The organism is Thiothrix caldifontis, from assembly GCF_900107695.1.
GTDB classification, from domain to species: Bacteria; Pseudomonadota; Gammaproteobacteria; order Thiotrichales; family Thiotrichaceae; genus Thiothrix; species Thiothrix caldifontis.
Genome location: NZ_FNQP01000003.1, coordinates 114081 through 228556, shown reverse-complemented (window position 1 = coordinate 228556; position 114476 = coordinate 114081). Strand labels below are relative to the sequence as shown.

Below are 114476 nucleotides of genomic sequence, written 5' to 3'. Positions count from 1 at the left end.
AAATTCCAGTCCCTAGTCCAGCAGCTTTACACCACCGTTAAGGCGTTGGAAGACATGTTTCCGGGACGACATTTCACGCCTGATGGTCATCTGGTGGGCAGTCTTGGCGAATGTTTGGTGGCGGATGCTTACGGGCTGACGTTACAGCCAGCCTCCAACAAAGGATACGACGCGATTAGCGCATCCGGGCGCGAGGTCGAAATCAAAGCCACGCAAGCCGACAGTGTAGGATTTCGTAGCCAGCCAACCCATGCCATCATTATCAAAATACTCGCCGATGGTACGTTTGAAGAAATATTTAACGGGTCAGGGCATCACATATGGCAACAGTTTGCAGGCAAGACGCTCCCCAGCAATGGGCAATTTCAAATCTCACTAACCAAACTACGCAAGCTCAATGAATCCATCGCCTCGACAGAGCGTTTACCCAGAATCGCCGCAGAAAAAAGCACAATAACCTAAAGATCGTACAACAGAATAACCTATAAATCGTCTAACGGTTTACACTGCTTTCCCGCTCCCTACCATCAATCCCCAACGGCACTACCGCTACTTCAAACACCAAGCCGATAGCTCCTATTACAACCCCATCTGGCGTGATTCCAACCACTCCGCCCGTTTCTGAACAAGGCGGATAATGTCTGCAATCAAGGGGCAATTTCCCACGGCTAATTCAGCCACAACGGGCTGGATATTCGCCAATACGCGCTTACTCAGGGCAAGACTACGTTTCTGCAACAAGGTGGGATTGATGCCTGCTTCGGCAGCAAAGCGTTGCCAATGGCGTTGTTGCACCCATTCTGGGCGGTACTCACCACCAATTGCCATCGCCATGCGGGTATCGAGTGACGGATAAACCGTGGTACACAGCAAGTCGTAGAGCGGCGTAAGCTGCAAACGGTTGCCCGCCATCAACAACATTGCCAGATTTTTCGCGTGTGCATCAGCATTGCCAATCAGGTAGTTGAACACTACCCAATCCAGCACCTTTAAACGGTCGCGCCCCGGTACAGCCGCGTATTGGTCAATTAAGCGGAAAATGTCTGCCAAGCTGGGGCCGCCGTCTTTGGCGTATTTCTGGTCTGGCAGCACTCCGGCAAGCTGGCAAAAATCCAGTTGATGCAAACGTTGCACTTGCCCAACTTGCACCATGCGGTCGTAACGCTCAACCACCAACACAGTTTCGGGTAAGCGCACGACTTCCGATTTGACCGCATCCAGCCCACTCAGCCGCGCCAATCGCAAGCAAAACGCTTCATTCAACACCGCATCAGGGAACAACTTTTCTGGTTGAATCGTTGGTTTGAGAATATGCGTTGAAGCCGCTCCCCCCATCGGCAAGCCAAACTGACCCGCAGCGTAATGCACCGGAATTTTGTCCTGCGCTCCTGCTAAGGAGAGGCGCAATTCGCCATGCTGGAACAACAGTGGTAAATGGTCTTTCAGTCGCACCAGATCAGCGCGGATATGTTCAGTGGTGTAGGGTTGATACGCCGCTTGGCGTTGGTGGATTTCGCTTTCCGGTACGAGCGCATTTGCGCCAAAGGCTGCCAATTGTGCATACACATCACCACGTGGCAAGCGTTTGAGTTTCAGGATCACATCCAGCACCGCGCCTTCTGGCAACAGATTGCTGAAAAAGAATAGCACCTTATCACCACGAAACGGCTGCAAACCAAGCGGCAACTGCGGTGTCAGCGGGAAGGCGTGCGAGGCTTGCACCCAACTGGCGGCGTAACAAAAACACAGTTCCCGTGCTTCGCTCCACAATTGCCCGACGGTTTGATCCGCGTACAACACTTGCAACATGCTCAACGCTCCAGTGCCGTCAATTGCAGCCCTAATGCCGCCAACACGCGGCAGGCTTTACCCAAGGTCACGCCCGGTTTGCCGTTTTCAAGCTGAATCACCAGTTCGCGCCCAACGCCGGAAACCAGCGCGAGTTCTTCTTGGGTCATGGTATTAGCGAGGCGGGCGGTGCGTATTTGATCGCCGAGTGCCAGCAGCACGGGATCATTGCCGGTGCTGGCGTGACGACGGCGTTTGCTAATGTCGCTCTTATCCGACATTGAAATCTCCCAAGGCAGGAAAACAGGGAAAGTCTGGTATTTGCTACTTTCTCACAACGCTTGCCGGAACGTCAAATTGAGGCGTTCCCCCGCCCCATACCACCACATCGCCGCACAGTCACACCAACTGCTGCAATTGCTCCACCAGCAAGCGCAATCCCACCACTTCCACACCCTCGCCAATCGGGTAGCGTTCGTTGCCCGGATACACCAACAAACGTTTGGCTGGTTGCAGGTCTTCACACGCCTGATAAAAACCACGGCGCGGCTTGGCTGTGGCAGAGCGTTTGATTTCGATCGCCCACAAACCTTGCCCAGCAATATCCAGCAACAGATCAACTTCTGCCCCCGCACTGCTGCGGTAAAAACCCGATGTGGTATTAAAGGGAGCAGCATTCAGCAGGTTTTCCATGCAAAAACCTTCCCAACTGTTACCCACCACGGGATGCCCCAACAAGGTATCGGCATCGTGGATACCCAGCAAGGCATGAACCAGACCACTGTCACGGATATACACCTTGGGGGATTTCACCAAACGCTTGCCTACGTTGCTATGCCAAGGCAATACCCGTCTTACCAGCAGCAAATCGACCAATAAATCGAGATAGCGACTCACGGTTTTGGTATCCACCATTAGGTTTTTACCCAACTGCGACACGTTGAGCATTCCACCTTGATTGTGTGCCAGCATTGTCCAGAAACGCCGCAAGGTTTCCGCCGGAATCCGTGTGCCGTAAGAGGGAATATCACGTTCAAGGTAAGTGCTGATTAGGTTTTGCCGCCACACGACACTTTGCCGGTCATTCGCTGCCAGAAAACTGGTGGGGAAACCGCCGCGTACCCACAGCACATCCTGCGCGGCAGGTGGTGTTTCAATCACCTGAAACGGTGGCAATTCCAGATACGCAATCCGCCCCGCGAGGCTTTCACCCGATTGCCGCAGCAAATCACCAGAAGCAGAACCCAGCAACAGGAAGCGTCCATGATGCAGCCCTTTTTTCCTGCCGCGATCAATCAGGCTGCGTAACGGCTGGAACAGTTCTGGCAAACGTTGCACTTCATCCAGAATCACCAACTTGTCTTCGTGCTGACTCAAATAGGCTTCAGGATCAAGCAACTTATTGCGGTCAGTCGGGCTTTCCAGATCAAGGTAAAGGCAGGATTCACGCTGTGAACACAGCACTTCCGCCAGCGTTGTCTTACCGGCCTGACGCGGCCCCAGTAAGGCTACTGCGGGAAATTGTGCCAAATGTTCAACAAGGTGTGGGTATAGCTGTCGGGTAATCATCTGCAAATTATGGAACATACTCCCCAATTTGCAAGGTAAACATCGTGTTTCGGGTGTCGAAGAGATTGATGTTGACAGTTATAAACACGAATGCGGGCGTTATTAGTGGGTATTTTTTACTAACTTATGATAGAGTTTCAGGCAATTCGTCAAACATTGGCGACAACCCAACACACGCCATACCAATCATAACAACACGCGACTGACCCTATGCTGGTTTCGGCGCAGTAGGGCGGTAGCGTGTCAGCGATTCCCCGTATGGCATCGGTGTATGTACGGCAGGCGTGAATCAGAAGACAGCAACGACAATCCCAGACTAGGCGAACGCTACTAGAACCAGATAGGCAGTTTCTGCTTATTGGTTAAATGGAAGCCGTATATTCTGATATTTCTGAACGCCGAATAGCAAACTGTTAGTTTTATAAAAAGTCAAACATGGTCGAAATATTCTTTTCTTACGCTCATGAAGATGAGCTACTTATGAATGAAGTAAGAAGGCAAATGATCGTTTATGAACGGGAAGGTCATTTACTAAAGTGGTATGATCGAATGATTCCTCCTGGAGAACAGTGGAAAGACACAATAGATATTCGCTTAAAAAATGCAAAAATAATTTTACTTTTTCTAAGTCCTCACTTTATTGAGTCTCGGTATTGCTATGAAATTGAGGGAAAGCAAGCTTTGGAAAAAAATGCAAATGGTGAAGCTATTGTAATACCAGTTATTCTTAGGCCGTGCGCTTGGACAGCTTCACCCTATGGAAAGTTGCAGGCTTTACCAACTGACGGTAAGCCTATTTCAACGTGGCATGATATTGATTTAGCAAGCCTTGGGGTGGCTGAATCAATTTTTAAAATAGTCAAAGAATTGAAAATCAATGACTTCAAAAATAAAAAATCATTTTAAAGCTCATCAATACCCTCTAATTTAAATTCTTTAATTTTAAAAAAAATATACTTATAGTTTTTTATTTAAAATTAATAATAAGCATATGAAAAGCAAAGAAAAACTTAGAAAAGAAGTTGACGAAATATCAAAAGCAATTGAATGTATTGAAACTTATATAGACACGGATAAATTGGTTAAAAGCACAGCAAAATCAATAAAGAAAACAATAAGCATATTAAAGCATGAAATATCCAATAGAAACAGATTAATAAGTGAATCTAAGCAAAATACAATAATAATAACAAAAAAAAATGATATTTTTGATAAAGGATTAGTGATTTCTGGCGGAGGATTTGGTCTTGGGAAAAATAGAAAAAACTAACGAGAATATCGACGACGAACGCAGTGACAGCCCACGATTCTTAACAGCTTATTCCCCGCCGCGCCCGTCATATTGACGTTGGCTATACAGAGAGGCACAAAAAGTGAAACGAGAAACAAGGAAATATGGAAAGAAGAAAGGAGGCATCTCCCCATCAGAGAAAAAATATGCCTTAAAAAATTCAACGGTACGCTGTCCTTTTTGCAATATAGCATACCCTGCTTTATTAATTACAGATCATATCAGCAAAGATCATCCTAATGAAAATATATCTAAGGCAAATATCAAACCAAAAACAATCATTACCGCCTCTTACTTCAAAACCAGTAAAGTAGACACTCAAGAAGTTAGAATTAAAGGTAAAAACATTAGAAAATCAGTTAATAAATTTTCTAATGAGCCAGTAAAAATATCACACAAAGAAAGACCGATACCCCAGACAAAAGAATCAATCATTCAAAATAAAGAAATCCTTGAATATCTCAAAAAAAACCCAACGAAAGAAGAAATTGGAAAATTTGGAGTGCCTCAAGATAAATACAGACATGGGTTTTATGGAAGCACCTCTATGGAGTATGATATTTGGAGAAAAGGAGATAAAAATAAATAACTGCAATTTTTAATCAAAACACCAGCTTAGCTATAAAAACAAAAAGAGATAAAAAGCAGACAAGAATAAAATATTAATTGTCAATTATTTATATGGTTTCTTATGATTTTTCTTTGTCTATCAAGTGTCATTTTAATAATTGATTTATTTCATAGTGATCCAACAAATTATTCGATGACGGACGCGGTGACAGCCCGCGACTCCGTTTTGATTACTCCCCATCGCACCCATCATGTTGGACGTTGATGCTGTAGAAAAACCTAAGCCCCACCAAGCCTTGGCACTGTACCTTAACCCGCCATTTTCCCGCTCTCCGCCATCATCCCCAACGGCACTGCCCACAACTTCACCCCGTCACTCTCCCCAAACGGCAACACCCGTTCCCCCCCATACAACACCATCCCCTGTACCACCCGCCCCGGATTCTGCCCGATAAAGTAGCTGATATGCCGGAAATCCGCCGGAGTCACGCTATGCGCCGCCTTCACTTCCAACAACACCAGCCCTTTGCCGTTATCCAGCACGAAGTCGATTTCCTTGCCATCACTGGTGCGGTAAAAGCTCAAATCCACCGGCTGCGTCGCGTAAGTATTCGCCTTCACCAACTCACTCAACACAAACGTTTCATACACCGCTCCGCGCTGGCTGGATTGCTGCAAATCCTCCGTGCTACTGAGCTTGAGCAAATGGCACAAAATGCCGCTATCGAGCATGAATACCTTGGGCATTTTCACCAGCCGTTTCGCCGCATGGTTAAACCACGGTTTGAGCAACGCAATCTGGTAAGTGTGCTTGAGGATGCCGAGGTAATTATCCAGCGTTTTATTGTCAAGCTGGCAATCCCGCGCCAGATCAGCCTTGTTGAGCAGATTGGCACTGCGCAACGCCAGCGACAGGTACAAGCGCATGAAGCTATCGAGATTGCGGATATTGCCCATGTCGTGCAAATCACGCTCAATGTAAGTGCGAATATAGGAACTGAACCACAACATGCGCGTTTTAGCGTGTGCAATCGTCTGCACTTCGGGAAACCCACCCTTGAGCAAATGCGGCACAATATCCGTCACTTGCGCCACCGCCGGAAATGCCGCGCCAGAAAACACCTGATCAATGAAATTGAAGCGTTGCCCGATAATCTCGCTGAGGTTAAAGGCATACAAATCCACAATCCCAATCCGCCCCGCCAGCGAATCGGAAATGTCGCGGAAGCCCTGCAAACTGCTCGAACCCGTCAGCACAAACCGCCCCGGCGTGCGGTCAAGGTCAATCTGTTCCTTGATGGCAACGAACAACTCCGGCACACGCTGCACCTCATCAATCACCACCGGCTTGGGCAGGCTGAGCACAAACCCTTTCGGGTCAGCCTTGGCACTTTGGTAAGTGGCGATGTCATCCAACGTGACGTAATGTTCAATCCCCAACTGCAAGGCCAGCGTGGATTTGCCCACTTGCCGTGCGCCCTTACACCACCGTTAAGGCGGTGAATTCAAGCAACCGTCACCTTCTCCGACAAATACACATCCTGAATCGCATTCAGCAATTCAATGCCTTCAACCATCGGTTTCTGGAATGACTTACGCCCGGAAATCAAGCCCATTCCGCCCGCCCGCTTATTGATGACAGCGGTGCGCACGGCCTGATGCAGGTCATCGGTTCCTGAGGGGCCGCCGGAATTGATCATGCCAATGCGCCCCATGTAACAGTTGGCGACCTGATAACGCACCAGATCAATCGGATGTTCCGATGTGAGGTCGGAATACACTTTCGGGTGGGTTTTGCCGAACTTGATGGCATTGTAGCCGCCGTTACCTTCCGCCTGTTTCTGTTTAACAATATCCGCACCAATGGTAGCAGCCAGATGGTTGGCCTGCCCGGTCAGGTCGGCAGCAGTGTGGTAATCCACCCCTTCGTGCTTGAAGGCGGAATTGCGTAAATATGCCCACAGCACCGTGACCATGCCAAGCTGGTGCGCCAGTTCAAACGCTTCGCTGACTTCCTGGATCTGGCGGCGGGATTCCGGTGCTCCGAAATACACGGTCGCACCCACTGCCACTGCCCCCAGATCGAACGCCTGCTGCACGCTGGCGAACAGGGTCTGGTCGTGCATGGTCGGGTAGGTCAGCATTTCGTTATGGTTGAACTTCACCACAAACGGGATTTTGTGTGCATACTTGCGGCTGACGGAGGCTAGCACACCAAAGGTAGAGGCCACCGCGTTGCAGCCACCTTCAAGTGCCAACTCAACGATATTGGCCGGGTCGAAATAGATCGGGTTGGGTGCAAACGATGCACCCCCGGCATGTTCCACCCCTTGGTCAACCGGCAGGATCGACAGATAGCCTGTACCCGCCAACCGCCCATGGTTGAACAGCATTTGCAGGTTACGCAACACCACCGGGCTGCGGTCTGACTGACTAACCACCCGGTCGACGAAATCCGACCCCGGCAGATGCAATTGCGCTTTGGGGATGGTTTGGCATTCGTGGGCAAGCAGGAATTGCGCTTCTGTGCCCAACAACGTTTCCAGATTTTTCATGACTGTATCTCCCATTGAAACCTGATACCTTAAGCATAGGACAATACAAGGGGAGCAAGATGACAAAGCGGTTACCTTCCAGCATTCATCCTCCAAGACCCCATGACTTTATACACAAGGCTCAAAGTACCGCGCCGCCTAATCCCGCGATTTAAAGCGTTTGGCAGACGCTTTCGCCTGCTTGTAGAAACGCCCCAACGCCCGATCCTGCTCACGTCGTTCCGCGACCGACCCACTGTTGCGAGCCTGTTCTGCCAGCAACTTGTGGTAATTGTCCAGCCGCCGTTGTTCCAGCTCGCCAGTCTCGACCGCTTGCCGGACGGCGCACCCCGGTTCAGCCAGATGCTGGCAGTCGTGGAAATGGCATTGCCGTGCCAGTTGCTCAATGTCGGCGAAAGTGGATTGAATCCCCTCCTCACAATCCACCATTTGCAACTCACGCATTCCCGGCGTATCCAGCAGGATGCCGCCGCCCTGCAAGCGGTGCAGGCTGCGGGAGGTGGTGGTATGCCGCCCTTTGCTGTCCTTTTCCCGGATGGGTGCAGTTGCCTGCCCGTCATCCCCTTGCAGGCTGTTGAGGAGGGTGGACTTGCCCACGCCGGATGAACCCAGCAAAGCAACGGTTTGCCCAGTGCTGCACCACATGGCAAGTGCTGCAACATCCTGCGCATCAGTGCCATTGATAACTTCAATCGGCAGGTTGGGGTAAGGCTTGCGCAGCGCATCCACATACACCGAGGTATCCGCGCACAGGTCTTTCTTGGTCAGCACCACCACCACATCAATCGCAGCCTCTGCTGCTAACGCCAGATAGCGTTCCAGCCGGTTGAGGCTGAATTCCTCATTGCAGGAAGTCACTACGAACAGCGTGTCGATATTGGCGGCGATCAGTTGCAGCACCGCTTCACTGCCTGCACTGCGGCGTTTAATCAAGGTTTTACGTTCCAGCAGGTGCAGCGGCTGCAAGTCCCTGTCCAGCAGCAGCCAGTCGCCGACCGTGGGGTGATTTTCAGGCGCTTCGTGCCGCCACGGGTAGGTGGAAAGCGGGACGGATTGCGCTTGCCCCTGCACATCCAGCCCCAGGCATTCAATCAGGTTGCGTTGCACGCCCGTGACCCGGAACGGCAAGCTGGTTGCGAGTGCTTCCAGTGTCAGTTGTGACTGGAAAAAATGGTTCCATCCCAGTTCATGGAGATGTGTGATTTGCATGGCTATGCCACCCTTACGGGATCGTGGTCAAATCCACTATCCTAACAGTTCCAGATGGAACGTTCGCCCCTGACTAGCAGCTTCTTCCAATAGCTCAATGATTTCATCCAGTTCCGCCGCAAGCATGTCAATATCGTCGAGGTCAAACCCGAAGTTTTCAGGCGATTCACTCAGGCTGGCTTGCAAGGCGCGGAAGGTATCCAACCCGCTATTGGCCTCACACCAGTGCATTTCGTCCAACGGATAAGAGCGTTTGCCTTCTTCATACAGCACGTCATCATCAGGCACATCAAACTCGTCCTCGTATTCCATACTCATTTCGGTGCCGTCAACAAATTCGCTGACTGCCCGCACGCCAAGCTCCAGACAAACCTTGTCCAGCGTATCCGTCAATTTACAAGTGGCTGACAGGTCGTTTTCTTCGCTTTCAATCGTGTCGCCGTCGCGTACATTCAGCCAGTAAGTCATGCCCATGGTAGTTCACCGCTAACAGTTGGTTTGGATGGCTCACGATGTTGACACGCTGTTTCCAGAATAACAATAACAGTTAGGTTAACGCTGACCCCATACGCCGCGCCATGTTCAGCATGAAAAAGTGGGATGAAGCAGCCGTGCAAAAAGCGCATGATGGAACCTGAACTGTTTCAAACATGGAGCATCATCATGAAACCCTTATTAGCCATTGGCATCATCATGAAACCCTTATTAGCCATTGGCATCATCCTGACCACCCTCGCAGGCAGCACCAACGCTGAAAACACCACCCAACTGGAGCCGCTGTACAGTGCGCAATTCGATGACACCTACATCACCATCGAAGTGCAGAGCAATGGCTGCACCCAGCCGGAAGATTTCACTATCCTCGCCAGCGGCAAGGGCGGGGAAGATTTCTCGACGCTGGGTATCCGCCGTGACCAGCCTGACACTTGCAGGGCAGCGGCACGGCTAATCCGCTTGCAGCTTGAATTGCCACCTGCGCTCGCTGCGCTGAAGGAGGCTTACCGGCTGGACAACCTGTTCGTCAGCAAGTCGCCGTTTTCCGACACAGCCAACACAGGAGATACGCATGACCGACCCAACCAGACTGACCAGCATTGACGCTTGGCGAAGACCGCTGAGCAACAGGAAAAACTGGAGGCCAACCCACAAGTGAATTGTTACTGTTCGTTCCAGCCCTTGCCACTGAAAATCTTCGGCACACACTTTTCAATGCGGGCCGTTCGGGTGGTTGAATGTTTCGCCGAGGTGAAATGCAACAGATAACCGCGTTGCCGCCCCGGTGTGAGTGCGGCGAAAGCTTGTGCAAAAGCGGGGTTTGCAGCAAACAGTTGGGTCAGTTCTTCAGGATATTCCAGCGGCGCATCAGAGCGGGTATCCGCTTTCCTCCCGGCGTTTTCAAGCGCTATGGCCTCCTGAATGTAGGCAGGAATCGCGTGTTTCAGTGCGGCAATGGATTGCGTATCCGTGAAACGCATGTAGCGGGCGAAACGGGAGTTTTCACCGGGTTTTTCCAGAATATGGTCGGGGTCTAGCATTTCTGCACCCCGAAAAAAGGCAAGGGTCACGCTATCCTTCAGCGCACTCAGCAGCAGGATGTTTTTGCCAGCGTGCGTGTAGCAGGGAATGCTCCATTTTATTTCTTCGGTTAAACCGGATGCCTGCACGATTTCCCGCAGTAAGCGAAGTTCCGCCGTCCACGGGTGTACCTTGCACTGAGGTGTGCCGCCGAACGCGCAGCGACCACAGCCGCTTTGCAGGTATTGATCGACGTTTGCGGGTTTGATCGTCATATCTTAGCTGCTCTTTGACCGTGAAGATGCGGGATGCTTCATCTTCATGTAAACGCCACCTGCTTCCAGTTCATCCAGCATTTGCGCCAGCCGCTTCAGTTTGGTTTCTTCCCGTTTCGCTTTGGCAATCCAGCCGAGGTAATCGTTCTGCTGGTAGGCTGGGCGGGCATGGTAAGCGTCCATCAAACCGCGCTCGATCAGGGCGGCTTGCACGAAATCGGGGATGGGGTGTTGGGGGCGTTTCAGGTTAGAAAAATTGCTTTCCATCTTACCTAATTTTATTCATAAAAAAGCTCGCGACTAAATGGCTAATAACATTGTACGGTTAGTATGCTACAAGCCACAAGAAAGAATATATTGAATAAAAATAAAGCAATCGTCATTGCACCTACAATACCCCTAAATTGGCAATGATTTCCTGTTTCTTCTATATTTAACCAATCGGTTAATTACAAGGAGCAACCATTGCCACCCGACACCCTCAGCCTCACCTTCGCGGCACTCGCCGACCCCACGCGCCGTGCCATCCTAACCCGTCTGAGCAGTGGGGAGGCATCCGCTACGGAACTGGCGGAACCCTTCCACATCAGCGCCCCCGCTATCACCAAACACCTGAAAGTGCTGGAACGTGCCGGGCTGATTTCGCGCAGTAAACAAGCGCAGTTCCGCCCCTGCAAGCTGGAGCCGCAAGCTTTGCAGCAAGCCAGCGTCTTTCTGGAGCAATACCGCCAGTGCTGGGAGCAAAGCCTCGACCGGCTGGACGCTTATTTGCAGGAACTGCAAGCCAAAGGATCAGCCGCATGACGACGACAACCACCGCTCAGGAAATCACCATCACCCGCCTGTTCAACGCGCCGCGCGAACTGGTGTGGAAAGTCTGGACTGACCCGTATCACCTGCAACGCTGGTGGGGGCCGCACGGCTTCGTCAACACCGATTGCGCCATCCAGTTACAGGTCGGCGGCGTGATGCGCCTGAACATGCACGCGCCGGACGGCAAGGTTTACCCCTGCCAAGGCACGTTCCGCGAAATCACCGCCCCCGAACGCTTGGTGTACGACGGCGACCCGACTGCTGAACACGCTTGTGGAGCCGGTTTGCCGCCCAGCGCCACCGTCACCATTACGTTTGCCGAACAGGGCGACCAGACCTTACTCACCTTACACACCCGTTTCGCTGCTGCCGAACGTTTGCAGGCAGCAGCAGAAGCGGGCTTTGTGATCGGCTGGGAAGCCACGCTGGAGGCCCTCGTCGATTACTTCATTTCCCAAAACTACCAAGGAGATACCCCATGAGTTACGTCGACGGATTTGTACTGCCCGTTCCTGAAAACAAGCTGGAAGCCTACCGCGTGATGTCGCAAGCCGCAGGCGAAATCTGGATGGAACACGGCGCACTCGCCTACAAGGAATGCGTGGGCGAAGACCTGAATTCCGAATTTGCCAACAATTCTTTCCCACGCATCGCTGGGGCGCAGGAAGGTGAAACCGTCATTCTCGCCTTCATCATCTACCAATCACGCGAGCACCGCGATGAAGTAAACGCCAAAGTCCACCAAGACCCACGGATGCAGTGTGGCGATATGAAAGATTTGCCATTCGATTGCGCCCGCATGAATTACGGTGGCTTCACCACCCTAGTCGATTTATAAGGAGGAATATCATGCCTAACACCGTCACACTGCACCGCGTACTGCGTGCGCCAGCGGAACGCATTTACCGCGCCTTCCTCGACCCTGACGCCATGGTCAAATGGCTGCCACCTCACGGTTTCACCGGCAAAGTGCATCAGCACGAAGCCCGCGTGGGTGGCACATTCCACATGTCGTTCACCAATTTCTCCACCGGGCAAAGCCATTCCTTCGGTGGCGAATACGTTGAACTGATCCCGAACGAACGCATCTGCAACACCGACAAGTTTGATGACCCGAATTTGTCCGGCGGAATGCGCCAGACCGTCACCCTGACACCGGTTTCCTGCGGAACGGATGTCCACATTGTGCAGGAGGGCATTCCCGACATGATTCCGCCCGAAGCCTGTTACCTTGGCTGGCAGGAATCGCTGGTGATGCTGGCGCAACTGGTCGAAGCGGAAATCCCCAATGAATGAAACACTCCTGACATGATGCTGTCAGGAGGTGGCATCTATACTACAAAAACCAATCAACAATGACCCACCAAAGGAGAAATATCATGAAAGCGAACCCAGTCGGCTGGTTTGAAATTTACGTGCAGGATATGCCCCGCGCCGTCGCCTTCTACGAAGCCATGCTTGAAACCAAGCTGGAAAATCTGCCCATGTCTGACCCTGAAGCATGGCCTGATCTGGAAATGTGGACGTTCCCGATGTCCGATTGCGACAATCCTACCTATGGTGCAGCAGGCGCATTGGTCAAAATGGGCGGCTGCCCATCCGGTGGCAACAGCACGCTAGTGTATTTCAGTTGTGAAGACTGCGCCGTGGATGCCGCCCGTGCCGCTGCCAATGGTGGCAGCATTTTCAAGGAAAAAATGTCGATCGGCGAACACGGTTTCATCGCATTGGTGTTTGATACCGAAGGCAATATGATCGGCTTACACTCGATGGCTTAAGGCTAACCCATGCGCCGTGCCGATCGTTTGTTCCAGCTTGTGCAAATCCTGCGTAACAAGCGGCTGGTGACGGCGCGTGAACTTGCCGAACGTTTGGAAGTTTCCGAACGCACCATTTACCGCGATATTCAGGATTTGAGCCTGTCGGGCGTGCCGGTGGAGGGCGAAGCGGGTGTCGGCTATCACCTACGTTATTCGCTGGATATTCCACCGCTGATGTTTACCGCCGCTGAAATCGAAGCCCTTGTCGTCGGGGCGCGAATGTTGAAAGCGTGGGGCGGCAGCGAATTGGGCAGCAGTGCGCAATCCGTCCTCGACAAAATCCACGCCGTGATTCCCACCGAATTGCATCGCCATCTGGAAGAAAGCCGCTTATTCGCCATGCGCTTCGGGGTGCGCGAAGACCTTGAAACCACCCTCGACACCTGCCGCCATGCGATTGCGCAACGCCGTTACCTGCGGCTGGATTACCAACGCGCTGACCACGAATCCAGCCAGCGCGAAGTCAAACCGCTGGGGCTGTTTTTCTGGGGCAATGTGTGGACGCTGACCGCCTGGTGCGAATTGCGCAACGATTTCCGCACGTTTCGTCTTGACCGCATCCGCTCGCTGGATACGCTGGAACGTGGCTTTGAGGAATTGCCGGGGCAAACCTTAGGTGATTTCGTCAGGCTGATGCAGCAATCAGAAAATTACTGACACTAAATCGTCCAAGAACCGTGCGCCAAACCGACCAGCGTCCATTGGTTGCCGCCACCTGCATCTTTCAAGATTACCATCAGGCTCGTCCAGTCCATGCCGTTGTAGGCGGGGTTAGTGCCGGGTTGGTGGTATTCGACGATGCGGTACTGCGCCACCGGGTAGCTTGCCAGCAGGTTGTTGATCAGGTTGCCTTGCGATTGGAAATCACTGTTGGTGTTGATCAACGTGACCGTGGCACTGCTATGGTAGGGGTGATCCCACACGTAGCGCCCGAAATAGTCGCGGATGTGCAGCACGATCGGGTCGCCAGAACCATCCTGAGTTCCCCAGTTGTGGGTCGGCGGATTTTGCAGGATGAAATCGCTTTCAAACGCCGTTGCTGTCAAGATTTGGTCGCTGGCTTCCGTGCGGTAATACGGCGAAAAACGTACTCCCGTCGGATCAAACAGGTCGGTGAAAGGTTGTAATCCACCCGTACCATTTTGCAGGCCATTGATCGCCTGCACCACAGTATTCGCGGCCTGCAAAGCAGTGCCATTAATGACTTGCGGAGTGGGCGTTGTCGAACCCGTGCCGGAACAGGCGCTGAGGAAGCTGGTGAGCAGCAAAGCCAAGAGTATGCGTAACATGCGATGTCTCCTGTGATGCATGAGGCAGAAATCTACCCCTTGCACTCAACTATAGCGTAAATAATCTAGTGGTTCAGGATGCTTAAACCAACGATGTTCTGTTGAATGTGGTCAGTAGCCAGCGTGCTATACTGCCTCTATCCCTTATCACCAGACCACCGCCATGCAGAAACATTTCAATACCGCAGGCCCCGTTCACGCCAAGCAGCATTACTGCATCGACCCTGTATCGCGGGTGGATTGGGAAGAAATCCAATACCTGATTGAAGCGGGAAAATTCTTCGTGCTGCACGCGCCGCGCCAGACGGGGAAAACCAGCACGCTGTTTGCGCTTGCTGACAAGCTCAATCAAGCGGGTGATTACACCGCGCTCTACATCAATGTCGAAGCCGCGCAAGCCGCCCGCAACGATGTGGAACAGGGAATGCGTACCATCGCCAGCCGTGTGGTGGAAGGCGCACAATACCGCCTTCATGACTTACGCCTACAGGATTGGCTGGAAGACGCATGGCGCACAGGTGAAACCTCTGTCCTGCAAACCCTACTCACCCGCTGGGCAGCCGAATCCAGCAAGCCCATCGTGTTGATGATTGATGAAGTCGATGCGCTGGTTGGCGACACGCTCATTTCCTTGCTGCGCCAATTGCGCGAAGGTTATATCGGGCGGCCTGATGTCCCCTTCCCGCAAAGCGTCATCCTCTGCGGGGTACGTGACGTGCGTGATTACCGCATCACGCAAGGGAATCAGGAAGTGATCACGGGCGGCAGTGCATTCAATATCAAATCGGCATCGTTGCGCATGGGCAGTTTCACGCTGACTGAAGTGCAAACGCTCTACGCCCAACACACCCAAGCCACGGGGCAAGTGTTCGACGCAGCCATTTTCCCCGCACTCTGGGAAGACACCTGTGGGCAACCGTGGCTGGTAAATGCGCTTGGTCACGCCATGACGTGGGAATACAAACCCGCCCGCGACCGCACCCAGCCCATCACGCTGGAACAATACCGCGCAGCCCGCGAACGCCTGATCTATTCCCGCGCTACCCACCTCGACCAATTGGCGGATAAGCTTAAAGAACCGCGTGTGCATTCCATCATCAGTGCGTTGCTGGCGGGCAAAACCACGGATGACACTTTGCCGCAAGACGATGTGCAATACGTCGCCGACCTGGGGCTAATCGAAGCACGCCCGCAATTACGTATTGCCAACCGCATTTATCAGGAAGTGATTCCGCGTGAACTGACCTGGACGAAGCAAATCACCATCGCCTACGAACAAGCGTGGTATCTCACCCCGCAACGCCGCCTCGACATGCCCAAGCTGTTGGAAGCTTTCCAGCAATTTTTCCGCGAAAATGCCGATGCGTGGATTGAACGCTTTGACTACAAGGAAGCGGGGCCGCAATTACTGCTGCAAGCCTTTCTGCAACGCATTATCAACGGCGGTGGGCGCATCAACCGCGAATACGGGCTGGGCAGAAAACGCACCGACCTGTACATCGAATGGCCTATCGACGAGGAACAGGGCTTTTACGGCGAAGTGCAACGCATTGTGTTGGAACTCAAAATCCTCTACAAATCGCGCGAAACCACGGTAGTGGAAGGCATCCAGCAAACCGCAGGCTATGCCGATCAATGCGGTGCAGCGGAAGCGCATTTGATCATTTTCGACCGCCGCCCCGACGTGGTGTGGGATGACAAGATTTGGCAGGAGACGGCTACCACCAACGGGCGCGAGATCGGTGTGTGGGGAATGTAGCCGAAATCCAGCATAACTTTAATACCGAAGCTGAGTCATGTTTGTGTAATCAATTGGCATTTAAACCGAAATATTCCGCCAAGACCGCCGCTTGTTCGTGTGGCGCAAGGGTGCGTTGCGTGGTGACACCTTCCTCCACCTGCTTGAAACTGTCGCCAAACAGGATATTGCGCCCGCTGACCGTAAAGCGCACCACCAGCGGTTTCTGAGTAAACACAGTGTCAGGGTGGGTAGAGTTCAACCAGTTTGCCGGGGCAAAATCAATCCATTCCACTGCGCAACGATTAAAGCCGTATTGCTTCACCCATGCGCCATCCACTTGTGCTTTGAGGATAATATCGCCGCCTTCCTCGCTCAACATGAAGGTGTCACAACCTTGTGGGATTGGCGTTTCCAGCACATCCAGCCGCAGCGGTGCGCGGATGCCGTAACTGCCGAAACCGAGATCACACAGCCATTCCGCACCATCCAGCGTGACCAGCAAGGCCATGTGGGTACGTGGGCGTTTCATCGGATAAAACATCGGGCGGGCAGCGACAAATTGGTAAGGGATTTGCAACGCTTGCAATGCCATCGCAAACAGTCCGTTGACTTCGTAGCAGTAGCCGCCGCGTTGTTTGCCGACGATTTTCGCCACGATGTCGTCGGAGTTGAGGGAAATGGGTTTGCCTGCCAACACGTCCAGGTTTTCAAACGGTACACTGCACAACTGGTGCTGCATCAGGGCTTGTACAGTCGCAAGGTTGGGGCGTAATTCGCCCGTGTAACCGATGCGTTGGCAGTAATCGGTGAGGTTGAATGTTGCGGCGATCATGGAGATTCCTCAAAGATTTAATTGTTGGTTCAACTTTGCAACAGCCGCTTCCCAGTTGCGACCGTCAAACGGGATCACTTCGGGTCAGGTTGCTGTCGATCTGCAAAAACGCCTGCCAGACTTCATCCGGCTCCCATTCCGGCAGCATCACGGCTTTGGCGTCTGCTTCCGGCATCCCCAGCACCAAGCGGTGATACTGGAATAGAAACGCGGAAACCCGGTAATTGAGTGCGCAATGCACCCACACCTTGCGCCCTTCCAGCATTTGCATCAGGGCGCAGAAACGTTGCAAATGCGCCAGCGTTGGCTCCTCCCACGGCACGGGAATATGGTAGTAATCCAGCCCCAAGCTGATGACGCGAAAACCTTCGTCTTCCAGTACATTCGGCGAATACGGCATCGCCAGATTGATCACTGCCTCGTAGCCAGCATCAGCAATCGACTGGATTTCATCCGCCAGCGGCTGACCGGAACTGGCGAGCCGTGCGTTGATGTAGCGGTAGTTGAGGATGGTGCTCATGTCAGCCTCCTGTTTCTGCAAGCGTGGCATGTCCACACAAATCGACTTCGACCGTCGGGGTAAACCAGCGCAAGCCGAAACCATCCGCCTCGCGCCAAACGAACGCGGTTTCGCTCAGGTTCATTTCTGCCCCAACTGCTTGCATCCAACGTGCATCGGCGATCTTATCCAACAGGCACACCGCTGCCGGATTGCCAGAAAAGGGTTGACTGGTGAAGGCATCAACTTGAAATAAAGGTATGGTTTTCACGATTTTCTCCCTCTGTCTATTCAATTGCATTTTCTGCTCTATCTTTGAGCTGCTGCGGAACCCCTTAAGGTCATTACTGTGCCAGCAGCCACAGCAACCAACTTGCCATCCTCATTGGTAATCTCACATTGATAATGTGTAATAGTTTTTCCATGCTGAATTTATCGGGCTGTTGCGGTTAGAAGTGTTTTCCAAACTGGGCGAAAAAAACTAATTCTGAGGTCAATACTGGTAAAACTTTCACCTTTTTCTATGGCGGTAGAATGTGCTGTGCCAATAGTTGCATCAGCCAGTTCACCTAATAAACCACCATGCACGGTACGTTGCTGATTGCCATGAATGGCGGCATCTGCATTCATTTCTAGGCGGGCGTAGCCTTTATCAATAGCATTGATTCTGAAACCCAACAGTTGTGAGATGGCTGTTGGGTACTGCATGGCGGTGGTGGCATTGTCAGGCAGAGTGCCCTCAAGTTGCCGTTGCAGGAATTCCAACGTGGACAGTTGTGGATGAAAAGATTGTTCCTGATTATTCATACGGCGTACCATCCTTGCGGGTGAATAACCATTGTCCATCAACTTGCACAGCCTGAAGATCATCGTCCGGGTAATTGGCTTCATCTCCCTGCGTGCGGTCGCCGATTTCGAGATAGATGACATCCTCATCGGTATCATTACTCAGATTGCAGGCATTGCCCGTGCCAGCCGGAAAACCTGCACACATACCCGGTTCAAGTCGGCTTGCACCGTCATTGGTATGCAGTGTCGGGCAGCCTTGCAGTACATAAATAAACTCATCCTGTTTCGTATGTGAATGACGCAAAGCAGAAACCGCACCAGGGGCAAGCCTAGTCAGATTCACCCCAAAATTATGCAGCCCGAAAAAATCCCCAAGCTGGTGTTTTTCCCGCCCGATCATACGCGCTGCGAACGGTTCAGGGTAAACGGAAGGCGTGGTGCGTGGCGGAATGTCTACTGCACGAATGGCTGTTTTCATGGCATATTCCATTTTTCATAACCTCATGAATTTGTCAGTAAATGCGCCAATAACCACCCCCACAACGTCACCAAGATGGCGAAACCCAGTAAAAACACATCCCGCCGCCAGCGTAAACGGTTAGATGACAGGTGAATCACCGTATGCACTACCCGCGTTACCACGAATGCCCACGCCAAACTGATCATGGGCAAATCCGCCCCTTGCGTGACATACGCCAACAGCAGCACAACGTAAAACAATACGGGCATTTCAAACTGGTTATCGTAATGCTGGGTTGCCTGCACCAGATAGTCCGGCAACTTCGCACCGTGGTTCAGCTTGAAATACAGCGGGGTCAAACCCGCCTTCACCGCCTTAATGCGGCAATGCAATAACCACACTGCCACGACAAACGTCAGTAATGCCATCACAAATGCGGGGTATAAAATCGCTATCGGTTGCATGATTCTCTCCTTGGTATTTGCTGATGAGTCTACTAGGCCATAAAATATGTTCAACGACATATTCAGGGAAAATACCATGCCATACCCCAGTACACATAAACCACAAAGCCGCGAAAAAATTCTGCACAGTGCCGCTAAACTGTTTTCACACCAAGGTTTTGACAATGTTTCCATTGATAATGTCATGGCTGATGCGGGACTGACACGCGGCGCGTTTTACAGCCATTTCCCCGACAAAAGCACCCTCTATGCAGAAGCCATTACCTATGCAGCCAAAAACCGTTTTGCCAAATATACCCGTGGGTTAGACCCGCAGGGGCGGTTGGCTGTGTTGTTGAGTAGCTACCTCAGCCGTGAACATTTTGAGCAAGACACTAACCCTTGCCCACTGGCGTTTCTGGCAACCGATGTCAGCCACCGTGATCCGCTGGTACGCAACACTTACACCCGTGTTTATCAAGGCATGGTCAAATGGCTGGATAAATTATCCAGCAACTCACCGATGCGGGAGCAATGCTTGGCAGCAACCGCACTCATGATTGGTGGTGTCGCCATTGCAAGGGCATTGGATGACAGCGAAACCGTGGATGAGTTGTTAGCCGCCTGCCTCCAGCAAAGCTTGCTGCTATTGGAAGGCGGTGCAAACGCTAATGGATAATCAGGCGGAAATAGATAACTCCCTTTCAATCAAAGCTGCAAACGCCGCCGTTAGTTGCTGGTAAATCGCCCCCAGACACGCTGCAATGTGGTCTGACCCCGATTTTATCAAGCAAACGTCAACGCCTGCTCAATATCGGACAGCAAGTCAGCCACATCTTCCAAACCCGCCGATACCCTGACCAACCCTTCGCTAATCAGGTGTTCCGCCCGCTCTTCCGGCGTATAGGTGGAATGGGTCATGCTGGCGGGGTGTTGCGCCAAACTTTCCGCATCGCCCAAACTCACCGCACGGGTGATCAGGTTCAAGGCATTCATGAAGCGGCAACCCGCTGCAAAACCGCCCTTGAGTTCAAACGCCACCATGCCGCCCGGTTGCGCCATTTGCCGCTGCGCCAAGGCGTATTGCGGGAAACTTTCCAGACCGGGGTAATGGCAGACTTCGACCTTGGGGTGATTGGCAAGGAAGGTGGCAATCGCTTGCGCATTCTGGCAGTGCCGATCCATCCGCAGCGCGAGGGTTTTCAGACCGCGTAATACCAGAAACGCATCCTGCGATGACATTACCGCGCCGGTCATATCCTTGATACCGTAAAAGCGTACTTGGGTCAGCGTTTCCGCATCGCCGACAATCGCACCGGCAATCAGGTCGCCGTGTCCGCCGAGGTATTTGGTGGCGGAATGCACCACGTAATCCGCGCCCAATTCCAGCGGGCGTTGCAAATACGGTGTGCAATAGGTGTTGTCAACTACCACCTTGCAGTTGTCGTGCTGGTGGGCGATGGCGGCAACCGCTGGAATATCCACCAACCGCATATTGGGGTTAGCAGGCGATTCAAAGAACACAATACGGGTTTTCGCGCTAATCGCAGCCGTGAGATTAGCGGAATCAGCCATATCGACGTGAGTAATGGTCACGCCGAATTTCGCCAGCCCGTGATTGAAAAACGCATAGGTGCAACCGTACAGCGTTTTGTCGGCAATGATTTCATCACCCGGTTTGAGCAGCGTCCACAGCAAGGCGGCGGTTGCGCCCATACCGGAGGCTGTTACCAACGCCGCTTCCCCGCCTTCCAGATCAGCGAGGCGTTGTTCCAGCAAAACCGTGGTGGGGTTGCCAACGCGCGAATACACAAAACCTTGCTGTTCACCTGCAAACCGCGCACTGCCGTCCTCCACAGTTGGGAAGGTGTAGGTCGAACTCAGGTGTATGGGCGGATTCAAGTCGCCAGTGCCCGCGTAAGCATCGTAGGCGTGGTGAATGGCACGGGTGGAAAATCCTTGTTTCTCGTAGGTAGGTTTGCTCATTGATCCCTCGTGTTGTTTGATCCCTAAGTTAGGCAAGAATAGTAGCATGGCATAGGGGCTAACCTCACAGCTTATCGCCCCAACATAGGCAGCCTCCCCCCCATCCTGTAAAGTCTCCCGCATCACCCCATTCATAACAATAACGGACACGCTGCCATGCAGAAGCAAATCACCTACACAGGCATGATCTGGTTATTTGCAGCACAATTCATCGTCATTTTGCCTTTTCTATTCCACCTGCCATTGTGGTTGCTACCCGTGCTCTTGTTTGCGGCAGCTTGGCGCTTGCGGGTGTTATCAGGGGCAGCCATGCAACCGGGAAATATGACCAAAGTAGCGCTGATCGGTTTGGGCATTGCTGGCTTGTTATTAAGTGGTTTGCGCTTCCCTTCGTTGGATGCCATGGCAACACTTCTACTGTTAGGCTTCGCCTTTAAGTCACTGGAAGTCACCCAGCGCCGCGATGCGATTGTCGTGATTTTCATCGGCTATTTTCTGGTTGCCTTACACTTTTTATATACACAAGCGTTGGGTGCAGCGCTCTACGCCACACTGTCGATGGTCATCCTGACTGGAGCACTAGTGGGTGTGCAACAAACCATCACTGAGTTTTCAACAGGGCAACAAGTACGTTTCAATCTGCGCTTGTCGGTTTTTATGTTGCTGCAATGCTTGCCGTTGATGCTCGTGATTTTCGTGTTTGCGCCACGCTTTGCACCGTTGTGGTCATTACCTCTAGCGCCCACGCAAGCAAAATCCGGGGTATCCGACCGCATGGCTCCCGGTGATATTGAGAAACTGGCAAAATCCGGGGACTTAGCGTTTCGGGTAACATTCAAGGGCAAGCGCCCCGCCCAACACGAACTGTATTGGCAAGGGCTGGTACTCAACCATTTCGATGGACGCGAATGGCGGCAATTCGAGCAAGATTACGATACCTACCAACTGAAATCCGTACTATTGAACCATTACCGCTGGAACCCTGACGCGATTCACGTACAGGGTGAAGCCGTGCCGTATGAAGCCATCTACGAAACCTCAGGGCAACCCTGGCTGTTTACCCTCGCACCAACGCTGGAAGTAACCGGCGATGTCTTGCGCGGTGCGGATTATCGCGTCATGGCGCAACAAGCATTGCAAGCACCGTTCCTGTTGAAAGCGGTGAGCTACCCAGATGCACAACGCGATGCGGTTCTGCCTGACACGTTACGCAGCTTAGCCGTAACGTTACCCCCCTCTGGCGATACCCGCAGCCGTGCTTTAGCACAACGCTTGTGGCGCGAAACGGGGAATCCGCAAGCCTATATCGACGCGGTGCTGGCGCGGTTTCGTGAGCAGCCCTTTGCGTACACCTTGAACCCACCGGGCTTAGGGGAAAGCGATACCGTTGATACTTTCCTGTTTGACTCGCAACGCGGCTTTTGTGCGCATTATGCAGGCAGCTTCGTCTTCCTCATTCGTGCGGCAGGGATTCCAGCACGGGTCGTGGTTGGCTATCAAGGCGGGGAATGGAATGATGCAGGGCAATACTTAGCCGTTCACCAATACGATGCTCATGCATGGGCGGAAGTCTGGCAAGCTGGGCGTGGTTGGGTGCGTATTGACCCCACTAACGCGGTTGCACCAAGCCGTACTGAGCAAGGATTGGAAGCAGCCGTGCAAGCGGAAGGCACGTTCTTAGCAGACTCAATCTTTTCCCTCCGCAAAATCGCGTGGTTGAATGGCATTCGCCAACAAGTAGATACCGTGCAATACGGCTGGAGGCGTTGGGTCGTCGGTTATGACCGTGCCGAACAAGCGGCCTTGTTAAAGTCCCTGCTGGGAACCTTTTCTATTGGGCGCACCGCGTTATTAGTGGCGGGGTTATTCGCGGTTATCGGTTTATTTTGGTTACTGACACTAGGTATGACACAACGGCAAGCGCAAGAAGCCCCCGAACAACGGCTGTATCGGCGCTTTTGTGAAGCCTTGGCAAAACGAGGGATAGTACGTGAACCGGGCGATGCCCCCGGCGTATTTGCCGCTCAAGCCGCCGCGCATTTACCCGCATTGGCTAACGTGATTCAGGAGTTTACACAAGTCTACGAAGGCGTTTGTTACGCCCCCACCGCCGACGGGCAGGCTGCCACGCGGCGGCTAAAAACCTTGCTGGCTAAGCTCAGGTAGCTTGCCTGAACTTGCCGATCAGAGCCGTCGTCGGTGCAACCACTGCTAACACCACCGCCCCTGCCAATACCCCAAAGACACCACTCAGCAAGACAGGGGTAATGGCTTTGAGCGCTCCACCGATCCAGCCGACTTGCTGGATGAATAACTCTGCGCCATGCGTAAACTCATGCGAATGCGGGATGCCGTGCAGCAAAATACCGCCCCCGACCAAAAACATCGCGGCGGTTCCCACCACCGACAGCGTTTTCATCAACCACGGCGCAAACCACAGAATGCCATTCCCTAAAGCACGCCGGAACCCAGTCGCTTTGTCTTTGATCAAGTGGAAACCAAGATCATCCAGTTTCACAATGCCAGCCACTAGGCCGTACACCCCAATCGTCATAATGATTGCAATCCCGGCAACCACTGCTGCTTGCATGGCAAACGCAGCACCTTGCGTCGTACCTAAGGCAATCACGATGATTTCGGCGGAAAGGATAAAGTCGGTACGAATCGCACCTTTGATCTTGTCTTTTTCAAACGCCACCATGTCGATGTCGGGGTTATGGGCAACATCCAACAGTTCCGCTTTGTCTTCTGCGTGTTGATGTGAGAGCTTGTGAGCAATTTTCTCGAACCCTTCGTAACACAGAAATGCGCCGCCAATCATCAGCAACGGCGTGATCAACCACGGCGCAATCACACTGATCAGCAACGCCGCAGGCACTAAAATCAGTTTGTTGAGAAACGAACCTTTGGCAACCGCCCACACCACCGGTAATTCACGCTCTGCCTGTACGCCAGCCACTTGCTGGGCATTCAACGCAAGGTCATCCCCCAACACCCCTGCGGTTTTTTTCGCCGCGACTTTGGTCATGAGGGAAACATCATCGAGAACCGTGGTAATGTCGTCGAGTAAGGCTAAAAGGCTTCCACCCGCCATGCAAAACTCCTGATTAAATGGATTGAGTATTGCGGTGGTATGCTACACCGATGCGCTTACTTGAGCTATCTTCACAGCTTGGGCGCGGTAACATCCTGATAACGCACAGTGTTGGTTGTACCGTCTGCCTCTGTTTTGTAGGGCAAACCGTCTGCCTTACCGATGTACAGCTTATTCGTGCTGGAACCCATGCCTTCCATTTCGCTGTGGTAGCTCAATACGGTCATTTCCACACCATCAACGGTTTCCGTGCCGTCTTCCTTGCAGTTTGATAAGCGGACAGAACCGTCTCTCATCATGCCGATGACTATTTTCTCGGCGGCATCCATGTCCATGGGGGCTTTTTGCCATTTGCCGTCTTCAGACATGAAAAATTGCCCATCCACCTTGATGGCTTCGAGCCTCACCCCATCGCCTTCTGTGACAGAATGCCATGCGGGTTGGGCAATTTTGGTTTCACTGGCTTTGATAATGGGTTCACAAGCGGCATCCGGTTGTGCTGCGCTGGACGAGTCCGCAGCAGGTGATGAACCGGCCGCCTGACGCAACAAGGATTCCAGTTTATGGAGGTCATCGTCCTTAAACTCACCTCCCATTCTGCTGATACTCAATACGGTTTGGCCTTGGCGCATGGAAACCTTTTCAACTTCACGCCCTCTACGGAGGCTATTGGCCTCATCACCCAGACCTTTGATGACCGTTTTGCCTGAGAATAAGGTTTTAAAACCTTGTTTGGCAGCGTCCTCATCGTGATAATTAATCCGCGTGACCCGCACCGAAAAACCGCTGTTTTCATAATCGCAAAACTCTCCAGTGTCCGTGGTTTTTTCTACGGCCTGCCCAAATGCACTCTGGATGTCTGCGGCACTGACTAAGGCACAAACCGAAGCTGGCTCTGCGGCATACACCTGCGTCAGGGTAAAAAAACATAACACGGGAGCTAAAAGATACTGTTTCATGGCTCAATCCTTGGGGTTGTGAATCATTGCCGCATCAACATACCCGTTGATACTTAAACGGTTATCAATAATCTTGAAACGTTCCACCAGTACGGTTTTGACCACCGCAACCCTACGTATCCAGTCATTTTGGATTACCGTTATCATAGTGAACGCATCCAGCTAACGAGGGAGATCGGCGGTGCTATCTGATTCAGCAAAGGTCGGATAGCGATGGAACCCGACACTGGCGTAGTTGATGAGGCGCGGACGGCATCACGCAGTGATGTAATTTTTCGCCCAAAGGGAGGCTGTTTGGGTGTATAGCCATCAATACGAAAAAACGCCCATATTCTTTTATCTGGAGGATTCCGCATTACATTAACCTCCCCCGTTGTATGCGTAATATTGAACATCAGCGTGGTTTCTTGTTGTCCCTTATTGGGATCATAAACAAAAAGGGTAATATCTTGTCCGCTACGCTGATACCCATAAACAAGAACTTGGTGGTTTTGCCCAAAACCGGATAAAGCATTCGTTTGTACCAGTGCGAGAGGACACAATCGCCCTGCATCAATATCCGCCCGAATTTGTTCCCACGCATCACGGTAACTCACCCATGAGCGCCCCTTGAATACCCCTATCCCCTGAGCAAGCCCCTCATCGCCATTGGGATAAAAGTCAGCGGAATAGGAGAGAAAACGACAGCCATCACCCTCTATATCGAAACTGTCAATCAAACGCTGGTGAATATAACGAAATAACGGATCATCAGGTGTATCTGGGGAGGAAGCATTTTCTGGCGGGAGTTGATGGTGATAATAACAATCCATCACGGTATATACCATACCGCCACATAATCCCATGCTGGCGTTGGTTAATGAAGGCCCCCAATCATCGTCAACAGTTGATGCAAGGACTCGACCAAAACCAAACGTTGACAAGTCGATAGTCACTTGCGCCAGCAATGAAGTCAATGTACCCAAACACGTATTATTGCCATATAGGTTTTTCAGGATGAATCCCAAGTGTATCACTGGCAATTGTTCATTCCACTTATTCAGAAACTTTAATCCCCGTCCCTGAGGATTAAAGTTTGCAACACGCCTTGCCGCAGTCCGCCGTAGCCGAATATGCAATTTTGCTTCGTGACCTTGCCCGCCCCAATGCGCAACATCCCATCCGGGAGGACACCAGATATGAAAGGTATTACCGTATTGAGATTCAACCAATGGGCTATTCCAGTGAATGTACAACTCACCGCCATCGGGAGTATCAATCTGGTAGCGTACATTGCCTTCTGTCCCCGTCGTTGGCGCAAGAAAAAGATCACCTTCACCCTGAAACTGACCATCTGCACCAGGATGGATCAACGCTGGCGGTTCCCATCCTTCGGTAAATTCGCCCCATGTCACTTCCTGCCCGGTTAGTCTGAGTGCGGCGTCTGCTTCATTGTGTATAAATACATACATCCGAATACGGCTCATATTCGCCTCCAATATTTTCGGGTATAGGGTTAGCGTTGCATGAAGGATTTAATACTGCCTGCATCGACAAACAGATATTTTCTAATACCTTGGCTCGTGTCGAGATTGCTGAGCTGCATGTATTGACGTAAAGAATCTAGGTTTTCGGGTACAGTAATTTTTTGCGGCGACGACCACTCAGAATATATGGGTTTCCATCCAAAGAATCCCGAATCCCGCCCTTTGACAACAAATTCATACTCAAGACCAGGTAATACGCCTTCCAGCTCGAATGAACCGGATTTACCTTCACCATCCACCCTCACTTCTCCACCTAGCGGAGAATGTTTTCGGGCATCCCATTTTAGATTCAACTGGTTGTCGTAATTGGAATTCCAGCGCACGAGGAAAGCACCGAATGCCTGAGCAGAAGCCCAAGACACACGGATTTTGTTTCTCTGTTTGAGAATCACTGGCATCGGAAAAGCTAGAAATACAGCGGAAGCGGGTATGACATAGGCGCTTGTAATTCTAGGAGCTGGTTTTGGCGGGTCAGGTATAACCTCCCCTGTTCCAGGTAGAGCCTTGGTTACAAGGCTTTGCCACAGGCAGAATACTTTCCAGTATTGCTCCCTACCTGTTTCATCGGGCAATGTTTCCTGCTCAAAAAGGCGACCACACACATGAACTTGCACAAGCGTTCCGGCAGGCAAGGAAACGGTCGTCGATTTTTGTTGCAGGGAGGCGGCAACGTCTATTTCTGCTACTTTTGCACCATCAGAATAAATTTCTACAATATCAGGGAGCTGGTTGCCATATTCCCATTCAATTAAAACCGGGCAGGTTAAACCACTGGCTTCGCCTACTTGTCTGGCGTTCAAAGATGTTAAATACATGGCAGCCACCCTTTCGGTTCATTGCAACGTTACCAGAATGGGGATTAGCCCTTGCCCATCGGATAAACGGCTTAATGCTTTCCCTAGAATGGCTCCAAATGACTTTGCGGGATCAGAGGCTTTCATTGCATGACCTAACGTTGCAGAACTCGTCAACAAATCGCCAATATCAATCGCGCCATATTGTGCATCTACCTTGCAATACACTTTCCCGATTAATGCGATAGCTTGCCTGCGTTTTTGTGAATGCCGCCTATCCAGTACAAGCCCCGGTTTATATTCGCCTGCACCAGATATGACCCCTGCAACCCTTGTGTCATAGGGCTTGTCACTCATTTTTAACGCACCGGTATCGTCAATGACCATTACAGTCCCAGATTCTGCAAGGTCAAAACTGCTAACATCAAATTCTTCTGCGCAATCAGCACCTGTCAGAATCACATCGCCTTTATTAACAAACAGACTTCCTTCATTAAGAAACAGATTTCCATGGTTAACGACAATACTGCCATTTATATCAGATGGTGGGATAGCAGGATTTTTGGGGTTGGGGCCTTTATTTACCACTAACGCGCCTTCAAAAACGCCAGAAAAGGAAGCACCTTTGGCAAAAATACCCACATCATTATCACTAAAGGCAGAAAGCCCTTGCCCTGATTCACTCGTTGCAACGATGCCACTATTGCTTTTACTTTGCCCGATTACGCCAAAACCGACTTCGCTAAAACCACCGACACCCGCTTGAGGCCCATTACCCTGCACGCCTCTACCCATATTAGTGGGGCTACTAGGGCTATTATTTGCTCCAAAAACCCCTGCTGCATTTGGTGCAATGGTAAGTCCAAACACTCCGCTTCCCCCAGGGGCTACCGCAGTATCAGTAGAATCATTCTTACCAACTAACCCTACATGCTTGCTGGAGTTGGTGAACCCAATCGCTCCATCATCGTTATCGGTTGAACCAAAATGACCAGTACCCATGACTTCACACTCCTGTGCATCATTAACAGTAGATGCCATTCTGATACCAAAAAGTTAATTTCTCAATATATTTTACTCACTTTTGTCTGTTTTTTAGTTAAATCAAATAATTATTATATTATAAAATACTGACATAATCAGTACCAAAAGTTGACTTACAATAAAACCATAAAGACATCAATACACTAGTATGTGATTCTTTTAAACTTGCAAGCAAACAGCGAGGATAAGTGAATGGGTGTATTTGTATTAGGCAGTTACGTCAATGCCAATAGCATGACCGTTAAGCAATTACCCAAGGCCGGGCAGTCCATACAGGCTGAAAACTTATGGACAGAACACGGCGGTAAAGGGTTGAATCTAGCCATTGGCATACACCGTTTAGGCTTGCCAACGCATACGCTGCTTGCTGTAGGGCATGATGCGGCGGGGAATTCACTGCTAGATCTGTTGCAAGCCGAAGGCATGGATACACAAGGAATTATCCGTAGTGCTGCACCTTCCGGCTTTGGTGTGGGCTTAATCGCCGCCGATGGCAATAACATTATCGCGGTATATCCCGGCGCTAATGCACAACTGGATACCAATCATGTACAAGCCGCCAGCCGTATTCTGCACGCTTGCCAACTGGTCTGTGCCCAATTTGAGATCCCCGATGCGCCGATACGCGAAGCCTTCCTGCAAGCACGGCAACACGGCATTAGAACCTTGCTGAATCCTTCCCCTTGGCGTATTCCCGACCCAACAGTCTTAGCCCTGACCGATATTTTGGTACTCAATGAAACCGAAGTGGCGGCTTGTTTTGGTATTGCTGATGCACCAGCATTATCCATTGCCCAGTGGTTGCGCTTATTACCAACGTTAGCTTGGCAGGGGGAATTGTTGGTGGTGACATTGGCAGAACGCGGCTGTATTGCGTTACAGCGAGGGCAGACAGCCAGCCATGAACTGGCCTGGACAATTACCGCGATTGACCCCACCGGGGCTGGTGATGCGTTTACATCGGGGTTAATTTATGCCCTCCTGCACCACTATCCACTGGAAACTGCCTTGCGCTTTGCGAATGCCTGTGGGGCAATGGTGGCAGCCCAACCGGGCGTATTGCCTGCACTCCCCAGATTTACGGCTGTACAAACTTTTATGGCTGGGCAGGCATGTGCGGATTCATCTTCAGTGTAATCCGGTAGGTGTACGCATCACCCCGAAACGTCCCTTCGACGTATTCCACCATCTGCCCTGTGGTTGCATAGGTTTTGCGTTTGAGCAATAGACACGGACTGGGTTCAACAAAGCCAAACGCCGCCATTTCCTCCGCATTGCTCATCGCGGCTTCAATGGTTTGCTCACCATCCGCCAAGGTCACACCACAGTGCTGTTGCAGGAATTGGTAAGCCGAGCCGACCACATCCCAATCTGCCAATGCGGGCGCAAGCGTCAAGTCATACCAGGCCACTTCACGCGTCATCGGCACGCCATCCCCCAAACGCAAACGTACCAACTTGAGAAAACGTGCCGTGGAAGGGCGGTTAAAAATAGAGGCAATGGTACGGTCACAAACAATCTGGCGTTCCAGCAATTGGGTGGATGGTTCCACGCCGATTTCCCGCATTTCTTCGGTAAAGCCTTTGAGCTTGCCGATTTCGGGGTTAATACGCGGTGGCGATTTAACCATTACCCCGGCACGCCCATGCGTACTAATGAAATCTTGCTCACGCAACTCATCGTAACAGCGCCGAATCGTGGTACGACTTAGCCGCAATGCTTCCGCCAACATACGTTCAGAAGGCAAACTATCCCCTTCTCCCAATTCCCCAGCTTGGATCATCTGGATAATTTGGCGTTGTAATTGTCGATACACGGGTTCTGCTATCCCGCTATCAGGCTTCAAACGTTGAATGAACGCAACACTGTCATTGACCGCGTTCAAGGTGGTATCCACCCCTCTTAAAGCAACCGCACTCATAAGTGTTTATTTAACCTTTACAACTGACCAAGGTGATAACCATACCATAAAAAACCGTCTTTTCAGCCTACCTCAACATTTACTTACAGCAATCCAGCGCTAAAACCGTAAATTCATTAGAAAATTACTATATTCCACGTATAATCGCGCCTTTCCATGAATACTATTGAGTACCTTAGCTGTGATCCAGAATCTGCGAAACATCGCCATCATCGCCCACGTTGACCACGGGAAAACCACCTTAGTTGACAAACTGTTACAACAATCCGGCACTTTAGGCGAACGCGCCGAAGTCTCCGAACGGATGATGGACTCTAACGCGCTGGAGAAAGAGCGCGGCATTACCATTTTGGCGAAAAACACCGCCCTGCGCTGGACTAACCCAGCCGATGGTATCGAATACCGCATCAACATCGTCGACACCCCAGGACACGCGGACTTCGGCGGCGAAGTTGAACGTGTATTGTCAATGGTTGACTCCGTATTGCTGCTGGTTGACGCAGTAGATGGCCCCATGCCACAAACCCGTTTCGTGACTCAGAAAGCGTTTGCGCACGGTTTGAAACCGATTCTGGTCGTCAACAAAATCGACCGCCCTGGTGCCAACCCGCACCGCGTGATGGATCAGGTGTTTGAACTGTTCGATAACCTTGGCGCAACCGACGAACAACTCGACTTCCCCGTCGTGTATGCGTCTGCCATCAACGGCTACGCAGGCTTGGAAGAAACGGTTAGCGGCGGCGACATGACCCCGTTGTTCCAAACCATTATCGACAGCGTAGCTGCACCAGACGTTGATCCTAACGCACCGTTCCAGTTGCAAATCAGCCAATTGGACTACAACTCTTACCTCGGCATTATCGGGATCGGGCGTATCAAGCAAGGGCGCATCAAAACCAATACCCAAGTTAAAGTTATCGACACCGAAGGCAAGATCCGTAACGGTCGCGTGCTGAAAATCCTCGGTTTCAACGGCTTGGATCGCGTCGAAGTCAACGAAGCGCAAGCGGGCGACATTATCGCGTTCTCCGGCATGGACGAGCTGCACATTTCCGACACCGTGTGTGACCCGGAAAATGTAGTGGCATTGCCTGCGTTGACGATTGACGAACCCACCGTCACCATGACCTTCCAAGTCAACACCTCACCGTTTGCGGGCAAAGAAGTTAAAACCGGCACGTCTTCACGCCGCTTGAACGAGCGTTTGAAGCAAGAATTGCTGCATAACGTCGCGTTGCGCGTCGAAGACACCGATGACCCTGAGAAATTTAAAGTTTCCGGTCGTGGCGAATTGCACTTGGGCATCCTGATCGAAAACATGCGTCGTGAAGGTTATGAACTCGCGGTTTCCCGCCCGGAAGTTATCATCCGTGAAGTCGATGGCGTGAAAATGGAACCGTTTGAAAACGTGACCGTTGACATCGAAGAGTCCAGCCAAGGCAAAGTCATGGAAGCGTTGGGCGAACGCCGCGCTGAACTGAAAGACATGGCACCGGATGGCAAAGGCCGCGTCCGTTTGGAATACCGGATGCCCGCACGCGGCTTGATTGGTTTCCAAACCGACTTCATGACCATGACCTCTGGTACTGGCTTGATTTACCACGTGTTTGATAACTATGCACCGTACAAAGCGGGTGCGATTGGCAACCGTCACAACGGTGTGTTGATCTCCAACGGCACAGGCAAAGCCTTGGCTTATGCTTTGTTCAGCCTGCAAGATCGCGGCAAGTTATTCGTTGGTCACACCGAAGAGGTATACGAAGGTCAAGTCATCGGTATTCACAGCCGCGACAACGACTTGGTGGTTAACCCGCTGAAAGCCAAGCAGTTGACCAACATTCGTGCCTCCGGTACGGACGAAAACCTGATCCTTGTCCCGGCGATCCGCATGACACTGGAACAGGCAATGGAATTCATCGACGACGACGAATTGGTTGAAATCACGCCGAAGAACATCCGTATCCGCAAGCGTTTCCTGCTGGAAAATGACCGCAAGCGTGCGGGTGCTGCGAAGAAAGATCTGGCTTCGTAACTCACGCCACAAGAAGGGGCTGTTTCAGCCCCTTTTTTTATGAAGAGGACGTATTCAATACGCCCCTACGAAGAAGGGCTGCATTATGAAAAAATTCTTATTGGTTTTAACACTGACTGGCTTATTGCACGGCTGTGCCGTACAAGTTGCCAGCAGCGTCGCCGGTGCTGCTGTCGGTACGGTAGCCGGAACCGCTATTGGGGTGGCGAAAGTGCCCATCCAAGTCGGCGGTGCTGTCGTGGATGTCGTCAGCGGCGATTAAACAGGGGAATCGCTTGCTGGGCAAGCTCCTACTTTCAACCCTTGATCAGTTGTAGAAATTCCTGCCGCGTGCGGCTGTTATCGCGAAATTCCCCCAGCATCATCGACGTGACCGTGGATGAATGCTGCTTTTGTACCCCGCGCATCATCATGCAGAAATGCTGGGCTTCTAACACCACCCCCACGCCTGCTGCGCCTGTCACTTGCTGAACCGCATCAGCAATCTGCTTGGTCATGTTTTCCTGAATCTGTAAGCGCCGCGCATACATATCCGTAATGCGGGCAATTTTAGACAAGCCCAGTACTTTTCCCTTGGGCAAATAAGCGACGTGTGCCTTGCCCACAAATGGCAGCATGTGATGCTCGCACAAAGAATAGAACTCGATGTCTTTCACCACCACCATTTCATCATTGCTGGAGTCGAATACGGCCTCATTGACGATAGCTTCTAAGGATTGTTGGTAGCCTTGGGTCAAAAAACTGAAGGCTTTCGCCGCCCGTTCCGGGGTTTTGAGCAAACCGTCACGGGTAATGTCTTCACCAATACTGGTAATCAAATCAGCATAGAGCTGGCTGGTATCTGTCATTGTTATTGTCGTCCTATGTGGGTAAGAGTATGTCAGCAACGTTAAAGCGGATAAACACGTCTGACAAGTAGCATGGCATATCCTAGGGTTGGCTCAGAACAAACCCTTGAACTTATCTTTCAACTCATCCTGCAAGCGTTGCTCTAATTTATCCGCCTCACCTTGTAATTCCTGTTGCAAACGCTGTTTAGCGTCATCACGCTTTTGCTGGAGCGCGTCCACTTGTTGCTGCTTTTCGGTCTCGAAACGTTCCTGCAACTTGGTCGTTTCCTTATCCAGTTCACGTTTCGCAAGGGCTTTGAGTAATACGTCTAGCTCCACCTCATAGCTAAGCTGTTTCCAAGGGCCATGAATGTGTAAGGGTGCAAACAGTCCTTCTGGCTTATCCGGGTGTGGTTTTTCGCTGATTCGCAGTTTGAAATCGAGTGATTCGTTGACGATATTCACGTCGCCATTACCTTTGACTTGAAAATGCGGTGCCAGCATCACGTTTTCAGCAGTACGGAAAACACCTTGCTGTACCTGCCACTGCCCTTCCAGTTTGGTGAAAGCCACTTCTTTTTCACCCAACTCATTGACGCGCTCCTTCTCAAACAGCTTCACCACTTCACGGGTTTTTTGTGCGAAATTCGCATCACGGATCGTGCCATCATTCAAGTTGAGATTCAGCAAACCATTGAGGTTTTGTTTGAATAGCGGTGCATCACCCACGACCGAATCCAGTGTTGCGGTCATATCCAGCGCCCCCGTTACCAGACGGTCATCCGTCAAAGCGAACAACAACTCTTCAGTACGCAGCTTTTGTACTTTGTGTTCACTATGCAGTTTCGCCGGGCTTTGCAGGGTGTCGATGGTGATTGACCCTTGATACGCCCCTTTGAATAAAGTGCCACTGGGCGTGAGTGTCACTTGCCCGTTTTCAAACTGGACACCTAACCTCGCCTCTTGCAGCGTGAAAGGAGGATAACTGAGCTGATTAGCCTTAAATTTACCCTCAACTACCCGCTTAGGTGACAAAGGGTCATGCACTTGCACACTGCCATCCAGTTGATGATCAGCACTGTTAAGCTGAGTTTGTGACAAATCGAGCAAGCCTTTCCCACTTTCCAGATTGAGGCTCAACTTGCCGCTGGATTGTTGTTGCAATTGCCCGCCGGGAAGTTGGGGTGCTTTGACATCAGCACGCCATTTCAGCTCAGTAATATCCAGTTGCTGCTTATCCAAGTGGTAACTTGGCTCACCACTCAGCGTGGCAGCAAGACTCTGAACCGGTAAATCGCCACCTTGCAACTGGGTTTGCAATTGCATTCCATTCACCCTTAGTAGCTGCTTAGCCAAATCAAGCCGTGCATCACCGCTTAATGTGGCATCCACTTGCCCAGTAGCGGCACTGTTAAACTGGGCTGTCGTTTGCAAACCAGCGAGGGTAAGCACTTGTTTGGCAAGATTTGCCTCCAGCCTCCCCCCCAGTTTGAATCTCCCCTGACCTGCCAACGTTACCGCTGCCTGTAAGTCAGGCACAGTAGCACGTTCATTCCCCAGATTGCCTTGCAGATTACCGCTGATACTCGCATCCAAACGTTCCGGTAACTTAACCTGCAAACTCAGATTAGACAGGGAAAAGTCATCTTGATTATCAGCCAGTTGCGCAGTTGTAGCGAGTGTTAGCTGCATATCCAAGGCGGGTTGGCTTTGCGCCAGGTGGGTATCTAAACGGATGTCAACCGGCTTGCCGGGGTGAAAGGTACCCGTTTTCAGGTTGAGAGGTGTAAGCTTCAGGGTTTTACCTTGCTGGTCATCCTGCCAACTCACTTGCGAATCCTCTACACTCACCCCGGTAATCACCATACCGCCCAGCAAACTGGTCATGGCCTCTCCCGCATTAGCGTTCGCTTGCGGAGAGTTTTCTGGTAATAAATCCTGCCAATTGGTTTTACCATTTTTGTTACGATGCAAGTTGAGCTTCAAGCCTTGCAAGTGAACTTCATTGATTTTAAGTTGCTGTTCTAGCAATGGCAAAAATTGCACCGTTACCCGTGCATTTTGTGCTTCGGCGAAAGGCTCATGGGTAAACCCTTTTGCATTGCCCAAGGTCACTTGCCCCAATTGCAGGGCAATATCCGGGTAAAAGGACAAATGAATATCGCCACCAATATTCAGGGTACGACCGGTCTGTTCCTTAACCAGTGCCGTTATTTCAGGCTTATAATGATTGGCGTCAAATGTCAGTGCGAACACCGCAATTGCTGCCACTATCAGCAGCAATAAGGCGAATAGCCAAGCCAGAGGGCGCAATATCGGCATGGATTAGTCCTTTCTGTAGCCTTTTTATAGTGCCCCTGACTATAGCCTATTGGGCTGGCGGCAGGTAGTAGCCTTGTGCTTGCGGGTAATACGGCTGTGGATAATAAGTAGGGTACGCTGGCACAGTCGGCTGCTGAGCATAAGGCATGTAATACGGGTAATAGCTGTATGGATAAGTATACGGGTAGCTGTATGCGCTGGTGCTGACGTTGCTATAAGTATTGTTATAGCCCGCGCCGTAAGCGTTGAACTGCTGATCCTGATACTGCGCCACATCGCCGCGACTTTCCGCCCGGCTATCAGCGTTGAACAGGCTGTTAGCCTTGGCACGGAAATTCAGGTCGAAATCCATATTAATATCAGCTTCACCACGCCCACGCGAACGCCCATCGGCATTGCCGTTGCCATTGCCATAGGTTTGCCCGACAGCATTAGCTTGCTGGGATTGTTCCTGGCGGCTATTGCCAAAGAAATTGCCCATATCGAAACCGTCAAAGAAATCAGCCGATGCATTGCCTGCCAACAGGGTCAAGGCAGTGAAAATCATTATACGTGTGCTCATGATCATGTCTCCTTCTAGTGGTTTCACCAGTTTATACTCATTCATAAGCATTTGCTAATACAATAGAAATTTGCCCACTTGGATACATCCAAATGGATGATGCAAGAAACAGCAGCATGGAGTTAAAGTATTAGCGTGCCTATTGCCCCCTCAACTGACCACGACAACTGGCACGTTATTCACCGGCTTTGATTTGTTCAAGCCGGTTTTTTTATGCCCAAATATTGGGTAATTAATCGGTGTGAATGTATCCGTCTGGATGTAGTCAGTTGGGGAGGTGTGAAGAATAGGCTTAAGTGCTAGAGTGAAATTATTAGGACAGAATTCAGAACAATAAACAAGCTAAAAATTGGTGATTGAAGTACCAGCTATATAGCCAGTTAACTGTAGCCAATCGGACAGCGGCAAAAATATTTCCTGTATTCATTTGTGTTTGTAACAGTGACAAGGAAGTAACACCATGAAATATACCATGAACAAATGGTCTATCAATCTATTGACCTTATCGATCAGTATAATTCCCGGCCTTAGCATAGGCAGTGGGATTACGATTGTTCATAATGCGGTTGTGCCAACGACAAAAATACCTGTTGCCGCACAAATAGAAGGAATTAATCAATCACCGCCTTGCAGCCAAAAAGAGTGCGCCGGAAAAATTCCGGGTGATGCCAATAACGTCAATAAAGACATAACAGCCTCCCGTCCTATAGCAGCAGGAAATTATTATTCGCGGGGCAGTAATAGCCAATTAAGTATCCCGCAAAATATTTCACTGGCTGAGATTAACAGGGATGGAAAAAGTGATTTTATCCAGTATGCCGACAATAAAATTTTTGTCAGTAAAACGGATTTTAATAAGATTGGTTTAATGCACACTTATCTCAGGAACCCTATCAAGCGGGTAATAACAGGAGATTTTCACCGCGATAATTACGATCAGGTTTGCGCAATCACCACCGCAAATGAATTGGTTTGTTATGGCACTAGCACGGATAATAAGGAGTTATGGTGGTGGTTTACCCAATCCAATTTCATCGCGGATGGTGAAGACAGCATTGTCGGTGATTTTGACGGTGACGGACGTGACGATATTCTGGTTTATCCACGTTCTGGAGGAAAATTTCGCCTGTACTCCCTTAAAGAAGATCATTTTTTCCGGTTAATGGAAAACTTTGACGAAGGCAATCTTCAGGGATTAGCACGGAATAATCTGCAAATCCGCGCGGCTGATGTAGACGGTAATGGCAGGGATGACCTTGTAATTATCAACCCACAAGGCCAGGTATTATTGTACGGCTCCACCTACCATAATGGGCGCAATACCTTCTGGTGGGCATTCACCACTAATCAAATTGTGGGCAGCAATGAACAGGTGACAGTAGCCCGCATTGATAATAACACGACCGATGATCTGGTCATGCACAACAAGGAAACGGGCGAAACGCGCTTTTTTAAGATCGAATATGCTAACGGCAGCTTACCTGCTATGGAAAATGTTGCGACAGGACAAATCAATCAGGATAGGCGCTCCCTGTTGTTTTGGGGTCACATGCACGACCACAATGGGGAAACTGGGGCGGTGAACCGCGATGATGCCATGGCGTATTTGCTGGACAGTAATATGTTTGCCCGCAGCGATGCGCGTTGGGACAGTAATGCGCGGCAACTGACTTACTGGTGGGCGTATACCCAACACGCTCCCAATAACCATGCAGGCTGGACTGCCATGCAGAAAAAACCCTTGCTGTTCCTGAAATGCAAGTTTGCTGACATTAATGCTGAACCGGAAACAAATCAATTTTACCGGAATCTGAATAATGCCAATAACGACTATTGGCGGGATATTTCCTACGGTGCATGGAATTTGTATGACAGCAAACTGGTCGATGAATGGCAGCGTATGTCCATTACCAATGCTGATTGGAACAGACTGCCTAATCGCTGGGAACGAGCGGACTATTGCGCAAGAGCATACACGGGTTCCAAAGATGGCTATAGCGGCATTGTCACCTTGGTCAATGGCGAAGGGGATGCAGGCAATCACGGATATGTACTGCTAACCCCTGACTCCTCCAATCTCACGTTTATGAGTCACGAGGTTGGGCATACGTTTGGCTGGGGACACTCCTTTGACGATACTGGCAGGATTCATGAGCCTGACTGGCCTTCCCAACCCGGAGAATATTATGACCATTGGGATATTATGAGTGCAATGGATGTTGCTACTTTTGCTTATCAACCTATTAACGGGCGGGCGGCTGGTCCAGAAATGAATGCGCCACTCCGTAAAGCATTTATTCCGCAACACCGAATTCGCCGTTTTACCTTGAGTGAGCTTGAAGGCAGGGAACCAATAAAACTGGATATTGCTGCTTTGAATAAACCTGAAGCCAATGGTTATCTGGAAGTCCGCTTAGGCCACAGTGAGCAAGATTACTATAGCATCGAATATCGGGTTAAAAGCGGCTGGGATCAGGGTATCCCCAGGAACACTGTATTGGTACACCATGTTGTTAATGGTAAATCCATTTTGATTACCCAAGGTGGCACGGAACGTTTACCGGGTTCCTCCAATACTTTCGACCTAAATCCTGGCGTTAGTGGGTTACGGTTTAGGCTGAATGTAGATTCATTCGCCAGCGAAGGGTATACCGCAACCGTGCATTTATCGTTAGAGGGGTCACTGGTTTATTAAATTCGGCGTATCTGTTTGCTGTTAAGGAAAGGAGTCGACCATGAGACATTTACTTTATTTTCCTCTAATTGCCATTCCACTACTCAGTGTTATGACATCTACTGTAATGGCTGCGATGAATTACCAGGGAATCGGTGGCTGGCGTACCAGCGATGGACGCGGCGGTTGGGTACTGAATGACGATGCTGAAAACCGTTATGACATCGGTATTAATGCCTGCAAACAGGCGTGTGAAAGCAATGATCGTTGCCGGGGTATTGAATACGTTTCTGACCCAAACGGTTGGGAAGAAGAAGGACAATGGGTACATAATAAGTGTGAAATCCACCGTGACCCGTATGCCCATTGCGATCAATCAGGCGGCGGGCGCGGCTCAGCAGAGGATGGGTGTTGGATTAAACGGGAGGATGCCACAACCGCTACCAACAGTTGCCAGCCTTACTTTGAAGACATGTTTAGCAAACCTGCTGGCACACAATACCAAGTTCACGGGACACACATTTATTACGAAGGTGCATTCCCTGATAACTGGCATTTCTCCATTCTAACCAAAAACGTTCCGGGGCCAAATGGTGGCACGTTAGTAATGCCACCCTTATCCGATGAAACAGACCATTTCATACTCACCAAATATCCCCTTGGCGTGGATGGCATATTCGGATTCAGGGGTGCATTTAACCAAGCTGCATCACCCTATGCTTTTTCAAGAGGAAAAACCTTGGTGATTGGGCATGGCGAAGACGGTTCGCCTTACAAAACGTATATTGCCACTTATGACAGTACTAGATCGCCTCCGACTCGGTACACAGAAATTTTCCCTGAATGTTTCCGTATTAATGATACTCCCGCGCAATTTGCCATTAAAGCCACTCACGGTGAAGGCAGTTGGGTCATTAATAAATGGTTATTTTCATTGAAAGTTATGAATTAAAAAGGAGTTTGATCATGAAAACGTTAATGTTTGCACTGTGTGCCGGATTCCTTACCATACCGACCTTGGTATTGGCAGATGAGTGCCGCCCTTATTTTAGCAGCATTTATGATATGTACGATTTGCCTGCTGGTTCTGATCCTGCTGCATTTGATCATACACCGTATCATGTCCAATCCATTCGTCTATATCACGACGGCAATACATCGTTTGGTATGGGCGAAGAATATACGCCTGATATAGGCTATTTCAATGATTGGAGGATAAACACCTATCCGGGATTTAATATCATGCGCCATGATGGTGAAGGGCGCGATGCTGAAACCTATGCTGTTAGTGGCAAGTTTCATGACATGTTTCCCAGCAATAATTCGGTATTTTTAACAACCTTGACACTGTACCGTTCCGGTGAAGCCAAAATCACGCTAAATGAAGAAGGCAACCAAGAATTTGCATTGGAAGGATTAAGTTGTCGAGGCATTGATCGTCACCACTTCATAATGGAAGGCAGTGTACATGTACCACCTTATACCAGCTCATGGATTTTTACCGTGAAGCGTGAAAGTGGAGTTTAAGTAGAAATTAATAATGCTTTTAGCGAAGGAGCAAAAATATGAAAAAGTTAGTTTTATTTCTGGCTATAATTGGTTTGCTAATGGGAAATGTGTTGAGTAGCAGTGTGCAGGCGGATCCAGATATCGCAAGTGTGTCACAACCATTATCTCATTCTGGACAACTATGGAATCGACTACTAATTCCTGTTTGTTGGGAGAATCCATCTGCTGATAATGCTTCTGGACGTTTCTGGACACAAGATGCCGTTGAAAGAAGCTGGGATGCGGTTTCTAATATTAATTTTACTGGTTGGGATAATTGCACTCCCAGTAGTCAAGGCATACGCATACTTATTGCAGATGAAGGGCCTCATACCAATGCGCTAGGCGTTGGATTGGATGGAATGGAAAATGGGGTGGTACTAAATTTCACTTTTAACAACTGGGAGGCGAGTTGTCAGGCAAACTTGGAATATTGTATACGAGCAATTGCAGTACATGAGTTCGGTCATGCATTAGGTTTTGCTCATGAACATAACCGTACTGATAGGGCAATGTGTAACGCCGAGCCTCAGGGCACAAATCCAACTTACTTTATTACCACTTACGATCAATCTTCTATTATGAATTATTGCTCGCCCACCTGGAACAATAACGGAAATTTATCAGCACTAGATGTTGCTGGTATACGTATGATATATGGACCTTTCGACAATGGCACTCCAGCCAGTGTTAGGCTGACAGGCGCTATGAATATCGTTGATGGCGAAGATGGTCGAAATGAAACAGGAACATTTGATATTAACCATCAATTTAATCTAACCACTACCAATCCTTCGGATGAAAAAATTTTTAACTATTGTGTCGGGAGTGAAGTTAGGGTGGCTTTGGCTGTACGTGCACAATTAGTACCCGGAACAACTAAAGTCAATTTATATAGCCAAGCCGATATGTATGAAGGTAAAAGCTGTAACACTAATGATCACGAAGATAGTGACAACAGTTCAGTGGATATTAGTACAGATACAGATTATAGAGTCCAGTCTACTCGATTGACTTTAGAAAACTATCAGTTTTTCGGTTCTAATGATGCAGCCACTATTAATTTGCAAATGGAACGAGTTGCACTAAGTGAAGAAGCAGCACGCAAATGTACCTCCTGTAAATCTATTGCAGACAAAGCCATCTTTATGAATAATGCCGTTAGTGGTTGTAAAGCATATATTCAAGGTAATATTGCATGGGATCAAAATGGCAAGCTAAAATATTGGGCGGAAAGCAATTTGCATAAGTTGTGTGATGGTACAACATCAAAATATAGCCCTGGTAATTGTTTTATGTATGTTATGCGTGAAGGTGATAAATGGGGTAGAAAACCTGAAGATATTGTTAACTGGCAAAAAGCTGTGGAAATATGTGCGAGTACGAGCAATGCTCAAAGTAGTACTGCATGTTTGAAAAATACAGTGGCGACAGGAAAGTCATTCGATCAGGCAATCCAAGCATGTAAAATCAAGCGTTAATGGCTCAAGCGATTTCCTGAAAAGGATTTACTAAAAAAACCACAGGGATATTGGATTTATTAATGCAGTATTCCTGTCTTTTTCATTCAAAATTTAACTATTATGAAGGCAATATTTCAAATGAAGAGTCGGTTTTTATTGCTACTATTAGCTTGGTTATCTGCTATTAGTATCGCTCATTCAGCCCCTAGAGAAGGTCGCGTATACCCATTTCCACACACTGACGACACACAAGATATTCACTTTGAAAGACCTTGTGATGACATAGCAAGGGCTGATTACAAATCCGAATCCTTTTACGCGATTCTACTGAAGACGACTCCACGTTGTTCAGTGACAGATAAACAATGGCGCGATATACAAAAACGTTTTCCCGACAATAAAGTATTTGCCACCCGTTACCAATGCGATGACGAGGCTAACTTCAACTATACGAATGTCGATGCGGAATATGGCTTTATTGGCGTTTACGCGGGCAGAACCAAAGAAGAGGCACAGAAACTGCTTGAGAAAACTAAGGTGATGCGAACATTTCCCGATGCCAATATCCGTGTGATGCAAGCCGTGCTTGAATATCCCTAACTGTTTCAGGCTTGCAGGGGAACAACAATATGCACGGTGATTCTGGATTGGGGAGGATCACTACTATAAAAACCCACCTCGCCGCCTAACGCCGCGACCCGATGCCGGATACCGTTTACTCCAGTCCCCGCTTGCCAACGCTCAGGCGGGGATATTTTTCCATCATTGGTAACGATCAGGTGCAACTTATTACTGGATAAAGCAAGACCCACTTCCAACGTCTCTGGTTCGGCATGTTTCAACGCATTGCTGACGGCTTCACGGAGTATTTGCGACAATTGCAGTATTTTACGTGGGCATAATTGGCAAGCATTCAACCGCTCATCCTGCCGCCAGCGTAACCTGACTGCTGCGGCTTCTGCTCGCCCGGCAATTTCTGCCCGCCAATCCGCAATATTATCCACCAGTTTGGTCGGGCTGGCTTGCTGCGATAATCGCACGGTTTCCCGTAAAGTTATCAGTGCCTGCCGCACATCCTCACGGTGCGTTGCATCCGGTAGCTTATGGCTCAGGGTTAGCAGTTTTGCACCAACACTGTCATGCAGATCGTGCATTATGCGCCGCCGCTCTTCCAGAATAACCTGCTGGCGGGTTTCGCTGGCATTACTGGCCATCCGTGCCACCGTTAACAACGACTCGGTATGTTTGACGTCGGTTTTATTAAACAGCCGTGCCGCCCGTTGTTTGCCGGTCAAACGCCACGCATGTTGCTTGCCAAGACTAGGCACATCGAGGTGCAAACCGTTGTCTGACAAGTGGGTAGTGGTAACGGTGGAAGACAACTTTTCGATATGCAAAGGCAGGAAGCGCTGCTGCAAAGATTCCTGCCAACGTTGTTCAAAGGTCTCTTTAGAAAGAGCATTCCCAAGATTGCTGCTCAAAGCGGGCAGAAAATCACTGAGATTCTGGCGTTCCATTGGAATAATCTTATCCAATAGCCATTGGCGCAGCGGAAAATACAAAAAGCCTGCAATAATGACCGACATTGCCAGCACATAATCACCTCGCAGTTGCAGCAATGTCATTAACGCCACGTCAATACCCGCGACCAGCAAGCCCCCCACAATCCACAGCATGGACTTTAGCCACCAGAATTCAATCGCAAACAGCCGATAGCGGAGAATTCCCACCCCAAGCCCTATCGCCATGAGGTTAAACAGCAATAGCGCCGAAATATTGCCAACAATCGGCGGCTTCCCCAGCAGAATAGGGAAAACATGCAATGCAATAATAATGGCATTTGGCAACATAAAAGCTGCCGCGAGAACATGCAGGCTCGCCCGTTCCACCGGCTGACGGCGCGTATGGTGCATTTGCAGGGCAATAATGCCCAACACGATCACGTACAAAAAGGGGTATTGTATGTAAAAAATATGCCCCGGTGTTTCAAACCAGCCGTAGTGATAATTGGCGGTGGAGAGTGCTGTAAAACCCATAACCAGCCAAAACAACCACAACCCGCGCACCAACGGTTTGGGCAGATCACACAGAATGACCAGAATCAGCGTAGCGGCAAAGTTAATGCCAGTCGCTTGCAGCAGCAAATTCTGCCGCAATGCGCCCGGTTCCATATAAAACTCCGTGGCAATAACCCCAGCGCCGCTGACCGCAAAAACGTAGTACAGCAAGCTATGCAGCAGTAAAAACAGGGATGCTTTTTGATAAGGGCGGTATGTCCAGACCAACGCTCCCACCAACGGCGAAATCATGTTTGCAAGGCACAGTAACCAAAACACAGCGGGGATAGCCGTAACTGGGGTACGTGCAGCGGGTGTCAGCGAAACGGTTTTGCCCGTCGTGGTCACAAAAGTCACCTGAGCATTTTGGGTAAAAGCTTGGTGCAGGGTTTGCTGTTGCTGATAAAAATCCGCCCGTTGTGCGAACGTCGCGGGGGAAAGTGGTGCATAACCGTTCAGCAATGGCTTGATCTGTAGCAGTTTTCCATCGACTTGCAGGCCAAGCAAGGTTTCACCGGCGGCGAGTTTTCCAGAGGCTGGGGAATTGGCACTGATGGATTTGATTAGCAGCGTATCCGCAGGCGTGGCAGTGACCCGGATACCCGTCCATTGTTGCTGAGTCAATAAGTAAGCGGAAGTCATCTGGGTGACGGCAATGAATAACAATACTGCCAGCAACATATTGGCTGGGGCAATGATGGGTTTGGATGGCAGCCAATTCAAACAAGCAACCTCAAAAATCTGTCTTGACCAGCCCCATGCGGCAAGCCTCTACTGCCGCTTCGGCGCGGCTGGATATATTGAGCTTCTGGTACACATCACGGATATACCGCGCTACGGTATTGGTAGAAAGCCCCAATAATTCAGCCACATCACCACGGCTCAGCCCCTTGGCGACTAATATTAGCACTTCGCGTTCGCGGGGGCTTAGACTCGCCACGTCGCTGCGATTAACAGCGGAATGCTGATTATCCGGTGTGCCATGAGCGTTTCCGGCTGCCGAGAAATACTGCAATATGCGCCGCGATACACTCGGTGACAGCGGCGGATCGCCACTGAGAATACCGCGTAATTTCTGGATAAATACCCGCTCAGACGAGTCTTTCAGCAAATAGCCATGTGCGCCTGCTTGCACAGCTTGGAGGATATGCTCCTCATCATCAAAAATGGTCGTGATAACAATATAGGCATTGGGGTAATGCTGATGCACACCCGCCACTAAGTCGATACCGCTACCGTCGGGCAAGTTAATGTCTAGTAGTGCTAAGTTTATGCTGACCTTGCCTAATAGTTGCCGCGCCTGTTGACAGGTAGTCGCCACATTAAGGTGCACCTCCCCAAAGGCTTGTTGCAGGACAGCACCTAGCCATTCAGCAGTTTCAGGGACATCTTCCACAATCAGCACATGTTGCATGGCGACTTCCTTTTCTATAAACACCCAACAAGCCGTAATGCTGAGCGTGATAATCCATGTTACCCGTACATAACTACTTTAGCAGGTTCAACAGGTTTATGTTTCGTAAATTCCAGCAAACACCTTGTCACCAGCCCTGCTTAAACTTGTCGATCAACCGCCGCTCCCGCTTATCCGGCTTATGCACCCTCACATTCACCCCGTGCAAACGCCGCTCTTCCATCACCGCTTCGCGCTGCTCGCGGTGATGTTCCGACTCGGCATACAGCAAACGGGCCTCACTGGCGGGGCGGCGCTGTTCGTTCAAACCTTGCACCGTAATCGTCCAAGTTTCAAAGCCCTTTTTGATGCGCAGCTTGTCACCGATACGCACTTGCCGCGAGGGTTTAACACGCTCCTCATTCACCTGCACATGCCCGCCATCAATGGCTTCCACTGCCAGCGGGCGGGTTTTGAAAAACCGTGCTGCCCACAACCACTTATCAATGCGTTGGCTTACATTTTCTTCTTCAACGGCCATGTAACGACCCTATCCTCCCAATCTTCTTCCTTCACCTCGGCGGCATAGGTAAACCGCCCGATCACCGATTGCTTCATGCGATGAATGCTCTGTTTATCCCCCGACACCAGATGATGCCAAGACGGTAAATTCTTGCCTTCGTGCAACAAACGGTAGGCACAACTCGGCGGCATCCAATACAGCTCATCCAAATTATCCGGCGTTAAATGCAAACAATCCGGCACGAGGGTTTCGCGATTCGCGTAATCTTTGCACTGGCAACTCGTACCATCCAGCAAATCGCACGCCACATCGGTGTAATACACCGTGCTGTCTTCCTCGTCTTCGAGCTTGATCAGGCAGCATTTCGCGCAGTTATCGCAAATGCTTTCCCATTCAGTTTCATTCATTTCGGCAAGGCTTTTTTGTTTCCACCAGGGCAAAGCGCGGGGAGTCGCTGGCAATTTATCGGTCATTAGTGGGTTTTGCCTCCAGCAAAGTCTGTTTTAGGGCGGCGAAATCCGCTTTAGCCGTGTAATAAAGAATCTCTTTGCCGTCGGTATTCATCGCAATCGTCAAGCCTTTGCTGGGGTAGAACCAGTATTCGATCCCCGCCTGCGAGGACGCCACCCGTTCTTCCGGCTCACCGAACCGCGCCACCACGATGTCGAGGTCGTAATCAATCATTGGCATGTAAATCAGACGCTGTACCCGTAAACCGTTGGCAATTTTCATATCGGCTTCCGAGAGCGTGTATTTCCACTGCCCGCTCGCCATGCCTTCGCGCTTGGTATGATTGGTCTGAAAACTGTCCAACATAGCAGGCTCGGCTTGCAATTCCGCAATGAGTTTGGCTTCAAATAAGCCAATCCGCATGGTACTGAAATAGGCTTCGAGGCTACGTTTGCCGCTTTCATGCGCAAACACCGCCATTTCAGGGAAGCTGTGGAAACGCTCAATGACCTCCTTCAGGGTGACTTTACCAACATCTAAATGGAATACTTGCGTATTACCCTCCGCAGTGCTGGTCACTTGCCAAGGTAAATCTTCCGGCTTTTGGCTGGGGGATGAGTCGCAGCCAGCCATGCCGAGGGTTAGGGCGAGTAGGCTACTCGTTATCAATCTATGCTTCATGTAAAAACCTTTTGTTTGAACGCGCATCATAGCGCAGCAGCAAAGCTTACGCATACCACTCCTCACTCTCCCCCTGCTCCACCAGTAAGTCCACCATATCCATCACATATTGCTTGAGATACTTATTTTTCAGCCACGCCACGCGGGTCGTCGACACGGGCAGCAATTGCGATAAATCCCGCAGTACCAAATCGTCATCGTGAATATGTGAATACGCCATCTTCGCAATAATCCCCGCGCCAAACCCCAGCCGCACGTAGCTAATAATCACATCGGTATCGGTCGCCGCAAACGTTACATCCAATTCCAACCCCGCATTGCGAAACGTTTCGTGGATTTTGGAGCGCCCGGTAAACCCGAAAATATAGGTCAGCACTGGATGCGCCGCAATACGCTGCAAGGTCAGCTTCCCCTCTGCCAGCGGATGCCCATCCGGCAGCACCAAACCGTGATTCCAGTCGTAGCATTTGCGGCTGTCTAACGCGGAATCTTTATCCAACTCCTCGGTACACACCGCAATATCCGCCTTGCCGTCATGCAGCATCCGCACCAATTCCACGGGTGTGCCTTGCAAAAAATGAATCGCCACATCAGGGTAACGCTGGCGGAATTCCAGCATCACCTCCGGCAAAAAATACTTGGCTTGGGTGTGCGTGGTGGCGATGCGAATTTCACCACGGGTTTGCAGGCGGTAATCGTCCGCCACCGCACGGATATTTTCCAGCGACTGCTCGATGAGGTCGAGTTCCTGCACAATCGCCTTGCACACGGGGGTTGGCTCAACCAGCCGTTTGCCTTTGCGTTCGAACAGCGGCATCCCCAACTCTTCTTCCAGCAATCCCAATTGGCGACTCACGGCGGATTGCACAATGTAATGCTGATCCGCTGCTCGCGACACATTCATGCCATTATTCAGCAAGGTTTTCAGCAAACGCAGTTGGAACAATTTCATGCTTTATCGCTTTTCAAGATAACCATATCGAATTATAGCGTTTTTAATTATTAACGCAGTATCCCATACTTGCCTGCAACCAAAGACTACCGAGAGGCATAGCCCATGAGCATCCTGCACAAAATCGTCAACCACAACGAAATCAGTACACTAGAACTGCTGTTGAATGGCGCATTTGCACCGTTGCACGGCTACCTCAACCAAGATGACCATTGCAGCGTCTTGCAACACAATCGGCTGGCAAACGGCACCTTATGGCCGCTGCCACTGGCGCTGCCCCTGACCCCTGCGGAAAAACGCGAGGCGCAACTCAGCGGGCGCATCGTGCTAGTCGATGGGCTAGAACGCCGCGCCATTGCCGAAGTCAGTGTGGATAGCTTCTACCGTCTGCCTGCGGATGTCGCCGAACTGGCACAAGCGCTTGACCCAGCACGTACCCCTGACACTTGGTACACCAGCGGCACGGTCAAACCGTTGCAAAAAATCCTGCATCCCGCGTTTAACAGCCTGCGCTTCAACGTCCCCGCCCTGCGCCAAAACGTGCAAGAGTGGCACAGCATTATCGCCGTGCAAGCCGCGCCGACGCTGGATAGCAACGACTTGCAACGCGCCTGCGAATGGCTGACCGATACCGAAACCGGCGGCGGCTTGCTGGTACAAATTGGCATCAATGAAACTTCACCCGATTTCCACCAGCAAGTGCGTGAACTGCGCAATCAGGTCAAATGCACCTCGGCGCGTCAGGTCAAATTATTGCTATTGCCGTGTGTGGAAGGGCTGGGAGAAAACCGTTGCCTGCTACTGCAAGCGCTGGTCAGCCGCAATTACGGCGCAACTGGCTTTGTGGTCGGCAAACATATCTCGATGGAAGCCCGCCGCTGGCTCTTGAAACACCATGATGAACTGGGTCTGGACATTATTCCAGTGCGGGCGCAACGCCCCCAAGTCGTGAAACAGACGGTACGTCATCCCCTTTGTGAAGCTGCCTGAGACTTACCTACCTCTCCTCAGGTGGCGCGATCCGGTGCGGGCTTTATGCCCGCATTTTTTGCTTAATCCCGGCTAAAAATTCCGTTGGAAGTAATCGCCACTTCATTCACCCACCGTTCTGAAGTTTTGCCCACACACGCTTCAACCTTTTTGCCATCAGCGAGTTGCACTTCCACACTATAACCCCTACCCGGCTCGTGATTCAGGGTAATGATACGGGTTTCACCCGCACGTAATTGTGTCAGCAAGATTTTTTCCTGACTCAAATCGTTACCGTGCTCGATTTTAAGCAAGGGAATCGTTTCACCGCGCATGTTTTCGATTTCCACAAACAACGGGCGACCGGGGTATTGCTGACCATACCAAAGCTGCATTCCCAACATACCAAGCAATAAACCTACACCACTACTCAGCAACACATGCTTCATCGTAAACATCATGGTCAACACCTGTAACAGACTAAAGGTACATCATCGCGGACAAGTCTTTAGGTGACATTGAGATCGGTCAATTGTGTTTATTAACAAGTTCTAATATACTCAGTGCGCTTAGAATACGTAAATTTAACCACCTGATAGATAAAGAAGGAACACCCCATGACTCTTAGTAACGCCATTCAAGTTTTCGCAGGCATCATGATTTTAGTCGCGCTGATTCTGGGTGCGACTGTTTCCGAAGCCGTTGGCTTCTGGTTGATGGTCTTTATTGCGGTTAACCTGATTCAATCCGCTTTCACTGGCTTCTGCCCAGCGGCAATGGTATTGAAGAAACTGCCTTTCATTAAAGCTTAAGCTTAATTAACCGGCAGGGTGAACGAAAACGTTGCACCCTGCTCCGGTTCGGATTCGACCCACAACCGCCCGCCATGTGCTTCAATAATTGAACGGCATAACGACAAACCAATCCCCATCCCCTGCGAACCTTTGGTAGTTACGAACGCATCAAATACCCGTTGTTTGAGTTCCGCATCCATGCCAGAGCCAGTATCCGAAATATCCACTTGCACCATACCCTGCTGACTCATAAAGCTCTTAACCAATATCTGGCGGCGGTGACTTTGCGTTGCCTGCATCGACTCCAGTGCGTTACGTACAATGTTTAAGATAACCTGTTGAATCTGAATGCTATCAAGCGGAATATCCGGCACGGTATCATCCAATTCCAATAACAACGGCACACCAAACTTATTCGCATCGACTTTACTGAGTTGCAAGGCTTCGTGGATAACCTGCTCCAAACACGCGCTAACCTTATGCGGCGGCTGTTTACGCACCAACGCCCGCATCTTACGAATAATTTCTGAGGCACGTAAGGCTTGTTGCTGAATCGCTTGCAAAGGCTCTTGCAAACGCTGCGTATTCTCCCCTGACGTAATCAACCGTTGGCAAGCACTTGCATAATTCGCCACGGCTGCCAACGGTTGATTAAGTTCATGCGAAATACCGGAAGCCATTTCCCCCAAGGTATTCAAACGCACCATTTGATCGAGATCTGCTTGGTGTTGACGCACTTCTTCCTGCGCCCGCGTCCGTAACACTTCTTCGTGATCCAAACGGCAAGCAAGGCGAATCACGATCAAGACAATCGCCATCACCATCACCGATGCCAACAACGATTCCACTTGTGTATGGGTGAGCTTACCGTGCTCAACCTGACCCCACAGTACCGGCAACCAGCCCAGCAGCGGTGGGAATAAAGCCATGAGGAACATCACTTGTCGCGCTACAACGCCACCCGAAGCCTCACTCACCATAATGCGAAAAAAACCTTTTTCCACTTTAGCCAAAATAATCCCCCACCCCACCAAAGCAAATGCTGTCGCCGTGAGTAGCCCCATTCCTGCCTCACCTGTGAATACCTTAAACATATCTTCTTGATGAGCAAAACCAAAAAAGACACCTACCAACAACATGACACTGAAGAAAGCGGCCCATTGCGCTACATTAATCAATAACGGGCGCTCCAAACTGAGGAAAAACAAACCAATACTAGTCAGAATAAACGCTATCGCTGTTTGCAGAGAGTCTTTATCTACAGACAAATTCAGCAACGCTAAGGGTGCTAAACCTTGATCCAGCAACATATCAGGAACACTGTGCCAATAGCTCAGTAACATCAGCAAGCCCAAACCAATCCCCCCCATAGCCAGTAGTCGCCCGCCAATGCGTCGCCATGCCGATGGTTTTTCTGGCTGCAACAAAAACAACGTTGCACCAGTAAACATAAAGGAAAAAGCTGCCCCTGGTGTCATTAGCGGCAAATTATCTTCAACACGATACAACGCGGGTATTTGATTGAACCACCCCACCAACACCAATACACCGAGCAATATCACACTCAGTGCCGCTAGATGAGCCAAACGATGTAACAACGCCAAATGATGTTTTGTATGCATAGTTAAAAGTATATAAGAAACGCCCAGATAGCGGATACTATCCGCTCCTGCTATTCATCTGATGACCAATGGTGTCATTTTTAATTCTTACTATTGATAATTCTAATTTTAGCCAACCGTCATCTTAGGTTATAACCGGAAAATGTCGACAATTTTGTTTATTTTCTTAGAGGATCGTAACGAATGGGCAACAGGATTCCGGTTAACGGCTTGCAAGTGTCAACACTTTTACATAACTTCGTAAACCAGCAAGCACTACCAGGTACAGGCATCAGTGCAGAAGATTTTTGGGCAGGGCTGGCAGACATTGTTACCCGCTTTGCACCACGTAACCGCGAACTGCTGGCAAAACGTGATGAAATACAAGCTAAAATCGACGCATGGCACATCGCTAACCGCAATCAATTTGATTTCACCGCTTACAAAGCATTTTTACAAGAGATTGGTTATTTGCTCCCAGAAGGTGAAGCCTTTAACGTCACCACGACCAATGTTGATGTGGAAATCACCCAAACGGCGGGAGCGCAATTGGTTGTGCCTGTCATGAATGCCCGTTTTGCCCTGAATGCCGCCAATGCTCGCTGGGGCAGCTTGTATGACGCACTGTACGGCACGGATGCGATTCCATCCACTGATGGCGCAGAAGCAGGCAAAGCCTACAATCCAGTGCGCGGCAAAAAAGTCATTGCGTTTGCTCGCAACTTCCTCGACGAAGCCGCACCACTGTCCTTCCTCTCACATCATCAGGCCAGCAACTATCGCGTTGATGAAAGCGGCCTGTTAATGGTCGATATGCTCGGTGGCTCTGTCGTGGCATTACGTGATAGTAACCAATTTGTCGGCTATCGCGGCAATCCCGATACACCTTCTGCCATCTTGTTGCGTAACAACGGCTTGCACTTTGAAATCCAGATCGACCGTAACGGCATGATTGGCAAAGAAGATGCCGCAGGTGTGAACGACATTCTGATGGAAGCCGCCCTCACCACCATTATGGACTGCGAAGATTCCGTCGCCGCCGTCGATGATGTCGATAAAGTGCTGATTTACACCAACTGGCTCGGCTTGATGAAAGGCGATTTGACCGAACAAGTCAGCAAAGGCGGCAAAACCTTTACCCGCGCAATGAACCCTGACCGAGAATACACCGCTGCTCACGGTGGTACAGTTTCCCTGCCCGGTCGTAGCCTACTATTTGTGCGCAACGTTGGTCACTTGATGACTAACCCTGCGATTCTAGATCAGGCTGGCAATGAAATCCCCGAAGGTATTCTGGATGGTTACATGAGCGCCATGATTGCGATTCATAACCTCAACGGCAGTGCAAAGTTCAGCAATTCGCGCACCGGCTCGGTGTACATCGTAAAGCCGAAAATGCACGGCCCTGAAGAAGTCGCCTTCACCAATGACCTGTTCGACAGCATCGAAGACGCACTCAAACTGCCCCGCCATACCCTAAAAGTCGGCATTATGGATGAAGAGCGCCGCACCACGGTGAATTTGAAAGAATGCATCCGTGCCGCCAAGGAGCGCGTGGTCTTCATCAACACCGGCTTCTTGGATCGGACGGGCGATGAAATGCACACCTCGATGGAAGCAGGCCCGATGATCCGCAAAAATGACATGAAGTCATCCGCGTGGATTCAAGCTTACGAAAACTGGAACGTCGACATCGGTTTGGAATGCGGCTTGCCGGGTCATGCGCAAATCGGCAAAGGCATGTGGGCGATTCCCGATCAAATGGCAAATATGCTGGCAACCAAAATCGGGCATCCACTGGCGGGCGCAAATACAGCGTGGGTTCCATCCCCCACCGCTGCTGCCTTACATGCATTGCATTACCACAAGGTCAATGTATTTGCGCGTCAGGAAGAGCTGAAAAGCCGTCCGCGTGCCAATATTGACGACATTCTCACCATTCCGGTAGCAGCAAATCCGAATTGGAGCACGGAAGAAATCCAGCAGGAACTGGACAATAATGCGCAAGGTATCCTCGGTTACGTGGTGCGCTGGGTTAACCAAGGCGTGGGCTGTTCCAAAGTGCCGGATGTGAATGACGTGGGTTTAATGGAAGACCGTGCCACCTTGCGCATTTCCAGCCAGCACATGACGAACTGGTTACACCACGGCATTTGCACCGAGGCGCAAGTGATGGAAGCCTTTAAGCGCATGGCAACGAAAGTGGATGCGCAAAATGCAGGCGACCCAACTTACACCAACATGAGCGGCAACTTCAACAAGAGCGTCGCGTTCAAAGCCGCTTGTGATTTGGTGTTCAAAGGGCGCGAACAACCCAACGGCTATACTGAGCCGCTGCTGCACAAATACCGTGCAGAGGCCAAAGTAGCGCTATTTTTCTAACAGTACCTGACATAAAAAAAGCCGCCCAGTAGGGCGGCTTTTTTACTGAATCACAACGAATTAGTTACCACTACGCACCAGTCTGACGTAGTTGTAGCTAGCACTATGCCATTGCGCACGGTTGCCGGTTTTTAAACTGAAGCTGACACCCGCGTGCTGAGCAGCATTTGCTGAATTTACATCAGAAGCCCAGTAACCACGTACTGAGCTACCTTGTGTTTCAGGGTCAAATGACGTACTACCTAAATCAGCATAAATATAGGGGGCTGCTGTTTTGCTGGTATCAATCAAGCCTAACAATTCACTTGTTGTGGGCAAACGCCAGTTTTGGTAGCCACACACCCCTGCCGCATTCACTGCATTGATATAGTCTTGGGTATCACAGTTGATTAACCCCGTAGCCGATTGACAACGACCATTTACATTCGTCGCTGCTGCACCTGAAGCCACGGCTTTTGTTCCCACAACACCGCCTGAAGTTGAGCGCCACTCATAGCCAAAATCTTTGTCACGGAAAGTAGGCGTTTGATTCGCAGCCTCATCGGTTTTTACTTCCCACGTTAATCCAGTCACATTGTCCTTAACGCAACCCACGGTGTCGATGCCGCCTGCAACATAAGGCGCACCACTCAGGTTGTATTTTGTGAAGGTTTTGGGCGTAGCTGTAGTACTACCCGTAGTAGTGGTAGTATTGGTAGGAGCGGCAGTATTAGGGACTTCAGCATTTTGTGAGGCAGAATCGCCGCCACCGCCGCAAGCACTCAGCAGCGCCATAGTAGAAAAAGATAAAGTAATTAATGCGCTTTTCACGCCCGTTTTGAAGGTTACGTTTGCATTCATAGTAGGTGACACCCCATATAATTAAAAAGAGTAACCCTATATAACATAAATCCAAATAATGTCATAGGAAAAACTGATCCACACATGCATATTATCGTTTAATGATATATCCATCGTTTGCAGCAAGAAAATTAGCAAATACCGTAGAAAAATCGTCCACCACAGAGGTTTTAACCGCATCCAGCGCCAACAATGCATCACTCCACGCTTGCATCCGCTTACTGAGAGGAAGCTCCAAACCATACTCCTGCTTCAACAATATCAGTCGCATGAATAAAGGTGCATACACGCAATCCACCAAATGAAAAGCTTGCCCCGCAAAGTACGGCAACTCTGGCGACAACATCGTATCCAAACGTTGTAAACCTTGCTGTAAAGCATCACGTGCCTCGTTAAAACCCGTTTCATCTTTCGCGGTCAACATGCGGAATTGACGCCCCAATAATTCTGAGCAAAACTCAATCCAAGCACGATGCTGTGCCCTCTCCAAAGGCGTAGCGGGGTGCAGTGCAGGCGGATACACCTCATCCAGATATTCAAGAATAACGGCTGATTCAAACAATGGCGTACCATCTACCAGCAATACAGGCACTTTGCCCAAGGGAGAAATAGCCTTAAACCAATCGGGTGGCTCATGAGGATTGATATGCGTTAAGGTATAAGTCACACGCTTCGCATTCAACGCGATCACAGAACGCTGCACGAATGGGCAAACTTTAAAACTAATGAGTTCCAACTTAGCAGATTGAGACATAGCAACACTTCCTTAAAGCAACAGCAATAAGTCACACTATACACGAATCTATGTGAAAAATGAGCAGAGGAGCTGTCTTGCAAAAGGAAGCCCGCTAACAGCAGGCTAAAGGGTAATTGAAAATGAAGTGGTGGCCGGAGACGGAATCGAACCGCCGACACGGGGATTTTCAATCCCCTGCTCTACCAACTGAGCTATCCGGCCACAGAGGGCGTAATTAAAGCGTTTTGATGTGTCCTTGTCAAGCACTAATATTTACGTTTTTTCTGCTACACTTCAACGCATCCATTGCAACCAACCGAAAATGCCCTCACACCTATGGATTCACACGGTCTACTGTTATTTCTTCTCTGGCTAGCTCTAGCAGTAGGCATTATTCTGTTTGTACGCTGGCTCAGCCATTTTTTAAGCAAGTTCAAACTACCCAATGATACACGGCTCCTTATCCTGATTGCGTTTACAGGCACATTGGTCATTGCTGCTCTAAACTTCCTTTGGAAACAAGGAGACAAACAACCCGCGCCCCCCGTCACTACCGATGGTACTGCAAGCACTCAACCACCTAAAACCGGACTTGATCTAGACACTTACGAAAGTACGACCTATCCCGCGCTCTACGGCTTACGGCAGGATATGCTCAAACAAATAGCCGATTTGCACACATTTTTCGGTAACGTGAGGCAATGGGCTGAACACATGCCGGGGCAACGCCGCTTCCTGCAAACGATTATCGACATCCGCTGGGAGCAACAGCAACAATTACGTAAAGCCTATCAAGAAATTGACCGCAGCCGCCGTGCGTTTTGGCTGCACTACCATACCGGCGAAGACCGACACGTCCGCAAAATGTTTGATGAAGAGGCATTACGCTTACAAAAACGTATCCAGAATGCCTTAGGCGACAGCCGCGCATTCCAATTGGAAGAAGCTGATGCCATCCGCGAGCACCTGCGTAAAGCCGGTGAAAATCTTAAAGCCGCGACACTACCTAAGCCCAAAAAAGGGCAAACGCGTGCCGACCAGTTCGCGCCTTATAGTGATCATAATCGCCAAGTACTGCTGGAAACGCTCACACGCAAACAAGAAAACAGCATTCTACCCAATCTCAATAAGTTGCAGCAGGAAGAAGCTCAAATACGCTCAAAACTCGCTTATATGCTGGAATATCAAAAGGTTAATACCGACTTGCAGCAAGAAGTTAACCAACTCATCCTAGCTTGGAATGACGCATTGATTTACAATCAATACGCACAATACCGGCTACTGTTTGCGACAGAAACACTCGAAACGGCTCTGCTCCTTAACACCCTCCCCGACAATCGGGATTACGCCTGGTTACTCAAGCAATTACGGGAACTTGCCCCAACGGTATTAGCGCAAGCCGAGGCAGAACGCGATGTCGCCGCTTATAGCTATAACCCGGACATTGAGCAGCGTTATCGCAAACCACGTTGATCACTCAGGGGCGCTCATCCCTATAGAAGTCGTCATCATCCTCATCATCTGCCATGACTGGCTGTTCACGCTCACGAGCAGGCGTTGGGGCAGGCTTTTTCTCTTCCGCTGATTTAGCTTCATGCGCAAACAGCCCCGTGTGCAAACTGTGCGTCATGTCATTGAGTGAACCACCTTTCAAACCCACTTCGCCCAACAAGCTTTCAATCAACGGTACTTGCGCCCGGTAACGCAAAGCACTGTCCACCACTTGCTCAGCAAGGTTACTGCCCCCGCCGCCACCGTTATTATTGCCGTTGCCTGCATCACCGCTATTGTTACCACCACCCGCACCACTGCGCCCGATGGCATTATTTAAACCGTCGATGTGCATGATTTTGATGCCCTCGATATTTTCCATCGGGCGGACACTTTCGCGAATAATATTCGGCAATTGCCGCACAATTTCCATTTTAACCTGCATCGCAATCTGGTCGTTGGAAAGCAGGTTGGAGGCTTCATTCAACGCTTTCTTACCCGCTGCTTCGACTTCGTAGCGCAATTGTGCTGCCAATGCTGCCATTTTTTCCACATCGGCATTGGCTTCAGCAATAATCACTTGGCGACGTGCTTCTTTTTCAGCACTGATGATTTCCACAATGCGGGAACGTTCGGCTTCAGCGCGTTCGCGGGCGGTGCGGATTTCTTCGGAAATCTTCTCGAATTCGGCTTTGACCTTGTTGGTTTCGATCCACGCCTGCGATACGTCACGCTCCAAGGTGGCTTGCTGGATATTCATCGACTGCTGGGCGCGTTCGATCAGAATTTCCTTTTCGATATTGATTTCTTCGATTTTGCGCTGGGTTTCGGCTTCGTTTTCGGCTTTTTGGCGCTTGCGTTCATTTTGCGCCACGACTTCCTTGTACTCCATCTCTTCTTTTTTGATGGTGGCTTCGAGGTTACGCTGCTTAATCGCCACCGCCGTTTCTTGCTCAATATTATTGCGGCGCTTAGCGTTGTCGGAGGTCACTTGCTCCAAAATACTCAAGCCTTTGGCGTCGAAGGCATTGTTGGGGTCGAAGTATTTTTTGTCGGTTTGGTCAAGACCCGTAAGGGATACCGATACCAGTTCCAAACCGTTTTTGTGGAATTCGGCATTCACTGCCTCTTCTACGTTGTGCTCGAACGCGGCACGTTTTTGGTGCAATTCGTCCAGCTCCATGCCTGAGGCAACCGAACGTAGCGCGGCAACACATGGCGCTTCAAACACCTCTCTGATCGCCTCCTGATCCAAGGTACGTAACCCCAGAGCGCGAGCGGCAGTACTGATGGCTTCGGGACGAGCCTCCACCCGCAGGAAGAATTCAGCGGTTACATCCACCCGTAACGGGTCTTTCGTGACCAGTGCCTGCTCCATTTCACGGGTAATTTCAATTTTCAGGGTTTGCATATTAATCGGCATCACCTCGTGGATGACAGGCAGCACAAATGCACCACTGCCAAGAATCACTTTTTCCCCGCCCAAGCCCGTGCGCACAAACGCGGTATCTTTTTTAGCACGTTTGTAAAAAGCAGAGAAAAAGGCCGCCCCCAAGATCGCGAGTACCAAAATACCCAGCGATAGGTAAACGTAGATAGTCCATTCCATGTGCTTCCACCCAAGTGTGTTCGATTGCGATGGGGAGAGTATACGCAATATCTTGAAATAACGCTGGAAACCCTTCAAGAGCCGATTAAGCCACCGTTATACTTAATAAAATTATATTACATATCAAATAAAGATAATGGGCTTGCAATACCAATGATTTCGATACGACGCAGGGTACTGATGTTAGGGCTGCAAATCAGCGCCGCAACGTTGTACACCACCAATGCGGTGGCTGAGACAGGTATTACCGCATTAACCTTAGAACAACTGGCGCAACAACAAGCAACACTTACCCAACGCACAAACGCTTATGTTGACAACCTCATTGATGCCACGACGGCTGAAGATGCTGCCCCCTCACTCACTGCTGACACAACGCTTGCCGAAGAATCCGCATCCGGCTACCGCACCTTGAATATCGGAATAGACACTCGCCATACCCGCACCGACGCGGGCAACACGCAAACCCGCCAAGCATTGAATCTGGATGCTTCACGGCAAACCCGCGACTACGGCACGTTCACACTCGATGCCAAAGTTACCCAGCAACACACCAATGCCAGCATGGAAACGTCCCCAAAAACCCAAGAAATCACCGCTACCCTGTACCAAAACGACTTACTGCTGAACGATAAGTGGCAAATGGACAACACCATCGGGGTGGTGCGTTCCGCTCAAAACAGTTTAATCAGCCAATCCAATAACGTGAGCTTACCGTCACGCACCTACATTGGCGGCAGCAGCCGCCTCAGCGATGGTAAAACCGAAGTACGCCTCATGCAGGGCAAAAAAGGTGAAATGCTCGACAATGGCGATATAGCCACCACCGAACAAGCCGTGACGGGTCTGAGCGTCACCCATCGCCTCAATGAACAATGGGCCCTGGGCGCACAAGGCTGGCAAGCGCAAGGCGAAGACACGCAACAACACCAGGAAGCCACCCTTGCGGTGCAGCACACCAACGCATCCGGCAGCCAGCAAACCAAAGCACAAATCCTCACCAACGAAGCCGGTAGTGGCGCGTGGGTTGACACCGAATACCAGCAAGAGCGTTTTCGCCATCAAGCGGGCGCTTACGCGCTCGGCGACGGTCTGACGTGGATGGGCGATGACGTAGCCGATAACACCCAAGGGGCTTACTGGCGCATGGGCTACACCCACCCGCGCTACAACACGCATTCCAGCATTGAATGGCAGCAACGCCAAGCCGATACCGCAAGCGGTGACACCCAAGAATTACGCCTTAACCAAAGCCTCAACTACCAATACGACCGCACCACGCGCACCGGCGGGCAACTGAGCCACACCCAAACGCAAGCGGCTGATGCCCGTCAACAAACCCAAGGCAGCGTGTTCGTATCACGTTCGTGGAGCAGCGGGCAAGACAGCCGCTTGCAACTGCGCGTCAGCCACGACCAAGAACCCAATGCCACCACCCAAACCCGTGAACTGGATTATTCGCATCACTGGTTACTACCGGCCGCCAACGAACTCTCATGGCAAATAAACGCCCGCAATGAACAAGACGAAGCCGAAGACCGTAATATTTATCAAACAGGGCTAGACTGGCAACATCACCTCAGCAATGGTGACAATGTAGGTGCAAACCTCACCCTAAGCAAAGCCAGCCCGTCCGATGATAACCTTGGCACGCACCAAAACTACCGTGCCTTTGCCCGCAAACAACTGAATAGAAAAATAAATCTTGAAGCCAGCATTGAACAAACACACGACACCGAAGGCAGCCATGATCAAGGCGTATCCGTGGCGCTGAATTATCAAGACAGTTGGGGCAAACCGTTAGGGCGGCGTGACGTTCGCAGTGGCAGTATTCGCGGCGTGGTATTTTTCGACGAAAATAACGACGGACGGCAGCAGCCCCTTGAAAAGAAAGCTGCTAATATTGAGTTGGTGTTGGATGGGCGTACTCCGGTAACAACCGACCAAAACGGTGAGTTCGTGTTTCCCCAAGTGGCAACCGGCGCACATGAACTGGCGGTAGCGTTTGGTAGCATCCCGTTACCGTGGGAACTTTCCACCAATTTCAATACCAAAGTAACCGTCGGATTGCGGGACACCAGTACCCTCGCCATACCACTGGCAAAGGTAACGGATCAATGACCCAATCCCCAACCTTCTCAATCAATAATAACAGTAAGAGCGTAATAAAAATGAAACTACTAAAACCTAGCCTGCTGGCTTCCAGCACGTTATTGCTGGCCTTAACCGGCACTGCCTTTGGCGAAGCGGGTATTTCCTCCAAAGTAGGCGCAGCACCTGATCCCGTCACAGCCAACGTCAACTTCAAAATCAAAGTACCCGAAATCATTATCTTGCGCGTGGGTGATTGGGGAAGCACCGCCAATACCCTTATCTGGGATTATGCCTTTGGTTCAGGGTTAACCAACCCGACCAATAACGCTGATGCCACTTCTGCGCAATGGGACAAAATTACTGCCGCAGCAGTAGATTCACAAAATGCGAATAGCGACGATGAAAGTGCTTCCGATAAAGCGGGGGATGGTATCCTCAAAGTTGCCGCTTTTAGCAATACGGGCGATGTCCGCCTCACCTCTGCCATCGTCACGGATTTTACCGCCGTTACCGCTGGCTTCAATAAGCCTTCTTTAAGCGAAATTAGCGCAACCAGTGGCGGCAGCATTGCGCACACCGCACTCAATGGGTTTGCAGGCAGTGGTACAGTTGACTTAACCAATACAGCAGGCATAGTCAAACTAACAGATGCTTGGCAATACACGTACACACCAACCAACAACCCAGCGGTGGGTGAATACAACGCTGAAGTCAAATACACGTTGGCGAATATTTAAATAAGATAGTGCAGGGTTCGGCAACCATTGCCGAACCTTTGCCAGATTCTCACAACAGGGGCTACATGATGAATAACACCGCACTCAAACTTTTTTTCAGTTTGTTAGGCTTAGGCATGGCAGCCAACGCATCTGCCAGTGGCTTTTCGGCGGCTGCCAGCCCGCCACGCTATGAACTTTCCGCCACGGCGGGGCAAAAAGTATCGCAAGTGCTGGAAATTTATAACGTCGGCAATGCCAACGAACAATACACCGTCAAAACCAACGACTGGCAACTCCAGGGCGATAACCTCAGTTTCCACGACGAACTCCTCCCCAACAGTTGCCGCCCGTGGGTCAAACTGGAACGCCACAAAATCACTGTCAACCGTGGCGACAAACGCCCGATGCGTTTTGAAGTCGACGTTCCCGCTGGCACACCCGCGCAAGAATGCCGCTTTGCCCTCATGGTCGAAGGCACCACCCCCGCCCCCAATCAAATTGCTGACAATATCAACCTGCCAGTCAACGGGCGTTTAGCCGTCATTGTGTATTTGGCTGTCGGCGGCGCAGAACCCGCCCTCACCGTTGCCAACCTGCAAATGTCCGGCAAAACCCCTGCGCTCAAAGTCAGCAATAGCGGCACCGCGCACGGTCGTCTGCAAGGCGTACTCGCAGGCACGGACAGCAGCGGCAAAGCCATCGACTTTTCGGTGTCCAGCACCCCGATTATGGCGGGTGAATCGCGCTTACTCCCGCTCACCCCGCACCTTGGCGAAAAACACCTTGACCCGAAAACGATCCAATACCCCGTCAAGCTCAAAGGTCAGCTTTACTGGGAAAAAGGCGCGTTTGCGATTGACCAAACATTGTAAGGTGACTAGCGTGTTAAAAAACAAGACCATGGCATTGTGTGGGGTAGTATTGGCATCCACGCTGCATACAAGTATTGCCAAGGCGCTATGCTGGGGGGCTAATGGCGGTGAACACTTAATGCATTTTTCGATTATCAATGGCCTTGCCACAACCCCCGCCCCGGAGATTATCTTTAATCTCCCCGGTGATCGGCTTGGCGATGGCAACAACTATGTTTCCAGTAATGTGTTAAATCGCGGCGGCGTAAACACCTTGCCGAATCATGTGCGTTTTCGCCTACATGTTACTGAACGCACTACCCGCTCGATTGTGTTACAAGCCGACTCTTCCGACCCGCTATCCTGCACCACCTGCACCAGTTCAGTGACCATGCCTTTTTCCGCACTGGGTTGGACGGTTAACCGCGCCACAGAATCTACCGGGCTTACAGTCGCTAACGGGCGCTTCAATAATGGGCAACAGACTTGGATGGTATCCCCACCCAAGACTGAAAGCATTGTTAACTTGGAGTTTGACTTCCTCAATAGCAAGGTTTACCCAGCAGGTGTTTATAAAGGCGAATTCAAAACCATAGGCAGGGCGCAATGATGCCATTCCACCCCAAACCGTTACTGCTACTCATCAGTTGCTGCCTGTTAGCAGCACCGGCGACAGCAACTCGCATGGCATGTACCGATGATGAAACAGCACAGTTACCCGTCAAAGTAGAAATTAACGTCCCGGCTTTTCTGTTTTTACAAGTGGGCAATGCCAATCAAACCGCAGAACTTACCTACAACGTCAGTGCCAATCTATCGTCAGGGGCATACACAGGAACCATGCCACCGGCAGGCGAAAGTGGGCTTGCCCCCAGCAGCATTACCGGCAGCGATGTGAATAACGGGGTGAATGTGGCGGTACGCGCCAATTGCGGGCAGGTAAAAATTGCTTACCGCGTGACCGACAACAACGGGCTGGCAAACAATCAAGGGCAATTCATTCCTTACGAAACGTTGCAAACCAGCACCTCGGATAGCGGCTTGCCTGCCCCTACTTTGCGCAATGCAGCAGACGCGGAAAGTCTGGTCAGCACCAGCAGTTATGGCTCGGTAACAGATCGCCAAGCGACTTGGCAATACACCTACACCAACAGTGCCTTACCCGCTGCGGGTACTTATCAAGGCACGGTGACTTATCAGGCAAGCTGTTTGTAAGCGCACCATTGATCCGTTTAAACCTTGCCAAATATCGTTATTTATTTTATGAATGGGCGTAGATTCTCCTTAATAGTTTCTGAACACAGAAACGTATTTGAGGAACATGGTCATGAATCGCCTCGCCCGCCTCGGCTTAACGTCTGCCGCACTGTTACTCGCACTGAGTGGTACTTTCACGAGCGAATACGCCAGCGCGGAAGCCGCACTTAATCAGCCCGCCCATGTTCACTTCACCATCAAGGTACAAGAAGTGCTAACGGTCAACCTGCGCGGCAATCATTTGGATGTTGGCAGCAATAATGGCAATATTTTGCTAGTCAACGACAATCTCAACACCGCCAATATGTTGCCACTGTCAGGCAACACCATCGCCAGCGTCGTGGTGCGCAGTCAAGATGGCGGTTTCGTGGTTGCTACACCTTAATAGTTTATAATTCATCACCATGACAACCATAGAACACCGGGTCTACACCGCAGCTCAAGTCCGCCAACTCGAGCACATCGCCATCCAGCAACATGGTATTCCCGCCTACACTCTCATGTCGCAAGCGGGGAGCACAACCTTCGAGCAAATGCAGCATCATTGGCCAAAAGCACATGCCTTGTGTGTACTGTGCGGCAGTGGTAACAACGGCGGGGATGGTTACGTCATCGCCCGTCTTGCCTTACAAGCAGGCTGGAACGTCACCCTGTTATCACTCGCTGATACTGCCCGTTTGCAAGGTGCTGCCGCACAAGCCTGCCAAGACTTCTGCCAAGCAGGGGGACGAATTCAACCCTATACCGAGCATGAGCAACTGCCCCCCGCTGACTTAATGGTCGATGCCCTCCTTGGCACAGGCTTGGAGCGTCGTGTCACCGGTGCTTATGCCAGTGCCATCAACCTTCTCAACCAACAGAACGCCCCCATCATTGCTGTCGACATACCCTCCGGCTTACATGCTGACACGGGGCAACCCTGCGGCAGTGCGGTTGGAGCCACGCTCACCGTGACTTACATTGGCCTGAAAATGGGTCTACTCACTGGCACTGCCCGCGATTATTGCGGAAAGCTAAGCTTCGCACGCCTCAGCGTACCTGATGCAGTGTACGCGCAAGTCCCCTGCACGATGCATTTGCTGGGTCAGCATACCTTACGTGAATATCTCCCACCCCGCCGTCGTTCTGCCCACAAAGGCCAAGCGGGGCATAGCTTGTTAATCGGCGGTGCACCCAGTATGAGCGGCGCAATCCGCCTCGCCGGTGATGCTGCTTTACGCACGGGCAGCGGCCTCGTTTCCATTGCCACGCACCCGGAACACGCTTCCCTGCTCAACCTCCACCGCCCAGAACTCATGGTACACGCGGTCGATTCACCCGCCCAACTACAGCCGTTACTGTCACATGTGGATGCTATCGGTATCGGCCCCGGCATGGCTCAAACTACTTGGTCTCACCATCTGCTTTCGCTGATCCAAAACACCAAACTACCCAAGGTATTGGATGCTGATGCGCTGAACTTACTCGCCAAAAACCGTAGCCAACGCGATGACTGGATACTAACCCCACACCCAGGCGAAGCCGCACGCTTACTCGCTTGCGGCACTGCCGACATTGAACAAAACCGTATGGCTGCTGTGAGCCGCTTGCAGCAAGAATACGGTGGCGTTATCGTACTCAAAGGCGCAGGTACACTGGTCGCTAGTGCCAACACCATCGCCATTTGCCCTGCTGGCAACCCCGGCATGGCCTCCGGTGGCATGGGGGATACTCTCACCGGGATTCTCACTGCATTGTTAGCGCAAGGATTAAGCTTGATCGCAGCGGCTGAAAGTGGCGTGTGGCTACACGCGCACGCTGCTGACCTCGCCGCTATGGAGGGTGAGCGCGGTTTATTGGCCAGCGACCTCATTGCACATTTACGGGAAGCACTTAACACATGAACAACTGGCAACGGGTAGACGATGAAACCGCCATGCTCGCCATCGGCGCAGCCATAGCACAACGCTTCCCCAGTGGGGGGCTAATTACCCTACACGGTGATTTAGGCGCGGGAAAAACCACGCTAGTACGTGGCTTGTTACGCGCCTTAGGGCACACTGGTAATGTCAAAAGCCCCACTTATACGCTGGTAGAACCCTATCATCTGGGTGGACGCGACATATTCCACTTCGACCTATACCGTTTAGCCGAACCAGAGGAGTTAGAGTACATGGGCATCCGCGATTACTTGCGTCCAGATGCATTGTGTTTAGTCGAGTGGCCAGAAAAGTCGGCAGGTATACTACCAAAAGCAGATATACGTATACACATACGCCATTGCGGTAATGCCCGCGAAATTTTGATAGAATGATTCAAGCAATTTAATCAATAACTTATAGCACATTGGTAAAAAACTACTTGAAAATTGCCTTTCTCTGAATTAATACTTATGGGGAAGAAGTATCATTCCATTCGTGTTGTTTGAGATTAGGCCATGAACACCAAAAAATTGAGCCGTAGAGGTTTCCTCCTGAAGTTGAGTGCGTTAGCCGGTGCAGTCGCCAGTGGATTCAATACAGTATCAGCACGTGCTGCGGATGCTGTTACGGGGCATTTAACCGGGGCAAACCTTAGCGGCACATCAGAGCAATTGAAATTCCTGCTGCAACTGGATGCACCAATTGCCCATAGAGTTTTCACATTAGACAAACCTGATCGCGTGGTCATTGACTTGCAGAATACCACGATGCAAGGCAAGCTAAAGCAAGGCGCACACGATCGCAAACCCATTACTGGTATTCGCTATTCAGAACGTGACAATGGCAGTCTACGAGTAGTGCTGGATGTAGCAGAACAAGTCACTGTCAAATCTTCCTTAGTACCGGATGGTGCAAACCATTTGCTAACCATTACCCTCAAACCAAACGGCAAAGGCAGCACTGGCAAATCCCCAAAACCGGAAAAAGAAAAACCCAAGTCTGCCAAAGAACCCGAACCTCCTGCTACCTCAGAACCTTCCAAAGGTAAATTCATTGTCGTCATCGATCCGGGACACGGCGGCAAAGATCCGGGTGCCGTTGGCGCAAATGGCACACAAGAAAAAGACGTCGTATTGCAAGTGGCACGTAAACTCAAAGCCCGTATCGACCGCGAAAAAGGCATGAAAGCCATCCTGACCCGTGCCAGTGATAAATTCATCCCTCTACGTGAGCGCATGGATCTTGCCCATAAGCACCAAGCTGATCTGTTCATTTCTATTCACGCCGATGCCAACCCTAGTACACGCGTCAGTGGCTCTTCTGTCTATATCCTATCTGAAACGGGTGCATCCAGCGAAGCTGCCCGTTTGTTGGCCGAAAGCGAAAACTCCTACGAATTAAAGTTTGGTGGACGCAGTTTCAATAATACCAGCGAGAAAATTGCTTCTGTGTTGCTAGATCTGAGCCAAAACGCCATGATGGATCGCAGCCTGAACTTAGCCAAAGGTGTCTTGCGCGAGCTATCCAAGGTCAACAACCCCTTACGCCGTCGTGTTGAAAGTGCCCGCTTTGTCGTACTACGTTCACCAGATATTCCTTCCATGCTGGTCGAAACGGCTTTCATCAGTAACCCTACTGAGGAAAAACGCCTGCGCACGGCCGACTATCAACAGAAGTTAGCTACAGCAATGTTCCAAGGGGTCAAGCGTTATCAAATTGCTTACGCTGATAGCGGACAGGCAAATACCTAAACACTAACACGTACACCCTCATCCGGCTGTGTCACATGATATGGCTTTGTCACCCGCAAACTGTCAATCCTGTCACTTTTTGACAGGATTGCACTCTGTCCGAATCCTCATCTCAATTAAATAAGCTCATTAAATATGAGACTAATCAAATACTTGATCTTATCAACACAGTTTTGGCACAAGGGTTGCAATAGCTTCAGTACAGACTGAGACGGCGAAGACTAGAAAGTCTGTAAGGGACGACAACAATAACAAGAAAGGGTTAAGGAAAGCATTTATCAGCAAGCCCCAAGAGATAGCGAGTAGGCATAAACATTAATAACAATAAAACGCCTGACCATATCTCAACTCCTTCTCTCCCCTGTGTTGCCACAGGGGGACTTTATCAGGAACTTGGTGTTTGAGAGCAACAATAATAACAAGACAATAATAATAATATTTGCCCGTGTTGACTCCCCCCGTTCGTCGGGGGTTTTGTTTTTCGAGTAGCGTTATATACCGTTTGTCGTTTTCTCTTCTTGCTTAGCTATATTCCAAGCCTTTTCCATCTGCTCTAAACTTGCAGTATCCAAAGCAATACCGGCTGCTGCCAACAAGGCTTCTACTCGCTCAAACCGCCGCTCAAACTTACGGTTCGATAGACGTAACGCATTTTCTGCATTCACGCCGAGTAAACGAGCCAAATTAGTAGCCCCCATCAACACATCGCCAACCTCTTCCTCAATCCGAACAAACGGCTCTTGTTTGGCAACTGCATCAATCACCTCATCCAGCTCCTCGTAGATTTTAGGTATCACTTGCTGCCAGTGATCCCAATCAAACCCCACGCTGGCCGCCCGTCGCTGAAGTTTTTGACTGCGCCGTAACGCAGGCATAGCAGTGGGAATACCTGCAAAGAAGCCTGTTTCGGTCGATTGTATCCCGCGTTCTGCTTGTTTGATCGCATCCCATGCCTGTTTTTGCGCGTGTTCATCGGCATATACCGTGTCACCGAATACATGAGGATGCCGCCGAATCATTTTGCGGGAAATACCTGCTGCTACATCGTGAAAATCGAACAAACTTTGCTCACTAGCAATTTGCGCCATAAACACAACTTGAAACAATAAATCACCTAGCTCATCACACAGAGCATCAGGGTCTTGTTTATCTACCGCATCAGCGACTTCGTACACCTCTTCCAAGGTGTATGGCAAGATCGTTTGCCATGTTTGCTTAATATCCCATGGGCAACCCTGCTGCGGATCACGCAAGCGCCTCATAATATTAAGCAATTCATCAATAGGTTTATGACTTAATCCGTTTTTGCCTTGCATAGCATTTACCTGTGGCGTATCGTGTGTTTGTCGTGCAATATACACAATTGTGGTATAAATGCTACGCTCAAACATAAAGCAAAATCCAACTTTACGACTCAAAACCTAGACTTGAAGGAGATCACCATGACCCTTAAACACATTGCAGGCATTAGCTTTGCTGCTCTAATGCTGACCACTGCTGGCGCTAATGCTGCCGATATGAAAGTTGTCAAAAACAGCGACGGCATTGTTGTTAAAAATAGCTTTGGCGAATGCGTCCAAGCCGTTTACGGCTTCGAGCCAGAAGGCTGTGAAGCAGCGCCAGCCGCACCTGTTGCAGCACCTGTTGCACCAGCACCTACGCCACGTGCAGCACCACGAGCACCGGTTGTGCCAAAAGTAAAAGCCAAAGGCAACTACAAAGGTCCAGTCCAAATGGATCCAGCCGCACGTTCCAGCATGAAGCGTTACCAAAAGTAAGCCTCCAGTGAACCAGCCTGCTTGGTTCAGCTAAGGTTTTCTGTAGCCTCCTTACCTCACGGTAAGGAGGCTTTTCTTTAACTGTCTACAAAGAAAATGTTCCTTACCTATAGGAACTTAACCAGAAAGTAACCTATAATCCTACCCGTTGTTGTATATTTAAGACACTATAGTCACAACTTACGTCTCTTGCTAACAGAATTAATATTTCATGATTGCAGGAGTACGCAGTTCAACAATCTAAACTCAAAAACTAGGCTTAAGGAGATCAACATGACTCTGAAGAAAGTTGCAAGCATTAGCGTAGCTGCTCTGATGGCAGCAATGATGATGACAACTGCATATGCAGAAGACGGCAAATATGTCCAAAATAGCGACGGTAAACCTGTCAAAAACAGTTCTGACGAATGTGTTACCGCTCAATACGGCAGTATGCCAGAAGGCTGTGAAGCAGCTCCTCCGGCTCCAGCCCCTGCACCAGCTCCACCACCACCTGCTCCGGCTCCAGCCCCTATCCAAAAAATGACACTGACTTCTGATGCCAACTTCGATTTCGATAAGGCAACCCTGAAACCAGCCGGTCAAGCAAACTTGGATCAATTCCTGTCCGGTTTGGCTGGTGCTAAAGTCAGCGGTATCAGCGTAGTAGGCCACACTGACAGCGTTGGTTCCGATGCTTACAACCAAAAGTTGTCTGAACAGCGTGCCGCCGCCGTTGCCAACTATCTGGCAGGCAAAGGCGTTCCGGCTGCTGCCATCCAAGCTTCCGGCAAGGGCGAATCACAACCTGTTGCTGACAACAGCACCAAAGCAGGTCGTGCAGCCAACCGCCGTGTAGAAGTTGAAGCAAGTGGTACACGTTAAGTACCCGCTCAACACCAGTTACCTGTAATAAGTGCTGGTATTGATAGAGAAAAGCCGGGGTTTCCCGGCTTTTCTTTGTACGCTATCCGTATGGAAATACTTCATTCCCGGCTAATATTCCGCTAGTATGTTGACCCTTGATCTTGGTTGGATCGCGCTTTTCCACCTTGATAACATTCTACTTTTCACCATTACCCCTCTGGAGACAGAAAATATGTCAATCAAAGTGGCTGTACCCAAGGAAACCGCCGAGGGCGAGCGTCGGGTTGCCATCGAATCCAGCGTCATTGCCAAACTCACCAAATTGGGTGCTGAAGTGTTGGTGGAAGCTGGTGCTGGTGATGCAGCACATATTCCTGATACTGCATTCAGCGGCGCTACGATTGTGTCAGCAGCCCATGATTTGTATCAACAAGCTGACATCGTGCTCAAAGTTCAGCCTCCTTCTGAAGCGGAAATTGCTCAATTACGAGAAGGCAGTGTGCTAATTGGTACGTTACAACCCTATAAATATCCAGAGCGTATCGCCGCGCTCAACGCAAAAAATATTACTAGCTTTGCGATGGAGCTGATTCCACGAATTTCGCGGGCACAAGCTATGGATGTGCTTTCATCACAAGCGGCAGTCGCTGGTTACAAAGCAGCTATTATGGGTGCTGATCTTGCACCACGCTTTTTCCCGATGCTGACAACAGCGGCTGGCACAATTCGCCCCTCAAAAGTCATTATCATTGGTGTCGGGGTAGCAGGTCTGCAAGCGATTGCAACTGCACGGCGTTTAGGTGCAGTAGTGGAAGCTTATGACGTGCGTTCTGCCACCAAAGAGCAAGTCCAATCCCTCGGAGCAAAATTCATCGAACTCGGTATTACTGCCGAAGGTGAAGGTGGCTATGCGCGTGAACTGACTGCCGAAGAAAAGCAGAAACAGCAAGAGGAACTCGCCAAACACATTGCAACAGCGGATGTGCTGATTACCACAGCTGCAGTTCCTGGTCGTCCCTCCCCGAAGATCATCCCTGAAGCCACAGTGGAAGGCATGAAGTCTGGTGCGGTCATTATCGACTTAGCAGCAGAAGGCGGCGGTAACTGCACCCTGACACAACCTGGCAAAACCATCGTACATAAAGGCGTAACCATTCACGCGCCACTAAACGTACCCAGCCAAGTGCCAGTACATGCTTCCGAAATGTACGCTAAAAATCTGCTCAACTTCTTATCACCGATGTTGAAAGACGGCGCGTATGCGCCCGATTTCAACGATGAAGTGATTGCAGGCGCGTTACTCACACACGAAGGCAAAATCATGAACGAAGCTATTCGCCAACTGGTTGAAGGAGCATAACAATGGAAGGTTTTATCGCCATCTACATCTTCATTCTTGCCGGGTTTGTCGGCTATGAAGTGATTTCCAAAGTGCCGGTTATTCTGCACACCCCGCTGATGTCGGGTTCTAACTTCGTCCACGGCATCGTCTTGGTCGGGGCAATGGTCGTATTGGGTCAGGCCGAAGGGTTCACCGAGCAACTGGTCGGCTTCATTGCCGTAGTATTAGCCGCAGGCAATGCGGTCGGCGGTTACGTCGTGACCGAGCGGATGCTGGAAATGTTCAAAAGCAGCAAAGGGGATAAATAAACATGAACCTTTTTGTTGAAATCTTTTACTTGGCAGCCGCTGTGCTGTTCATTCTTGGCCTTAAGCAAATGGCATCGCCCGTCACCGCACGGCGCGGCATTGTGTGGGCTGGTATCGGCATGGTGTTGGCAACGCTGATTACCTTCGCGCACCCGCACGTCAACACTAACTATCTGCTGATCATTATCGGGATTGCCGTCGGCGGCGGTATTGCCTGGAAAACCGGCAAAGAAGTCGCCATGACCGATATGCCGCAAATGATTGCACTCTACAACGGCATGGGCGGTGGTGCAGCGGCTGCGATTGCGGCGGTGGAATTAATCAAGCAGCATGAGATGGATTCGACCGTACAATTGCTGGCGGTGTTCGGTGCATTGATTGGTTCAGTGGCCTTCTCCGGTTCACTGATTGCCTTTGGTAAGTTGCAAGGCATTAAGCAATTGCGCGGGGCGTTCCGTTTCAAAAATCAGCAGCGTATCAATGCAGGGCTGTTTATCGTGGTGGCATGGATGGGCTTAGGCATTGCGACCAGCGGTACGGATTACGGTATGTTTACGCTGTTCCTGTTCTTTGCCCTAGCGTTGGCGTTTGGCGTGATGATGACGCTGCCGATTGGCGGCGCGGATATGCCCGTCGTTATTTCCCTCTACAACGCTTTCACAGGTCTTGCGGTCGGTTTTGAAGGTTACGTACTGGATAACCCTGCAATGATGATTGCGGGGATTGTGGTGGGTTCTGCGGGTACATTGTTAACACAGTTGATGGCAAAAGCGATGAACCGCCCGATTACCAACGTGCTGTTTAGCAATTTCGGCGAAACCACGGGTGAAGCACAAGAAGTCAGCGGTTCAATGAAAGCCATTGAAGCACCTGACGCAGCCATTATGATGGCGTTTGCAGAAAAGGTCATTATCATCCCCGGTTACGGCATGGCAGTGGCGCAAGCCCAACACAAAATCTGGGAAATGACCAAGCAATTGCAAGAGCGCGGTGTGACTGTGAAATTTGCGATTCACCCCGTCGCGGGGCGGATGCCGGGACACATGAACGTATTGCTGGCAGAAGCAGGCGTGCCGTATGACATCATTTACGACCTTGATGAAATCAACGAAGAATTCCGCACCGCCGATGTGGCGTTGGTCATTGGGGCGAATGACGTGGTGAACCCAATTGCACGGACTGACCCCAACAGCCCGATTTACGGGATGCCGATTCTGAATGCGGATTACGCCAAAAACGTAATCGTCGTCAAACGTGGTCAGGGAGCAGGTTTTTCCGGGATCGAAAATCATCTGTTCTTCGCTGATAACTGCCGGATGCTGTATGGCGACGGGCAGGCTGTTGCTAATGAATTGATCAGCAACATGAAGGAACTCTGAACATCAAGTCTTGACAATCATAAAAAAAGCCCGGTTTATCCGGGCTTTTTTATGAGTTGTCCACATCATAACCTTATGTTCATATTTCATTTAGATTTGTCAACCATGATACAGAAAAATAACTTAAGTCACTGATTATTAAAATACAAAATGAATTGATTGTTTTTTAATCAAAGTGTATAAGTGCTTATCAGACAAGGCTTAGCGGTAACTGTCCGCAGTTCTTCCACAGAGTTATCCACAGGTTCTGTGCATAACATGAATTTCCGCTTATGTAGCAAGGAGTTGTTAAGGTTTCCGTAAGTTCCATACGCTATTACGCCACAATTCCGCTAAACTTGCCGACATGAATCAAGAGCGCCACATTACCCAAGTTGCAGTGCCACGCCCACTACGTACCTTGCTGAGTTACACCCTAAGCACAGAGCAACAACCTGCGCCCGGAACCCGTGTTCTCGTTCCCTTCGGCAAGCAGTACGCGGTCGGGTTAGTTATGAGTACTGCCACTGTCGCAACAGATGCCGCTGATAACAGTTTCATGCTCAAAGCCGTGGAAACCATCCTCGACGCTACACCGTTGGCTGACCCACATTTGCTGGAACTGTTGCAATGGGCAGCACGTTACTACCACCACCCAGTAGGTGAGGTAATCTTTTCCGCGTTACCCGGAGCCTTACGCAAACCAAAACCCTTATCCAGTCGCTTGCAAAAATGGTTAGCAGCTCCCCCAACTTGCCTCGCGGCGGAACCCAACCCCGATGGCAATGAGCGCTTACCAAACACACTTCTACTCACAGATGAACAACAGCAATGTTTGCACAGTATCCAGCAATGGAATCAGCAGACCCCACGCCGCCCCATCCTGTTACACGGCATCACGGGCAGTGGCAAAACCGAAATCTACCTACGCTTGATTGAGCCACTGTTTACCGCCGGTAAACAAGTGCTGGTGATTGTTCCCGAAATCGGCTTAACCCCACAATTGCTGCTACGCTTTGCCCGTTTTTTTGGCGATACCCCGATGGCCTGCCTGCATTCCGGTTTAAGTGATGGTGAGCGCCTTAAAGCGTGGCTGCAAGCCCGCAGCGGCGCTGCCCGCCTTATCATCGGCACACGTTCGGCTATTTTCACCCCCGCCCCTCACCTCGCCATGATCGTGATCGACGAAGAACATGATGCATCTCTCAAACAACAAGAAGGTTTTCGCTACCACGCCCGTGACCTAGCGATTAAACGGGCGCAGATGCTCGACATTCCCATCGTCATGGGAACCGCCACCCCATCGCTAGAAGCGCTTTATAATGCTCAAACCTCACGCTTTCATTACGTGCGTCTCAACCAACGCCCCGGCACAACCCGTAAACCTGATCTGCACATTCAGGATACCCGCCCGTTTGAATTACAAGCAGGTCTGACTCCCCACAGCCTACAAGCTATCCGCCAAACCTTGGCACGGGGCGAACAAGCGATGGTATTTCTCAACCGGCGGGGTTTTGCCCCGACACTCTTTTGCCCCGCTTGTGGCTGGCACGCCAGTTGTCAACATTGCAGCGCCAACTTGACTTGGCACGCCCGCCGCAACCGCTTAGTCTGCCACCATTGTGGTGCTGAACAAGCCACTCCCTTGCAATGCCCAGTATGCAAAAATCCTAAACTCACAACCCAAGGGCAAGGTACCGAGCGCTTGGAACTTACCCTACAAACCACCTTCCCCGCCGCCTTAGTCGTGCGCATCGACCGCGATAGCACCAGCCGCAAAGGCCAACTCGAAGACAAACTCAGCACCGTGCGCGGCAATGACCCATTGATTCTGGTCGGCACACAAATGCTGGCAAAAGGCCACGACTTCCCCAACCTGACCTTAGTCGTCATCCTTGACATCGACCAATCGCTGCTCAGTACCGATTACCGTGCTCTCGAACGCCTAGGTCAATTACTCGTGCAAGTGGCGGGGCGTGCCGGGCGAGCCGATAAACCCGGCAGAGTCATCCTGCAAACCAGTCAGCCGGAGCACCCTTTGTTGCACCAACTGGTCGGGCAAGGTTACACCCCCTTTGCGCGTCAATTACTGGAAGACCGTAAACGCTGGCATTTCCCACCGTTTGGCTACCAAGCCCTGATCCGTGCCAGCAGCACTGCTAGTATGGAGAAAGCCTTGCAATTTCTGGAACACATCAGCCAACGGCTGCTGACCATTGATAGCGCTACGATTCAACGTTTAGGGCCGATTCCAGCCCCCTTGGAAAAGCGAGCCAACCGCTACCGTGCCCAATTGCTATTGAGCAGCCAGCAACGTGCAGCGCTCCATGCGGCATTGCACCAACTGCTACAACAAGCAACAACCTTACCGGGACGTTCAGGAGTACGCTGGTCGATTGATATTGACCCCATTGAATTTAGCTAGATTTCACTTGAAAATATGAGCCATAAGTGATTCATTCCTGAAGTTTTCGCTATAATCATAGAACACTCTACAATCGAGACATCACACCATGACCAAAGATTTCAAAAAACAGGCCGCAGCGGGCAGTGCCTTTGGGCAATACGGTCTGGGTTGGATGGTGGGTGGCGTTGCTATTGGCCTACTGATCGGGGCTGGCATGTACGCACTTGCCAACAAAGGCAATGCCCCGGATGCAACCGCTACCACTCCCCCCGGCATCAATACGGCCAACCTCAGTGAGACAACTAACCCGGCAACATCCACTCTCAGTACAACTGACGTTACGGCAACAGGCGACAATGGCGGCACATCCACACCACAGAACCTTAGTTCACAAGATCAACCCTCCGATGAAACACCCGGTTTCAGTTATCACGCCGTACTGCCCCAATTGGAAATAGACGTGCCACTCGCAGTACAAGTTGAGCAACAGACGACTGCCACTAAAGAACCCCGTGATACTAAAAAACAAGCGGCTGTGGAACCTCCACCAAAGCAAGCAGACAAAAAAACCGTTGCGGTCAATACCCCTAAAGCCGATACACCTAAACCAGAAACCAAGAAAGCCCCCCCCGCTGCTGCAATCACCGGGGCTAATGCTCTTCAGATCGGTTCCTATAAAACGCCGGATCAAGCGGCTGATATGCAAAATCGCTTAAAGAAAAAAGGACTCAATAGCCGGGTTGAAACAGCCAACATCCAGGGTACAACTTGGTTTCGGGTACGCGTGGGGCCAGCCTCTTCCCCGGAAATGCTACAAAAATGGCAACAAACCTTATCTGGCATGGGAATTAGTCCCATGGCAATTCGTATGTAATCATAACAGCCATATCATTGACTGACATAAAACAAGGGAGGCACTAACATGGCATACTTGGACATGAACTCCGGTACACTGGTTGCCAATGCCAGTGAAACCGAGCGAGCGGGTTTCATTCGCCGCACTTACTTGCATTTAGGCGGGGCAATTGTTGCTTACGCCGCACTCACCACCTTACTGATCCAATCCGGGGCCGCAAAGCCGCTCATGCAATTGATGCAAGGTAGTATGTGGAGCTGGCTCATTGTATTAGCCATGTTCATGGGCGCATCTTACCTCGCTGACAAATGGGCACACTCTGCTATTTCCAAAGAAATGCAGTATGCGGGTCTGGGGCTGTATGTCGCTGCATTTGCGGTTATTTCTACCCCATTGATTTACGGGGCATTGAACTTCGCCCCTAACCCGAATGTATTACCAAGCGCAGCCTTATTGACCTTGATGCTGGCTGGTGGGATCACCTTCACGGCATTTACAACCCGTAAGAACTTTTCTTTCTTAGCGCCGTTTATCACCGTCGGCAGTTTCATCGCTTTAGGCGTAATTTTAGCAAGCATCTTGTTTGGGTTTACGCTGGGTCTGGTGTTCTTTGGCATTATGATTGTGTTTGCCGGAGCCGTTATGCTGTACCAGACGTCACAAATGATCCACGAATACCACACCGATCAACATGTCGGTGCATCACTGGGGCTATTTTCCAGCGTCGGCCTGATGTTCTGGTATATTGTACAATTCCTGATGAGCTTGACGGGCAACGATTAAGCCTGACATCTCCCCTTCGTGTTTGACAAGGCGTCCTTCGGGACGCCTTTTTATTGTTGGAGAATAATTCTATGGCTACCTACGCAATTGGTGATTTACAAGGGTGTTACGACCCTCTCATGCGCCTCTTGGACAAGCTGCGCTTCGACCCTCGGCAAGATACGCTATGGTTTGCCGGTGACTTGGTAAATCGCGGCAAACAATCCCTCGAAACCTTGCGTTTCGTGCGCTCATTACGTGATGCTGCCATTTGTATTCTGGGCAACCATGACATCAGCTTGATTGCAGCACACCACGGGCTGCGCAAACCACACAAAAGCCTGAAAACCTTGTTAGATGCACCTGACTATCCCGAATTGATAACTTGGTTAACGCAACGCCCCCTGCTACACGTGGATACAACCTTAGGGTACGCTATCAGCCATGCAGGTATCCCCCCGCAATGGGATTTGACAACAGCCCAAACCTGCGCTCGCGAAATTGAAAGGGAACTCCGTAGTCCAACCGTTGCTGACTGGCTTGCACACGTCTATGGCGACCAACCGGATACTTGGAATCCAGTAGCAACCAAATATGACCGCCAACGTTATATTCTCAATGCCTTTACCCGAATGCGCTATTGTCGCCCAGATGGCAGCCTTGAATTCAATACCAAAGGCAATCCATTTGAATCCAATCAATCCAGCTCACTCATCAGCACGGAACTTATTCCCTGGTTCAAATATCCAACAAAGCAAACATTAGGCTTGACCACCTTATTTGGACATTGGTCTACTTTGGGATACTATAATGGCAATTATGTCATTGCGCTGGATACGGGCTGTGTATGGGGCGGACAACTCAGCGCCATTAGAATCGATACAAAAAACCAACAACTGATTAGCATTCAATGTGACGACTATGGCTGACGAAAAAAAAGATACTGAACCCAGTAATTACGCTGGAACTGTTAAAGTAAATATCCGTGGGCGGGATTATTACGTACATATATCCGCACCTATGCCTATGATGTCATTGGAAGACTTACAAAAAGGGCTAGAACGTAACCGCGCAATCATTAAGACAAGTCAGGAAAAAATGCGCGATACGTTTGTCATGGAAGCATTTGAATATGCTGCACCATGGCTTTTAAACTATGACAGCCCTACACAAGATGCGATTCAAGCACACATCAATATCAATATGTTAGTCCCGCTGATCAACCTCAAAGGAGGCAACGCCAACTTTGAAAAGCCTGAAACATTCCCCGTCAAACAACGTGTTGAACTCATGCGCAACGTGGCAGAGAAAAGCGTCTTCATGGATCGGATGCTGCATCAAAACACCATGAGCACCGCGATTACCATGACCTTCATGCTGGTGGTCGTATTAGGGTTGGTACTACTCTAACAAGGCGGACTCAGACTGTTCCGCCGTCAACTGTAAGACTTCTGCCAAAACTGCCTCAATCGCAGGCAAATCGGGGATAAAACACAGCAAATGCGAAGCACGCACCTGACGTGCCACATAGGGACAACGTTGTACATTACCGCTGTGATCGTCTCGCAAGGTATCTGGCAAAATATCCAAGGTATTCAATCCCCCCTGAACCCGTAACGCAATAAATGGCAAACTGGGTAAAGTGGATACCGTATGCAAAATCAGGCACTTGCCCTCGTCAGACTCCCCGGCCTCTTCCTGCATACACAGTGATTCCAATGACACCACGGGAATTTGCCGGTTACGCCACTGCAACCAGCCCTCAACTCCCGGATGTTCCGAAGGGGTGAGTTCCCCCCCCGTCACCAATTCCGCCATCAAATTGACCGGTAAAATCAGACTCCCCTTATGCAGACGCACAATCAGGCTTTTAATTGCTGGTTGTTGTATAGGGTTCATGCTGGAACATCCTCCCACTCGTGTGTATTGTCAGCATCGTGTCCGTTGGCTAACACCTCTTGCAAGGCGTCCAACAACACTTCGTTCTGGTAGGGTTTGCCGAGGAAGCCCGTAGCGCCCAATGAACCGGCGTGTTCACGGTGTTTTTGTGCCGTGCGCGAACTGATCATGATGACCGGCAACCGCATCCATTGCGGGTCACGCCGCAAATGCCCCAATAATTCAAAGCCATCCATGCGAGGCATTTCAATATCCAACAACACCACATTAGGCTGGAATTCAGCGATGTGTTCCAACGCCTCCATCCCATCTTTCGCCGTCATCACGGTGTAATCGCGGCTAAGGAGGAATTTTTCCGTCACGCGGCGTACCGTAATAGAATCATCCACCACCAACACCCGTGGTGGCCCGGCAGGTTCTTCAGGTGAGGAAATGTCTACTAAGGCTGGTACATTAGACAAATGCTTATCTGCTAACACTAAACGTGCTAACTCTGCCATATCTGGAACTAGGAATACGCTACCATCAGGGGAGACCGTCGCTGCCGAGTATAAACGGCAACTCTTGAACAAAATTCCCAAGGGTTGCAACACCACTTCGCGCCGCCCACGAATGTGATCAATGATCCATGCAACCGACTGCCCATGTAACTGGATAAATACCACAGGAAAACGTTCATCAGCAGCAAAAACCTGCTCTACACGTTGCCCCCCTAGTACTTCTGCTAAATGATGCAAGGCGTAAGGCTCCCCTGCAAACATTAACTTCTCACTCTCCTCCTGCAATGCCACCTGAATCTGCTGCCCGGATAGCCGTGCCAACCCCTGCACGCCTGCAATGGGCACCGCATACACCTGCCCTTGCACCTCAACCAATAAGACCGGGTTCACTACCAAGGTGAACGGTAAATGCATAGAAAACTCCGTGCCCTCACCCTGAGTTGAAGCGATTTGTAAGCTCCCCCCCAACGCTTTGAGTTCGGAATGTACAACATCCATACCGATACCACGCCCGGAAATTTGGCTAATGGTTTCCGCTGTGGAAAAACCAGGGCGTAAAATCAAGCGATCCAACTCCGTATCCGGTAGCGTCTGCCCCTCACTGAGAATGCCCATCGCAAGCGCCCGTTCATGCAAACGCTCACGATTCAAACCACGCCCATCATCGCGAAAACGGATCACAATTTCGGCATCATCCCGACTAATACTCAAGGTGATATTGCCAGTACGGGGTTTGCCCGCCTTTTCCCGCTCTTCTGGCGCTTCCAACCCATGCGATATAGCATTGCGGATCAAATGCTCCAATGGAGCTGTCATATTTTGCAGCAAGTTACGGTCTAACTCGCAATCTTCGCCCCGCACTTCCAACGCCACTTGCTTACCTAGTTCGCCTGCCACTTGCCGCGTCAAACGGCGTAAACGTGGAACCAGCATGGTGACTGCAACCAAACGGGTATCCAACAAATCCCGCTGAAGTTTACGGGTTGTGCGCATATCCGCCTGCAATAACTGTTCCCCCTTACGCACTTGTGCGGCTAAGTCGGCCTCCAGATTCACTAAGTCGTTAAGGCTTTCAGCAAGCGAGCGGGAAATACGCTGGATTTCGGCATATTGATCCATTTCCAAGGGGTCAAAATCAGTTGCATTTGCACTGCTGCTAATCGCTTGCAAACGTTTGCTGCGCCCATCATGGATACGGGCTTCACTTTCCACTTCTAAGGTGCGAATTTGCTGACGTAAACGTGCCACAGTACGCACCAATTCGTCTACATCCATCCCCATGCTACTGAAATGTTCAGACATGTGTACTTGTTGTACATTGAGTTCCACTACCCGATCAATCAAATTATCTACAAACTGTGCAGGCAAGCGAATAGTTTCGTGAGGATTCGTATTCGTAACACTGGATTCGATGGTATCGACTGGTTGAGCAGGTCGTGCACTGTCCAACATACTAATATCGGGCAAGCTATCGGCTTGCTCCTGTAATAACCGCTCCAGCAAACTGCCCGACTCGCTTTGTGCAGCACGTTGACGCACCCAAGCATCAGCTATAGGGGAGGGCATGGGTTCAATGACAGAGGATAGGGAAACGGCATCGGGCTGAGGCTCTAACACCACCACCGGTTCAACAGGTACGGCGCTGATTGCCGCCACCTCAACCTGCTTCAGTGCCTCGGTTAGCGTATGCAAACGGTCAACCGCTAGTTGTAAAGCTTCAATATCAGCCTCCGAAACCTGCCCGGTTCCGTGCAGATGGCTTAATAGAGTTTCGGCATCGTGGCTGACATCAGCCAGTTCGGTTAAGTGAGCCATCCGCGCTCCACCTTTGAGGGTGTGGAACTCGCGCTCGAGTTCGCGGATGGTTTCACGCTCTTCGGGCATATCGCGTAGCTGTTGCAGATGGTAGTCGAGCGCCTGAAGCTGTTCGGGAACCTCCTCCCAAAACAACTGCCAAATCATACGGGCTTCCGCTTCCGCTTCCGCTTCCGCTTCCGCTTCCGCTTCCGCTTCCGCTTCCGCTTCGACAACATGATCTGGTTCTAATAATTGCATTGCAAGAGGGGCAATCTCTGGCAAGGCAGATGTAGTTTCGACACGACTGACAGACGGCAGAAAGTCAAAAATCTCCTCCGCCTCTTCCAGTGGTCGATCAGTCTCAACGTTTAGTGCTATTTCAGGCTCAAACGAAATAACCGTCTCAGCCTCCACTTTAGGTTCCGCAGCCACGACTATATCTGGCAACGGCTCAACGTCGACCAACAACGCTGGCTGTACGATTGGCTCTGGAGCAGAAAAGTCCCATGTTTCCAAAGGTGCTGCTTCCGGCGGTAACAAAACGGCTTCAGCTTCGGCAATTATCTGCTCGACACGCGCATCTTTTTGTTGTGCATTCAGAAAAAAATCTAGTCGGGCGCGTAATTCCTCAACTGCTTTGCCTATCTGTATGGAAACCCGATCATCTGCCTTTAACTGTCCACTCAGTACATGATTCAACAGGTCTTCGTGAATCCAAGCAAAATCACCCAACGCAAACGCACCCGCCATACGTCCGCTGCCTTTCAGGGTGTGAAAGGCCCGACGAATCTCAACCAAAGCATCACGATTAGTACGTGCTTGATCCCAGTGTGGGTAAAGTGTCAGCAGATTCTCACTGATTTCAGTCACTTCTTCACTGAAAATATCGAAGATATCCTCCCCCAATGTTTCACGTAAACTGGGGGAGGCAGGGGGGATCGGTGTTAGGCAGGGGTTAATGCTGGTTGGATCGGCATCCGTAAGCGCTGAAGTAAAGTCGAGGGTATGAGCTGTTTCGCTTTTTTTTTTGCATCAACATCTGCTTCCAGCTCTGCCAAGTCAACTTCACCTAGCAGATTCAGATCACTCGAATGATCCAGTTCCCGCAGTTTAGCAAAGCCTATCGGCAATAATGACAAATAGTCATCCTGATACAAGCGTGCTGATACCGACGCTTCAAACAAGGTTAAAACATCTGCAAATATGGATAATTCATCCTGTGATGGCTCACGCTGGTTCGCCAACAGATCCTCACGCACGTAGCGCAAGGCAGTATCGACCAGCGGTAACAGTTCGCTCGTGCCAGCAATAGTCAACGCCCCACTAATATTTTCCAGTGAAGTCGCCACCTCTTCTAAACACACAAACGCCCAACCCTCCTTATAAAACGCTACCATCCGTGACTGTGCTTTACTCAGCTCTGTTAATGTCGTGCGTAACAGGCTACGCTCATCAGAAGGATCTGTAAGGCTATTACCGACTGCCTCACTGAAAATAGTGTCCGTCAGGTCATGTCCCGTTTCCGCATACTCGACCAAGACTTTTTCCAAACGCGCATAGTGGGTACTGATCTGCAAAATGGATTCTAAGTCCTGCACCTGATCGCCAGACAGTCTGTCCTTTAATTCCATTACCCATTCGCTGGTAAACCCAGCAGCTCGTGATAAACCAAGCATAGTTAAAGTACTAGCCAGATTTGCTGTCCTATCAATCAATTTAGCTAACAGTTCAGGTTGACGTTCCTGATCCTGCATAGCCTCTAAAACACCCTGCAAGCTACGTAGTTCTTCAGTGACCGACGAAGCTACCGCCCGCCACATATCACGCCCAGGCGTGGTGTAGTAATGACGCAACTCATCCAAGGTTTCACCTTGAGGAAGATACAGATCCAAGTGGTAAGCTGCTTTCACTTTATCCGTAATGACAGCGCCATTCTCCGCTAATCCAATGTAATACAGGAGATTTTTGATGAGTTCATCTGACAAACTTTGCTCGTAACGTGCTTCACCCTGTTCAGAAAAATGACGAATCTCACGCTCTAGCCGCCCCATCAACATTTTGACGGCAACCCCCTGCTCTAAACGCCCATGCTCAAGTGCATCAGCTAAACCAGAAGCAATCCACCACAGCGAACGCAAGCGTCGGGTGCGGTTGAGCTTGATCATATTATCGGTAACTTTGCCTGCGGCTTGTAACATGCGTTCTGGTTGTTCATTACGGAACCATCCCAACAGCGCTTTTTGCAAGAAAAATCGCAACTTATTGCTAACCTGCTGCAATTTTTCTAACGGTAGCGCAACATATTCACTCGTACCGATCAATTCATCGCTGGCATGACCCTCTTCTGGCAAGAAGATCAAATGCTCAGATAACAGTTCAGCATCGCGAGCTGCCCGCAGATTATTCAACGTCGGCAACACAATCACCGGCAAATCGGCATAGCCTTCTTGTAAATGCTTGAGGTATTCCGATAATTGCAGCAAACCTTCCGCAACTGCCTCCTGTGCTGCACGCAGATTTTCTACCCGATCCTGAATCAAAGCATCTAACAACAACAAAATTTCCCGGCTGAGCATACTGACACCACTGGCATCCAGTATCTCTAACACCCCATTCAAGTGGCGGCAGGTTTCACGGCTACTACTGAGTTCACTCTTGTCAACCGCCTCAATGTAACGCCCGAAGGACTGGCGTGCTTGCTCAATCGCCTGCTCAGTGTCCTTGACGATCCACCCAAGACGGCTAGCCAAACTTGATTTATCCGAAATCATATTGCACCTGTGATTATTGTTTTTCTTCGGCCAGATTGAAACCTGCGATAGCACCACGCAAATCAGCAGCCGTAGCGTTCAGATCAGTAACCAAATCTCTGGTTTCTTCACTGTAACGCGCAGTTTGCTGAGTGATTTCCTTAATCGCACTCATGGTATCAACCACCTGACCTGCCATGTTAGCTTGTTTGCCTGCTGCCTCTGAAATATTACCGATCAGACGTGCCAAACCCACAGTCACGTCTTCGACTTCATCCAGCGCAGCACCTGCCGATTCGGCATTCCGCGCCCCGTCAACCACCTTAGCCGTGGTTTCCTCCATCGAAGCCATGACTTCACTGGTATCGGCCTGCATGGTACGAATCAGCACATCAATCTTGCGTGAGGCTTCTGCCGCTTGCTGCGCCAGTTGTTGCATCTCATCTGCCAAACGCCTGAAGCCTGCATTGCCATGCGTGCTTCCACTCATTGCTTGGCTGGAACTGGTCTGAATAGAGGCATTTAAAGCTAAAATATTCGTCTGTTCAGCAATATCATTCATCAAGCGAACAATATCGCCGACTTCCTGCGAACTCTCGCCCAAACGCTTGAGGCGCTTGGACGTTGCCTGAATTTTTTCACGTATAGCCCCCATATCATCAATCGTTGCTCGCACGGTATGCGCCCCCGCCTGCGCAATATCCAACGACTTACGTGCAACCTCCGTCGAGCTGGAGGCATTACGTGACACTTTCTGAATAGATTTCGTCATAGTAGCAATAGCTGATGTGACCACAGCAATCTCTTGAGCTTGCCGGGAAGTCGACCCAGCCAAGCTATTAATACGCGTTTCCGCATCCTGAGCAAACCCTGTCAGGCGATGCGAGGTCATATCCACTCGTACTACCAATCCCTGCAAAGCATCCACTGCATAGTTCACTGCATCCGCAATCGCCCCCGTTACATCCTCTGTTACTGTCGCTCGCATCGTCAAATCGCCGTCTGCGAGGGAACTCATCTCATCTAACAAGCGTAATACCGCCTGTTGCTGCTGACGTGCCTTACCGACTGACTGAGTTTGCATCTGCCGCCGCATGTACAACAGCAGGATGCCCATACCCACCAGTAACAGCAGCAATATCACCACCACCACCTGATAAGCGAACAGACTCATACCCGAATCTCCCCGCTCTCCAGCGCTGCAACCAACTGGATCGCCTCAAGAACGGCTACCGGCTGATCATCCAACAACAACCATTGCCGGGTGAAACGTCGCCAGTCATCATTCAACTGTAGCGGTGCATCACACACTGGTGTATCAGACCAAATATGTCTCACCCCTTCAAAGCTACCGGCTTGTAATCCAAACCATTCTTGCCTGCCACGCACCACAAAAGCCCGCCCTGAAACGGCTGCACGATCTTTTCCTAATAACAAAGCAGCCAGATCCACTAGCGTAACCAGTTGCGCCCGACAATAGATCACACCATTGACCCAGCGCGGTACACCGCGTACCCCTGCAACACTGGACGGCATCACCACTTCTTCCACTTGTTCACAAGGAATCAGGCAAACGCTATCCCCCACATGGATTTGAAAGCCAGACCATTCCTGTAATTCTTGCGCATCATGCTGGCGAGAGCTGCGTTTTTTCTCACGTAACAACGCCAACCCTGCTAATAGCTCGTAAGGGTTAGCCATGTCTTCCCGCCTTAGTTGCAAACTGGGTAAGCGTTTCCAGTAACACTTTGGGTTCCACCGGCTTAGTCAGATAGGCTTTGGCACCTTGACGCAATGCCCACACGCGGTCAGTCTCTCCAGACTTAGAACTGCATACTACAATGGGGATATGAGACGTTTCCTTTGCACGGGTCAATTCGCGAGTAGCCTGAAAACCATTCAGGAGAGGCATGACAACATCCATTAAAATAATATCTGGCTGACGCGCTTTAGCCACCTCGATTCCTTCCTGACCATTACAGGCAACACTAACCCTGTAGCCTTTTTTTTCCAGCAATGCCGTAAAAATACGGGAATCAGTCAGAGAATCATCGATGATTAATACGTGTAGCCCAGACATAACATCCCCTTACTCGTCAATTAGATCAATAAAGGGAGCTGCGGGTGCTTCTGGGACATTTGGCAATTTCACATGAGTATAAATAGCAGCCAACAAATCATCCTTAGTAAACGGTTTTGTCAAGTACTTATCAGAACCCGCTAAACGCCCGCGTGCCATATCAAAAATACTGTCTTTGCTAGACAATAGGATAACCGGCGTATCACGGTACTGCCGGTTAGCTTTAATTAATGCACAGGTTTGATAGCCATCTAAACGTGGCATCATAATATCAACGAAAATGACATCCGGTTTAAAGGAGGCAATTTTTGACAGGGACTCAAAACCATCGCCAGCAGTGACTACCCAACACCCCTGCTCACTAAGTAGTACCTCAGCCGTGCGCAGAATGGTCTTGCTGTCATCCACTACCACGACTTTTAAGCCGGTCAGGTCGCGTTCAAGCGTATTATTTAGGGTATCAGGCATATTCACACTTTAACCTAGTTCGTTGTTTTTCTAATTATTACAGACTAACCGACTTACCTGGCAAGCCTGAGCTTACAGAAGGTCTTTATGCAGTGACGGGTAACGCCGACACTTTTTTATATACAACCTAGTTTACCCAACACCTGATGCGAATACCCAAGCCTTTCAGACAAAGTGTCATGCCGCTCGGGGATAATAATCTCCCCCAACTAGGGTTACATGGGTAATTTCAGGGGCACAATTACGGCGAATCGGCAGCCCCGTCGACCCAATCCCCCGACTGGTGTAGACCCAGGACTCATTGACCCGATACAGCCCTTGCACATATTTACGCCCTAGGTAAGGCCGAATAAACGGCTTGCCCGGTTTGATTTGCACCTGTCCACCGTGCGTATGCCCGGATAGTTGCAACGAAATCCTAGTATCATCGGCATACCAATCCAGCATATCGGGTTCATGTGCCAATAATACGACCGGTTTATTACCCCGTAACTTGTCCAGTGTCGCCTTTATATCAGGTTTCCCCAGCCAGCCATCATCAATACCTGCGAGGTGGAATACCCCGCCACTGTGTTGAATATCCAGCCCATCATTACGCAAAACCGGAATACCATGCTTAGCAAAGGTTTCCTCAATCAGAACCGGATCCGTCTTAATGTCATGGTTCCCCATCACCGCAAACACCCCATAACGGGCATTTAAACCCGCTAATACCGGAACCAAATCCAGAATATCCTCACCATCGTGCCACACGTAATCCCCGGTTAGCACCACCAAATCCGGCTGAAGGGCGTTGGTTTTTTCTACCGCCCGCTGAATATGCTCGACCTGGGTATAAGGGCGCAAGTGCATATCAGTGAGTTGCACAATCGTGAAACCTTCCAAAGCCAACGGCAGATTTTTCACGGGAATTTCGACAAACTCTTCCACCAGCCAGCGAATTTCATTCGTCCGCTCGGCGTGGCGATCATCATGGAAATAGCTCAAACGTCCAATACGATTGAGTACCCGTTGGGGAGCCATTGTCGCTGTTTTCAACATGGTGACAGCCTCTAGTTACATACCAAAACGGAAAGCCTCCGTCTGCGTAATGCCGGATTCGCGAACACCCTTTAGTGCCGTTGCGTAAGCGCAGAGAATTCCCCCGGCATAGGCAATACGGTCACGGAAGTAGCTATCCGCCTCCGGCTTATTTTGTGCAGCGTCCTCATTAAGGACAGATTCCACATTACGCACAATAATGTGTTCGGGGATATAGCAAATACGGTTATTTTTGTAACTGCTCATTCGCAATTCAGCGACAGGATATGCGCCCCCATCGGATGAAGAAACAGTCACAATCAAGGCCGGTTTATGTGCTAATTCACCTGCTCCCCACAGCAGAAAGAAATTCTTTAGCCCCGCAGGTACTTGACCATGCCATTCCGGTGCAATGATGACGAAACCATCACTGGATGCTAGTTTTTCTGATAAAGGGTTAAGTAATGCCTGCCACTTGGCATCACCATTCCAAATACCCTCATCCCATAATGGTAGCGGGTTGCCTGCCAGGGAAAATACTTCCGTCGCATCTGCCTGTTTATTATCTAGCAAAGACTCCGCAATGTAATGTGCTACTTTCTCACTTTGCGAGTTTTCACGGTGGCTACCACTGATAACCATAATTTTCATGACGCTTTCTCCAAGTAAAAAGCCGGGGTATACCCGGCTTTTTACTGACTGTCCAATAACCTTCGGAAATCAGATAAACAGACAGATGTCGGATTCACCCGCGAATTCAAAGAACATCGCAGCACCTGCGTATTCAACGCCGTCGATGAAGTCCTTGGTTTCCATCTCGAACAGGTCAACGGTCATCTGGCAAGCGATAAATTTGACATCAGCTTCCTGACACAGTTCACGCAATTCAGCCAAATCTGCCACACCCTTGTCCGCCATTTTCTTTTTCATCATGGAGGTCATCATGCCTTGCATCCCTGGCAGTGCCTGTAACAAAACTGGCATTGGCATTGGCATTGGCATACCGGGGTTACCTAAAGAAGTTACTTGCAGATTTAAGTCTTTCTTCAACAACTGCAAACCGTAGAATGTGAAGAAAACTTGTACGTCATAACCGAGGGCGGCTGCGGTGGATGCCAGAATGAACGGAGGGTAGCCCCAATCCAGGGTACCTTTAGTTGCGATGATAGCCAGCTTTTTCATGCTTGATGTCTCATGGGTAAAGTATAACTCACGGGTCAATAAGACCCACCTCTCTCAAATACCAGAATCACTATAACAGAATTCTCTAATTTAGGCAGCGTTTGGTAACACAACCTTCATACCTGATTGATACCACGAGATAATCCCACCCCGCAGGTTCACCGCCTCGATACCGGTATTCTGCGCTAAAAACATGCAGGCTTGTGCTGAACGCGCCCCGCTGCGGCAATAAAACACGATGGTTTCATCTTTCGGCAGATCGTTCATCCGTAATGGCAGGGTATGCAAGGGCATGAATTCAGATCCTTCAATAATACCCTGAGCTACTTCCGAAGCGGAACGCACGTCAATTAAGTGGACTTTTTCACCTGAATCCAGCATTTTTTTCAAACCGGCGGCGTCAACCTCACGAATTCCAAACATAAACGACCCTACATCCAAAGAAATATTAAAACTTTCTTATATTCTAATGAAGATGGATACAGTGTCAAGTTATGTAGAAAAAATTGCTGTCATGGAGGCGCACCTAAGCGTGCAATCACTTGCTCTGGCGTAATCTTTTGTAAGCAGTCCAAATGCCCTAAAGGGCATTCACGTTTGAAACAAGGGCTGCATTCCAAACCCAGATAAACGATTTGCGCCTTGTCACTCAAGGGTGGTGTGTACATTGGGTCAGAAGAACCGTACACAGCAATCACGGGTGTACCCACCGCAGCAGCAACATGCATCAAACCAGAATCATTACTAACCACCTGATCTGCTTGCGCTAATAGCTCTAGCACTTCGCGAATACTGGTTTTGCCCGCAAGGTCTTGGCAAGCAGCAGGCAAATTCACTGTATTCGCAATTTGTGCAGTAACCAGAGCATCCTTGGCAGAACCGAGTAAAATAACTTTCCCGCCTTGAGCAATATAGTATTTGGCAACAGCAGCGAAATAATCAGCAGGCCAGCGTTTCGCACCACCGTATTCCGCACCTGGGCAAAGCGCAAGTACTGGAGAAGTCAACACAGTAGCAGAAGCATGTGCAACGACCAAGTGAGGAGGCTGTATGTCAGGTGGCAGATTAGTATCAGCGGGCAAACCCAATGCTACAAAACGCTGCACCGTCATCGTTAACACCGATTTATCCAGCGGCCGAATATCGTTCAACAACCAGTAACGCATTTCCCCCTTGTAACCTGTCCGCACCGGAATGTTTGCCCAAAACGGCACTAGTGCGGCTTTCAGTGAACGCGGCAACACAATTGCCCAATCATAGGCATTCGCCCGTAAGTCTTTACCAAGTTGATAACGTTTACCCAAAGCTAACTCACCGTGCTGCAACGGCATTTCAATGGCAGTATGAACTTCTGGCATAGCAGCCAAAATCGACTTACTCCACGCAGGCGCAAGCACATCAATCTGCAAATCGGGAAAACGCTCTTTCAGCGCCATGAATAGGCTTTGTGCCATCACCATATCGCCAACCCAAGAAGGGCCGACGATCAGGCAACGCTTAGGGGAAAACGCCATTGCGTCAGTCGATCAAACGGTAAAGTGTACCGCAATAAGGGCAACGGGCAGTCTTGTCGCCACTGCTTTCAATTGCCAAGGACACCCGCGGATGCGAACACCACAACGCAGTCGTATCTATGGGACAACTCAGGGGCAAATCCTGACGTTTCACCACCACTTCACGGGTGTCATTCAAACGTTTGTAATCAGCAATGCTCGGTGCAGACATGCAGCCTCCGCTTAAACGTAAGTCAACCAATGACGGTATTTTTCAACCCGTCCGTGTACGATGTCGAAATATAGGGATTGCAGCTTTTCGGTAATCGGGCCACGTATGCCTGAACCAATCGGGCGACGATCCAGTTCCCGAATCGGGGTCACTTCTGCCGCTGTGCCGGTGAAAAAGGCTTCATCGGCTATGTAAACTTCATCACGGGTAATGCGTTTTTCGCGCACTTCCAACCCCAAATCTGCCGCCAAATGCAGCATGGTCTTGCGGGTAATACCATCTAGAGCGGAAGTTAGATCTGGCGTATAGATAATGCCGTCTTTGACGAGGAAGAAGTTTTCGCCACTGCCCTCAGCCACATAGCCGTCGACATCCAGCAATAAAGCTTCGTCATACCCATCATCAAGGGCTTCACGTAGTGCCAACATCGAATTCATGTAATTGCCGTTTGCCTTGGCTTTGCACATGGTAATATTAACATGGTGGCGGGTGAAAGTAGAGGTCTTGATACGGATACCTTTTTCCATGTTTTCCGCACCAAGATAAGAACCCCAAGTCCACGCTGCGACCATCGCATGAGTTTGCAAATTATCAGCACGCAAACCCATGCCTTCAGAACCATAGAAACACATCGGACGGATATAAGCCGATTCCAGTTTGTTTTCACGTACTGAAGCACGTTGCGCCTCATTCAGTTGCTCTTTGCTGTAAGGCATCGGCATCCGCATAATTTTCGCGGAATTAAACAGGCGATCAGTGTGATCCTGCAAGCGGAAAATCGCCGTGCCTTGCTCAGTCTTATACGCTCGCACGCCTTCAAAAACGCCCATACCGTAGTGCAGGGTATGGGTTAAGACGTGGGTTTTGGCTTCGCGCCAAGGCACCATTTCGCCGTCCAGCCAGATCAGGCCATCGCGGTCAGACATCGACATTGCTCATCTCCACAGATCAAAATCAAACGTCAAAGCATACACTCAGCGTTTCATTGTTGCCAGCCTGCGAAGCCTACTGTGACACAAAAAGAAGCCGCTCCACCTGCTGCTTATGATAAACCACGGAAAACAGTGAATTCCTGTACCGGTTTCGCCCAACCTTGTCCGCGTGAAATACCGGCGGGTACACGTGCATTGCGCTGATAACCCGCTGCTTGCGCTTGCTGAATGGGTTGCGCTTGCGTACCACGGTAATCACGCATGATTTTAGCAACATAGTTTTGGGTTTCACGGTAAGGAGGGATACCCTTGTACTTATGTACGGCACCCGGTCCTGCATTGTAAGCAGCTAAAGCCAAAGCCTCATTACCATTGAAGGTACGTAGCTGTTCCGCCAAATATTTCACCCCACCTTTGATATTTTGATGCGGATCCCAAGCGTTAGCGACCCCCATCATATCAGCAGTGCCGGGCATGAGCTGCATCAACCCCATCGCGCCAACCCGTGAGCGTGCATTAGGGTTAAAGCAAGATTCTTGCTTCATTAACGCGATGACCAAATTCTCATCCACACCGTAAGCACGGGCATGAGTACGGATAGACTCCAAATGCGGCAGCATTTTATTGGTTAAGTGCGCCTGACTTTGCGCACCACAGTGGCCTCTGGAATTACCTTGGGTAACAGGCACGGTACTATAGGCCGGATAATTAGTATTGCTAATTGATGCTTTCGGTTTAGAGGATTTTTTTTGTGGCGCACCGTATTTAGCAACTAATTTGTATTTATTGCCTTTTTTGGGTGTGTTGGTTAACCAACGTGTACCATCCTTATCAACATAGGTATAAACAGCGGCTTCCGCTGATTCGCTGTGTGCTGCTACACCACACAGAATCGACAACGCCACAAGACTGCTGGCATGGTTTGATTTACTTGGGGTTTTCATCGTTACCACTTCTTGTTTTTATAGACACTATAGGAAAAATCTATTTTCACTATACTCTGCACTTTTCAAGTGTGTCTAGCAGCTCAAGACAAATGGTAAACTTGAGAAGATTTAATGCAGAACGCGCGGGTCAACTAGACGAAAAGGTGCAATAGGCGCATCAAAGTGCTCCCCATCATCCGCCAACATTTGATAAGAACCTTGCATAACCCCTAACGGGGTATCCAGAATAGTGCCACTGGTATAGCGAAAACCTTCTCCTGGTTGCAGATAAGGCTGCTCACCGATCACACCATCACCCCGCACCTCTTGGGTACGACCTTCCGCATCGGAAATTATCCAATGCCGCGCTAATAATTTTGCCGGGATACTCCCCTGATTCACAATCGTCACGGTATACGCAAATACGTAACGTGACTGCTCTGGGTCAGACTCTTTTTCGATGAAATGAGACTCCACCGACACTTGAATATTGTAACGCTCGCTATCCATCATTGACTCCCTTTGTATACCACGCTGCCAGAACATATCCTACCGACCACGCACACCACAATAAAATCCGACTAAAGCAAGCTTTTCACTATAATAAGACTAAATTATCACGGTGGATCAACTCCATCGCATCCACATAGCCTAGTACTTGCTCAATGGATTTGCTCGGCTGACGTTTAATCCGGTTCGCCTCTTCACTCGAATAATTCACCAATCCCTTGGCAATCAAGCGCCCGTCATCAGTGACACAACTCACCACCTCACCCCGATCAAACACGCCTTCGACCCGTGTCACCCCCACGGGCAACAAGCTTTTTCCCGTTTTGAGAACAGCTTCTGCTGCGCCAGCATCAAGCCACAACGTGCCTTTGGCTGCCAATTGCCCCGCAATCCACTGTTTGCGTGCTGCAATCGGTGCAGCATCCGGCAATAACAACGTGCCTAACAACTCACCCGTGCGCAACCGCTCTAACACCAACGGTTCACGCCCGGAAGCAATCACCGTCGCACAGCCCGAACGCGCTGCCCGTTGCGCCGCGATTACCTTGGTACGCATTCCGCCACTGCCAATTAACGTGCCAGCCCCGCCTGCAAATTCCACGTAATCGGGGTTATTCGCCCGCCCCTCAACAATCATCTGCGCATCCGCAAACTTACGCGGGTCTTTATCAAATAAGCCGGATTGGTCAGTGAGAATCACCAGCACATCCGCCTCCACCAAATTCGCCACCATCGCACCCAGCGTATCGTTGTCACCGAGGCGAATTTCTTCAAACGCCACCGTGTCATTCTCATTGATCACCGGAATTACCTTGAGGTCAATCAAGGTGGTCAGGGTGCTACGCGCATTGAGGTAACGGCGACGATTCGCCAAATCGTCATGAGTCAGCAACACTTGCGCGGCATGAAAACCGTGTTGCTGAAACACCATCTCGTAGGCATGAATCAAGCTCATTTGCCCAATCGCTGCCGCCGCCTGCTTTTCAAACAAAGCTTTGGGCTTGGTTTTCCAACCCATGCGGCTCATGCCCTCGGCGACAGCGCCGGAAGACACCAACACGATTTCCACGCCAGACTGATGCAGGCGAGCCATTTGCCCCGCCCAATCTGCCAACGCTTCACGGTCTAGCCCTTCCCCATCGCGGGTCAACAAGGCACTGCCAATTTTGACGACCCAACGCTGAGTCTTGGGCATGAATTCAGTTCGAGTGATCTGCATGTTCGTCCAAATACTGCATAATGTGGAAACACAGGTCTTGCGTGCCTGCACTGGTAGCGGCGGAAATTTGGAAAACACGCCCCGTCCAACCGAGTGCATCCACAATTTCCTGACAACGAGCAATACGTTCTTCCGGTGGTAACAAGTCGATTTTGTTCAGCACCAACCAGCGCGGGTAATTGGACAGCTCTTCGCTGTATTGCTCCAACTCGCCCTCGATGGTGCGCACCGCCCGTACTGGCTCATTTTCCTCCGCCATCGGCGCTACGTCCACCACGTGCAGCAATAAACTGGTACGCGATAAATGCCGCAGGAATTGAATACCCAGCCCCGCGCCTTCCGCCGCCCCTTCGATCAAACCGGGAATATCCGCCATCACGAAACTTTGCGTCACGCCAACACTAACCACACCCAAATTCGGGTACAGCGTGGTAAACGGGTAATCAGCGACTTTCGGACGCGCCGACGACACCGCGCTGATCAAGGTGGATTTACCCGCATTCGGCAACCCCAGCAAACCCACATCCGCCAGCAACTTCAGCTCCATGCGCAACACACGCAATTCGCCCACCGTACCCGGTTTCGATTGGCGCGGCGCACGGTTCACCGAGCTTTTGTAACGCAAGTTACCCAAGCCATGCCAACCGCCTTTTGCCACCAGCAAGCGCTGACCGGGTTCGATCAAATCGCCGATCATCTCGCCGGTTTCTGCGTCGTAAGCCACCGTGCCGACGGGAACGCTGATTTCCTGATCATCGCCACGTTTGCCGGTCATATTATTGCCCGCGCCGTTTTCACCGCGCTGCGCCTCGTAATAACGCTGGTGACGGAAATCAATCAGCGTATTCAAATTGCGCTCGGCAACCAAATACACGTCACCACCATCGCCACCATCGCCACCGTTGGGGCCACCAAATTCAATGTACTTTTCGCGGCGGAAGCTCACGCAACCATTGCCACCATCACCCGCTTTCACGCGGATTACTACTTCATCAACAAACTGCATAAATCCTATCCCAGTAACTTGGCTTCCCGCTCAAGCACTTCTTTAACAAACTCAGGGACTTCTTTACCAAGCTCAGAAGCGGCTGCTTTCAGTTTTTCATAAACTGCCACTTCATCCCCTTGCCAAACAAGGTCAATACGACGACTGTGGCGCGTTGCCACATGGGTATAATTTTCTGGGAAAGCCCAGTAACAGGTCAGGCAAACCTGCTTATCTTTACTGCTATTCCAATTATCACAATGCTCACACGACCATGATTTTGCGCGATTTGCGGAGGCAGACAGCAACATAAAATCGTCAGGGTTTAACGCCTCATCGCCGTCGCCATCCACTTCATAGGGAACGCGATGGTCAATTTGCAACTCACGCTCATCCATCACTTCCAAATAGATGAAACACTGGCAACCGTACTTGGCAATCAGAGCCTCTTTGAGGCGCTTGGACAGACCCGTGCGCCCCGATAATTTCCTGACCGTTAAGCCGCTCAATTCACCAAAGCGATAAGCCGCAATCTTACGCCCATCCGAACCCGTTACCCGAAACGTTTCCAATGGAATGCCATTTTCACGTACATCCCGCACGGCGCGAGGTGGATGGTTATAGCCGTAAACATCTTTCAGCGCTTCGGTCGTGATAAAACCATGCGCCAAAATATGATCAATCACCGTTTTAGGACGTTTGGCTGTTACGGCGCGGCACAACTCCAATAATACGGCTGACACTTCAGGCATAGAGCGCATGAGCCTCAGGCGCACAGTGTGGCTGCATGGGAATAGCATGACTCCGTAAAGCAGGCAATGCCCGCTTCTGCACTAAAACAGGTGACAAATACAGCGATTCATACGTCATCTCAGTGCGTCCCAGCAAGGTCGATTGGCTAGAACGCCCTGCTAACAATTCAATACGCGACAACTCCAGATAACTAGGCAACAATTCGCCGAATGCCTTATCACCCCTACGTCCATCATAACTAACGACATAAGCGATGCCCCGTTCATTCAATTCTTCCAGTGCCAATACAAATTCATGGTGGTCAATACCGGACAAGTAGCGCGAATCGTGTTCACCGCAAACGCCCTGATAAGGCGGATCCATGTACACGAGATCATCGGTCGTAACCGCTCTCAGCACATCACGGTAATCCAGTGCTGAAAAGGCACTCTTACCTTGCAACAACGCTGACACCCCGAAAATATTGTTACGCATAGTCGTGGGGCGAGTTCCTTTACGACGCTTATCTGGGCTCTGATTGAACATCCCATCAGCATTGTAACGCACCGCACCTTTGACACAACGCGCTAACAAATACAGGAAAAGACGAGGGTCTTGGCTGCGGTTAAAGGCATCTCGCATCTGATAATAATGGCTCGGACTATCCTCTGTGAGCTGCCCATTCCAAATCTGCTCGTAATAATCAGCCGTTTCTGTTGGTTGCTCTACCATCAATCGCAGCAATTCTACTAACGGTTTGTTGACATCATTAATCGCGTAACGCGCCGCCAATTGACGTGCCGCCGCCGCAATACTGATCGCTGCCGAACCTGCAAAGGGTTCAATCAAACAATCCACATCCTTGGGGAAATAACCAAGAATCGCGGCTGCTAAATTGCGCTTACTGCCTTGATATTGAATGGGGTGCGGGATACTTTTCATGACCTGATCATAACACGCGAAAAGCCCCGACAGGCGGGGCTTTTACGCAAATCGTCCTAAGACGGAAGTCTTAAGCAGAGCAGCCTTCAACAGGTTGGATGCTTACAAACTTACGGTTTTCAGCGCCTTTTTGCTTGAAAACTACTACACCGTCTGCCTTGGCGAACAAGGTATGGTCTTTGCCAATACCTACGTTGTCACCGGCATGGAAGCGCGTGCCACGCTGGCGAACCAGAATGTTACCAGCCAGAACGAATTGACCACCAAAGCGCTTAACGCCAAGTCGTTTCGATTCTGAGTCGCGACCGTTGCGGGTACTACCGCCTGCCTTTTTGTGTGCCATTGCTGTCTCCCCTTACGCTGCTGAAATGCCAGTGATTTCGATTTGTGTCAGGTACTGGCGATGACCAGTACATTTCTGATGGTGCTTACGGCGGCGGAATTTCATGATCCGCACTTTGATGCCGCGAGTCTGGGCCACAACGTTTGCAGTTACTTTCGCGCCTGCAACGTAAGGTGCGCCGATTTGCACGGTGTCACCTTCCCCGACCATCAGGACATTATCGAAATCAATGTCTGCGCCTTCTTCTGCATCCAGTTTTTCAACGAAGATGCTGTCGCCTTGAGCGACGCGGTACTGTTTACCGCCGGTTACGATGACCGCATACATGATTCGATTCTCCAAAAAATGTCCTGTTAAAGAGCCGCAGGATTATACCGTCTACGCCCCTTCAGGTCAAACGCGAAATAAAATATTTCAAGGAGTTGCGCGTATCGCTTGACATAACGGGGGGGGCTTCCTAGCATTCGGGGCTTTACCGCAGCCTGCATAATCATGGATTTCAATACAATTCGCCAACTTGCCGATACCGACATGCAGGCAGTCAATGCTCTCATTCAGCGTCGTCTGCATTCTGATGTCGTGCTTATCAACCAACTCAGCCATTACATTATCGGCAGTGGGGGTAAACGCTTGCGCCCATTGCTGGCGTTATTGGTTGCTCGCGCCTGCGGGTATCAGGGGGAACGGCATGTCGATATTGCCGCGATTGTGGAATTTATCCACACCGCGACGCTGCTGCATGACGATGTGGTGGATGAATCCGACATGCGCCGTGGCAAGGAAACCGCCAATAACGTGTGGGGTAATCAAGCCGCTGTGCTGGTGGGGGATTTCCTGTATTCGCGCTCGTTTGAAATGATGGTGGACGTGGGCAGTATGCGCGTGATGGAAATTCTCTCCACCACCACCAATGTGATTGCGGAAGGCGAAGTATTGCAATTGCTTAACTGCCACGATCCTGACACGTCCGAAGCGCGTTACATGGAAGTCATCCATTCCAAAACCGCGAAACTGTTTGAAGCAGCGTGTCAGTTAGGCGCAGTGCTGACTGGATTGAGTACGGAACACGAAGAGGCGATGGCAAAATATGGGATGCACTTAGGCACAGCGTTCCAGTTAGTCGATGACGTGCTGGATTACACCGCTGATGCCGAGGAAATGGGCAAAAATGTGGGTGATGATTTAGCCGAAGGTAAGCCGACCTTGCCGCTGATTATTGCGATACAACGCAGCGATGCGGCGACGGCTGGCATACTCCGCAGTGCGATTGAGCAGGGTGGATTGGATCAGATTGATGTGATTATGCAGGCGATTACCGATACCAAGGCGATTGATTACACGCTGGAACGCGCCAAAGGTGAAACCGAAAGTGCGATTGCCAGCTTACAATGCCTGCCAGATAGCGACTATCGGCAGGCATTGGAATCACTGGCGTGGTTTGCTATTAACCGTAGCCATTGATGAAGCAGGCCACGCCATTGTCTTGGTTGGCGGGCTTGCTGCTGTTTTTTCTCAGTCATGTAGTGGCGGCTGACACCTCAACATTAATCCTCACGGATAGCCAGGACACGGTTTCCGCCGCACCCTTTATGGCAGTATTGGAAGACCCGTCACGGCAATTAACCCTGCAACAGGTTACATCAGCGGCATTTGACGAAAAATTTACCGTAAACACCAGCCAAAACGCCCCCAGTTTCGGCAGAAGTCGCTCGGCGTATTGGGTACGTTTTACGTTAATCAACCAGTCCAGCCTGAAATGGTACGCCTTGTCCGATGCATTCCTAGAGGATGAATACGACTTTTATCTGCTATCCGAGGGACAAGACGTAACAGCCCAATACGCCGCACCCGTTACCAACTATCGCCGCCCCGCTTGGTCACTGGCACTCCCCCGCGCCATGCCTCTACAAATTTACGTGCGGGCAACCAATGGCGATTCCGCGTTTCGCTTGCCGGTAGAATTGGTCACAGCGGATGCGATGCTGGAACGCAGTAAACAAAATTATCGTCTCTACGCCGCCATTTACGGTGCAATGTTGGTGTTGGCAGCTTACAACCTGTTTTTGTTTTTTGCGTTGCGTGAAATTAGCTATTTGTCACTGGTGGTGCATATTCTTGCAATGACTGCGGTTGCACACCTCTCCAATCCAGTATTTGAGGGGATTGGATTCCTCCACGACACCGGCTCGCATTTTTTCACGACACCGTTGTATATCGCGATTATATCCTTTTGCCTGTTTACACAACAATTGCTGCAAACCAAATACCAAACACCGCGCCATCACCAATTGTTAAACGCGCTGATAGGGGTATGCCTACCCCTGATTCTGATAACAGGCTGGATCCCCGGCGGCACATTGGTTGTCAATAGCATAAGCATGATTACAATGCTCGTGCTGTTTAGCACCAGTATCACTGCGTTACGCCAAGGCGGTCGCATTGCCCGTTACTTTTTTAGTATTTTTTTCTTTGTGCTATTTTTGGTCGCACCCAATGTCTTAGTGCTGACGTTCAATGTGACACACTGGGATGTCAAAGCGTTTTACGTCACTGCGATGCCAATAGGACACCTGATTTTTTTGCTGTTGCTATCCGTTATCCAAATGGAAAAAGTCAGGACATTGCGTGAAGCCATGCAGCGCACTGCCGCTGCGAATCAAGCCAAAAGCAGCTTTCTGGCAACCATCAACCACGAATTGCGCACCCCGCTCAACGCCATTACCAGCTTAGGCACACTATTACGCCTCACCACGCTCACCCCCAAACAAGCAGAGTATGTCACGCAACTTGAGCAAACCTCCCAACACATGTCACGCTTAATGGGCAATGTGTTAGACATCGCCAAAATTGAAAGCAATAGTTTGGAACTACAGCAAGAACCCTTTCAACTGAGCATTGTCATGCGCCAAGTGCATGATTTAACCAATAATCAGGCGCAGAAAAAAGGCTTGTCGTTGGTATTTATCGGGCATGATGCCATCCCAGAAACGTTACTGGGCGACCGCTTACGCTTAACGCAAATCCTGACCAATTTACTGCAAAATGCGCTGCGTTATACCGTCGAAGGCTCGGTCACGTGTACAGTGCAACGCCATGCGACAGCAGAACCACGGCAATTACGCCTGTCTTTTTCGGTGCGTGATACGGGGATTGGCATTGCTGCTGAAAAATTACCGACGATTTTTGATGAATTTACCCAAGCCAAACCAACCTCCAACCTTTCACAGGACGGTATCGGCTTAGGGCTGGCGATTAGCAGCCGCCTCGTCACCTGTTTAGGCGGAAAATTAGCGGTTGAAAGTACTGTGGGTCAAGGCAGCCATTTTTTCTTCACATTGCCTTTTTACATCGCCCATACCGAAGCATCAGTAGCACATCAACCACTGTGCCAACTACCGCAGGGTATCCGCATTTTATTGGTCGATGACGAATTTATGAACCGTTTGCTGGGTTATGAGCTATTAAGTGCTCAAGGCGGCAAAGTGGAAGTCGCCGCAGACGGGCAAAGTGCGTTGCTTTACTTGCAACAGCACGCATTTGATGTGGTATTACTCGATATTAACCTGCCCGACATGAGCGGCTTTGAGGTGTTGCAATGGATACGCCAACATTCTCCCAACGCTAACATTCCTGTGATCGCCTTAACCGCGCATACGAATGCTGACATTAAGCAACAATGCCTTTCGGCGGGGATGAATGGCTTTTTAAACAAACCGTCGGACTGGCAACGGTTGTGTCAAATCATCCTCAAGGCGGTTAACCGTGAGGATGATGGTTAGGGCTTAGCCCAAATCCGCCGCCAGCGACGCCCGCGAAGCTTCGCCCAAAGTCACGGTATACGTGTAATTCGGGTGCTCAATCCCCATCTGAATTGACGCACCTTCTTTCACGGAAGCCACCATAATCGGGGTCAACTCAAAGCGCGTAAAATGCACTGCTGAGGTTTTCTCCTCGGTTTCGCGTTCCAAATCTTCATTGGCAATCGCGCAAACCTTGTCGAAACCCGCCACCTGCACCCACGTATGCCGCTCGATCCCGATCAGCCGCCCCAGTTGCACCTTGCGCTCTTCCACATCGGAAAACTCCACCATGAAGGTCGCTTTCCAGTTCGAGCCATCGGGAATCAACGGGTTATAAGACTCCAGTTCCTCATTAATGCCAGCGGACTCGAAAATCTTCTCAATCCGCAGCATTTCCTGAATCTGGTATTGCATGGTCAAGCGGTCTTCAAAATACAGCGTCGCATTCGGGCCGATATGTATTTTGCGGTCAGCTTTGTGCGCCATCACCTTCTCACGGAAGGCTTTACGCTCGATTGAATACTGTTCCAGACTCAGCAAGTCTGCACGGGTCAACTTTTCCATCATCACTCTCCTTACAAACCGTAAGCAATGCGTAACATGGTCAGCGGATGCGTTGGCGGAGGCATACCCTCATCCAACCCATTCTCGATTTGATGCCCAGCCATTGGGCAATCACTGCCGTAATAATCCGGCTTGGCTTGTTTCACTTTGCCAAACAGCGGGCGGCAAATTTTCATCGAAATATCATGGAATTCGCTTTTCACCGCATACGTGCCGTCATGCCCGGAACAACGTTCCAGCAATTCCAACTTGGTATCCGGCACTAACTCCAGCAGTTCGCGGGTTTTGTAACCGATGTTCTGCACCCGCAAATGGCAAGCCGTGTGGTAACTGACTTTCCCCAACGGTTTCTTGAAGTCGGTATTTAATTTGCCTTCCTTGTGACGCAGCATCAGGTACTCGAATGGGTCGAAAATGCGCCCTTTCACCGTCTGTACATCAGCATCATCGGGGAACATCAACGGCAATTCCTGCTTAAACATCAGCACACACGACGGCACAGGGCCGACAATATCCCAGCCTTCATTGATGAGTTTCATCATTGCCGGAATATTCACATCTTTCGCTGCTGCAACGGATTCCAAGTCGCCCAATTCCAATTTGGGCATTCCACAGCATTGCTCTTTGTTCAGCAATGTCACCGGAATCGCGTTGTATTCAAACACCTTACGCAAATCTTCGACGATATGCGGCTCGTTGTAATTGCCGTAGCAGGTGGCAAAAATCGCCACTTTGCCCGTGGTACGCCCCGCTGCCACCGCTTTGGATTCATCCAAAGTCTTATAACGCGCCACACGGGCACGCCCTTTGTCGCTGTGATAAGACGGTATTTTCGCCTGCGGATGCACACCCAACACTTTGTCGAGTTGTTGACGGAAGGCGGGGTTCTGATTCACTTTATTAACGATGCCAGCAACGACAGGAATTCCTGCCAGCTTGCCGACCATATCGGTGGAACTCAGCACCTTGTCGCGGAATTTAGTATCACCCTTCTTGAACTTCACCGCTTTGGCACGCAGCATCAGGTGCGGAAAGTCGATATTCCATTCGTGTGGCGGAATATACGGGCATTTGGTCATGTAACACAGGTCACACAGATAACAGTGATCCACGACCTTCCAATAATCTTTTTTATCAACGCCATCCACTTCCATCGTGGAGGACTCATCTACCAAATCGAATAAGGTGGGGAAAGAATTGCACAGGCTGACGCAACGGCGACAACCGTGACAGAGATCAAAGACGCGCTCCATTTCATGCATGACCGCATCTTCGTTATAAAATTCGGGGTTTTTCCAGTCGAGAGCATGACGGGTGGGGGCTTGAAGGCTGCCTTCGCGTATCGGGGTTGCCATGTTTGTTGTTCTCCGTTGAGGGGTGTAGGGGCGAATAATCATTCGCCCCTACCAAGACATTAAGCGTCCAGATTATCCAGTGCTTTCTGGAAACGGTTGGCGTGTGAACGCTCCGCTTTAGCCAGTGTCTCAAACCAATCAGCGATTTCGTCGAAACCTTCTTCACGAGCGTCTTTTGCCATACCAGGGTACATGTCAGTGTACTCGTGGGTTTCGCCAGCGATAGAGGCTTTCAGGTTAGCAGCAGTCGGGCCGATTGGCAGACCGGTGGCTGGGTCGCCAGAAGCTTCCAAGTATTCCAAGTGACCGTGTGCGTGACCGGTTTCACCTTCCGCAGTGGAACGGAATACGCTGGCGACATCGTTGTAGCCTTCAACGTCGGCTTTGGCTGCGAAATAGAGGTAACGGCGGTTGGCTTGTGATTCACCAGCGAAGGCATCTTTCAGATGCTGTTCTGTCTTACTTCCCTTCAGTTCCATGCATGGACTCCTCGGTTGTATGGTTGATTAAACTTCTTGGAGCATTATACTCTAAGTGAAAGTATCGCCCACTTCCAATCGTATATTGTGAATGTTTCATTCGATTTAACCAAACACTGACCCATTGAGGAGATGAGGAACATGAAAGTTGCCGCAGCCGTTTACACGCTTGCCTCCGTTGTGGTACTGGCCTTGATGGTCATGCGCCCGGCCGTGAATATTGACAGTCCTGCTCAAGAGACAGCCAACACCCCTGCGCCTGAAGCAGTAGCGGGCGAGGCCGTACCTGTGACCATGCCAACCGTCTCCCCCACTGCGGACACCCCATCACCAAGCGCACCACCTGCCTCCGCCGTTGCGCCTGTGCCAATGAGCGAATCCACACCAGCAGTTGTAGCACCGCCAGTAATGCCTCCGCCTTCGACAGTGGCTCCGATGCCTGCCGCGCCATCAGCCCCCGTTCCCGCACCTTCCGAACCAAATCACTTGGAAGAAAAAAAAAATGATGTAGCACCACCTGCTGCGAACAAACCTGCACCGGATGCGAACACTGCTCCTGATTACGCCCGTGAGCAACGCCTTGCGAGTGAAATCCGTGACACAATCATGGAAGGCGAGGTAATTAGCCTAAACGACGGTGCGCAGAATTTCATGGGCATCCTTACCTCAGCAGAACAACCGCGTGGGGCAGTTATCATTTTGCACGGACGTGGCTATCACCCTGACTGGGAAGATGTTGCGCACCCCTTACGGGTAGGTTTGGTGGCAAAAGGCTGGACAACCCTATCCTTGCAAATGCCCGTCTTAGAAAAAGAAGCCAAGTATTATGATTACGTGCCGCTGTTCGCCAATTCAGACAAACGCATTAACGCGGGCATAGCCTTTTTGAAACAACAGGGTATGACCAAAATCGTGCTGGCTGCTCACAGTTGCGGGGCACACATGGCGATGAATTGGGTAGACACGACTGGCGGGCGTGACCTTGCCGCTTACGTGGGGTTAGGCATGGGGGCGACCGATTATGAACAGGATTTACTGCACCCGTTCCCGCTGGATAAATTATCCATACCGGTATTGGATGTGTATGGTGAAAAAGACTTCCCACAAGTGCTCAGCCTTGCCCCAGAACGCCAAGCACTAATCCAGAAGGCAGGCAATACGCATTCCAAACAAATGGTGTTACCCGATGCCGATCACTATTACAAAGACAAGGGCGATGCGCTCACGGCTGTGGTCGCCAACTGGCTAAACAGCTTGCCGTAATGACAAGCATCCAAATGAAAAAGACCGCCTTAACAGCGGTCTTTTTTAGAGGAACAATTTAGGAATAAGCAGGCTTACAAGCGCCCGGAATACGCCCGAAGCCCACGAGCTTATTAGCCCAGTAGCCTTGCAGCTTATCCGTTGTAATCGCTTTGCCAGTACGTGGGGCATGAACGAATTTCTCATCGCCCAAATAAATACCAACGTGACTAATACGCTTGCCACTGGTTTTGAAGAAAACCAAATCGCCTTTGCTGGCTTCATGCTTAGGAATTTTGACTGATGCTGCGTATTGATCAGCAGCCGTGCGCGGTAAAGAAACCCCAGCACCTTGTTCAAAAGCGAACTGTGTCAAACCACTGCAATCAAAGCCTGTTTTAGGACTTTCACCACCGTAACGATACATTTTGCCCTTCTGCTTCTCAGCATTCCATACCACACGATCTAACAAACTGGTATCACGTGAGGACTGAACAGGTATCCGCGCCACATTTGCTACGTTATTTTTGGAATGCGCAAACTGTGCGGTATATACCTTGGCTTGTTCTGCTTCCGCAGTTTTAACATTTTCAGAATTACAGCCAGCCAGTAACAATGCCACAGCCCCTACGCTTAACAGGGCTAACGGCTTTACACTAACACTACTCATAATCTCTTGTATAACCTTTTCAGCGTTCTTTCGTATAGAACAATGTTGTTTTATGACGTTTTTTACACACTACATAACGTCATAGGGCGAACGTTAACAGAGTATCTACAACCAAAACAACTATAACGATCAACATTTAATCAAATCAATTATTGAATCTTTCAATTGTTTTAATTTTACCAATTTGTTGCCATTAAACAACAAATTGGCTTGTTTTGATCGTTCAGTATTCACAACAAAGACTACATCAGCAACACTTACTGCGAGCCCCAGCAGCTATATACAGGCATTTTCTTTATTACAAACTACCTGTATTTCTACCGTAAAAAATCTCTTTCATTTCTTTGCGTAACTGCATTTCGATTTGTTTCAAATCTTTTTCAAAATAGTCATTTTTTCCAAGACCAAACAAATAGTTATCCAGTTCAAACTCCTTCAACATCATTTTAGTGTGAAAGATATTTTCCTGGTAAACATTCACATCCAACATGGAATAATTACGTTTTGTTTCGGGTGACAAGAAGTTTTGGATAGAGTTGATCTTATGGTCGATGAAGTGCTTTTTGCCTTTCACATCACGGGTAAAACCACGCACCCGATAGTCCATAATGACAATATCGGACTCTAAACTATGTATTAAGTAATTCAATGCTTTCAGCGGCGAGATACGGCCGCATGTCGATACATCAATATCCGCACGGAATGTACTAATCCCATTATCAGGGTGACTTTCCGGGTAGGTATGTACCGTCAGGTGGCTTTTATCCAGATGTGCCACCACATCTTCTGGATAAGGGCCGGGGCGTGCCGAAGTCGATGCACTGATTTTTTCTTCTGACAGAACAGGTTCTTCCGAAACCAGAATAGTGACACTCGCGCCTTGGGGATCGTAATCCTGACGAGCCACGTTCAAAATATTAGCACCGATGATGTCCGCCACATCCGTGAGGATTTTGGTCAAACGGTCAGCATTGTATTCTTCATCAATGTACGCGAGGTATTCTTCACGGTGAGCCGGACTCCTTGCGTAGCAGATGTCGTAAATGTTAAAACTTAAGGTTTTAGTCAGGTTATTAAACCCGTGCAGGCGAATCTGCTTTTGATGACGCTCAACCAATTCTGATCATCCTCTTTATCAGGCGTAGCATAAAAAAATCAGCCAGTTGACCAACAACTGGCATGGGAGTGAACTATGCAAAACTATGCCCCCGCGTGCAAGTGAAATAAATACTTCATGCAGACTCAATTACCTCAAAATCATGAGTAATTTCAGCGGTTTTTCCCAACATAATTGACGCGGAACAATATTTTTCTGCGGATAATTTAACCGCACGCTCTACCTTTTCCCCTGATAAGTTACGTCCACTGACCATAAAGTGCAGGTGAATGCGGGTAAAGACCTTGGGATCTTTATCTACACGTTCTGCCTCAATGTGCACTTCACAGTCTAACACCTGTTGTTTAGACTTTTGCAGGATCAGCACCACATCAAACGATGAGCACCCCCCCAAACCCAACAACAACATTTCCATCGGACGCATCCCAAGATTTCGCCCTCCAAACTCAGGCGCACCATCCATGACAACGGAATGCCCACTGTCAGACTCGCCGACGAAACTCATGTTATCCAACCACTTTACTCTGGCTTTCATGCTAGGCTCCCGTTATAAGCAAAAGCGAATTCTAGCACAGTCCAGAACTTGACTTAACTCACACGCCATACCCTAGTATTGTGATAGCCTGAAACAGTAATTTAATGAATAAAGGAGCGTAACGAATGTTTGGAGAATCTCACGATCTCGCCACTGAATTTCCCGAATACAAAGAGCAGATTCATCACTTAAAAATGAATGATCGGCACTTTGCACGCTTATTTGACGACTACCACGAAGTTGACGGGCAACTGCACCGGATTGAACAAGAAATCGAAGTCCACGCTGACGAGTTTGTTGAAGGTCTGAAGTTACGTCGTCTGCACCTTAAAGATGAGCTGTACGGCATATTGCAACAAACGGCCTAAACACTGTTTGCCAGCCTGCACTCAACCGCGTCCCAGAGCAGGCTGGCAATATTAGCGGAATAAAGGGTATCCAGCTCACGGATACAGGTCGGGCTAGTGACATTAATCTCAGTCACATAATCACCAATGACATCCAAGCCCACAAACAACAGCCCCATTTCCCGCAGAACAGGCGCAATCCCCGCACAGATGGCGAATTCACGCTCAGTCAAATCAACGCCAACCCCTGTACCACCGGCAGCTAAATTGGCACGTCCCTCACCTTCCGCTGGAATTCTAGCCAAAGCATGAGGAAATGGCTCCCCATCAATCAGCAAGATACGTTTATCGCCTTGTTTATATTCAGGTAAAAATCGTTGAGCCATGACGGTGCGTGTGCCGTGCGCGGTAATTGCCTCCAGAATCACATTGCTATTCGGATCGCCCTGTTTAATCTGGAAAATCATCGAACCGCCCATGCCATCCAAGGGCTTCACCACAATGTGTTGCTGTTGCGCCAAAAACTCGCGGATACGCGCCATATCACGGGTCACACGCGTGGGGGGGCAATATTCAGGAAACCATGCGGTAAATAACTTCTCATTTGCACTCCGAATGCTATCCGGGCGATTCACTACCAAAGTACCGCGTTTTTGCACCAATTCCAGCAAATAAGTACTGTATATATACTCCATATCAAACGGTGGATCTTTACGCATCAACACCACGGGCAATTCATGCAGCGGCCTCACCAACGCCCCACCTAGCGAAAACCAACCCTGTGGATTATCTGTTACCGTCACGGGATTCATCTTGGCATACACAACCCCATCATCCACAAACAAATCGCCTTGCAAGATATGGAACAAGGGACAACCACGGCGCTGAGCTTCCAGCATCATAGCAAAGGTACTGTCTTTTTTAATGTTGATGCTGCTGATCGGATCCATGATGATACCGATAGCGTAAGTTGGTGAGGTGCTCATGCGTGAACCCCTGATTAGTAGATGATCAGAACTCCGCTTTCAAATCACGGGAAAGCAGTTCGTTTACGGCCTGTTTGGGCGGCAAGTGCTCATAAAGAATACGGTAAACTTGTTGGCAAATAGGCATTTCCACCCCAGCACGTTCAGCCAGTTTGCCGATGGAAAGCGCTGATTTAGCCCCCTCCACCGCTTGACCAATCTCAGCAATTGCAGCATCCCGGCTTTTGCCTTGTCCTAATGCCAAACCCAAACGCCGATTGCGCGACTGGTTATCAGTGCAAGTCAGTACCAAATCACCGACACCGGCTAAACCCATTAACGTTTCGGGTTGTGCGCCGAGCTTTGCGCCCAAACGCATGATTTCTGCCAATCCGCGTGTCACAATTGCCACCCGCGCATTCGCACCAAAGCCTAAACCATCGGAAATACCTGCCGCAATCGCCAAGACATTTTTCACCGCCCCCCCCAATTCCACCCCTAACACATCGTTACTGATGTAAGCGCGGTAATTCGCCGCACTAAACGCCGCAGCAACAGCTTGTGCCAACATAGGCTGATTCGCTGCCACGGTCATGGCAGTCGGCAGGCCACGCGCCACTTCAGCAGCAAAGGTAGGACCGGACACCACACCATAAGCGCGGCATTGCGGTAATTCCTCTTCCAGCACCTGATGCAGCAACTTACCCGTTTCCAGTTCCAAGCCTTTGGTCGCCCACAGAACCGCAGCGTCAGCGTTCAATAAGGGAGAAAGTTTCCGCAACATTTCACGGAACACATGACTCGGCACAACCACCAAATGGTAATCCGCAAACGCCGCCACCGTTGGCAAATCATCCGAACAATGGAGCTTATCAGGAAAAGGAATACCGGGCAGGTAATGCGCATTTTCACGTTGCCGATTAAGGTTTTCAACGTGTGTAGCATTAATATCCCATAACAGCACATCCAGCCCATTACGCGCCAATTGCAGCGCTAACGCGGTTCCCCATGAACCCGCGCCGTAAACCGCGACAGACTGGATGCGCTCACTCATGCAGCGCCAGCTTTCGCTTGCTCTTCCTGTAAACGGCGAGCATACAAAGCATCGAAATTGATTGGGGACAAATGCAATTCAGGGAAACTGCCTTTAGAAACCATCCCCGCAATCACTTCACGTGCATACGGAAACAGAATATTCGGACAATAAGCAGCTAACAAATGGTTGAGTTGCTCGGCTCCATAGCCCTGAATGAAGAATACGCCCGCTTGCTTGACTTCAACCAAAAAGGCAGTTTTTTCATCACTTTTCACCGTGATAGTAATGAACAGCTCTACTTCGTAATTATCGTTAGCGAGGGTATTGACCTTGGTATTCAAATCCAGATTGGTATTGGGGTTCCACTCTTGGGTGAAAATCGCAGGTGAATTAGGTGCTTCAAACGACACATCTTTAACGTAGATGCGTTGAATAATAAATTGTTGCTCTTGTGGTTGAGCTTCGCTCATAGCATACCCCTACAAATGGATTTAAGATTCAAATAGCAAGGCATCAAGTTTGCCCGCACGGTCTAAAGCCGCCATGTCATCATAACCACCGATAGATAAATCACCAATGAATATTTGCGGAACCGTATCACGCTGACTCAGACGCTCCATTTCCGCCCAAAGTTCAGCGTCACTCCCCACACTAATCTCTTCGTACTCAATGCCTTTACGCTTGAGCAACATCCGCGCCCGCAGACAATACGGGCAAAAAAGCGTGGCATACATGCGTACTGGGCGCTGCTTCATCGTTTACTTACCGGAAGATTGGCTGACTCCCACGCCATAATGCCGCCAGCCAAGTTACTTACGTTTTCAAAACCGGCTTTTGTCATCACACTGCAAGCATGGGCAGAACGGCTACCACTGCGGCAATAAACAAGAACAGGTTTCGTTTTAGCCTGCTCCAGCTCCACCATGCGTTTTTTTAGTTGCCCTAATGGAATGTGTTTAGCACCTTTGATTTTGCCGCTATTCACTTCGTTATCTTCGCGCACGTCAATAACCACAGAACCGTCCTGATTGAGGATCTGCACGGCTTGAGTGGTATTAACTTGTTTATATTTGCGGGTGAAGCGGCTGATCTCTGACCAGATGATCATACCTAAGATAGCAACCAACCCCATAACCAATAAGGGGTGACTACGGGCGAAAACGATATACTCTTCCACATTAAACCCTTCAGCTACGAACAGTGGCTAAAGATATACATCACAAAGAAGCAGGTAAACCCCTAATCACAGGTTTTTGGTAATAGTCAGCCGATAGTCAATGCGGAGCGCTGCAAAAAACTTCCTGCATCATACTGATAAGGCGCAAGGTACGGTAATCACCAACACGATAATAAACACGATTTGCATCTTTACGTGACGCCAAAATACCTTTATCCCGCAAAATAGCTAAATGCTGAGAAATATTGCTTTGAGACGTACCCACATTATCAACGATATCTTGTACACTAACCTCTTTATCACCCAAAACACACAAAATTTTCAAGCGTAACGGATGTGAAATCGCTTTCAAAGAACGGGAAGCACGGTCGATGTCTTCTTCCTTGACCAACATATCTTCAATCGTGAAGTCACACTTACTGCCGAGAGCAATGCTACCCATAGATGTCCTCATCGAAAATGGTATTTTTTAAGTTGCTGTCTTTGAAAAGCACTATACAACAGGCAACTACAGTATATTAGTATAGACAAATACAATAATATACCCTATTGCATTCCGTGTCATCCCTTTCTTATGGTAGACTCGTTGGCATTATAGACCCCTAAGAATGCTGACAAACGGTGAAATTTTACTTACTACCACTCGCCACCCTACTGCTTGCCTGGAGCAGCACGAGCATTGCTGACACCCAAAAACAACAGCAGTTACAGCGCGATATTCGCCAGCTTTCCAACAGTTTACAAAACCAGAAAAGTGAATCTCGCGAGTTGCAGGAAGAAGTCACGCAACTTGAGAAAAAGCTAGGTGACATTTCTGACAAGTATTATCAGACAGAAAAAAAGATCGAGGCGACACTGGTCAAACTAGAAGACTCTGCCCGTAAACAGCAAAAACTGGATGCGGAACTCGCCTCACAGAAATCCGGTCTCGCTCAGCAATTACAGGCGCTATATACCGCTGGAGAACAATCACATCTGCGTTTGCTGCTGCGCCAAGATGAACCTTCGGATATCAGCCGCACCATCCGCTACTTCGAGTACTTAAATGACAATCGCGTCACCCGTATTCAAAGCGTTCAAAAAACGCTAAAAGAGCTTGACGCCGTGCGCACCACGATTGAAACCGATAACGCCCAACTACAAACGCTTAACAAAACCTTGGAGCAACAAAAAGTCGATATTGAAAGTACGCTCAAAGCACGCTCCAATGCCTTAATCAATGTGAAAAGCGACATCCGCACCACTGAGAAAAAGCTGAGCAAACTGAAAGCGGAAGAGGCGAGTCTACAAGCCGTCGTCGATCGCTTAGCCGCACGTAAGGCAGCAGAAAGCGTGCAAGAAACAACACCGAAAACAGAAGCATCTCGCCCTCAACAAGCAGCGACCAACACCAAGAAAAACACTCCTGCTAAGCAAGCATCTCCAGAAGAATCACCTCAACCCGTCAATACCCGCTCAAATCAAGCATTTTCAACACTACGGGGTAAACTACCTTGGCCAGTGAATGGTAAAATCATCCACAGCTATGGCTCATCCCGTAATGAAAAACAACGGTGGCGCGGTGTTGTCTTAGCGGCTCCTGGCGGCAGCAAAGTCAAAGCGATCGCCAAAGGCAGAGTCGCCTTTTCAGGCTGGATGGATGGTTACGGGCATTTAATCATCATTGAACACGACAACAATTACATGAGCCTTTACGGCTATAATCGTGCGGTATATAAGAGAGAAGGGGCTAACGTCAGTGCTAACGAAACCATTGCAGCCGTAGGTAACTCCAGCGGGCAAAGCCGAGATGCCCTGTATTTTGAAATCAGGCAGGGTACAACCCCACAAAATCCAGCACGCTGGTGCCGTTAAAGCAAACCGATAATAATTTTACAATTCACCATTTTTACAACAACAAAGTGCATTTCTGCCACACAGTGGTAAACTGGCATCGTTTTGCAAATCACACTGTAAACGCAACGCCGCAACAAAATAATTCTGCTGACAGGGACGTCAGCAGCCAAAATATTTGGAGAGAAACGATTATGCATACACGTTACCGCGTTCTGGCTGGCACTATGGCTGGCGTATTGATTGGTGTTACTACCAGCATCAGCCTCAATGTGTTCGCTTTCCGGCAAACGGTCGAGAACTCTCCGCCGTTAGATGAGTTGCAACAATTTTCCGAGGTGTATTCCCGCATCAAAGACAACTATGTTGAAGACGTCAAAGACAAAGACCTGATGACCAATGCCATCAGAGGAATGCTCAGCAACCTTGACCCACACTCCGCCTATCTGGACGAGGAAGAGTTCAAGGAGTTGCAAGTCGGCACTAGCGGTGAATTTGGCGGTTTAGGTATCGAAGTCGGCATGGAAGACGGCTTCGTAAAAGTTATCTCCCCTATTGATGACACCCCTGCACAAAAAGCTGGCTTACAAGCAGGCGACTTAATCATCCGTCTAGACGAAACCCCAGTGAAAGGCATGACCCTAAACGATGCTGTTAAATTGATGCGTGGCAAACCCGGCAGCAACATTGACCTAATGATCGTCCGCGAAGGTAAAGACAAACCCTTCAAAGTCAGCATCAAGCGTGACATCATCCAAGTAAAAAGCGTCAAGCAACGCATTCTGGAACCAGGTTACGGTTATCTCCGCATCACCAGCTTCCAAGCCAAAACCACCGAAGCCTTATTGGAAGGCATTGAAGCCCTGAAAAAAGAAAACAAAGGCAATTTACGCGGCTTAATCCTTGACTTACGTAATAATCCCGGTGGTGTGCTAAATGCTGCCGTAGGGGTATCCGATGCATTTCTTGATTCGGGTAAGATTGTGTATACCGAAGGACGTGTCGAAGATGCCAAAATGGAATACAGCGCCCAAAAAGGCGATGCCATCGACAATGCCCCCATTGTTGTGCTAGTCAACCAAGGCTCAGCGTCTGCCTCTGAAATTGTGGCTGGCGCACTCAAAGACCATAAGCGGGCGCTGATTGTTGGGCAAAAAACCTTTGGCAAAGGCTCAGTACAAACTGTCTTGCAATTGGATGAGAAAACAGCAGTCAAACTCACCACTGCACGCTACTTCACCCCTTCTGGGCGCTCCATCCAAGCAGAAGGCATTGCGCCTGACATTGAACTCAAAGCACTTAAAGTGAAAGAAGACGCCGAAGACACTGACGAAATACTCGATCCGGTATCAGAAGCCAATTTAAGCAAACACCTCAGCAACCCCAACGGTAAAGATCAATCCGAGACAGAGGCCAAACCCACCGAAGAAAAGCCAGAAGCAGCACCGGTTAAATCAGAGGAAAAAGCAGACAAAGCCAGTGAAGCCGACAAAGCCAAATCACCCCTGGCGGAAGACGACTATCAGCTCTTTGAAACACTGAACATTCTTAAAGGCATGGATTTAGTACAAACACGCTTAAAACCTGAACCCGCCACAGCAGAAGCCAGTAATGGCAAGGTCATGTAATGCCTAAAGCACTGATTCCACTAGCAGACGGCTGCGAAGAGTTGGAAGCTGTCACCCTGATTGACTTGCTCAGACGTGCCTCTATCGAGGTAATCACTGCCAGCCTGAAAGATGCTCCCGTGCATTGCTCACGCGGCACAAGATTGCTAGCTGACTGCTTATTGGATGACGTTTTAGAGCAACACTTCGACTTATTTGTGCTTCCCGGCGGCCTGCCGGGAGCCGATAACTTAAATACGGATGCTCGCATTCACACATTAATACGCCGACTGGAGGCTGAAGGCTGCTATATTGCAGCTATTTGTGCCGCTCCCAAAGTATTGGTTGAAAATGGCATCCTCAAGGGGCGCACATTAACGGCTTACCCCGGCTCTCTTGCTGCTATCGACACGAGTCATGTACATCTGACTCAACAACCGATAGTTATAGATGGCAAGGTCATTACATCGCGTGGCCCCGGCACTGCCATGGATTTTAGCTTACAGCTTATCGAGCTATTGACAGATAAGACTGTCCGTGACCGAGTGGAAGCAGGTTTACAACGCCCATGAATGACCAACTCACCCATTTCAATACCCAGGGACAAGCACACATGGTTGATGTTGGGGAAAAACATTTCACCCACCGCATCGCTGTGGCGGAAGGGCGCATCGACATGCAACCACAAACCTTGGAAAAAATCCTGCAAGGCGACCATAAAAAAGGTGATGTACTGGGTATTGCCCGCATTGCAGGCATTATGGCAGCAAAAAAAACGGCCGACTTGATTCCACTGTGCCACCCGCTCGCCCTGACCA

At 50.0% G+C, this 114476-nt stretch carries 126 protein-coding genes, 1 tRNA gene and 1 pseudogene (2 of these 128 cut by a window edge); 53 read left to right on the top strand and 75 right to left on the bottom strand.

The genetic code is table 11. The annotated features are described in order from the left end of the window. Positions 1–462: the 3' portion of a DUF6998 domain-containing protein gene (locus BLV87_RS03820; RefSeq protein WP_093065557.1), read on the top strand. It extends 15 nt beyond the left edge of the window; 462 of the gene's 477 nt are visible here — the last part of the coding sequence; the start codon falls outside the window, past its left edge; it ends in the stop codon at positions 460–462. Positions 463–579: 117 nt separating this feature from the next. Here BLV87_RS03820 and BLV87_RS03815 read toward each other — a convergent pair whose 3' ends face one another. From BLV87_RS03815 to BLV87_RS03805, 3 genes are all read right to left on the bottom strand, one after another. Then, positions 580–1809, bottom strand: a complete 1230-nt coding sequence (locus BLV87_RS03815; RefSeq protein ID WP_093065555.1) for a type II toxin-antitoxin system HipA family toxin — start codon at positions 1807–1809, stop codon at positions 580–582. Positions 1810–1811: 2 nt separating this feature from the next. After that, complete coding sequence (locus tag BLV87_RS03810; protein ID WP_093065553.1) at positions 1812–2069, bottom strand: helix-turn-helix domain-containing protein; 258 nt, start codon at positions 2067–2069, stop codon at positions 1812–1814. Positions 2070–2187: 118 nt separating this feature from the next. After that, positions 2188–3375, bottom strand: coding sequence for an ATP-binding protein (locus BLV87_RS03805; protein WP_245706905.1), 1188 nt, complete (start codon positions 3373–3375; stop codon positions 2188–2190). A 417-nt stretch (positions 3376–3792) separates the two neighbouring features. Here BLV87_RS03805 and BLV87_RS03800 point away from each other — a divergent pair, with 417 nt between their 5' ends. The 3 genes from BLV87_RS03800 to BLV87_RS03790 all read left to right on the top strand — a co-directional run bounded on the left by BLV87_RS03800 (position 3793) and on the right by BLV87_RS03790 (position 5237). Next, positions 3793–4263, top strand: coding sequence for a toll/interleukin-1 receptor domain-containing protein (locus tag BLV87_RS03800; RefSeq protein WP_093065551.1), 471 nt, complete (start codon positions 3793–3795; stop codon positions 4261–4263). Between the two features lie 85 nt (positions 4264–4348). Further along, positions 4349–4627, top strand: a complete 279-nt coding sequence (locus BLV87_RS03795) for a hypothetical protein (RefSeq protein WP_093065549.1) — start codon at positions 4349–4351, stop codon at positions 4625–4627. A gap of 103 nt (positions 4628–4730) precedes the next feature. Continuing rightward, positions 4731–5237 carry a hypothetical protein gene (locus BLV87_RS03790; protein ID WP_093065547.1) on the top strand — a complete coding sequence of 169 codons (507 nt, stop codon included), beginning with the start codon at positions 4731–4733 and terminating at the stop codon, positions 5235–5237. A 290-nt stretch (positions 5238–5527) separates the two neighbouring features. Here the strand turns inward: BLV87_RS03790 and BLV87_RS19940 are convergent, their stop codons facing one another. From BLV87_RS19940 to BLV87_RS03770, 5 genes and pseudogenes are all read right to left on the bottom strand, one after another. Beyond that, a complete protein-coding gene (locus BLV87_RS19940) occupies positions 5528–6403 on the bottom strand; it encodes an ATP-binding protein (protein WP_342719252.1) in 876 nt (291 codons plus the stop codon). Next, positions 6383–6688 (bottom strand): annotated as a pseudogene (locus tag BLV87_RS19935) (AAA family ATPase); the annotation flags it as partial. The gene BLV87_RS19940 and the pseudogene BLV87_RS19935, both read right to left, overlap by 21 nt. 35 nt (positions 6689–6723) lie before the next feature. Beyond that, positions 6724–7773 carry a class I fructose-bisphosphate aldolase gene (locus BLV87_RS03780; RefSeq protein ID WP_093065543.1) on the bottom strand — a complete coding sequence of 350 codons (1050 nt, stop codon included), beginning with the start codon at positions 7771–7773 and terminating at the stop codon, positions 6724–6726. A gap of 138 nt (positions 7774–7911) precedes the next feature. Then, positions 7912–8982, bottom strand: coding sequence for a ribosome small subunit-dependent GTPase A (rsgA, locus tag BLV87_RS03775; protein ID WP_093065541.1), 1071 nt, complete (start codon positions 8980–8982; stop codon positions 7912–7914). 36 nt (positions 8983–9018) lie between these two features. Then, positions 9019–9456 (bottom strand): hypothetical protein, encoded by a 438-nt coding sequence (locus tag BLV87_RS03770; protein WP_093065539.1) that lies wholly within the window; start codon positions 9454–9456, stop codon positions 9019–9021. A gap of 150 nt (positions 9457–9606) precedes the next feature. Here BLV87_RS03770 and BLV87_RS03765 point away from each other — a divergent pair, with 150 nt between their 5' ends. Next, positions 9607–10080, top strand: coding sequence for a hypothetical protein (locus BLV87_RS03765; protein ID WP_139282120.1), 474 nt, complete (start codon positions 9607–9609; stop codon positions 10078–10080). Positions 10081–10139: 59 nt separating this feature from the next. Here the strand turns inward: BLV87_RS03765 and BLV87_RS03760 are convergent, their stop codons facing one another. Both BLV87_RS03760 and BLV87_RS03755 read right to left on the bottom strand, forming a co-directional pair. Next, on the bottom strand, positions 10140–10772 hold the full coding sequence (locus tag BLV87_RS03760) for a YdeI/OmpD-associated family protein (RefSeq protein WP_093065535.1): 633 nt from the start codon (positions 10770–10772) through the stop codon (positions 10140–10142). Between the two features lie 3 nt (positions 10773–10775). Continuing rightward, a complete protein-coding gene (locus BLV87_RS03755; RefSeq protein ID WP_093065533.1) occupies positions 10776–11039 on the bottom strand; it encodes a YdeI/OmpD-associated family protein in 264 nt (87 codons plus the stop codon). A gap of 198 nt (positions 11040–11237) precedes the next feature. On the opposite strand from BLV87_RS03755, the gene BLV87_RS03750 reads away from it, so the two are divergent. The 6 genes from BLV87_RS03750 to BLV87_RS03725 all read left to right on the top strand — a co-directional run bounded on the left by BLV87_RS03750 (position 11238) and on the right by BLV87_RS03725 (position 14062). Beyond that, positions 11238–11576: an ArsR/SmtB family transcription factor gene (locus BLV87_RS03750; protein ID WP_093065531.1), complete on the top strand. Its 339-nt coding sequence runs from the start codon at positions 11238–11240 to the stop codon at positions 11574–11576. After that, complete coding sequence (locus BLV87_RS03745; protein WP_093065529.1) at positions 11573–12067, top strand: SRPBCC domain-containing protein; 495 nt, start codon at positions 11573–11575, stop codon at positions 12065–12067. The genes BLV87_RS03750 and BLV87_RS03745 overlap by 4 nt, the downstream gene beginning before the upstream one ends. Beyond that, positions 12064–12423 carry a DUF1428 domain-containing protein gene (locus tag BLV87_RS03740; RefSeq protein ID WP_093065527.1) on the top strand — a complete coding sequence of 120 codons (360 nt, stop codon included), beginning with the start codon at positions 12064–12066 and terminating at the stop codon, positions 12421–12423. The genes BLV87_RS03745 and BLV87_RS03740 overlap by 4 nt, the downstream gene beginning before the upstream one ends. 11 nt (positions 12424–12434) lie before the next feature. Then, positions 12435–12881, top strand: coding sequence for an SRPBCC family protein (locus BLV87_RS03735; RefSeq protein ID WP_175517826.1), 447 nt, complete (start codon positions 12435–12437; stop codon positions 12879–12881). Between the two features lie 83 nt (positions 12882–12964). After that, positions 12965–13363: a VOC family protein gene (locus BLV87_RS03730; protein WP_093065525.1), complete on the top strand. Its 399-nt coding sequence runs from the start codon at positions 12965–12967 to the stop codon at positions 13361–13363. A gap of 9 nt (positions 13364–13372) precedes the next feature. Next, the gene (locus tag BLV87_RS03725) at positions 13373–14062 is read left to right on the top strand and encodes a helix-turn-helix transcriptional regulator (protein ID WP_093065523.1); all 690 of its coding nucleotides are present in this window, start codon (positions 13373–13375) and stop codon (positions 14060–14062) included. Positions 14063–14064: 2 nt separating this feature from the next. On the opposite strand, the gene BLV87_RS03720 is transcribed toward BLV87_RS03725, so the two are convergent. Further along, entirely contained in the window at positions 14065–14694 is a 630-nt protein-coding gene (locus BLV87_RS03720; protein WP_093065521.1) for a hypothetical protein, read from the bottom strand. Between the two features lie 163 nt (positions 14695–14857). Here BLV87_RS03720 and BLV87_RS03715 point away from each other — a divergent pair, with 163 nt between their 5' ends. Further along, positions 14858–16453, top strand: a complete 1596-nt coding sequence (locus tag BLV87_RS03715) for an AAA-like domain-containing protein (protein WP_093065520.1) — start codon at positions 14858–14860, stop codon at positions 16451–16453. A gap of 49 nt (positions 16454–16502) precedes the next feature. Here the strand turns inward: BLV87_RS03715 and BLV87_RS03710 are convergent, their stop codons facing one another. The 6 genes from BLV87_RS03710 to BLV87_RS03685 form a co-directional block, all read right to left on the bottom strand. Next, positions 16503–17267 carry an arylamine N-acetyltransferase family protein gene (locus BLV87_RS03710; protein WP_093065519.1) on the bottom strand — a complete coding sequence of 255 codons (765 nt, stop codon included), beginning with the start codon at positions 17265–17267 and terminating at the stop codon, positions 16503–16505. Between the two features lie 64 nt (positions 17268–17331). Continuing rightward, the gene (locus tag BLV87_RS03705; protein ID WP_093065518.1) at positions 17332–17787 is read right to left on the bottom strand and encodes a protein tyrosine phosphatase family protein; all 456 of its coding nucleotides are present in this window, start codon (positions 17785–17787) and stop codon (positions 17332–17334) included. A gap of 1 nt (position 17788) precedes the next feature. Continuing rightward, entirely contained in the window at positions 17789–18037 is a 249-nt protein-coding gene (locus BLV87_RS03700) for a PhzF family phenazine biosynthesis protein (protein ID WP_217629932.1), read from the bottom strand. A 161-nt stretch (positions 18038–18198) separates the two neighbouring features. Further along, positions 18199–18573, bottom strand: coding sequence for a PaaI family thioesterase (locus BLV87_RS03695; RefSeq protein WP_217629931.1), 375 nt, complete (start codon positions 18571–18573; stop codon positions 18199–18201). Beyond that, positions 18566–19033 carry a cupin domain-containing protein gene (locus BLV87_RS03690; RefSeq protein ID WP_093065625.1) on the bottom strand — a complete coding sequence of 156 codons (468 nt, stop codon included), beginning with the start codon at positions 19031–19033 and terminating at the stop codon, positions 18566–18568. The genes BLV87_RS03695 and BLV87_RS03690 overlap by 8 nt, the downstream gene beginning before the upstream one ends. Before the next feature lie 23 nt (positions 19034–19056). Next, on the bottom strand, positions 19057–19479 hold the full coding sequence (locus BLV87_RS03685) for an MAPEG family protein (RefSeq protein WP_093065516.1): 423 nt from the start codon (positions 19477–19479) through the stop codon (positions 19057–19059). A 76-nt stretch (positions 19480–19555) separates the two neighbouring features. On the opposite strand from BLV87_RS03685, the gene BLV87_RS03680 reads away from it, so the two are divergent. Further along, positions 19556–20137 (top strand): TetR/AcrR family transcriptional regulator, encoded by a 582-nt coding sequence (locus tag BLV87_RS03680; protein ID WP_093065515.1) that lies wholly within the window; start codon positions 19556–19558, stop codon positions 20135–20137. Positions 20138–20244: 107 nt separating this feature from the next. Here the strand turns inward: BLV87_RS03680 and BLV87_RS03675 are convergent, their stop codons facing one another. Beyond that, positions 20245–21444, bottom strand: a complete 1200-nt coding sequence (locus BLV87_RS03675; RefSeq protein ID WP_093065514.1) for a methionine gamma-lyase — start codon at positions 21442–21444, stop codon at positions 20245–20247. Between the two features lie 156 nt (positions 21445–21600). On the opposite strand from BLV87_RS03675, the gene BLV87_RS03670 reads away from it, so the two are divergent. After that, positions 21601–23610 carry a transglutaminase TgpA family protein gene (locus BLV87_RS03670; protein WP_093065513.1) on the top strand — a complete coding sequence of 670 codons (2010 nt, stop codon included), beginning with the start codon at positions 21601–21603 and terminating at the stop codon, positions 23608–23610. Here BLV87_RS03670 and BLV87_RS03665 read toward each other — a convergent pair. From BLV87_RS03665 to BLV87_RS03645, 6 genes are all read right to left on the bottom strand, one after another. Continuing rightward, entirely contained in the window at positions 23603–24538 is a 936-nt protein-coding gene (locus tag BLV87_RS03665) for a DUF808 domain-containing protein (protein ID WP_093065512.1), read from the bottom strand. The two genes, BLV87_RS03670 and BLV87_RS03665, sit on opposite strands and share 8 nt — an antisense overlap. Before the next feature lie 71 nt (positions 24539–24609). Beyond that, entirely contained in the window at positions 24610–25497 is an 888-nt protein-coding gene (locus BLV87_RS19770) for a hypothetical protein (RefSeq protein WP_245706903.1), read from the bottom strand. A 3-nt stretch (positions 25498–25500) separates the two neighbouring features. Further along, on the bottom strand, positions 25501–25644 hold the full coding sequence (locus BLV87_RS19215) for a hypothetical protein (RefSeq protein ID WP_175517825.1): 144 nt from the start codon (positions 25642–25644) through the stop codon (positions 25501–25503). Continuing rightward, positions 25641–26963 (bottom strand): hypothetical protein, encoded by a 1323-nt coding sequence (locus BLV87_RS03655; protein WP_093065510.1) that lies wholly within the window; start codon positions 26961–26963, stop codon positions 25641–25643. Before BLV87_RS03655 ends, BLV87_RS19215 begins: the two co-directional genes overlap by 4 nt. A 29-nt stretch (positions 26964–26992) precedes the next feature. Continuing rightward, a complete protein-coding gene (locus BLV87_RS03650) occupies positions 26993–27838 on the bottom strand; it encodes a hypothetical protein (protein WP_093065508.1) in 846 nt (281 codons plus the stop codon). A gap of 18 nt (positions 27839–27856) precedes the next feature. Beyond that, a complete protein-coding gene (locus BLV87_RS03645; protein WP_093065506.1) occupies positions 27857–28819 on the bottom strand; it encodes a hypothetical protein in 963 nt (320 codons plus the stop codon). A gap of 234 nt (positions 28820–29053) precedes the next feature. Here BLV87_RS03645 and BLV87_RS03640 point away from each other — a divergent pair, with 234 nt between their 5' ends. Further along, positions 29054–29998: a ribokinase gene (locus BLV87_RS03640; RefSeq protein ID WP_093065504.1), complete on the top strand. Its 945-nt coding sequence runs from the start codon at positions 29054–29056 to the stop codon at positions 29996–29998. On the opposite strand, the gene BLV87_RS03635 is transcribed toward BLV87_RS03640, so the two are convergent. Continuing rightward, the gene (locus BLV87_RS03635; protein WP_093065502.1) at positions 29958–30782 is read right to left on the bottom strand and encodes a GntR family transcriptional regulator; all 825 of its coding nucleotides are present in this window, start codon (positions 30780–30782) and stop codon (positions 29958–29960) included. The two genes, BLV87_RS03640 and BLV87_RS03635, sit on opposite strands and share 41 nt — an antisense overlap. 181 nt (positions 30783–30963) lie before the next feature. Between BLV87_RS03635 and typA the strand changes: the two genes are divergently transcribed. Then, positions 30964–32814 (top strand): translational GTPase TypA, encoded by a 1851-nt coding sequence (gene typA, locus BLV87_RS03630; RefSeq protein ID WP_093065621.1) that lies wholly within the window; start codon positions 30964–30966, stop codon positions 32812–32814. An 85-nt stretch (positions 32815–32899) separates the two neighbouring features. Beyond that, a complete protein-coding gene (locus BLV87_RS19210; RefSeq protein ID WP_175517824.1) occupies positions 32900–33076 on the top strand; it encodes a hypothetical protein in 177 nt (58 codons plus the stop codon). Between the two features lie 34 nt (positions 33077–33110). Here the strand turns inward: BLV87_RS19210 and folE are convergent, their stop codons facing one another. The 3 genes from folE to BLV87_RS03615 all read right to left on the bottom strand — a co-directional run bounded on the left by folE (position 33111) and on the right by BLV87_RS03615 (position 36528). Next, positions 33111–33662 carry a GTP cyclohydrolase I FolE gene (gene folE, locus BLV87_RS03625; protein WP_093065500.1) on the bottom strand — a complete coding sequence of 184 codons (552 nt, stop codon included), beginning with the start codon at positions 33660–33662 and terminating at the stop codon, positions 33111–33113. Between the two features lie 93 nt (positions 33663–33755). After that, positions 33756–35966, bottom strand: coding sequence for an AsmA family protein (locus BLV87_RS03620; RefSeq protein ID WP_093065498.1), 2211 nt, complete (start codon positions 35964–35966; stop codon positions 33756–33758). Between the two features lie 46 nt (positions 35967–36012). Beyond that, a complete protein-coding gene (locus BLV87_RS03615; protein ID WP_093065496.1) occupies positions 36013–36528 on the bottom strand; it encodes a hypothetical protein in 516 nt (171 codons plus the stop codon). Between the two features lie 460 nt (positions 36529–36988). Between BLV87_RS03615 and BLV87_RS03610 the strand changes: the two genes are divergently transcribed. The 5 genes from BLV87_RS03610 (at position 36989) to BLV87_RS19005 (ending at position 42813) form a co-directional block, all read left to right on the top strand. Further along, the gene (locus tag BLV87_RS03610; protein WP_093065494.1) at positions 36989–39223 is read left to right on the top strand and encodes an FG-GAP-like repeat-containing protein; all 2235 of its coding nucleotides are present in this window, start codon (positions 36989–36991) and stop codon (positions 39221–39223) included. Between the two features lie 40 nt (positions 39224–39263). Further along, a complete protein-coding gene (locus BLV87_RS03605) occupies positions 39264–40154 on the top strand; it encodes a hypothetical protein (protein WP_093065492.1) in 891 nt (296 codons plus the stop codon). 14 nt (positions 40155–40168) lie between these two features. Further along, positions 40169–40729 carry a hypothetical protein gene (locus BLV87_RS03600; protein ID WP_093065490.1) on the top strand — a complete coding sequence of 187 codons (561 nt, stop codon included), beginning with the start codon at positions 40169–40171 and terminating at the stop codon, positions 40727–40729. A gap of 38 nt (positions 40730–40767) precedes the next feature. Further along, positions 40768–42231, top strand: a complete 1464-nt coding sequence (locus BLV87_RS03595; RefSeq protein WP_217629930.1) for a M12 family metallopeptidase — start codon at positions 40768–40770, stop codon at positions 42229–42231. A 333-nt stretch (positions 42232–42564) separates the two neighbouring features. After that, complete coding sequence (locus BLV87_RS19005; RefSeq protein WP_139282119.1) at positions 42565–42813, top strand: hypothetical protein; 249 nt, start codon at positions 42565–42567, stop codon at positions 42811–42813. A gap of 5 nt (positions 42814–42818) precedes the next feature. Here the strand turns inward: BLV87_RS19005 and BLV87_RS03585 are convergent, their stop codons facing one another. The 6 genes from BLV87_RS03585 to BLV87_RS03560 all read right to left on the bottom strand — a co-directional run bounded on the left by BLV87_RS03585 (position 42819) and on the right by BLV87_RS03560 (position 48269). After that, on the bottom strand, positions 42819–44993 hold the full coding sequence (locus BLV87_RS03585; RefSeq protein ID WP_093065486.1) for a sensor histidine kinase: 2175 nt from the start codon (positions 44991–44993) through the stop codon (positions 42819–42821). Between the two features lie 10 nt (positions 44994–45003). Beyond that, positions 45004–45684, bottom strand: a complete 681-nt coding sequence (locus BLV87_RS03580) for a response regulator transcription factor (protein WP_093065484.1) — start codon at positions 45682–45684, stop codon at positions 45004–45006. 127 nt (positions 45685–45811) lie between these two features. Further along, positions 45812–46204, bottom strand: coding sequence for an RNA-binding S4 domain-containing protein (locus BLV87_RS03575; RefSeq protein ID WP_093065482.1), 393 nt, complete (start codon positions 46202–46204; stop codon positions 45812–45814). Beyond that, positions 46180–46659, bottom strand: coding sequence for a YcgN family cysteine cluster protein (locus BLV87_RS03570; protein WP_093065480.1), 480 nt, complete (start codon positions 46657–46659; stop codon positions 46180–46182). The genes BLV87_RS03575 and BLV87_RS03570 overlap by 25 nt, the downstream gene beginning before the upstream one ends. Next, the gene (locus BLV87_RS03565) at positions 46649–47317 is read right to left on the bottom strand and encodes a hypothetical protein (protein ID WP_139282118.1); all 669 of its coding nucleotides are present in this window, start codon (positions 47315–47317) and stop codon (positions 46649–46651) included. Before BLV87_RS03565 ends, BLV87_RS03570 begins: the two co-directional genes overlap by 11 nt. 46 nt (positions 47318–47363) lie before the next feature. Next, a complete protein-coding gene (locus BLV87_RS03560; protein WP_093065476.1) occupies positions 47364–48269 on the bottom strand; it encodes a LysR substrate-binding domain-containing protein in 906 nt (301 codons plus the stop codon). A 105-nt stretch (positions 48270–48374) separates the two neighbouring features. On the opposite strand from BLV87_RS03560, the gene BLV87_RS03555 reads away from it, so the two are divergent. Next, positions 48375–49259: a bifunctional sulfate adenylyltransferase/adenylylsulfate kinase gene (locus BLV87_RS03555; protein WP_093065474.1), complete on the top strand. Its 885-nt coding sequence runs from the start codon at positions 48375–48377 to the stop codon at positions 49257–49259. 62 nt (positions 49260–49321) lie between these two features. Here the strand turns inward: BLV87_RS03555 and BLV87_RS03550 are convergent, their stop codons facing one another. Continuing rightward, the gene (locus tag BLV87_RS03550; protein ID WP_093065472.1) at positions 49322–49699 is read right to left on the bottom strand and encodes a hypothetical protein; all 378 of its coding nucleotides are present in this window, start codon (positions 49697–49699) and stop codon (positions 49322–49324) included. 156 nt (positions 49700–49855) lie between these two features. Between BLV87_RS03550 and BLV87_RS03545 the strand changes: the two genes are divergently transcribed. Next, positions 49856–50050, top strand: a complete 195-nt coding sequence (locus BLV87_RS03545; RefSeq protein ID WP_093065470.1) for a YgaP family membrane protein — start codon at positions 49856–49858, stop codon at positions 50048–50050. Positions 50051–50052: 2 nt separating this feature from the next. On the opposite strand, the gene BLV87_RS03540 is transcribed toward BLV87_RS03545, so the two are convergent. Further along, positions 50053–51654, bottom strand: a complete 1602-nt coding sequence (locus tag BLV87_RS03540; protein WP_093065468.1) for a sensor histidine kinase — start codon at positions 51652–51654, stop codon at positions 50053–50055. A 183-nt stretch (positions 51655–51837) separates the two neighbouring features. Here BLV87_RS03540 and BLV87_RS03535 point away from each other — a divergent pair, with 183 nt between their 5' ends. Beyond that, on the top strand, positions 51838–54015 hold the full coding sequence (locus BLV87_RS03535; protein WP_093065466.1) for a malate synthase G: 2178 nt from the start codon (positions 51838–51840) through the stop codon (positions 54013–54015). Positions 54016–54075: 60 nt separating this feature from the next. Here the strand turns inward: BLV87_RS03535 and BLV87_RS03530 are convergent, their stop codons facing one another. From BLV87_RS03530 to BLV87_RS03520, 3 genes are all read right to left on the bottom strand, one after another. Continuing rightward, positions 54076–54855 carry an Lcl C-terminal domain-containing protein gene (locus BLV87_RS03530; protein WP_093065464.1) on the bottom strand — a complete coding sequence of 260 codons (780 nt, stop codon included), beginning with the start codon at positions 54853–54855 and terminating at the stop codon, positions 54076–54078. Between the two features lie 91 nt (positions 54856–54946). Then, positions 54947–55609 (bottom strand): glutathione S-transferase family protein, encoded by a 663-nt coding sequence (locus tag BLV87_RS03525; RefSeq protein WP_093065462.1) that lies wholly within the window; start codon positions 55607–55609, stop codon positions 54947–54949. A gap of 128 nt (positions 55610–55737) precedes the next feature. Further along, positions 55738–55813, bottom strand: a tRNA-Phe gene (locus tag BLV87_RS03520). 114 nt (positions 55814–55927) lie between these two features. Here BLV87_RS03520 and BLV87_RS03515 point away from each other — a divergent pair. After that, positions 55928–57064 (top strand): hypothetical protein, encoded by a 1137-nt coding sequence (locus tag BLV87_RS03515; RefSeq protein ID WP_093065460.1) that lies wholly within the window; start codon positions 55928–55930, stop codon positions 57062–57064. A 4-nt stretch (positions 57065–57068) separates the two neighbouring features. Here BLV87_RS03515 and BLV87_RS03510 read toward each other — a convergent pair whose 3' ends face one another. Continuing rightward, positions 57069–58691 (bottom strand): flotillin family protein, encoded by a 1623-nt coding sequence (locus tag BLV87_RS03510; RefSeq protein WP_093065458.1) that lies wholly within the window; start codon positions 58689–58691, stop codon positions 57069–57071. Positions 58692–58871: 180 nt separating this feature from the next. Between BLV87_RS03510 and BLV87_RS03505 the strand changes: the two genes are divergently transcribed. The 9 genes from BLV87_RS03505 (at position 58872) to BLV87_RS03465 (ending at position 67264) form a co-directional block, all read left to right on the top strand. Further along, entirely contained in the window at positions 58872–60812 is a 1941-nt protein-coding gene (locus tag BLV87_RS03505; protein ID WP_093065456.1) for a hypothetical protein, read from the top strand. 50 nt (positions 60813–60862) lie between these two features. Next, a complete protein-coding gene (locus BLV87_RS03500) occupies positions 60863–61522 on the top strand; it encodes a hypothetical protein (protein WP_093065454.1) in 660 nt (219 codons plus the stop codon). 65 nt (positions 61523–61587) lie between these two features. Next, positions 61588–62376 (top strand): hypothetical protein, encoded by a 789-nt coding sequence (locus tag BLV87_RS03495; protein ID WP_139282117.1) that lies wholly within the window; start codon positions 61588–61590, stop codon positions 62374–62376. A gap of 10 nt (positions 62377–62386) precedes the next feature. Beyond that, entirely contained in the window at positions 62387–62965 is a 579-nt protein-coding gene (locus BLV87_RS03490; RefSeq protein ID WP_093065450.1) for a hypothetical protein, read from the top strand. Further along, entirely contained in the window at positions 62962–63570 is a 609-nt protein-coding gene (locus BLV87_RS03485; protein ID WP_093065448.1) for a hypothetical protein, read from the top strand. Before BLV87_RS03490 ends, BLV87_RS03485 begins: the two co-directional genes overlap by 4 nt. 112 nt (positions 63571–63682) lie before the next feature. Continuing rightward, complete coding sequence (locus BLV87_RS03480) at positions 63683–63997, top strand: hypothetical protein (RefSeq protein WP_093065446.1); 315 nt, start codon at positions 63683–63685, stop codon at positions 63995–63997. Positions 63998–64016: 19 nt separating this feature from the next. Beyond that, positions 64017–65495, top strand: a complete 1479-nt coding sequence (locus BLV87_RS03475) for an NAD(P)H-hydrate dehydratase (protein WP_093065444.1) — start codon at positions 64017–64019, stop codon at positions 65493–65495. Then, complete coding sequence (tsaE, locus tag BLV87_RS03470; RefSeq protein ID WP_093065442.1) at positions 65492–65905, top strand: tRNA (adenosine(37)-N6)-threonylcarbamoyltransferase complex ATPase subunit type 1 TsaE; 414 nt, start codon at positions 65492–65494, stop codon at positions 65903–65905. The genes BLV87_RS03475 and tsaE overlap by 4 nt, the downstream gene beginning before the upstream one ends. Before the next feature lie 123 nt (positions 65906–66028). Then, positions 66029–67264 carry an N-acetylmuramoyl-L-alanine amidase gene (locus BLV87_RS03465; RefSeq protein ID WP_175517823.1) on the top strand — a complete coding sequence of 412 codons (1236 nt, stop codon included), beginning with the start codon at positions 66029–66031 and terminating at the stop codon, positions 67262–67264. 491 nt (positions 67265–67755) lie between these two features. Here BLV87_RS03465 and mazG read toward each other — a convergent pair whose 3' ends face one another. Continuing rightward, positions 67756–68655 carry a nucleoside triphosphate pyrophosphohydrolase gene (mazG, locus tag BLV87_RS03460; protein WP_245706900.1) on the bottom strand — a complete coding sequence of 300 codons (900 nt, stop codon included), beginning with the start codon at positions 68653–68655 and terminating at the stop codon, positions 67756–67758. Between the two features lie 51 nt (positions 68656–68706). On the opposite strand from mazG, the gene BLV87_RS03455 reads away from it, so the two are divergent. The 10 genes from BLV87_RS03455 to BLV87_RS03410 all read left to right on the top strand — a co-directional run bounded on the left by BLV87_RS03455 (position 68707) and on the right by BLV87_RS03410 (position 78331). Continuing rightward, positions 68707–69042, top strand: coding sequence for a hypothetical protein (locus tag BLV87_RS03455; RefSeq protein WP_093065440.1), 336 nt, complete (start codon positions 68707–68709; stop codon positions 69040–69042). Between the two features lie 273 nt (positions 69043–69315). Next, positions 69316–69906 carry an OmpA family protein gene (locus BLV87_RS03450; protein WP_175517822.1) on the top strand — a complete coding sequence of 197 codons (591 nt, stop codon included), beginning with the start codon at positions 69316–69318 and terminating at the stop codon, positions 69904–69906. Between the two features lie 214 nt (positions 69907–70120). Then, positions 70121–71248, top strand: coding sequence for a Re/Si-specific NAD(P)(+) transhydrogenase subunit alpha (locus BLV87_RS03445; RefSeq protein ID WP_093065611.1), 1128 nt, complete (start codon positions 70121–70123; stop codon positions 71246–71248). 2 nt (positions 71249–71250) lie between these two features. Continuing rightward, positions 71251–71538, top strand: a complete 288-nt coding sequence (locus BLV87_RS03440; protein ID WP_093065438.1) for an NAD(P) transhydrogenase subunit alpha part 2 — start codon at positions 71251–71253, stop codon at positions 71536–71538. A gap of 2 nt (positions 71539–71540) precedes the next feature. After that, positions 71541–72917 (top strand): NAD(P)(+) transhydrogenase (Re/Si-specific) subunit beta, encoded by a 1377-nt coding sequence (locus BLV87_RS03435; protein WP_093065436.1) that lies wholly within the window; start codon positions 71541–71543, stop codon positions 72915–72917. A 346-nt stretch (positions 72918–73263) separates the two neighbouring features. Beyond that, positions 73264–75321, top strand: coding sequence for a primosomal protein N' (locus tag BLV87_RS03430; RefSeq protein ID WP_093065434.1), 2058 nt, complete (start codon positions 73264–73266; stop codon positions 75319–75321). Between the two features lie 88 nt (positions 75322–75409). Then, positions 75410–76177, top strand: coding sequence for an SPOR domain-containing protein (locus tag BLV87_RS03425; RefSeq protein WP_093065432.1), 768 nt, complete (start codon positions 75410–75412; stop codon positions 76175–76177). Positions 76178–76225: 48 nt separating this feature from the next. After that, positions 76226–76942, top strand: a complete 717-nt coding sequence (locus BLV87_RS03420) for a Bax inhibitor-1/YccA family protein (protein ID WP_093065430.1) — start codon at positions 76226–76228, stop codon at positions 76940–76942. Positions 76943–77013: 71 nt separating this feature from the next. Next, a complete protein-coding gene (locus tag BLV87_RS03415) occupies positions 77014–77850 on the top strand; it encodes a symmetrical bis(5'-nucleosyl)-tetraphosphatase (protein ID WP_093065428.1) in 837 nt (278 codons plus the stop codon). Beyond that, entirely contained in the window at positions 77843–78331 is a 489-nt protein-coding gene (locus tag BLV87_RS03410) for a hypothetical protein (protein WP_093065426.1), read from the top strand. The genes BLV87_RS03415 and BLV87_RS03410 overlap by 8 nt, the downstream gene beginning before the upstream one ends. Here the strand turns inward: BLV87_RS03410 and BLV87_RS03405 are convergent. The 22 genes from BLV87_RS03405 to rplU all read right to left on the bottom strand — a co-directional run bounded on the left by BLV87_RS03405 (position 78323) and on the right by rplU (position 97258). Further along, the gene (locus BLV87_RS03405; protein ID WP_093065424.1) at positions 78323–78820 is read right to left on the bottom strand and encodes a chemotaxis protein CheW; all 498 of its coding nucleotides are present in this window, start codon (positions 78818–78820) and stop codon (positions 78323–78325) included. The genes BLV87_RS03410 and BLV87_RS03405 overlap by 9 nt on opposite strands. Continuing rightward, positions 78817–82023: a hybrid sensor histidine kinase/response regulator gene (locus tag BLV87_RS03400; RefSeq protein WP_093065422.1), complete on the bottom strand. Its 3207-nt coding sequence runs from the start codon at positions 82021–82023 to the stop codon at positions 78817–78819. Before BLV87_RS03400 ends, BLV87_RS03405 begins: the two co-directional genes overlap by 4 nt. Before the next feature lie 38 nt (positions 82024–82061). After that, positions 82062–83867 carry a FimL-related protein gene (locus BLV87_RS03395; RefSeq protein WP_139282116.1) on the bottom strand — a complete coding sequence of 602 codons (1806 nt, stop codon included), beginning with the start codon at positions 83865–83867 and terminating at the stop codon, positions 82062–82064. A gap of 34 nt (positions 83868–83901) precedes the next feature. Further along, positions 83902–85041, bottom strand: a complete 1140-nt coding sequence (locus tag BLV87_RS03390) for a methyl-accepting chemotaxis protein (RefSeq protein WP_093065419.1) — start codon at positions 85039–85041, stop codon at positions 83902–83904. After that, on the bottom strand, positions 85038–85568 hold the full coding sequence (locus BLV87_RS03385; protein ID WP_093065417.1) for a chemotaxis protein CheW: 531 nt from the start codon (positions 85566–85568) through the stop codon (positions 85038–85040). The genes BLV87_RS03390 and BLV87_RS03385 overlap by 4 nt, the downstream gene beginning before the upstream one ends. Beyond that, positions 85561–85947, bottom strand: coding sequence for a response regulator (locus BLV87_RS03380; protein ID WP_093065415.1), 387 nt, complete (start codon positions 85945–85947; stop codon positions 85561–85563). Before BLV87_RS03380 ends, BLV87_RS03385 begins: the two co-directional genes overlap by 8 nt. A 9-nt stretch (positions 85948–85956) precedes the next feature. Further along, positions 85957–86415, bottom strand: a complete 459-nt coding sequence (locus tag BLV87_RS03375) for a response regulator (RefSeq protein WP_093065413.1) — start codon at positions 86413–86415, stop codon at positions 85957–85959. Between the two features lie 177 nt (positions 86416–86592). Beyond that, positions 86593–87456 carry a metallophosphoesterase gene (locus BLV87_RS03370; protein ID WP_093065411.1) on the bottom strand — a complete coding sequence of 288 codons (864 nt, stop codon included), beginning with the start codon at positions 87454–87456 and terminating at the stop codon, positions 86593–86595. Between the two features lie 15 nt (positions 87457–87471). Beyond that, entirely contained in the window at positions 87472–88086 is a 615-nt protein-coding gene (locus BLV87_RS03365; RefSeq protein ID WP_093065409.1) for an NAD(P)H-dependent oxidoreductase, read from the bottom strand. A gap of 69 nt (positions 88087–88155) precedes the next feature. Next, the gene (gene dsrE2, locus BLV87_RS03360; RefSeq protein WP_093065407.1) at positions 88156–88617 is read right to left on the bottom strand and encodes a sulfur carrier protein DsrE2; all 462 of its coding nucleotides are present in this window, start codon (positions 88615–88617) and stop codon (positions 88156–88158) included. 90 nt (positions 88618–88707) lie between these two features. Then, complete coding sequence (locus tag BLV87_RS03355; RefSeq protein WP_093065405.1) at positions 88708–89040, bottom strand: rhodanese-like domain-containing protein; 333 nt, start codon at positions 89038–89040, stop codon at positions 88708–88710. An 89-nt stretch (positions 89041–89129) separates the two neighbouring features. Then, positions 89130–90131, bottom strand: coding sequence for a lipopolysaccharide heptosyltransferase II (waaF, locus tag BLV87_RS03350; protein ID WP_093065403.1), 1002 nt, complete (start codon positions 90129–90131; stop codon positions 89130–89132). Positions 90132–90135: 4 nt separating this feature from the next. Continuing rightward, positions 90136–90342 carry a zinc-finger domain-containing protein gene (locus tag BLV87_RS03345; RefSeq protein ID WP_093065401.1) on the bottom strand — a complete coding sequence of 69 codons (207 nt, stop codon included), beginning with the start codon at positions 90340–90342 and terminating at the stop codon, positions 90136–90138. A gap of 11 nt (positions 90343–90353) precedes the next feature. Continuing rightward, positions 90354–91274 (bottom strand): branched-chain amino acid transaminase, encoded by a 921-nt coding sequence (locus tag BLV87_RS03340; protein WP_093065399.1) that lies wholly within the window; start codon positions 91272–91274, stop codon positions 90354–90356. A 110-nt stretch (positions 91275–91384) separates the two neighbouring features. Beyond that, the gene (locus BLV87_RS19930; protein WP_175517821.1) at positions 91385–92218 is read right to left on the bottom strand and encodes a lytic transglycosylase domain-containing protein; all 834 of its coding nucleotides are present in this window, start codon (positions 92216–92218) and stop codon (positions 91385–91387) included. Between the two features lie 111 nt (positions 92219–92329). Next, a complete protein-coding gene (gene apaG, locus BLV87_RS03330; protein WP_093065397.1) occupies positions 92330–92710 on the bottom strand; it encodes a Co2+/Mg2+ efflux protein ApaG in 381 nt (126 codons plus the stop codon). 88 nt (positions 92711–92798) lie between these two features. Beyond that, complete coding sequence (proB, locus tag BLV87_RS03325) at positions 92799–93905, bottom strand: glutamate 5-kinase (protein ID WP_245706897.1); 1107 nt, start codon at positions 93903–93905, stop codon at positions 92799–92801. A 4-nt stretch (positions 93906–93909) separates the two neighbouring features. After that, positions 93910–94935, bottom strand: coding sequence for an Obg family GTPase CgtA (gene cgtA, locus BLV87_RS03320; protein WP_093065393.1), 1026 nt, complete (start codon positions 94933–94935; stop codon positions 93910–93912). Between the two features lie 5 nt (positions 94936–94940). Then, positions 94941–95666, bottom strand: a complete 726-nt coding sequence (locus BLV87_RS03315; protein ID WP_175517820.1) for an HNH endonuclease — start codon at positions 95664–95666, stop codon at positions 94941–94943. Then, positions 95659–96588 (bottom strand): Dam family site-specific DNA-(adenine-N6)-methyltransferase, encoded by a 930-nt coding sequence (locus BLV87_RS03310; RefSeq protein ID WP_093065389.1) that lies wholly within the window; start codon positions 96586–96588, stop codon positions 95659–95661. The genes BLV87_RS03315 and BLV87_RS03310 overlap by 8 nt, the downstream gene beginning before the upstream one ends. Before the next feature lie 70 nt (positions 96589–96658). Further along, the gene (rpmA, locus tag BLV87_RS03305; RefSeq protein ID WP_093065387.1) at positions 96659–96931 is read right to left on the bottom strand and encodes a 50S ribosomal protein L27; all 273 of its coding nucleotides are present in this window, start codon (positions 96929–96931) and stop codon (positions 96659–96661) included. Between the two features lie 12 nt (positions 96932–96943). Further along, positions 96944–97258: a 50S ribosomal protein L21 gene (gene rplU / locus BLV87_RS03300; protein WP_093065385.1), complete on the bottom strand. Its 315-nt coding sequence runs from the start codon at positions 97256–97258 to the stop codon at positions 96944–96946. A gap of 165 nt (positions 97259–97423) precedes the next feature. Here rplU and ispB point away from each other — a divergent pair, with 165 nt between their 5' ends. Together ispB and BLV87_RS03290 are read left to right on the top strand one after the other, a co-directional pair. Beyond that, positions 97424–98392, top strand: coding sequence for an octaprenyl diphosphate synthase (gene ispB / locus BLV87_RS03295; protein WP_093065383.1), 969 nt, complete (start codon positions 97424–97426; stop codon positions 98390–98392). Then, positions 98392–100710 carry a hybrid sensor histidine kinase/response regulator gene (locus BLV87_RS03290; RefSeq protein WP_093065381.1) on the top strand — a complete coding sequence of 773 codons (2319 nt, stop codon included), beginning with the start codon at positions 98392–98394 and terminating at the stop codon, positions 100708–100710. Before ispB ends, BLV87_RS03290 begins: the two co-directional genes overlap by 1 nt. Positions 100711–100713: 3 nt before the next feature. Here BLV87_RS03290 and BLV87_RS03285 read toward each other — a convergent pair whose 3' ends face one another. Genes BLV87_RS03285 through BLV87_RS03275 form a run of 3 tightly spaced genes read right to left on the bottom strand, consistent with a single transcriptional unit; the run spans position 100714 to position 103129 of the window. Further along, a complete protein-coding gene (locus tag BLV87_RS03285; protein WP_093065379.1) occupies positions 100714–101295 on the bottom strand; it encodes a DUF3501 family protein in 582 nt (193 codons plus the stop codon). 11 nt (positions 101296–101306) lie between these two features. Continuing rightward, complete coding sequence (locus BLV87_RS03280) at positions 101307–102650, bottom strand: heterodisulfide reductase-related iron-sulfur binding cluster (RefSeq protein ID WP_093065377.1); 1344 nt, start codon at positions 102648–102650, stop codon at positions 101307–101309. A gap of 59 nt (positions 102651–102709) precedes the next feature. Beyond that, positions 102710–103129: a rubrerythrin family protein gene (locus BLV87_RS03275; RefSeq protein ID WP_093065375.1), complete on the bottom strand. Its 420-nt coding sequence runs from the start codon at positions 103127–103129 to the stop codon at positions 102710–102712. A 141-nt stretch (positions 103130–103270) separates the two neighbouring features. Between BLV87_RS03275 and BLV87_RS03270 the strand changes: the two genes are divergently transcribed. Further along, positions 103271–104392 (top strand): DUF3530 family protein, encoded by a 1122-nt coding sequence (locus tag BLV87_RS03270; protein ID WP_093065373.1) that lies wholly within the window; start codon positions 103271–103273, stop codon positions 104390–104392. Positions 104393–104450: 58 nt separating this feature from the next. Here BLV87_RS03270 and BLV87_RS03265 read toward each other — a convergent pair whose 3' ends face one another. The 3 genes from BLV87_RS03265 to BLV87_RS03255 all read right to left on the bottom strand — a co-directional run bounded on the left by BLV87_RS03265 (position 104451) and on the right by BLV87_RS03255 (position 106693). Further along, positions 104451–105041 carry a C40 family peptidase gene (locus BLV87_RS03265; RefSeq protein ID WP_093065371.1) on the bottom strand — a complete coding sequence of 197 codons (591 nt, stop codon included), beginning with the start codon at positions 105039–105041 and terminating at the stop codon, positions 104451–104453. Between the two features lie 298 nt (positions 105042–105339). Next, the gene (speD, locus tag BLV87_RS03260) at positions 105340–106158 is read right to left on the bottom strand and encodes an adenosylmethionine decarboxylase (RefSeq protein ID WP_093065369.1); all 819 of its coding nucleotides are present in this window, start codon (positions 106156–106158) and stop codon (positions 105340–105342) included. A gap of 115 nt (positions 106159–106273) precedes the next feature. Beyond that, a complete protein-coding gene (locus tag BLV87_RS03255) occupies positions 106274–106693 on the bottom strand; it encodes an OsmC family protein (protein WP_093065367.1) in 420 nt (139 codons plus the stop codon). Between the two features lie 125 nt (positions 106694–106818). Between BLV87_RS03255 and BLV87_RS03250 the strand changes: the two genes are divergently transcribed. Further along, positions 106819–107061: an HP1242/YdcH family protein gene (locus BLV87_RS03250; RefSeq protein WP_093065365.1), complete on the top strand. Its 243-nt coding sequence runs from the start codon at positions 106819–106821 to the stop codon at positions 107059–107061. Here BLV87_RS03250 and gshB read toward each other — a convergent pair. The 6 genes from gshB to BLV87_RS03220 form a co-directional block, all read right to left on the bottom strand. After that, positions 107058–108026: a glutathione synthase gene (gshB, locus tag BLV87_RS03245; RefSeq protein ID WP_217629928.1), complete on the bottom strand. Its 969-nt coding sequence runs from the start codon at positions 108024–108026 to the stop codon at positions 107058–107060. The genes BLV87_RS03250 and gshB overlap by 4 nt on opposite strands. 25 nt (positions 108027–108051) lie before the next feature. After that, on the bottom strand, positions 108052–109059 hold the full coding sequence (locus tag BLV87_RS03240) for an NAD(P)H-dependent glycerol-3-phosphate dehydrogenase (protein ID WP_093065363.1): 1008 nt from the start codon (positions 109057–109059) through the stop codon (positions 108052–108054). Then, complete coding sequence (gene secB, locus BLV87_RS03235; protein ID WP_093065361.1) at positions 109056–109511, bottom strand: protein-export chaperone SecB; 456 nt, start codon at positions 109509–109511, stop codon at positions 109056–109058. The genes BLV87_RS03240 and secB overlap by 4 nt, the downstream gene beginning before the upstream one ends. Before the next feature lie 21 nt (positions 109512–109532). Then, positions 109533–109796 carry a glutaredoxin 3 gene (gene grxC, locus BLV87_RS03230; RefSeq protein WP_093065359.1) on the bottom strand — a complete coding sequence of 88 codons (264 nt, stop codon included), beginning with the start codon at positions 109794–109796 and terminating at the stop codon, positions 109533–109535. Beyond that, positions 109793–110218: a rhodanese-like domain-containing protein gene (locus BLV87_RS03225; RefSeq protein ID WP_217629927.1), complete on the bottom strand. Its 426-nt coding sequence runs from the start codon at positions 110216–110218 to the stop codon at positions 109793–109795. The genes grxC and BLV87_RS03225 overlap by 4 nt, the downstream gene beginning before the upstream one ends. 97 nt (positions 110219–110315) lie before the next feature. Beyond that, positions 110316–110660: an ArsR/SmtB family transcription factor gene (locus tag BLV87_RS03220; protein ID WP_093065357.1), complete on the bottom strand. Its 345-nt coding sequence runs from the start codon at positions 110658–110660 to the stop codon at positions 110316–110318. Positions 110661–110839: 179 nt separating this feature from the next. On the opposite strand from BLV87_RS03220, the gene BLV87_RS03215 reads away from it, so the two are divergent. From BLV87_RS03215 to moaC, 4 genes are all read left to right on the top strand, one after another. Continuing rightward, positions 110840–112072, top strand: a complete 1233-nt coding sequence (locus BLV87_RS03215; RefSeq protein WP_093065355.1) for a murein hydrolase activator EnvC family protein — start codon at positions 110840–110842, stop codon at positions 112070–112072. A gap of 173 nt (positions 112073–112245) precedes the next feature. Next, complete coding sequence (locus BLV87_RS03205) at positions 112246–113679, top strand: S41 family peptidase (protein WP_093065351.1); 1434 nt, start codon at positions 112246–112248, stop codon at positions 113677–113679. Further along, the gene (locus tag BLV87_RS03200) at positions 113679–114230 is read left to right on the top strand and encodes a DJ-1 family glyoxalase III (protein ID WP_093065349.1); all 552 of its coding nucleotides are present in this window, start codon (positions 113679–113681) and stop codon (positions 114228–114230) included. Before BLV87_RS03205 ends, BLV87_RS03200 begins: the two co-directional genes overlap by 1 nt. After that, a protein-coding gene (gene moaC, locus BLV87_RS03195; protein ID WP_093065347.1) for a cyclic pyranopterin monophosphate synthase MoaC crosses the window boundary here: on the top strand, positions 114227–114476 show its 5' portion. Its footprint extends 239 nt past the window's final position; only the first 250 of its 489 coding nucleotides appear in the window; its start codon is at positions 114227–114229; its stop codon lies off the right edge, out of view. The genes BLV87_RS03200 and moaC overlap by 4 nt, the downstream gene beginning before the upstream one ends.

Bases quoted from the DNA above. Each gene is read 5' to 3' on its own strand.
- BLV87_RS03815 (WP_093065555.1), bottom strand. From the start codon at position 1,809: ATGTTGCAAGTGTTGTACGCGGATCAAACCGTCGGGCAATTGTGGAGC.
- BLV87_RS03810 (WP_093065553.1), bottom strand. From the start codon at position 2,069: ATGTCGGATAAGAGCGACATTAGCAAACGCCGTCGTCACGCCAGCACC.
- BLV87_RS03805 (WP_245706905.1), bottom strand. From the start codon at position 3,375: ATGTTCCATAATTTGCAGATGATTACCCGACAGCTATACCCACACCTT.
- BLV87_RS03800 (WP_093065551.1), top strand. From the start codon at position 3,793: ATGGTCGAAATATTCTTTTCTTACGCTCATGAAGATGAGCTACTTATG.
- BLV87_RS03795 (WP_093065549.1), top strand. From the start codon at position 4,349: ATGAAAAGCAAAGAAAAACTTAGAAAAGAAGTTGACGAAATATCAAAA.
- BLV87_RS03780 (WP_093065543.1), bottom strand. From the start codon at position 7,773: ATGAAAAATCTGGAAACGTTGTTGGGCACAGAAGCGCAATTCCTGCTT.
- rsgA (WP_093065541.1), bottom strand. From the start codon at position 8,982: ATGCAAATCACACATCTCCATGAACTGGGATGGAACCATTTTTTCCAG.
- BLV87_RS03770 (WP_093065539.1), bottom strand. From the start codon at position 9,456: ATGGGCATGACTTACTGGCTGAATGTACGCGACGGCGACACGATTGAA.
- BLV87_RS03765 (WP_139282120.1), top strand. From the start codon at position 9,607: ATGATGGAACCTGAACTGTTTCAAACATGGAGCATCATCATGAAACCC.
- BLV87_RS03760 (WP_093065535.1), bottom strand. From the start codon at position 10,772: ATGACGATCAAACCCGCAAACGTCGATCAATACCTGCAAAGCGGCTGT.
- BLV87_RS03755 (WP_093065533.1), bottom strand. From the start codon at position 11,039: ATGGAAAGCAATTTTTCTAACCTGAAACGCCCCCAACACCCCATCCCC.
- BLV87_RS03745 (WP_093065529.1), top strand. From the start codon at position 11,573: ATGACGACGACAACCACCGCTCAGGAAATCACCATCACCCGCCTGTTC.
- BLV87_RS03740 (WP_093065527.1), top strand. From the start codon at position 12,064: ATGAGTTACGTCGACGGATTTGTACTGCCCGTTCCTGAAAACAAGCTG.
- BLV87_RS03735 (WP_175517826.1), top strand. From the start codon at position 12,435: ATGCCTAACACCGTCACACTGCACCGCGTACTGCGTGCGCCAGCGGAA.
- BLV87_RS03730 (WP_093065525.1), top strand. From the start codon at position 12,965: ATGAAAGCGAACCCAGTCGGCTGGTTTGAAATTTACGTGCAGGATATG.
- BLV87_RS03725 (WP_093065523.1), top strand. From the start codon at position 13,373: ATGCGCCGTGCCGATCGTTTGTTCCAGCTTGTGCAAATCCTGCGTAAC.
- BLV87_RS03720 (WP_093065521.1), bottom strand. From the start codon at position 14,694: ATGTTACGCATACTCTTGGCTTTGCTGCTCACCAGCTTCCTCAGCGCC.
- BLV87_RS03715 (WP_093065520.1), top strand. From the start codon at position 14,858: ATGCAGAAACATTTCAATACCGCAGGCCCCGTTCACGCCAAGCAGCAT.
- BLV87_RS03710 (WP_093065519.1), bottom strand. From the start codon at position 17,267: ATGATCGCCGCAACATTCAACCTCACCGATTACTGCCAACGCATCGGT.
- BLV87_RS03705 (WP_093065518.1), bottom strand. From the start codon at position 17,787: ATGAGCACCATCCTCAACTACCGCTACATCAACGCACGGCTCGCCAGT.
- BLV87_RS03695 (WP_217629931.1), bottom strand. From the start codon at position 18,573: ATGAATAATCAGGAACAATCTTTTCATCCACAACTGTCCACGTTGGAA.
- BLV87_RS03690 (WP_093065625.1), bottom strand. From the start codon at position 19,033: ATGAAAACAGCCATTCGTGCAGTAGACATTCCGCCACGCACCACGCCT.
- BLV87_RS03685 (WP_093065516.1), bottom strand. From the start codon at position 19,479: ATGCAACCGATAGCGATTTTATACCCCGCATTTGTGATGGCATTACTG.
- BLV87_RS03680 (WP_093065515.1), top strand. From the start codon at position 19,556: ATGCCATACCCCAGTACACATAAACCACAAAGCCGCGAAAAAATTCTG.
- BLV87_RS03675 (WP_093065514.1), bottom strand. From the start codon at position 21,444: ATGAGCAAACCTACCTACGAGAAACAAGGATTTTCCACCCGTGCCATT.
- BLV87_RS03670 (WP_093065513.1), top strand. From the start codon at position 21,601: ATGCAGAAGCAAATCACCTACACAGGCATGATCTGGTTATTTGCAGCA.
- BLV87_RS03665 (WP_093065512.1), bottom strand. From the start codon at position 24,538: ATGGCGGGTGGAAGCCTTTTAGCCTTACTCGACGACATTACCACGGTT.
- BLV87_RS19770 (WP_245706903.1), bottom strand. From the start codon at position 25,497: ATGAAACAGTATCTTTTAGCTCCCGTGTTATGTTTTTTTACCCTGACG.
- BLV87_RS19215 (WP_175517825.1), bottom strand. From the start codon at position 25,644: ATGATAACGGTAATCCAAAATGACTGGATACGTAGGGTTGCGGTGGTC.
- BLV87_RS03655 (WP_093065510.1), bottom strand. From the start codon at position 26,963: ATGAGCCGTATTCGGATGTATGTATTTATACACAATGAAGCAGACGCC.
- BLV87_RS03650 (WP_093065508.1), bottom strand. From the start codon at position 27,838: ATGTATTTAACATCTTTGAACGCCAGACAAGTAGGCGAAGCCAGTGGT.
- BLV87_RS03645 (WP_093065506.1), bottom strand. From the start codon at position 28,819: ATGGGTACTGGTCATTTTGGTTCAACCGATAACGATGATGGAGCGATT.
- BLV87_RS03640 (WP_093065504.1), top strand. From the start codon at position 29,054: ATGGGTGTATTTGTATTAGGCAGTTACGTCAATGCCAATAGCATGACC.
- BLV87_RS03635 (WP_093065502.1), bottom strand. From the start codon at position 30,782: ATGAGTGCGGTTGCTTTAAGAGGGGTGGATACCACCTTGAACGCGGTC.
- BLV87_RS19210 (WP_175517824.1), top strand. From the start codon at position 32,900: ATGAAAAAATTCTTATTGGTTTTAACACTGACTGGCTTATTGCACGGC.
- folE (WP_093065500.1), bottom strand. From the start codon at position 33,662: ATGACAGATACCAGCCAGCTCTATGCTGATTTGATTACCAGTATTGGT.
- BLV87_RS03620 (WP_093065498.1), bottom strand. From the start codon at position 35,966: ATGCCGATATTGCGCCCTCTGGCTTGGCTATTCGCCTTATTGCTGCTG.
- BLV87_RS03615 (WP_093065496.1), bottom strand. From the start codon at position 36,528: ATGAGCACACGTATAATGATTTTCACTGCCTTGACCCTGTTGGCAGGC.
- BLV87_RS03610 (WP_093065494.1), top strand. From the start codon at position 36,989: ATGAAATATACCATGAACAAATGGTCTATCAATCTATTGACCTTATCG.
- BLV87_RS03605 (WP_093065492.1), top strand. From the start codon at position 39,264: ATGAGACATTTACTTTATTTTCCTCTAATTGCCATTCCACTACTCAGT.
- BLV87_RS03600 (WP_093065490.1), top strand. From the start codon at position 40,169: ATGAAAACGTTAATGTTTGCACTGTGTGCCGGATTCCTTACCATACCG.
- BLV87_RS03595 (WP_217629930.1), top strand. From the start codon at position 40,768: ATGAAAAAGTTAGTTTTATTTCTGGCTATAATTGGTTTGCTAATGGGA.
- BLV87_RS03580 (WP_093065484.1), bottom strand. From the start codon at position 45,684: ATGCAACATGTGCTGATTGTGGAAGATGTCCCTGAAACTGCTGAATGG.
- BLV87_RS03575 (WP_093065482.1), bottom strand. From the start codon at position 46,204: ATGGCCGTTGAAGAAGAAAATGTAAGCCAACGCATTGATAAGTGGTTG.
- BLV87_RS03570 (WP_093065480.1), bottom strand. From the start codon at position 46,659: ATGACCGATAAATTGCCAGCGACTCCCCGCGCTTTGCCCTGGTGGAAA.
- BLV87_RS03565 (WP_139282118.1), bottom strand. From the start codon at position 47,317: ATGAAGCATAGATTGATAACGAGTAGCCTACTCGCCCTAACCCTCGGC.
- BLV87_RS03560 (WP_093065476.1), bottom strand. From the start codon at position 48,269: ATGAAATTGTTCCAACTGCGTTTGCTGAAAACCTTGCTGAATAATGGC.
- BLV87_RS03555 (WP_093065474.1), top strand. From the start codon at position 48,375: ATGAGCATCCTGCACAAAATCGTCAACCACAACGAAATCAGTACACTA.
- BLV87_RS03550 (WP_093065472.1), bottom strand. From the start codon at position 49,699: ATGATGTTTACGATGAAGCATGTGTTGCTGAGTAGTGGTGTAGGTTTA.
- BLV87_RS03545 (WP_093065470.1), top strand. From the start codon at position 49,856: ATGACTCTTAGTAACGCCATTCAAGTTTTCGCAGGCATCATGATTTTA.
- BLV87_RS03540 (WP_093065468.1), bottom strand. From the start codon at position 51,654: ATGCATACAAAACATCATTTGGCGTTGTTACATCGTTTGGCTCATCTA.
- BLV87_RS03535 (WP_093065466.1), top strand. From the start codon at position 51,838: ATGGGCAACAGGATTCCGGTTAACGGCTTGCAAGTGTCAACACTTTTA.
- BLV87_RS03530 (WP_093065464.1), bottom strand. From the start codon at position 54,855: ATGAATGCAAACGTAACCTTCAAAACGGGCGTGAAAAGCGCATTAATT.
- BLV87_RS03525 (WP_093065462.1), bottom strand. From the start codon at position 55,609: ATGTCTCAATCTGCTAAGTTGGAACTCATTAGTTTTAAAGTTTGCCCA.
- BLV87_RS03515 (WP_093065460.1), top strand. From the start codon at position 55,928: ATGGATTCACACGGTCTACTGTTATTTCTTCTCTGGCTAGCTCTAGCA.
- BLV87_RS03510 (WP_093065458.1), bottom strand. From the start codon at position 58,691: ATGGAATGGACTATCTACGTTTACCTATCGCTGGGTATTTTGGTACTC.
- BLV87_RS03505 (WP_093065456.1), top strand. From the start codon at position 58,872: ATGTTAGGGCTGCAAATCAGCGCCGCAACGTTGTACACCACCAATGCG.
- BLV87_RS03500 (WP_093065454.1), top strand. From the start codon at position 60,863: ATGAAACTACTAAAACCTAGCCTGCTGGCTTCCAGCACGTTATTGCTG.
- BLV87_RS03495 (WP_139282117.1), top strand. From the start codon at position 61,588: ATGATGAATAACACCGCACTCAAACTTTTTTTCAGTTTGTTAGGCTTA.
- BLV87_RS03485 (WP_093065448.1), top strand. From the start codon at position 62,962: ATGATGCCATTCCACCCCAAACCGTTACTGCTACTCATCAGTTGCTGC.
- BLV87_RS03480 (WP_093065446.1), top strand. From the start codon at position 63,683: ATGAATCGCCTCGCCCGCCTCGGCTTAACGTCTGCCGCACTGTTACTC.
- BLV87_RS03475 (WP_093065444.1), top strand. From the start codon at position 64,017: ATGACAACCATAGAACACCGGGTCTACACCGCAGCTCAAGTCCGCCAA.
- tsaE (WP_093065442.1), top strand. From the start codon at position 65,492: ATGAACAACTGGCAACGGGTAGACGATGAAACCGCCATGCTCGCCATC.
- BLV87_RS03465 (WP_175517823.1), top strand. From the start codon at position 66,029: ATGAACACCAAAAAATTGAGCCGTAGAGGTTTCCTCCTGAAGTTGAGT.
- mazG (WP_245706900.1), bottom strand. From the start codon at position 68,655: ATGTTTGAGCGTAGCATTTATACCACAATTGTGTATATTGCACGACAA.
- BLV87_RS03455 (WP_093065440.1), top strand. From the start codon at position 68,707: ATGACCCTTAAACACATTGCAGGCATTAGCTTTGCTGCTCTAATGCTG.
- BLV87_RS03450 (WP_175517822.1), top strand. From the start codon at position 69,316: ATGACTCTGAAGAAAGTTGCAAGCATTAGCGTAGCTGCTCTGATGGCA.
- BLV87_RS03445 (WP_093065611.1), top strand. From the start codon at position 70,121: ATGTCAATCAAAGTGGCTGTACCCAAGGAAACCGCCGAGGGCGAGCGT.
- BLV87_RS03440 (WP_093065438.1), top strand. From the start codon at position 71,251: ATGGAAGGTTTTATCGCCATCTACATCTTCATTCTTGCCGGGTTTGTC.
- BLV87_RS03435 (WP_093065436.1), top strand. From the start codon at position 71,541: ATGAACCTTTTTGTTGAAATCTTTTACTTGGCAGCCGCTGTGCTGTTC.
- BLV87_RS03430 (WP_093065434.1), top strand. From the start codon at position 73,264: ATGAATCAAGAGCGCCACATTACCCAAGTTGCAGTGCCACGCCCACTA.
- BLV87_RS03425 (WP_093065432.1), top strand. From the start codon at position 75,410: ATGACCAAAGATTTCAAAAAACAGGCCGCAGCGGGCAGTGCCTTTGGG.
- BLV87_RS03420 (WP_093065430.1), top strand. From the start codon at position 76,226: ATGGCATACTTGGACATGAACTCCGGTACACTGGTTGCCAATGCCAGT.
- BLV87_RS03415 (WP_093065428.1), top strand. From the start codon at position 77,014: ATGGCTACCTACGCAATTGGTGATTTACAAGGGTGTTACGACCCTCTC.
- BLV87_RS03410 (WP_093065426.1), top strand. From the start codon at position 77,843: ATGGCTGACGAAAAAAAAGATACTGAACCCAGTAATTACGCTGGAACT.
- BLV87_RS03405 (WP_093065424.1), bottom strand. From the start codon at position 78,820: ATGAACCCTATACAACAACCAGCAATTAAAAGCCTGATTGTGCGTCTG.
- BLV87_RS03390 (WP_093065419.1), bottom strand. From the start codon at position 85,041: ATGAGTCTGTTCGCTTATCAGGTGGTGGTGGTGATATTGCTGCTGTTA.
- BLV87_RS03385 (WP_093065417.1), bottom strand. From the start codon at position 85,568: ATGGCTAACCCTTACGAGCTATTAGCAGGGTTGGCGTTGTTACGTGAG.
- BLV87_RS03380 (WP_093065415.1), bottom strand. From the start codon at position 85,947: ATGTCTGGGCTACACGTATTAATCATCGATGATTCTCTGACTGATTCC.
- BLV87_RS03375 (WP_093065413.1), bottom strand. From the start codon at position 86,415: ATGCCTGATACCCTAAATAATACGCTTGAACGCGACCTGACCGGCTTA.
- BLV87_RS03370 (WP_093065411.1), bottom strand. From the start codon at position 87,456: ATGTTGAAAACAGCGACAATGGCTCCCCAACGGGTACTCAATCGTATT.
- BLV87_RS03365 (WP_093065409.1), bottom strand. From the start codon at position 88,086: ATGAAAATTATGGTTATCAGTGGTAGCCACCGTGAAAACTCGCAAAGT.
- dsrE2 (WP_093065407.1), bottom strand. From the start codon at position 88,617: ATGAAAAAGCTGGCTATCATCGCAACTAAAGGTACCCTGGATTGGGGC.
- BLV87_RS03355 (WP_093065405.1), bottom strand. From the start codon at position 89,040: ATGTTTGGAATTCGTGAGGTTGACGCCGCCGGTTTGAAAAAAATGCTG.
- waaF (WP_093065403.1), bottom strand. From the start codon at position 90,131: ATGGCGTTTTCCCCTAAGCGTTGCCTGATCGTCGGCCCTTCTTGGGTT.
- BLV87_RS03345 (WP_093065401.1), bottom strand. From the start codon at position 90,342: ATGTCTGCACCGAGCATTGCTGATTACAAACGTTTGAATGACACCCGT.
- BLV87_RS03340 (WP_093065399.1), bottom strand. From the start codon at position 91,274: ATGTCGATGTCTGACCGCGATGGCCTGATCTGGCTGGACGGCGAAATG.
- BLV87_RS19930 (WP_175517821.1), bottom strand. From the start codon at position 92,218: ATGAAAACCCCAAGTAAATCAAACCATGCCAGCAGTCTTGTGGCGTTG.
- apaG (WP_093065397.1), bottom strand. From the start codon at position 92,710: ATGGATAGCGAGCGTTACAATATTCAAGTGTCGGTGGAGTCTCATTTC.
- proB (WP_245706897.1), bottom strand. From the start codon at position 93,905: ATGCCCAAGACTCAGCGTTGGGTCGTCAAAATTGGCAGTGCCTTGTTG.
- cgtA (WP_093065393.1), bottom strand. From the start codon at position 94,935: ATGCAGTTTGTTGATGAAGTAGTAATCCGCGTGAAAGCGGGTGATGGT.
- BLV87_RS03315 (WP_175517820.1), bottom strand. From the start codon at position 95,666: ATGCCTGAAGTGTCAGCCGTATTATTGGAGTTGTGCCGCGCCGTAACA.
- BLV87_RS03310 (WP_093065389.1), bottom strand. From the start codon at position 96,588: ATGAAAAGTATCCCGCACCCCATTCAATATCAAGGCAGTAAGCGCAAT.
- rpmA (WP_093065387.1), bottom strand. From the start codon at position 96,931: ATGGCACACAAAAAGGCAGGCGGTAGTACCCGCAACGGTCGCGACTCA.
- rplU (WP_093065385.1), bottom strand. From the start codon at position 97,258: ATGTATGCGGTCATCGTAACCGGCGGTAAACAGTACCGCGTCGCTCAA.
- ispB (WP_093065383.1), top strand. From the start codon at position 97,424: ATGGATTTCAATACAATTCGCCAACTTGCCGATACCGACATGCAGGCA.
- BLV87_RS03290 (WP_093065381.1), top strand. From the start codon at position 98,392: ATGAAGCAGGCCACGCCATTGTCTTGGTTGGCGGGCTTGCTGCTGTTT.
- BLV87_RS03285 (WP_093065379.1), bottom strand. From the start codon at position 101,295: ATGGAAAAGTTGACCCGTGCAGACTTGCTGAGTCTGGAACAGTATTCA.
- BLV87_RS03280 (WP_093065377.1), bottom strand. From the start codon at position 102,650: ATGGCAACCCCGATACGCGAAGGCAGCCTTCAAGCCCCCACCCGTCAT.
- BLV87_RS03275 (WP_093065375.1), bottom strand. From the start codon at position 103,129: ATGGAACTGAAGGGAAGTAAGACAGAACAGCATCTGAAAGATGCCTTC.
- BLV87_RS03270 (WP_093065373.1), top strand. From the start codon at position 103,271: ATGAAAGTTGCCGCAGCCGTTTACACGCTTGCCTCCGTTGTGGTACTG.
- BLV87_RS03265 (WP_093065371.1), bottom strand. From the start codon at position 105,041: ATGAGTAGTGTTAGTGTAAAGCCGTTAGCCCTGTTAAGCGTAGGGGCT.
- BLV87_RS03255 (WP_093065367.1), bottom strand. From the start codon at position 106,693: ATGAAAGCCAGAGTAAAGTGGTTGGATAACATGAGTTTCGTCGGCGAG.
- BLV87_RS03250 (WP_093065365.1), top strand. From the start codon at position 106,819: ATGTTTGGAGAATCTCACGATCTCGCCACTGAATTTCCCGAATACAAA.
- gshB (WP_217629928.1), bottom strand. From the start codon at position 108,026: ATGAGCACCTCACCAACTTACGCTATCGGTATCATCATGGATCCGATC.
- BLV87_RS03240 (WP_093065363.1), bottom strand. From the start codon at position 109,059: ATGAGTGAGCGCATCCAGTCTGTCGCGGTTTACGGCGCGGGTTCATGG.
- secB (WP_093065361.1), bottom strand. From the start codon at position 109,511: ATGAGCGAAGCTCAACCACAAGAGCAACAATTTATTATTCAACGCATC.
- grxC (WP_093065359.1), bottom strand. From the start codon at position 109,796: ATGAAGCAGCGCCCAGTACGCATGTATGCCACGCTTTTTTGCCCGTAT.
- BLV87_RS03220 (WP_093065357.1), bottom strand. From the start codon at position 110,660: ATGGGTAGCATTGCTCTCGGCAGTAAGTGTGACTTCACGATTGAAGAT.
- BLV87_RS03205 (WP_093065351.1), top strand. From the start codon at position 112,246: ATGCATACACGTTACCGCGTTCTGGCTGGCACTATGGCTGGCGTATTG.
- BLV87_RS03200 (WP_093065349.1), top strand. From the start codon at position 113,679: ATGCCTAAAGCACTGATTCCACTAGCAGACGGCTGCGAAGAGTTGGAA.